The organism is Chryseobacterium sp. Mn2064 (assembly GCF_049319685.1).
Lineage (GTDB): Bacteria > Bacteroidota > Bacteroidia > Flavobacteriales > Weeksellaceae > Chryseobacterium.
The window spans coordinates 1-115343 of sequence record NZ_JBMOUE010000002.1 but is presented as its reverse complement, the minus strand read 5'-3'; the positions used below and the strand labels follow the sequence as shown (position 1 = coordinate 115343).

Below are 115343 nucleotides of genomic sequence, written 5' to 3'. Positions count from 1 at the left end.
TTTACAGTTAGTGTTTTTACCCTTGTTGATTGTGTTCGAAATGCTAATTTTTCATCCTTTCTGTGTTTTATATGCAGAATGGTTTTAGTTTGCGCAAATATACAAATTAAGACACTTGAAAGTGTCTAAGTGATGAAAATTTTTCTTAACATTGTAAAATTCAGGGTTTAATATTGGAAGAAATCCTTTATTTATGGTGTTTTTGGCGATTATAAATTTTTAATTTTTTTTAATAATTAAAAATTCTGCCAAAGTAAAAACCAATTTCAACATCAAATAATCGGAATAAATACAAAAGTATTGTGTAGGATGTTATAAAATTTCAAAAATTACACTCTTTATATTCAATATTTTTTTGTTGCAAAAGAAAAGCAGCATCATAAAATAATGATACTGCTGATGTCTCGTGTTTACCTTAGTTGTTTAGTATTCGAAATCGTTATTAAAATTGAGGGAACATAATTACGGTCTGAACTATCTTAATTCTTCAACTTCGCTCGTGTTTTTCAGTATCGAAATGGTTTTTAGTTTTTGCAAATATATAAAATTAGACACTACAAAGTGTCTAAAAGTTGAAAAATTTTCTTAAACTTGTAGGATTGAATGTTAGCCATGGAAAAAAAGTCAGCGGGGGGCCGTATCCGGAACAAGGAACGGAGCAAAAAAAAGTTTTTGGAAGCAGTAGGAAAAATCCTTAAAACGAAGGGACACACTGCGTTAAAAATAAATAACATCGCTGCTACAGCCGGAGTAGATAAAAAAATGATCTATACTTATTTTGATGGTATGGATGGACTAATGGACGAATATATTCAGTCACAAAACTCTTGGGAAGAGATAACTACCCCCGAAATTGGTAAAATAAATCCCCAAATAAATGATGGAGGAATGGCTTTTATAGAAGAATTACTGATTTCCCAGTTTGAAAATGTGCATGATAACAGAGACATGCAGAAATTAATTTTGTGGCGCTTATCAGACTCTAGAAAATCATTAGTAAAGCTTACATCTACTCAGGAAGAGAATAGGGAACATGTCTTTAAGCTCTTGGTAGATTCCCATTTTCGGGAATATGCACAGAAGTTTCGTTCTATTATAGCGGTAATGCTTTCCGGACTTTATTATCTTAATATGTATGCTTCTGTGAATGGCAGTATTTTTTGTGGGGTAGATGTTAATTGTCCTGCAGACCGTGAAAAAATAAAGAAAGCTATTTCTTTTATATTAGAAAAATCGTACGAAAAACTGTCTTATTCAGAATAAACAGCTTCTATAAAACATATTAAAAGACTTTATTATCTATAGGATCTGCCCAATTGTTCACAGCATATCTTGGAAATGTTTTCAAAAAAAGCGCATCATTAGTAATCTAACGATGCGTCTTGTTTGTGTGTTTTTACCTTAGTTGTTTAATGTTCTAAACTGTCTTAAAGCGAGGGAACATTGTAATTACAATCAGAATTGTATTAAACTTTTCAACTTCGATAGTGTTACTATATTAAAATGGTTATTAGTTTGATGCAAATATACAAAAATAAGACACTTTAAAGTGTCTAAATGAAAAAAAATCTCAATTTTATAATTTTATGACCTTGAAATGAGCAGGAAAACCTTTATTGAAGGGATTTTGTGCCCTGAAAAAATATTAAAAAAAAATAAACAGCATCACTATCGATGTAATGATGCTGTCTGTGTTTCGTGTTTTCCTCTTCAGCTGCCTAATATTCGTCAATTAATTTTCAACTAAAGAAACACATTGGTACAATCAGAATAGTCTATATTTTCAACTCAATTAACTTTTTTTAAAGTTTAAATGGTTAAGTTTTGTGCAAATATACGAAATAAGACACTTCGAAGTGTCTAAAATGACAAAAAAAATTCTTAAACTTGTAGTGTCGAATATTTAGTAATGGAAAGAAAATCAGCAGCAGGAAATATCAGGAATAAAGAACGCAGCAAAATGAAGTTTTTAGAAGCCGTTGGGAAGATTCTGAAAACAAAAGGTTACGCAGGTTTAAAGGTAAATAATATTGCGGAAGAAGCCGGTGTAGATAAGAAAATGATCTACACTTATTTTGGTGGGCTTGATGGGCTGATTGATGAGTATATCAGAATGCAGGACTACTGGAGTAGAGTTACGGCTGAAGAAGTTGCGAAAATAATGCCTACAGGTGAAGATGATGAGGAATGGAAATTATTCACCAAACAAATACTGATGTCACAATTTGACTATGTATATAGCAGTGAAGAAGCACAAAAGCTACTTTTATGGCGCTTATCCGAACCTCGTGCGTCATTAGCAAAACTGACAGCAACTCAGGAAGAAAATGGAGAACACCTCTTTAAACTTATCGATTATAAATATACGGAGTACGAAAAAGAATTCCGCTCAATAATGGCCATCATGGTTTCCGGGCTTTATTATCTTAATATGTTTGCCTCTGTGAATGGCAGTCTTTTTTGTGGAATAGATGTAGATACTGAGGAAGGGCGTGAAAAAATTAAAGAAGCTATATCCTTTATGGTCGATCAGTCTTACACAAAACTATAATTGGGAAAGGATCTTTTACCCCATACTTTATATTATTCATGTACTTCTTCCTTGTTTGAAAAAGAATTTTAGCTTTCAACATGATTTGCAGAAGGTATCGTAACAGATTTTTTAATCAATCTTTGCGTACAATTTCATACGCTCATTTCGTTTATCTTGTCTAAAGAAACCCGAGTTGTCAAAAAAATGATTTAATTTTGGAGAAAATAAAAAAAACAGCATTATTAGAATCTAGCAATGCTGCTTACATTAGGTGCTTTTACCCTAACTTTTGTATTCGAAATCCTTTTTATTTTTCAACAGGGTTTGTGTTCAAAATATAAAAATGGTTATTAGTTTGATGCAAATATACAAAATAAGACACTATAAAGTGTGTAATAATTGAAAATATTTTTCAATTTGTATAATTTGTTGATTACAAGCGGTTTATTCGGGTTTAAAAAATCAGTTATAGAAAAGCATCAGAGAATAAAGAATAAAAGTATATAGAATTTGAAACTTTATGGGTCTGTCAATTTGAATTGTTTGAACAATTAATTGAAACGATTTATTGATGATGAATAAAGCTTTTAAGGTATTTGTATACAGGTTAAAGGAATATTTATAAAATAAAACACTATTTGGTGATTAATAATTATAAAAAAATCCTTAAACTTGTATCATTGAATGTTTAGTCATGGATAGAAAATCAGCAGCAGGGACTATCAGAAACAAAGAGCGCAGCAAAAAAAAGTTTTTGGACGCGGTTGGGAAAATTCTGAAAACCAAAGGTCATGCGGGATTAAAAATAAACGATATTGCAGCCACAGCAGGGGTAGATAAGAAAATGATCTACACCTATTTTGGCGGTATGGATGGTCTGATGGACGAATATCTGCGTTCACAAGACTATTGGGGGAAAGTAACCAAAGAAGAGGTAGAAAAAATGAAGCCGAAAATAGATGATGGTGGAAAAGCATTTATTGAAGCAATGCTCATATCTCAGTTTGATTATGTATACAACAATAAGGAAGCCCAAAAACTTCTGCTGTGGAGTATATCCGAGCCAAGAAAATCTTTGAAAAAATTAATAGATACACAGGAGCAAAATGGTGAATATATTTTTGAATTGATGATGAATAATCATTTCAAAGAGAAAATGGACACTTACCGTTCTATTATGGCTATTATTGTTGCCGGATTGTATTACCTGAATATGTATGCAGCAATGAATGGAAGCGTTTTCTGTGGTATAGATATGGATAGCCCGGATGGACGTGCTGCCGTTAAAAGAGCAATCACCATTTTAGTGGATCAGACGTATAAAAATCTGGTTCCCAACGAAAGGCAGGAAAAATAACCTTATCTGATCTTTTACAGACGATATTTCAATATAAAAAGAAAAGAGGCAACGCGTGTTGCCTCTTTTCTTTTGGTAATATGATAAATGATTATTCTTTATGATAAGGACATCCTGTGCTCCCATCTCCAGTTATTTGCGGCTGAGTACCGGGAAACTGTTGTTCTATCACTTTTCTCTGATCTTCTGGAATATCTTTTAATTTACGAAGAGTATTGGTTTGAATATGTGGCCAGCTAGTTGTACCACCATCATTTCCAAAATCAAATTCGAAGAATACGATCTGCTCATATTGCAATTGAAGAACTTCTTTTCCATCTTCAATGATGGTTTCAATCCACATATTCATATCCACTTCAACAGTAGGAACAAAGCGGTTGACAAATGGTACATTCAGAATACCTCCCTGTGCACCAGTCTTCATTTTGGATGACATTTTAATATGAACAAAGTTACTTACTTCCTGCCCTCTTAAAGTATCTCTAAGTCGAAGGTCAGGTCTTACAGAATAAGGATACAGATCATCCGCCAGTATTCTTTGAGTATAAATTTTATTAGAACCCGGATCATTCGTGTCATCCAGTGTTTCATGTACCCAGGCTGGTGCAGGACGGTCGAGATCAATAATATTATCAGGAGTTACGCCTGCGCTTCCCATGGTACGGGAAATAGAAAGATGATCTGGTTCCCATGCTTCCTTCCCATCAGGAAAATAAGGAGATCCGTTAATGAGATAACTTTGGCCCTGAGGAGCAATATCACCCAATAAAGTAATAGTACTACCATGAGGAATAACCCCACTTCTCGAAATAGAGTAGTCTGGAATAAAATAAGGCCCGTCAACACCTGCTCCCGGTTTTAGCTCCTGAGCGGGAATAATTTCATAATAAGGCTGTCCGGGTTCCAGTTGGCTTAGAAGAATGTATTTATTTTCCTCTCCCTCCTTGGATACTTTCACAAGAGGTTCATCTCTGTATTCTCCTTTATAGCCATATTTTTCAAAGTCTTCCTGTGAAAAAGCATGAATACCTCTATCTCTTTCAATAGATTCTTTGGTTGCTGCATGGTTGTACACATCACTTAACCACAGATACATTCCGTTTTCCTCATGAATAGGAGTGTACTTTAAATCTTCCTGTCCTTTTACCGTATTTACACTTTGGATGCTTTGCTCGTATTTAACAGCTCCGCAGAAAAGTTCACTTGCACCGCCACGATTACGAACTCCGCCCGGAACGATGGTAAACGTTAATTTTTCAATATATTCTTCACAGTCAAAACTGAATTTACCTGGAATAGTGCCGGAATTGGTACCCGGTGAAGGCATAATAGTCGTGTGTATTCCACTTGCTAATGAAGGGCTGGTAACATTTTTATTATAATTGACATTATAGCTCACCCAAGTCCCTTGTAAAGCTTCTAAGATACCATAATCTACACTGCTTTCAATCTCAGACAGATTTTCTTCCCTGAATGGTCTTACAGGATCATCAATAAGAAGTTTTGAATATCCATCCATGATTTCTGCCAAATTCACTTGGCCTTGGCTCAGACCTTTGCTGAGTAATTGTCTTCCTGCTTCAAGACTTTCTTTTTTACGTTTAAGCATGATATATTGTTTTTATGGTTATAAACTGATGTATTCGAAGGTTGGCCCTGCATTGTTCTGAGAATCCAAAGGCTGTTTCATTAAGGCAACAGCCTGCTCTTTTAAGGCGTACATATACATGATAGATTTTTCCAGCTCGCTTTGTTTTCCTTCTACTGCATCTTGAATTGCGTCTAACAGACGTCTGTAGGTTCTATTAAATTCAACGCCCTGTTCATATAATTCTTTATTGGTGTAGTCGCTTACTTTAGGATTGGCCTTCATCGGGTAGGCGGCAGTCCAGTCTACGGGTAATGCTTTTCCGTTAGGAGGGGTGCTTACCGGCATCATTCCATTTTCATCGGTGAAAGGTCTGTAATCTCCGCCTACATAGAAATGTTCATGGAAAACTTCTTTAAATCTGAAATAATGAGCGAGTTCAACACCTTCTTCAAATTGAGAAGGATCAACATCAAAGATAGAATCATCGGCGCCTTCTCCCTGTCCTTTAATTTCCTGAAAAACAGCGATCACTCCGGAAAGACCTTCTACTGCATGAAGTTTCCCACCACTTCCATAATACTGCTCCGGACGAATCTGTTTTGATGCTAATCCTGTGAAAATTCCTCCCTGATCTAAGTCTTTGAAGCTGTGAGGAAGGCTTCCATTTTTTTGGTAATAAGCAATGATTTGGAAGAAAGTAATGTAGAAAAACAACACATCATAATATTCTCCAATAGTATGTACGTTTTCCATAATGAAACCTTTCATGTTCTCAAGCGTCCAGAAATTATTTTCCTGTACAAAAGCACCTTTTTGAGTGAGTGAAGCTTTTGGTATTACCTCGTTGTTATATTTGGGAGCCTTTACCAAAGGGCTGCTTGGACTTTCAATAGCAATAAATGTTGCAATACTGTTGGGTGAGAATGTTTCCAAGCCTACAAAAAAGTCAACGTTCATCGGTAATTTCATAGGGTAAGTAGGGTAGTTCTGCGGTTTATTTACCGAAGGCTGTATATTGATCGCATTCAATACATTACAAACCATAATCAGGTGAAGCATTTCTTCTACAGCAACACTTCTGATAATCTGTGAAGCTAATGCATTGGTTCCGTCTTTAATAGAATATAGAGCCGTAAGATAAGGCGGAATTGTTGAGTGTTCGATAAGAATAGCCGTCTGAAGAAGGTCCTGTAAGATTGGTCGATAATCTATCTCTGCCAATCTTTTTTTTACTTCCTCAGAAATTTGAGGAGTGTCCTTTCCAAATTCGTTACCTAAATATTCATCAAAAGACTGAGTCTGATCATTCAGTAAAAGGTTTGTCAGCTTTTTGATATGATATTTCAGACCTTCCACCCAAGTTTCTTTATTTATACTGCTGTCGAACAAAAGAGTATGTAAAGAAAGAGGTTTTGCAGGGATAATATTGGGAATGAGTTCATCGCTAATAGCCATTCTTGACACTTTTGATTCTGAACCAATAGGTAAGGATTCTAAAGTTTCTGTTGATTCTAATGATTCTAGCGGTTGTGTTTTATTAATAAGTCTCTGTCTCATGTTTTCATTGTTTAAATTGGTTTTCTAGATCGGTTAGAATAGATTCTACCGAACGGATTGTGAATGCTGAAAGGGTCAATGTTGGATTTGAAGTCCCTAAAGTGGTCATATTTCCGGCCCCTACGATATATAAGTTCGGGTGATCCCAGGATTTACAGTAGCTGTTGGTTACGGAATCATCGGCGGTACTTCCCATTCGGTGGGTTCCTACAATATGGCCTGCTCCGTTGTACGAGTATCTTACATTGTTGTAGATGACAGTATTGTTATCGGTAGCTTTATAAGTGGTAAAGTCCTGAATTCCCAGCTTTTTAAACATCTGATCCGAAGCCAGTTTAGCCTGTTCCATTCCTTTTTTCTCATAATCTGTTAAAGAATAATGAACAACAGGACGTGGAATACCCAAAGCATCTGTGTACTGGTCATTGATGGTTACTCTGTTGTCAGGATGAGGAAGCTGTTCAATCTCAAAATGGAATAAAACCTGTCTTGAAAGTCTGTCCGTTAAAGCCTCTTTCAGTTCTTCTCCAAATAAGCCATCGGCTAAAAATTCTGCAACATCAGATCCCGGCGAAAATGCAGGCCATCCCCATCCCCAGTTATCAAGCGGAGAGATCCATGCAGAAAAATCCCCTCTGAAACTTCCGTCACGGAAAGACGAGATATTGGTTGTAGAACCAGGACCTCTGTATGGATAAACCGGTTCTGGGAATAATCCCCAAGTTAACATTACCATGTGATCCATCAGATTTCTGCCCACCTGATCACTTCTGTTGGCTACCGTTTTTTCGACTTTTTTACCGTTTTCAATGACTGTATATTTTGAATTCAGTAATATTTTAGGGTTTTCAAAAGCATTGGCCGCCAGAATAACGATGGAATTGGAAGTATCTATAGCTTCTTCCACAAAATCTGTTTTCTCTTTAGACGTATATCTTCTCAAGTGAACTTTTGAAATGGTATGATGATCATTGTTCTGATCCACACTCAATTTATAAACCACACTCTGAGCCCTGATTTCCATATGAGGATTGAGGCTTAGATTATTATTGTCATTCACTTTATACAGTGCTTTCTTTAACGTTTTTAAAGCATTATATTTAGCCTGAACAGGGCAGATGGGAACACAGGAAGCATTTCCTTCGCAACGTTCTCCCATATAAGGATTCCAAATTGAACCCAGAGCTTTATATTCTTCTTTTTCTGAACTGTCCAAAACCAGTTTATATCCTGTTTTTTCAGTTTTCTCAGCTCTGATTATTTTTGTTTTTCCATATTTTGGATTGGGAATTGAATTTCTTCCCTGCGGAGATGAAACCAGATGCAAAGGAATATCTTTGAAGTTTAACTGAACAGAGGTTCCTTCAAGTCCCTTCATAATTTTTTGATCCATGTAGCTCTGAGGAATTTCTTCCATTGGAAAAACATAATCACCATAGTAATCTGCCGTACTTTCTTTGATCGGATATTTTTGTTTGGAAACATCTCCTGAAACTCCGATTTCGAACTCAGCCATTTCATAATAAGGCCTTAATGTTTCATAATCTATGGGCCAGTTAACCGGTGTTTTTTCCTTGGATTGCGGGTGGTCTATCTGAATACCATACTTTTCAGTAAGCTTAAAATCATTAGGAAGCATTCTTGGTGTGGTTCCCAGCCAGTGAAGTGTTGTCCCTCCACCTACTCGAATGGCATCACTGGCAAAAGGCATAGGTCCAAACTGTACCAGATATCCTTTCTTATCAGGAAATGGAGGCGTTATTTTTTCCATATCCAGAACATTGGGAGAAGGGGCTTGTTTTAGATTCGGATAAGGAGAGTTCGGAACCTTTGCCGACTCCATATAAAAAGTACGCATATACTCATTATAAGTTGTCATTGAGGAAACAGAATCCAGCTCTATACCGGCTTCCAGGCCTGCTTCATACATTAATATCGATAGTTCACGGAAATCGTCTGTTTTTTTGACGTCTGCACGGTGAACCATTTTCTTTTTCTTAGTATCGTATACGTGATCGCTCAGAAGTTTTGCAATCAGTGATCCTGCGATCCCCGTCCCTACGATGATCACATCTTTTTTGTTTGTTTCGCTCATGAGTTGCTGTTTACAGGTTTAATACCCCAGGATTTATAACCAGGTTGCTTAGCGCCCGGTGGATGGGCATGTATCACGTTCCACACCAGACCTTCTTTGTAAGAAAGATCGTTGACATAGGCACCTTCCCAAGTACCAAGATACCAGATGGTGATCAGCTTGTTGGCAATATCGCGAAGCCCTGGATCTGCCATTATCTCTGATGAAATGGTTTCTTTTAATTGGCTGGCCGTGAATGAATTTTCAAACACATTCTTTGAAACGGTTAGAAATTCTACAAAGGTGGCTCCCTGTAAGTTGTGCAGAATATAGGTGTAATAGGTTTCTGCCAGACCGGTAGCCTGCAATTCGTTCATCGAGAAACCCGTAAGGGCTTCCGAGATCGACATGAAAACATCGAAATAGTAATCGTCGACGTTCAGGATTTTGTTAATCACAATCATTTCGTTAAAATTTGAGGGTTAAAGCATCTTAACTTTCAGGATACTATTCGAGAACCCATCTCTTTTTTCAGAAATGGTTTTTTACTTTTCAAAAGATCCATTGTTATCAATTTTTGTTTATCCGAAATTAATCAGATCCCACAAAACGGGATTCAGTATTTATACGTAATTTTTATAGATGTTTTTAGAATTATTGATGGGAAACCCCTTATAACAGGATCATTGGGGAGGGTTTGTTTTCACGTAATTTAGAATTATTTTAAATAATGGAAGAGACAGATTTACATTTCTCTATTCAAATAAATAACAGATGAAAAATGTTTTTTTTAATTCTCAAGAGATCTCAAAATGATTTTATAATAAATTCTGATAATAGTATTATTTAAAAATTTTATGCAATCGTATTCTATATGATAATAATATATGTGGAAATGATAAGTTGATAATGATTTTATCAATTAATTTTGCATTTACTTAGAATAATTAAAAACAAATAATCCTTATGAAGAAAATATCTTTTCTTGTTTTTGCACTCGTTCTGAACGGGAAAGTTCTTTCACAAACCTATCAGGTTCTAAATCTCACAGGTTTTAATGCAGATGTTATAGGTAATGGAGTAGGGCCGGTTTCGGGTTCTACCAATGCCAGTCTCGATAAAGCAACCGATAATTTTGCTTTTATTTCAAAAGATTTTCAACTTGATATGGCTTCTCCGGTACTGACCTATGGTCTTCCGTCTAATGGTGCAATCGATTCCAATGTTTCGTCTACTCCTAATTTGAGCTTTCAACTGGCTTCTTATTCCTCCAATAACTCTTTGAGACTTCCGGACGCTAATATGGCGGGAAACCTCACGGTTAATAATCCTGCAGCAGCTTCGGTTCTTTATATGCTTTCTGTAAGTGGAAGTGGCCCTTCAACAGGTGAGGTAACGGTTAACTTTAATGATGGAAGTTCTCAGGTTTTCAGTGGCGTCAACTTCCAGGATTGGTATAATGGAAATGATGCTGCCATTCAGGGAATTGGGCGTATTCACAGAGTTTCTAATACTCTCGATAATGCGGGAGGGAACAATCCTAGAATTTATCAGACCGCTCTGAACATCAATGCTGAACATCAGAATAAAAAGATCATCAGTATCAGCATTAAAAAAACGTCCTCTTCGGATACGGTGATTAATGTATTTGGCTTTACAGTGAGAGAACCTCAGCCTTCACAAGTTTGTAGCGGTGGCGATCCGGGAAACAATTCCGGTGATGTTGGTTGTGTAAATTTCCAATATGGAGGGCAATCTGTCGCCTACCATACAGTAAGAGGGGCGGATGGTAGAATCTGGCTCCAGCAAAATTTAGGAAGTACTAAAGTTGCTTCTAATCTTACGGATGAAGATGCCTACGGAGACTTTTTCCAATGGGGAAGATGGGTGGACGGACATCAGGTGAGAAGTTCAGCAATCAATGGAACCTCTCCATCTCCTAACAATCCTCAGGGATTATCTGGAGGAAGTGCTTCTTTTTATTCAGCCGGATATAACTCCGGAGCTAATTGGTGGTCCAATGGTGTGCCTTCCGACCAGTGGAATGCTTCTAATATTTCTTCCGTTTCAGAATCGGTGGGAGTAGATCCTTGTCAGGCCATTGGAAATAACTGGAGACTTCCTTCAAAAGAAGAGGTAGAAGAGATGCTTAATGCGGAAAATATTACTGAGTATAGCTCGGCTTTAAATAGTAACTTAAAACTTATCCCTGCCGGAATGAAAGATTATAACGGTATTTTCTCACCGGGAACACGTCTTTATTTATGGACTTCAACCCCTTCAGAATATACAGGTTCAGCACAGCATTTATATATCAGCCAGTTTTCCGCACTCATGAACAGTATGGGAAGAGATGGTGGACAGTCTGTGAGATGTATCAAAGGAACCAACGCGCTGTCAACCTCCGAAGTTGCTCCGAAAATAAACCTTGGAATTTACCCGAATCCTACAAAAAATATTGTGAATATCAAATCCGATGTGGCTATAGAAGCGGTAAATGTCATTACTGGTTTGGGGCAAAAGTTAGCGATACCATTCAATAACAGTCAGATCAGTTTAAAAGAATTACCATCCGGGATTTATATCGTGGAAGTTAAATTGAAAAACGGACAAACTATTAGTAAAAAAATCATCAAAAATTAATATTTCTTTTACTATTATTAATTTTTATTGGAAAGCAGAGGATCTGAAAAGGTTCTTTGCTTTTTTATTGTTGAAAAAATTTTAGATAAATAGAAAATTAGAATCTGAATGTAATGAAATATGTACTATACTTGTTCTTAGTAATATAAATGAATGATTAGTTGAAACATTTCCAACATTAAAACCCATTGTTTTACACCATGCAAAAACTTACCGTAGCCGTATTATGTGTCCTTTCTTCTATTTTGTCCGCTCAAAAGTCAGCGAATAAGCAAGGAACCATGCTTAATTCTCCTGATAAAGCTGTTCATCAGGCTGTTCAAAATGAAACAGATCAAATCTTTAATAAACTCGTAGAGATCAGAAGACGTTTCCATGAAAACCCTGAACTGGCTGGGCAGGAAGCCCAAACTCAGGAATTCATCAAAAATTATCTTCGTGACTTAGGGTTGGAAGTCAAAACAGACATTTATGGTCATGCCGTTGTAGGGATTCTTAAAGGTGATAAAGCAGGAAAAAAAATAGCCTGGAGATCAGATATGGATGCATTGCCCAATGATTTTCCAGATCCGGTGGCGTTCAAGTCCAAGGTAAAAGGAGTTCAGCATGGTTGCGGTCATGATGTGCATATGGCCATTGGATTAGGAATTGCAGAAGTTCTTGCCAAGCATAAAAAAGATTTGAAAGGGACAGTCTATTTTATATTTCAACCAGAAGAAGAAACATTCAAAGGAGCAAAAGAAATGCTGAATAAAGGGCTGCTTTCCAAAATAGATCCTCAGGAAATCTATGGATTGCACGTTACTGCTATACCAGTAGGGCAGATTCTTGTGAAACCCAACGAAATGTTTGCGTACCAAAAAAGGGTAAGGATTCAAATGAAAAATGATCTGAATAAAGAAGATACCGATGCATTAACCAAAAAAATCAGCAATTCTCTTTCTCGTTTCATTGATGGAAGCAAGCCTTGGGAGATTCAAAATATTGTTGATCCTAAAATTGGATTATCAAATCCAGGTACTGCCTTCAAAGATTACAGATTTCCTGGTGGAAAATTTAGTTCTTATTCTAAAAATGGAGCCTACTTCCTTGAAACAGATCTATATGAGACGAATGCGTCCCGATTGGATCAAATAATTCCCGATATTAAAAAAGCGATTGAAGATAACGGCTATAAAGATCAGTTGGTTTCCATTTCATTTATACAGGAAAATCCTACAGTGATTAATAATGAAAAGCTTGCTGTGGCAGCAACGGATATTCTTCAAAACCTCTATGGTAAAGACAGCATTGTCTCAGACTATGGCCAGGTACCGTTTTTTAACGATGACTTCTCGTATTTTCAACAAAAAATACCAGGTGTTTATTTCTTCCTGGGCGGCTCCAATTTTGAAAAAGGCGTCATAGCGATGAATCATTCACCGAATTTTCAGGTAGATGAAGAAAGCATCAGAACAGGAGTGAAAACTTTTTCATCATTACTTATAGAACGACTTAAAAACTAATGTTTTACCGCAATTGCATCTATTTCAAATAACATTCCGGGTAAAGCCAATTGGGAAACCGGGATCAGAGTACTGGTAGGAAGTGACTTGCTATTCCATACTTTTTTGGCTTCGCTGGCCCATATTTCCAATTTTTCAGGAGTGTGATCAACGATTAAAAGTGTGATTTTAACAACATCATCAAATGTCATAGCGTGGCTTTGTAAGACAATCCTCATGTTTTCTAAAGCATTTTGAACCTGAGTGGCAAAGTCATCAGCCAGATGATGATTTTCTCCCACACCGCCGCTCTGTCCTGAAATAAAGCACATTTGAAAAGGTGATTGAACAGAAATGCTATGAGAAAAACCAAACGGAGCAGGATTAAAAAGTTCTTTAGGATTAACAATTTGATGTTGTGTATTATTTTCCATAATTTTTTTGTGGTAAAGTTGAGATTAAAAAACAGAAAAAACGTTTACATATGTTGAGGAAAAATACATTGAATAGTTTATGGCAAGTACTGTGATTGTCAGTTTATCAATAAAAAAGACCATCTTTAAAAAGATGGTCTTTTTTATTTTATTCTACTAAAATACTTTCAATGCCCTTCTGGAGTGCCGTTTCCTGAATAACCGGAACAGACAATCCTTCTGCACGGATAACAGAAATATCTGTCATTCCCATAAATCCAAGAGTTTTTTGAAGATAAGGAACTACAAAGTCATAAGCCTGTCTTTCTCCTTCAGAATAGATTCCGCCGCTTGAAAACGCCAGATATACTTTTTTGTTTTTGATCAGGCCTTCCGGACCATTTTCGTCATAGCGGAATGTAACACCTACTCTTGCAATATGATCCAGCCACGATTTTAAAGTAGAAGTAATGCTGAAGTTGTACAATGGCGCTTCAATGATGATGATATCCGCTTCCTGAAGCTCTGCAATTACTGTGTCAGAAAGTTTTACAAACTCCAACTGTTCAGGGCTGCGGTGTTCAGCAGGAGTAAAAAAAGCATTAATTTGGTTTTCTTCCAGGTGAGGAAAAAGCGGATTAGTAAGATCTCTTTTCTTAATAACACTTCCGGGATATTTTGCCGTAATTTTTTCTACAACAGCATTTCCTAATTTTTTACTGATTGACGATTCACTTCTTGGGCTTGAAATGATATGAAGTACTTGTTTCATTTTTTTATTTTTTAAAATTGATGTTTCAAAATTATTTATATTTACTAATAAAAAGATAGTAGTTACCCAAAGGTTAGTAATAACATTTAGGTTAGTATCATAGAAAAACGAGTATGGAAGAAGAAAAAATAGTCTATTCACGACCACAATGCAGCACCCATTTAGCTGCTACCGAAGATGCTTTATATGTGTTGGGCGGAAGATGGACAATCCGTGTGATGATCGCTATTCTTGGCGGGCATACACGCTTCAATGAATTGCAGCGAACCATTAACGGGATCTCTGCCCGGGTATTATCCAGCGAATTAAAAAAATTAGAAGTCAATCATCTGGTAGAAAGAACAGTACTTACTGATCAGAAGCCTGTTTTGGTAGAATATGTTCCAACAGAATATAGTGAATCCTTAAAAGATGTGATCTCAGCGCTGGCGGAATGGGGTGCAAAACATAAAAAGAAAATTACCACCTGATGTAACCAGAAGGGGGTATTTTGGCTAAAATACTGAAAAATATAAATGTGGTATCGATTGAATAGTAATATTCATCCTACTTTCAGTATTTTTACTTCATCTAATAATTGCAAAATGATCATAAATGAAGACCTGTTATTTGCCCACGGAGCCAAAACTGGAAAATATAATGCTGCAGATTATATTTTTGAGGAAGGAACGGCAGCCAAATACTATTTTCAGATAAAATCGGGAACTGTAAAGCTGAATACTTTTTTAGAAGATGGTAAAGAGTTTGTACACGGGCTTCCTTTTGATGGTCACTGTATTGGAGAAAGTTATTTATTTACTGGTCATCATTATGCCGTGAATGCCATTGCTATTACTTCTTGTGAAATCATTAAGATCTCAAAAACCAAGTTTCTGCAAATTCTGCTCAGACAGCCGGAACTCATGCTGGAAATTAATAAGTATACCGCAGAAAGGCTCCATTTCAGATATCTTATTTCCAGCTTTTTGGTCATTTCCGACCCCATTATTAAACTTGAAAAGCTATTTGATCATATTAAAAATTACTTCGGATTCGAAGAAGCATATTCTTTCCTGGTTCCTTATACAAGACAGCAAATAGCTACTTTAACCGGACTCAGAGTGGAGACGGTGATCAGGTATATCAGGAAAATGCATGAGCAGAAACTTGTCAGACTTGAGAATACAAAGATTTATTATTAATACTCTGGCTTATAGATAAAACCGGATTGTTCTTTATTTTAAGATTAAAACCGGCTGGCTGGTATTTTGGTAAATTCCTTCAGAAATACTTCTGCTGGCAAGATAATACAGAAAACTGTGTCTGCCCGGTAAAGCAATGATAAGATCAGTATCATGGGAAGAAGCAAAATTCAGAATTCCCTTGATGATATCTTTGTCATGAGAATAAAATACCGTACTTGGAATTTCAGTAAGATGTTCCTGAATATAATTCTCTAACTCTCTTTTTCCATCCTCATTGATATCAGAGTTTTCGCGGGGATTGATATTCAAAAACAGAAGACGTACATCTTCCTGATGAATGACCGGCTTATGATGAAAAAGTCTTTCCAGTCTTTTGACTCCTTTTAGATCACACGGAATGAATATATTTTTTGCTGCACTGTACTGATAACTGTTCGGAACAATTAACGTCTTAACAGGGCTGGTTCTCGCAATGCTTATAATATTATCCGAAACAAAACTTTCAGTAGAGGAGGTATGATCATCACTTCCCAAAATAATCAACTCCACCGTTGGCTGATTTTTGAGCAGTTCATTGATGCTTCTGGTGAGCGCCCAATCACTTAGTACTCTCGAAACCTTTATTTCAGGAGATTTTTCTTTAACAATTGCCGTTAACTGATCAAATAACAACTCGTTTCTTTCCAGAAGACTATTCACGCTTTCTTCATTTACAAAGGCATGACCTTCTGCCAGGTGGAGATAATCAAACTCCGATTCACCTGCTGTTTTTAAAAGAATAATATTTTGATAATCATATTGTTTGGCCCAATCTGCTGCAATTTTTACTGCGTTTTCTGTTGTGGGTGTAAAGTCTACAGGTACAAGTATTGTTCTCATATTATAGTAATTTTTGATCCTGGTTTTCCAGATTAGCGGTCATTTTTTTCACTAAAAGTAAGGCTCGGGTAATCTCTTCTCCATCAATTCCGTCTGCAGCTTTTTGATAAAGATCCAGAGCCCATGGGTAAACGGTTTCTACAACACTCTCACCTTTGGGAGTAAGGAATATTTGCTTATTTCTTCTGTCATTTTTATAAGCAACCCTTTTCACAAGGTCTCTTTTCACCAGACTGTTGATAAGATAAGAAATGCTGGATTTATCTTTACTTACCTTGTTTCCTATTTCCTGCTGATTAATACCGTTATTCCGTGAAAGCAGCCCTAGAATTTCAATCAGCTCAAAAGAAAGGTCAGGATCATACTCATTAACCGTAGTCTGAATCCTTTGCCTCAAACGGCTTTTCATTTCACTCATCGCCAACCCCAGTTCAAGGGCAAGCTCTGAAATATCATGTGGCTTTACAGACATATTTTTATTAATCATAAGAGAATAAAGAAGCAGGCTTTTAACCATCACCTTGCATAACAAATATAAGGAAAAATAGTTTTAATTAAAACTATTTCGACGTAAAATAGTATATTACAATACACAACATTCGGATGATGCAGCGTGAATGTTGAAGTAATGATATAAAAAAAGCAGAGATCAATTCTCTGCTTTTTCTTTTTTTACTGCCTGATTCATGATCAGGATAATTCCCAGAAGTGCTGCGGCTATTATGAGATAGCGCCAGGATAAACCTTTCTGCTCCGTTACAGTTCCTGTTACAGAAATAATAAAACTGGTTACCGAGGTTATTACATAAACCAGTCCGCCCATCAGTCCGCCTGCTGTTCCTGCATTTTTAGGGAAATAAAGCATACTTGTTGTGAAAAACGAAGTAAACAGAATCCCGGAACAGATGTGAATAAAAAAGGCAAAAGGAATCATGATAAAAAGGCTTTCCACAAAATAACTAATGCTAATTAAGCCCGCAATAAGAAGCAGCTGTAATAAAATAGGCTGTAGAATTCTAGGCTTAAAATCCAGCGTAAGTCTTTTTTTTCCTATAAATCCGCCAATCATCCATGAAAATCCTAAGATCAGAGTACAATATCCAATCACAACCGGTGTGAAATGGAATGTATTTTCAATAATAAATGGCCCTGTAATATTGAATAACATAACAATAGAATAGCTTAATCCTAAGATGAAAATCCCCAGCATAAAAATTTTGTTTTTAAGCATCATTTTATACAGGCTGATGTTTTCAGAAAGATTAAGTTTCTTCTTTTCAGGTAAACTTTCACCACTGAAAAACCATTCGAACAGGAAAAGAAATCCTGCATAAAAGGCAAGGAAATAAAAGTTAGCATGCCAGTTGAAAAGTTTTTCAAGGTATCCTCCTAAAAAAGGGGCCAGAATAGGTCCGCACGACCATACAATGGTAAAGTAGCTCAGATAATGCTTTACCCGTTCCGAATCGTAAATATCAACAAAAATAGCACGTGTAGCCACTACCAATACTGAAACTGCGGCTCCCTGAAGAATACGAAGCAGACAGATCAGCAGGATGCTGTTCGTCATCGTAATCAGAATACTGCTGATAACAAGAAGAAACAGAGCCAGAAGTTTGGGTCTGTAACGTCCTATACTATCCAGAATACCTCCCACAAAAAGTTGGGAAATCCCATAACTCAGGAGGTAAGAAGTGAGTGTAATTTGGATGTCTTTTTCCGATACCGAAAGCTCTCGGGCCATAGACGGGAAGGATGGCAGATAAATATCTGTGACAAATCCTGATAAAGGAATCGACACAAAGGCCATAATGGTGATTAATCTGATACGCTGTTCAGATGCTTCTCTCAACATATTCATTCTTTTTTACCATGCAAAAATAAGACAAGATATGCCGAAATGAATTTTAAAAGACAAAGTAAAAATTACAAAAATCAAATATTTAATCCTTAAAATGAATTTTTGAATTTCAAAGGTGATGTCTGCGCATATTTTTTAAAAAAATTGTTGAAATGGGAAGGCTGATCAAACCCTAAAGTATATCCTATTTCAGAAATGTCCCAGTTTGTATATTTCAATAGATTTTTAGACTCTTCAAACATCCTTTCCTTGATGATTTGAGTGGTTGTAAGGTTGGTAACAGACTTTACCGATGAATTTAAATGATTCACATGTACATTCAGATGGCTGGCAAAATCAGAAGGCGTTCTCAAAGCCATCGGATAAGCAGGGGAGTCCAGCGGAAATTGCTTGTTCAGAAGTTCGTCAAATAATCTGTATAGCCTTACACTGGCGGGAAGCTCATTAGGATTAATATCGTCTACGCGATTCTCCAGAGCCAGATGAAGAACAGAAGCCAAATGGTTTTTAATACTGCTGCAACGGAAAGGGTAGGTCGAATTATTCAGCTTGTGCATTTGCTCAAAATACAAAGTAGCCAGTAACGTCTGTTCCTCGGTTAGGAAAACAATAGGCTTGCTCCATTCTTTAAATAGGGAAGTTTTTTTAAATAGGTTGAATTCAGAATTCCCGTGGAAAAACTCCTGGTTGAATAGGCAAAAATACCCTTCCTGCTCACCCTCACATTCCCATGAATAAGGGATGTTAGGGGAGGGGAAAAAGAGAACCGGACGGTCAATATACAACTGATGAGGGCCATATTGAAAAGTACCCTTTCCTATAATGAAACTTACTTTATAATAATCCCGGCGATTGTATGGGCTTTTGAAGCTGCAGTATTTTCGCATCGAAATATTGAAGTGAGATTTCCCTGTTTCAAAATCATCAGAATCAAATACCTTGATCTGGTTTTTACGGATGCGGTTGTAATAATCTTCTATGGTTTCCAGCTGATCGCTCATGAAAAATAAATTATAAAAATCAAAGATAGGTAAATCTTTTGTATTCAGATTTACCTGTTCTTTTTTTATAATCATTGATAAGAGGAAGCGCTGCTGCAAATTAGTTTTTGCTGATGTCCATTTCCAGAAGACGGGACGGAAGCTCAAAAGGGCCAGATTTGCCTTCAGCAATTGATTTGAAACCAGTTTCCTCTAAAAATGAAATAAGAGGATCGTGAGACAGCATATTGACCCAAATTCTTTCTGTAAAGCTTACGGCAGATCTGCATTTTTTCCAGAGCGATTGTCTTGTTTCCGCAGAATCAAATTCAGGCAGAATGACAAAACTTATTTCGGTAGACCTTTTTCCCTCAGGTAGGCCCGGATATACGGAGCCGCTTTTAACAATGCTATATCCGACGGGCTTCTGATCTGCATACGTCATGATCAGCTGATTAGAAAGATCATTCAGCTCATTGATCATCTTTCTTGGATCAATCTCGGTATTGATGTATTTTTTAATGTCATCTTCCGCTACAAAATCTTTATGAAGAATATAGACCGAAGAATCCATGATGGCTATAAGATCAGAAATTCCCTCTTCAGAACCAATTGTAAATTTTGAAATGATATCCATGATTTTTTTTATTCAAAATTATAAGATTAATCCATTCAAAAGGGGTACAGTTTACTAAAATATAATCGGTACAGATGGTTATTTTTATAAATTTGTTCAGTACAGTTATCCAGTTATTATGAAGACTTATAAATATGAAGTTTTTACCTCAGTTATTGAAGATCAGATTCGCAGCGGAGTTTTACAGCAGAACGACCGCCTTCCCTCAATCCGGGAAATTCGGAAAAATTATAATCTGAGCACAAGTTCCGTACAAAGTGGATTTGAATATCTGATGATTAAAGGTTTGGTAGAAAGCAGTCCCCGTTCGGGATATTTCGTTGCCAATATTCAGGAAGAGTATATTCCGGAAAATAAGATACAACTGCCGCCTGTGGTAAGAGATGAAGGGTTTATGAAGAACATCATGCTGACTTCCAAAAGTGCGTCAGAAGCTACAGCTTTCAATAATGCAGTTCCTGGAGATGTGCTGATTCCTCAAAAACTGATCCTTAGAACAATGCAGGAAGTCATTCGTGAAAAAGGCGCAGCGCTTCTACGGTATTATCCATCCAATGGATTAGAGCCTTTAAGAGAACAGATTGCCAGGCAAATGAAAGGATATGGAGCCGTAATGAATCCGAATGAACTGATTATTACAGATGGCGCTTTACAGGCTCTGGCTATTGCCCTGAAATCTGTCTCCCAACCTGGAGATGTCGTAGCGGTAGACAGTCCCTGTGTGTTTTCAGTGCTGGAGGTTATTGCCAACTTAGGACTTAAAGTGGTGGAAATTCCCGTTCATTACAGAAATGGATTTGATGTAGAGTACTTCAGAGCTGTCTGTTCTGGAAATACTATTCGGGCGCTCGTTACAACGCCAAATTTTCATAATCCAACAGGTATTATGATGAATGATGACGTTAAAAAAGAAGTGTTGGCCATTGCAGAAAAATATCAGATTTGTATCATAGAAAACGAGATGTATTCTGACCTTTACTTCTCTGAAAAAAGGCCGAACTGCATAAAAAGCTTCGATACAAAAGGATTGGTCATGACATACTCTTCATTTTCCAAAACATTGGCGCCGGGGATTCGTTTGGGATGGCTGTATGCGGGTCAGTACTATGCAAAAGCAGAAAGATCAAAGTTTGCTTTGGGGCGTTCTGTTTCTCCCATTTATCAGGAACTGATTCTTAAACTTTTGCAAAGCAGCAGCTATGAAAGGCATTTGCGTTCATTCAGAAAAAAATTAAACGAGCAGGCTGCTTTGGTTTTAGAAACCCTGAGAACCTCATTTCCAAAAGAAGCGTATTTTCACAGACCGCAAGGCGGATACAGTATTTGGGGACAACTACCGGAAAAGGTAGATATGGAGCAATTTTATCGATACTGTGAAGAGAACAAAATCCAGTTTACCCCTGGAGATACGTTTTCTTTTTCCCATAAATACAGTCATCATTTCAGAATTGTTTTTGCGGAGAGAATTACCCCTGACAATATTGCAATATTGAAACGAACAGGTGAAAAAGTTAAAGACTTTTATCTGTGAAACACGATGTATTAAACCATTAAGAAAGAAGGGTGATTTATGGATCTTAATGGTTTAATATTATTTTCCATTGAAACTATTCAACGCAGTATTTTATATCTTTACAAGTATCAACTCCCAGATGGGGAATGCCGTTTACGGTTATAATTTCAAAACCGTCAATCCATTTTTGAGTAACAAGATCAAGATCTTCTCCGTTGATGATGTGTTTCTGAAAGAAATAATTAATATCCTTATCCAGGTATTTTTGAGCCAGATCCAGAAACAGTTCATCGGTAAATTTCACTTTTCTTTCAGTACAGATCTGCAGCAGTTCACGCATCAGATCATCCAGCGATTTTTTATTACGGGTTCTCAGCATAATCTGATTATCCAGCCAGAAAGCGAAAATAGCCCCACGTTTATAAGGAATTTTTTCTACATCCCGGTTTTTCCAGAAGTCGTCTTTTATTTTATAATTCGGAATATTTCGCTGAGGATTGGCCCAGTAATTCTGAATCACCTCATTGTTGAACAGTTTTTGCCATTCCTCGATAGAAATATCCTTTATCCTAAGTCTGTTTTTGTACGTATAATAATCCGTAAAACCTTCACTGAACCAATAATTAAGTTCTTCATTTTTATTTTGAATCTTATTGCCGATCCATTCATGCATCAGTTCGTGATGCATCAGGTAAAGAAATGAATTTTTACTGTTAAAAGGGTTATTGGTTCCTTGGATCATAAAAGCATTTTTGATGGCAGATCCCGTTGTGCTGTATCCTTTGAATAAAGTGTCTTTCTGAGAAACGGTAGGCGTCATGGTAACGGCAAAATAGTCCTGATCATAATCTTTCCAGAAATCCCTTTGCGACTGTACCGCTTTTTTAAGATTTGAAAATAAAAAATCATCTGTAAAGCCATTTTGCCATTGATCTCTCAGTACAAAATAAACGGGTTTGTTCTGAACTTTAAAAGAATGAAACCTATAGTCCCCACCAATAAATAATGAGCTGTAAAGCCCATCCCAAAGCGATGTTTTGATTCTCATCTTTCGAAGTTGCGTTACAAAATTATTATGAAGCTTAAATTGTGGAGGGAAGTCTACCCATTCAATAAAAAATTCAAACTCCCGGTCTTCCGGTATTTGGGTGAATGACCTTGGAACAATAAACAGATTTTTTCCCAGTACATGAAAGAAAGTATTATTGATTCTTGGTCGATGGAATATTTTGTAATCAGGATCCTTAAAATCCTGTTTGATATGATAAATAAGAGAGAGTTTTTCTCCCTTTTTCGTGGTTATTTTGATCTTGTTATTGGCTGGCACAGTCTCTATATCGAGATCCGGGTTATCTTCTTTGGATATTGTAAGGTTGTTGAATAGGTTGTTTTCTCCCCAGTTTGCGTTGGCATAATAAAAAGAAATAGTGTCTGATGCCTTTTTTAGTGTATAATCAACCTGTACTTTTAAACCGTTTTGCTCCAGATTTTTATTGTAATAAACTTTATAACTGATCTTGTCCTGAGAATAAGCAAATAAGGGTAATAGAAAAATAAGGATGAATAATTTTTTGAACATGGATTTAGCGTTTTTTTCAAATTTAAAATAAAATTCCAATAAAAGAGGCGTTTTCTCCTTTTATAGCTGGATTTTTGATTTTTTTTTTCGTTGTTTTTGTTATTTGGGTTTAATAAGTTTAACTTTTGGTATATAATTACGAGATCGTTTTATTTAAAGGGGTTTACAGAGTAAATATGTTTAAAACGTACTTTTATGTGTGTAAAAGTGAAAATTTTAGCCATTTTAGTCAAACTTTTTTCACTGCGGTTAGGCTGGAATCACCATAAAACCTATATTTGCAGCCTAAATTTTTAAATAAATGAAAGAACTAATTGAAAAAATCAACGCGGAATTTGAAGCGTTCACAACTGAAGCAAACCAGCAAGCAGAAAAAGGAAACAAAGCAGCAGGTACAAGAGCTCGTAAAGCAGCTTTAGAACTTAGCAAATTGTTCAAAGAATTTAGAAAAGTTTCTGTAGAAGAAGCTAAAAAATAATTCGTTCCCTCGCCGGCTCTTTTGAGTCGGCTTTTTTTATCTCTTTTTGCCGATAAAACCAACTATTCAGAAGGTTCTTCACTTCGCGAAACTCCATCATACTTTTTAAAGGAGATTAGTAATTAGCGTTTTTGGCAATAAAAAAGAAAAACATCCACAATATCCTTCTACAGGAACTTTTTTGTATTCATTTCTTCATCATCTCCTTAAATTCCTTTATCTTTAAAGCAATCAATATATACTATGAGGATAAATAGATTTTTTGCAATGCCCGCAATAATGCTGGCTGCTCAGTTTTCATGGGCTCAGATAAAAGTAGACCCAAAAGAAAAGCTTGACCCTATCGTAAAAAGTTTTGTAGATGAGGTAAATAGTAATTCTCAACTGGAGAATATGGCGTATGAACTGTTGGATGGCATAGGTCCGCGTCTTGTAGGAACCCCGGAAATGTTGGCTGCCAACGAATGGAGTGCCGGAAAACTTCGTTCCTGGGGAGTAGATGCCAATCTTCAGCAGTTTGGAACATGGAAAGGATGGCAGAGAGGAACCACTCATGTAGATATGATCTCTCCGCGGGTAAAATCTCTATCAGCAACCCAATTGGCATGGAGCCCTTCTACTAAAAAAGCAATTGAGGCAGAAGTTATTGTTCTTCCAAAAGTATCTTCCAAAGCAGAATTTGACAGCTGGCTTCCTTCCGTAAAAGGGAAAATAGTACTGATGGCGCAATATCAGAAAATAGGCCGTTCCGATGAGCAGATTAAAGAATTTGCAACTCCGGAGCTTTATGAAAAACTGAAAGCAGAAAAAGAACAGGCAACTAAAGATTTCACAGCCTATGTAAAAAATATCGGTTATGATAACAATACCCTTCCGGAAGCTTTAGAAAAAGCAGGTGCAGCAGGAATTGCTATTTCGAACTGGACAGGAATCATGGGAGCCAACAGAATCTTTGGAGCTAAGACATCTAAAATCCCTATGATTGATATTGATGTAGAAGACTATGGAATGCTTTACAGAATGGCCGAAAAAGGAGCTCAGCCAAAAATTAAAGTAGATGCACAGTCTAAAATCCTTCCTGAAGCCAAAAGCTTCAATACTATAGGAATGATCAAAGGAAAAGAAAAGCCTGATGAATATGTTATTCTTTCTGCTCACCTTGATTCATGGGATGGAGCTCAGGGAGCTACCGACAACGGAACAGGAACACTTACGATGCTTGAAACGATGAGGCTTCTGAAAAAATATTATCCCAATAATAAAAGAACCATTGTTATAGGACTTTGGGGCAGCGAAGAGCAGGGACTGAATGGGTCCAGAGGTTTTGTAGCAGATAACCCTCAGATCATAAAAGGAGTGCAGGCCGCATTCAATCAGGATAACGGTACAGGTCGGGTGGTGAATATCAGTGGTCAGGGGTTTGTAAAAGCTTATGACTATGTTGGTAAATGGCTGGACGGAGTTCCAAAATCAGTAAGAACACATATTAAAACAGATTTCCCTGGAATGCCGGGAGGTGGAGGTTCTGATCATGCCTCATTTGTAGCGGCAGGAGTACCGGGAATTTCTTTAGGTTCTCTGAACTGGGGATATTTTGGATACACGTGGCATACCACAAAAGATACGTATGATAAAATCGTTTTTGACGAAGTAAAAAACAACGTTGTGTTAACTGCAGCATTGGCTTATATGGCTTCTGAGGATCCTGAATTTGCAGACAGAGAGAAAAGAGTGATGCCAAAAGATGAAAAAGGCGAAACGGTAAAATGGCCGGAAGTTAAAGAACCGAGAAGAAGTTCTAAAGATTATAAATAAAGAAAATGCGACTTATCTACTAAGTCGCATTTTTTATGATAAATGATCATGTACTTTTTGTTGAAAGGCTTCCTTGATGAAGGCGTTCTTTTACAGCCTTTATTTTGTCTTCCTTGATAACATAAGTTTTACAGAACTTATTGTTGAAATTCATACTGAAATTTGTTTGAGAAGATTCTTTTTTCCAGGTATCATTGATAGGAGGGTGATAATCTATAAGAAATAGCAATAAATTAATTAGGCACAACATATTTCTTTGCAGAGACTTTATAAATCCCGGATCATTTCCGCTGTCGTCGAGTACGGTAAGTCCAAAAACCTTTTTTCCCAAAGTTGTTCCAAAATACCATTCACAAAATAGGCCTGAAATAATAACACAGGGAATAGAAATAAGAAAACTTCCGAAGAAAGGCAGGTGGAAAATAAAATAAAAGACCAGTAAAAACGGAAGCATATCGATTATTTTGGCAAAAACTCTTTCCCTTTCACTGTCTTTGTGAACCGGATTATACGAGAAATCATATTCAAATTGATTATAAATCCGCTTACCAGATTCATCGAAGAATCGGGTAGGTCTGTGAATGAGTCTTTTTTCTATAAGCCTGGATATTTTCATTATTTTGCAATAGCTGTGAGATATTTCTGTAGGTCCTCAAACTTTAAAATCGAAGGTTCATATAAAGGATTTTCCAGATTTCCAAAACCATATTCACAAAATATAAACGGTAATCCATTAGCTGATGCAGCACTGTAATCTGTCTGCGTATCCCCAATATAGATACTGTCTTCAATAGACATATGGTTTCTTTCCATAATCAGTTTTATATTTTCTGCCTTGGTTTTTTGAGTCCGGCCATGAGATTCAATATCTGCAAAAAGGCTGCCGAATTGATAGTGGGCTAAAAATGATTCAATATAACCATCCTGGCAGTTGCTTACAATGAAAAGTCTGTAATCTTGCGCCAGGTATTTTAACGTGTCTTCCACGCCTTCATATAGAATTCCGCCAAGTGTACCGAGAACCTTGTTTTCATGGCTTACAATTTCGGCAAGAACTTCTTCGGCCTGCAGATCAGAAATACCAGGTACGATGTCTTTTATAATATCTTTGGCTAAAAGGCCCATATACGGATCCATATCTTCTGGTTTCAGATCTCTTTCAATCAACTGATGCTTTTGAAGAACTTCGTTCCATATGCCAATGATGGTGGCGCGGGAGTCCCATAAAGTTCCGTCCAGGTCGAAAATTAGATTTTTATATTTCAAAATGTGATGTTTTAATTGTTTTTAAGACAGTAAAAGCAAATTTACAGGATCATACTCAGCTGAACTCTTTTTCTCGTTTCATCTACTTCTGTTACTTTCACACGAACGTGTTGATGAAGTTTTACGACTTCATTCACGTCGGATACAAAGCCATCCTTAAGTTGAGAAATATGAACCAGCCCGCTCTCTTTGATACCCAGATCTACAAAACATCCGAAGGCGGTAATGTTGTTGACAATCCCCGGAAGAATCATTCCTGTTTTTAAATCTTTAATGCTTTTTACATTCGGATCAAACTCAAAAACTTTGGCTGCTTTTCTAGGATCAAGTCCCGGTTTTTCAAGCTCTTTTAAAATATCTTTGATTCCTAGAATTCCTATTTCTCCAGTGATGTAGCTTTCTGGTTTTACTAAAGCGATTTTCTCTTTATTGGCAATAAGTTCGTTGGGTTTAATTCCCAGATCCTTAGCCATTTTTTCTACAATTCCGTAGGCTTCCGGATGTACCGCAGAATTGTCTAACGGGTTTTTGGCATTGGAGATTCTCACAAAAGCCGCTGCCTGCTGAAAAGCTTTTTCACCAAGTCTTGGAACCTTTTTCAACTGCTTTCTATCTTCAAAAGCTCCATTTTCCGCACGGTAATTAACAATATTTTCTGCCATTTTCTCACCGATTCCGGAAACATAACTCAACAGAGATTTGCTGGCCGTATTTAAATTGATTCCCACGGAGTTTACACATCTCATTACCGTAGAATCCAATTCGTTTTTCAATTGCGTCTGATCTACATCATGTTGATATTGACCTACTCCTATGGATTTTGGATCAATTTTTACCAATTCAGCCAACGGATCAGAAAGTCTTCTTCCAATGGAAACAGCGCCACGTACCGTTACATCATACGTTGGAAACTCTTCTCTGGCAATTTTACTGGCAGAATATACGGATGCTCCGGCTTCGGAAACTACAAAAACCTGCAGCGGTTTGTCAAACGCGATTTTTTTAATGAAGAACTCTGTTTCGCGGCTTGCTGTTCCGTTTCCGATAGAAATCGCTTCAATATTATAAGCATTTACCATAGAACGGATTTTCTTCATCGCCATTCCGCTTTCATTCTGTGGAGCGTGAGGGTAGAGGGTTTCATTATGCAGAAGATCTCCTTTTTCGTCGAGGCAGACTACTTTGCAGCCACTTCTATAACCGGGATCAATGGCTAGAATTCTTTTCTCTCCCAAAGGTGGTGCTAACAGTAATTGGCCTAAGTTCTCAGAAAAAATCTCAATCGCTTTCTGATCTGCTTTTTCTTTGGCTTCCTGTAGCGCTTCGTTGGAAATGGCAGGCTCCAGAAGTCTTTTATAACTATCTTTGATGGCCATTGCAATTTGATCCGAGCTTTCGTTGTTGGATTTGATGATGGCTTTCTCTATGAAGTCAATAGCTTCCTCCTTATCTATTCCAACATTTGTTTTTACAAAGCCCTCCGCTTCTGCTCTCAACATGGCGAGCAGTCTGTGAGATGGAGTTCTGCTGAGGTTTTCTTCCCATTCAAAATACTGAGAGAACTTTTGCGCCTCTTCTTCCTCTTTTTTAGCTTTTACAACCTTAGAGGTTACTACGGCTTTACGCTGAAATATTCTTCGGAGATTTTTACGGACGTACATGTTCTCGTTGATCCATTCTGCCATAATATCTCTGGCGCCCTGCAAAGCTTCTTCTTCAGTCGTAACTTCGCTGTTCAGATATTTGGATGCCAAAAACTGAAGGTCGTTACTCTTCTGGCTCATAATGATCTTTGCCAATGGTTCAAGACCCTTTTCTTTTGCCGTATCTGCTTTGGTTTTTTTACGTTTTTTGAAAGGTAGGTATAAATCTTCCAGTTCCTGAAGATCAAAACTTTCCTCAATTCTTTGTTGAAGCTCAGGAGTTAAGGAATTCTGTTCTTCTATAGATTTTAGAATAGATTCTTTTCTTTTAACAATTTCTTCGAACTGTTTACTGATTTTAGCGATCTGCTCAATCTGTATTTCATCCAGATTTCCTGTTTTGTCTTTTCGGTAACGGGCAATGAATGGGATGGTGCAGTCTTCTGCTAATAATTGTAAAGTATTGTTGATGCTCTTCTCAGAGATATTGAGTTGCTTCTGTATAAATGCTACGGTCGTCATTGTTCTGTTTTCGGCTCGCTAAAATAGGGTTTTAAAACGAAAAAAGGCGAGTTGCCCCGCCTTGAATGTTTTCACAACGGAATAATCCTTATTGTGAATTGCTTTTCAAAATTATTAATACAAATATAGAAGAAAAAAGCCTTAATGCATTTACGGGAATCCGTATTTTGAATATTTTTTTTATTTCTATTTTAGATACAATATAAAAAATTAATAACGATGACTAAAAATATATTGGGTTTAGATTTGGGAACTAATTCTATTGGTTGGGCTTTAATTAAACAGAATTTTGAAAATAAGTATGGCGAAATTCTTGGAATGGGAAGTCGCATAATCCCTATGTCTCAGGATATTTTAGGAGAATTCGGAAAAGGCAATTCTGTTTCACAAACTGCTGCAAGAACCGATTACCGGGGAGTAAGAAGACTACGCGAAAGGTTTTTATTAAGAAGAGAAAGGCTTCATAGAGTTTTAAATGTCTTGAACTTTCTTCCAGAGCATTATGCTTCTCAGATTGATTTTGAAAAACGATTTGGCAAGTTTAAAGTTGAAACCGAACCAAAACTAGCCTGGAAAAGTATTGAAGGGAAATTCTCATTTTTATTTCAAACTTCTTTCAACGAGATGCTCGAAGATTTTAAAGCAAATGGACAGTATTTAAAAGTTCCCTATGACTGGACAATGTATTATCTCCGTAAAAAGGCACTTTCACAAAAAATAGAGAAAGAAGAACTAGCTTGGATTCTTTTAAATTTTAATCAAAAGCGTGGATATTATCAATTGCGTGGTGAAGATATTGAAGAAGAAAAAGATAAGGTTTTTGTAAAGCTAAAAGTAGAAAAAGTTGTTGATTCTGGAGAGAATGTTAATGGAAAAACTCTTTATGATGTATATTTTGAAAATGGTTGGAAGTATGAAAAACAGATTGTAAAAACAGAAGATTGGATCGGACGAACTAAAGAGTTTATTGTTACGGAGTCTACTTTAAAAAGTGGCGAGACAAAAAGAACTTTTAAAGCGGTAGATTCTGAAAAAGATTGGATCGCAATAAAGACAAAAACTGAACAGGAAATTGAAAATTCCCATAAAACCGTTGGAACATATATCTACGAAACATTTCTTCAAAACCCTACACAGAAAATCAAAGGAAAACTGGTTCGTACCATCGAAAGGAAGTTTTATAAAGAAGAACTTAAACAGATTTTAGAAAAGCAAAAAGAATTCCACCATGAATTGCAGAGTGATGATTTCTATAACGATTGCATTCGAGAGCTATACAGAAATAATGAAGCGCATCAATTGACTCTAAGTAAAAAAGAATTTGTTCATTTCTTTATGGAGGATATTATTTTTTATCAAAGACCTTTGAAAAGCAAAAAGTCATCTATTTCCAATTGTACTTTGGAATTCAGAAAGTACAAGGATCAAGATGGGGTAGAACATACACAATATCTTAAAGTTGTTCCGAAATCCAATCCGTATTTTCAGGAATTTAGAATGTGGCAATGGATTTTTAATCTGAATCTATATAAAAAGGATAATGATGATAACGTTACAAAAGGCTTTTTAAATACAACCAAGGATTTCGAAAATCTATTTGAGTTTTTAAATGACAGAAAAGAAATTAATCAAAAGGCTTTACTCAAATATTTTAAAATCGATGAAAAAACCCATCGTTGGAATTACGTTGAAGATAAGAAATATCCTTGCAATGAAACGAAAACAATGATTTCAGAAAGGTTGAAGAAAGTGGATAATATTTCTGATGACTTTTTGACTAGAGAAATAGAACAGAAGATTTGGCATATCATCTATTCGGTAAATGACAAAACAGAATATGAAAAAGCATTAAAATCTTTTGCAGGGAAAAATAATCTGGATGAAAATTCTTTCTTTGAAGCGTTCAAAAAGTTTCCTCCTTTTAAAAGTGAGTATGGTTCCTTTTCAGAAAAAGCAATTAAGAAATTGCTGCCTTTAATGAGACTGGGCAAATATTGGAATTATGCCAATATCGATAAGTATTCGAAAGATAGAATTCACAAAATTATTACCGGTGAATTTGATGAAAATATTAAAGATAGAGTGAGAGAAAAGGCAATTCATCTTACTGCTGAAAATGATTTCCAAGGTTTACAATTATGGCTGGCGCAATATATTGTCTACGGAAGGCATTCAGAAGCTTCCATTATTGGGAAATGGAATTCGGCCGACGATTTGGAAGAGTTTCTAAAAGAATTTAAACAGCATTCACTTCGTAACCCAATTGTAGAACAGATAATTACAGAGACACTTCGTGTAGTCAAAGATATCTGGTTGAAATATGGTAAAGGAGCTAAAGACTTCTTCAATGAAATTCATATTGAGCTTGGAAGGGAAATGAAACAAACCAAAGATGAAAGAGCGGATGCTACAAAAAGAATAACGGAAAACGAAAATACCAATCTTCGTATCAAAGCTTTATTAGCAGAAATGATGAATGATCATTCGGTTGAAAATGTTCGGCCTTATTCTCCAATGCAGCAAGAGATTTTGAAAATTTATGAAGAGGGAATTTTAAAATCAGACATTGAAATTGATGATGATATTCTGAAAATAAGTAAAACGGCACAACCTTCTCCATCAGATTTAAAGAGATACAAACTCTGGCTGGAGCAGAAATATAAATCACCTTATACAGGACAGATTATTCCGTTAAATAAGTTATTTACCCCAGAATATGAAATAGAACATATTATTCCGCAAAGTAGATATTTTGATGATAGCCTGGGTAATAAAATTATTTGTGAATCGGCGGTTAATAAATTGAAAGATAATTATATCGGTTTAGGATTTATTAAACAGTTTGGAGGAACGGTTGTTGAACTTGGCTTTGGAAAAAGAGTAAAGGTCTTCGAAGTCGTAGAATATGAAGATTTTGTCAAAAAACATTATGCGAAGAATAGAGAGAAAAGGAATAATTTGCTTTTAGAAGATATTCCGGAAGAAATGATTCAACGCCAGCTTAATGATACACGTCATATCAGTAAATATATCTCAGGAGTCCTTTCTAATATCGTGAGAATGGAAGACGGAACAGACGAAGGGGTGAATTCTAAAAATATAGTTCCCGGAAATGGAAAAATAACTACAAAGCTTAAACAGGATTGGGGATTAAATGATGTTTGGAATGAATTGATCTTGCCTCGTTTTGAAAGGATGAATCAACTGACTAAATCAACAGATTTCACAACCTGGAATGAAAATCACCAAAAATATTTGCCAACGGTTCCGGTTGAGCTTTCAAAAGGATTTTCAAAGAAAAGAATTGACCATCGTCATCATGCTTTAGATGCATTAGTGATTGCTTGTGCTACAAAAGATCACGTGAACTTACTCAATAATCAATCTGCAAAATCAGAAATGAAGAGATATGATTTGAAAAAGAAACTGATGAAGTTTGAGAAAACATCATATAAAGACAGTCAAACAGAAAAAAGGGTAGAGCGAGAGGTCCCAAAATATTTTTTGAAGCCTTGGGAGAACTTTACCGTTGATGCTAAAAATAATCTGGAAACAATTATTGTGAGCTTTAAGCAAAATCTTCGTGTTATTAATAAAGCTACCAATCATTATGAAAAATATATAGAAAAAAATGGGGTGAAGAAAAAAGAAAGAATAGAGCAGATGGGTACGAATTGGGCTATAAGAAAATCTTTACATGAAGAAACCGTTTCAGGAAAAATTAAATTATCATGGGTAGAAACTAGCAATGGCGAATTTATAACAGCTACAAGAAAATCTTTAGATTCAAGTTTTACTTTTGAGAAAATTAATAAAATTACAGATACAGGAATTCAGAAAATACTTGAAAATTACCTTAAATCAAAAGAAAACAATCCGGAGTTAGCTTTTTCATCAGAAGGAATTGAAGATTTGAATAAGAATATTAAAAAGTATAATGATGGAAAATCACATCAACCGATTATCAAAGTTAGACTATATGAAAAAGGAAAGGGAAGATTTGCTTTAGGGCAAACGGGAAATAAAATAAATAAATATGTTCAAGGTTCTCCAAATTTATTTTTTGCGATATATAAAGATGAGAATGGGAAAAAGAAATATGAAAGTATTCGTTTAGATATAGTTATTGAAAGATTAAAGCAAGGCTTACCAGCTGTTCCTGAAGCAAATGAAAGCGGAGTATCTTTATATCAAAGTTTATCTCCTTTAGACTTAGTTTATGTTCCAACAGAAGATGAGACAAAGGAGCCGCATCTTATTGATTTTAATAAGTTAAATAAAACGCAACTAGAAAGGATTTATAATGTAAATGACTTTTCTGGATATACAATTTATTTCAGTCAAAATTCATTTGCTAAAAATATTTATCCTAAAGAAATGGATATGACGTGGAACGAAAAGAAACAAAAAGCTTCGGGTTCATTCGATTCTAAGACGGCTTCTCATAATGAAAAGTCGATAAAAGATATTTTTGTTAAACTGGAGATTGATCGTTTAGGTAATATCTTGAATCAATAAAATATATTATGATTACCCGCTCCATCTATATCGGTAACTCTGCTTATCTTAAGCTTAAAGACGAGCAAATGAAAATCCTTTGTCCGGAAACCAAAACGGAAAAGGGGAGTATTCCAGTGGAAGATTTAGGCTTGTTGATGTTAGACCACTATCAGATTACCATTTCCCATAATCTTATTCAAAAAATGATGGGGAATAATGTAGTGGTCATTAGCTGTGACAGTCATCATTTACCACACGGAATTATGCTTCCTCTTTATGGCCATACAGAACACTCAGATCGGGTAAAAGATCAGTTGGAAGCCAGTGAACCGCTGAAAAAACAACTTTGGAAACAGACAGTCGAATGTAAAATCGAAAACCAGAAAGAAGTTTTAAGACGGTTAGGAAATTATTATGAGCCGATGATAGACTATCAGAATAGTGTAAAAAGTGGTGATATTACTAATATGGAAGGGATCGCTGCACAACATTACTGGAAATATCTCATCAGTCTTGATTTTTTGAGGCAACGTTTTGGAGATTCTCCCAATCAGTTTTTCAATTTTGGGTATTCGGTTCTCAGAAGTATTGTGGCAAGAGCCATTGTGGAAACAGGTTTACTTCCTGTACTGGGTATTTTCCACAAGAATAAATACAACCCTTATTGCTTGGCCGATGACCTTATGGAGCCTTATCGCCCTTTTATTGATTTATTAGTCATGCAATGGCTGGCTGTTAATCCTGCAACGGAAGAGTTAACTAAAGAATTTAAAGCTTTTATTTTACAGATTGCAACTAAAGATGTAAAAATAGACGATAAAACAAGACCATTACTGGTTGCTGTGAAAACAACCATCACATCATTGTATAAATGTTATACAGGAGAAAAACGCCTGATCTCTTATCCCGAACTGATATGAATGCCGAAAGGTTTAATGCATATAGAATTATGTGGGTTTTAGTATTATATGATTTGCCGACAGAGACCAAAGCCAATATGAAAGATGCCAACCGCTTTCGGAAGGGGCTTATTGATGATGGCTTTAATCTGTTCCAGTTTTCTATGTATGTACGTCATTGTCCCAGCCGTGAAAATGCCGAAGTTCATATTAAAAGAGTGAAATTTATGCTTCCAAAGGCCGGGAAAGTGGCCATTATGTGTATCACTGATAAACAATTTGGAGATATTGAGATATTCTTTGCCAGAAATAGAGAAGAGCCTCCTCCAACCTTCCAACAGCTTGAATTATTCTAAATTTCATATTCTAGAAACAAAAATAATCTACTGAATTTCAGTAGATTATTTTTTGAGGCTGTGACTAATCACGAAGATAATAATTTTTGAAAGCAATTCACAACTCATTGATCCGGGCATCATGGAAGACTGAAGCTGTGACTAATCACGAAGATAATAATTTTTGAAAGCAATTCACAACCGCGCTTAGTGAAGCCGGGAAAAATGACTTGCTGTGACTAATCACGAAGATAATAATTTTTGAAAGCAATTCACAACGAATTCTCAGACACACAATGTTGGGACAGTGCTGTGACTAATCACGAAGATAATAATTTTTGAAAGCAATTCACAACTTGCCGATTGAGGAAGTGTTTGGAGGTATGGCTGTGACTAATCACGAAGATAATAATTTTTGAAAGCAATTCACAACCAGTTCCGGTTCCAGTTTGTGCGGTTGCCGGCTGTGACTAATCACGAAGATAATAATTTTTGAAAGCAATTCACAACGCTTCCTGAAGAGATATATTGTCTGTAAAAGCTGTGACTAATCACGAAGATAATAATTTTTGAAAGCAATTCACAACCTCCAATTGAGGGTAGAGCTAAAGAAATGAGCTGTGACTAATCACGAAGATAATAATTTTTGAAAGCAATTCACAACTATAGAAGGCAGAACCATCGAGTTCAATAAGCTGTGACTAATCACGAAGATAATAATTTTTGAAAGCAATTCACAACGAATATCAGCGATTGTTAATCCATTCAATAGCTGTGACTAATCACGAAGATAATAATTTTTGAAAGCAATTCACAACCAATCGCTTTGCAAGGATTTATCCAGTGTTGCTGTGACTAATCACGAAGATAATAATTTTTGAAAGCAATTCACAACCAAGAATCTCTTTACGAACCTTTGTTTCTGGCTGTGACTAATCACGAAGATAATAATTTTTGAAAGCAATTCACAACCGTTTCCTGTTAATAGCCAATCAGTATTTAGCTGTGACTAATCACGAAGATAATAATTTTTGAAAGCAATTCACAACAGCTATAGCGTCTGAATTATCAGAACTCTTGCTGTGACTAATCACGAAGATAATAATTTTTGAAAGCAATTCACAACTGACAGCAGCAACAGAAATGAAAAAATTAAGCTGTGACTAATCACGAAGATAATAATTTTTGAAAGCAATTCACAACTAACACTCACAGTAATTTATTTGGCAAAGTGCTGTGACTAATCACGAAGATAATAATTTTTGAAAGCAATTCACAACCAAATGAGGTTGAATCAACTGCTGCTACTTGCTGTGACTAATCACGAAGATAATAATTTTTGAAAGCAATTCACAACAAGTACTGGAACTGCTCCAATATCTTGTCCGCTGTGACTAATCACGAAGATAATAATTTTTGAAAGCAATTCACAACAGGGGCAGATCTGAGAACTGCCACGATTTAGCTGTGACTAATCACGAAGATAATAATTTTTGAAAGCAATTCACAACCCATACTCACCACAACCATGATAAGAAATTGCTGTGACTAATCACGAAGATAATAATTTTTGAAAGCAATTCACAACGAGATATGTTTTATAATCAAATAAAGGGTTGCTGTGACTAATCACGAAGATAATAATTTGGGGGTATTGTATAAAATACGACACATTTTGTCGTTTATATAATCTATTTTTGTGAAGTAAATAAGAGATTTTATAAAATAATTAATTTTTGTAAGAGTAAATCCTAATTATGACAAACATTGATGATCAAAATTTTTTATAAAACATTAAAGCTACTATGTTTTAATAAAACTAATTACTAACTCAAAAAAATAACACAAAATTGAGAACACCTTATCTCTGTGCATTGACTTTATGCACGATCCTGGATATTTCTGTTCAGGAAGTTGTATGGCAAAAAGATATTGAATCCTCAACGCAAGATTTCCTAAACAAGGTGAATACTGCGATTGAGCAGCAGTATCTTATTACAGGAAACTCTGTTCAGAGTGATCAGCTTCAACAGAGCGTATCTTGTACTTATAAAAACATATACGAATAAAACAGCGAAAGCAAAGCTGATTAAAAAATAAACTGATATTCATGAAAAAAAATACTTCATCCGTTATGCTGATAGCGGTTTTATGGGGAAATATGCTTATAGCTCAGTCTTCTCCCGGCTCTTCAGCACCCAGAAGTTATGTGGGAAATATAAATGAAATGTTTGCCCCTGCTCCTACAGCCAACAACTTAATGAAATTTGAAGAAGTTCCTGTAAGCTATTATACAGGGATTCCGGATATTGCCATTCCTTTGATTAGTATTCCAACAGGCAATCCAAATGTTAAGATAGATCTTCAGCTAAAATACCATCCATTGAGCGCCAAACCGGAAGACAGAGCGGGAGAAACAGGCCTTGGATGGAGTCTTATTGCCGGAGGTACGATATCCAGAACTGTAAGAGGTGGAAATCCTGATGAAAAAAACAGATCGGTATTGTTTTCTTCTCCACCTAAAACTAAATATGGAATTTACAACGAACAGTATAATTCTACAGCCAAAATGATAAGGGGAGAGTCTGTTAATATGAATGAATTCCGTTATGAAGCGGCTATGGGTAAGTTTGATACAGAGTACGATCTTTATCAATATAATTTCAGTGGACAATCTGGGAGATTTTATGTTATAAAGGACGCCGCCGGAAATTATCAAGTAGAAAAGCTGGATAAAAATAATCTTAAGATTCTTATCAATAATGATGCTCAGGGAATTATTAATTTGTTTACCATAGTTGATGACAAAGGAATCAGATATACCTTTGAGGCCATGGAGAAGTCTCAGCGAACCATTAGTTCCGTTAAAATAGGACTTATCACAGCACAAGGAGATGTCAGTCCAAGTGTTGATCTGGCGGATTATTGGACCGCCTTTCACCTCACAAAAATACAGGATCAGAATAACAGTACACTGGTGACATTCAATTATGGAATTGCCTCACAAGTGAAATTTGAAGAAACTCCAAGAACGACCAAAAGAATTGCTTCAGATATTTATTATATGAACAATACACAATGGGAAACGGGAACACCACAAAATCCGGAAGCAAGCATGCCGGGGGCAATAGAAACAGAGACTTCTTATAGCAGTAACCAGACAAAACTTCTTACAAGTATTGAAGTAAGAGGTCGAGGGACGGTATATCTTGCCTATGAAAAAGGAAGGCAGGACAGCAATTATACAGAACCTTCAGAACTTTATAAATTAAAATCGGTACAATCCAATTATCCGGGACAGGGAATAGCTCAGTTTACGGATAAATATATTTTTGATTATGGATATACTAATACAGCTTATCAGCCCCCTAACGGTCAACAGAAAAATCTTAAAAAATTATTATTAACAAAAGTTACCAAGATCCCAACTTCTACAGGAATTCAAAACCAAGAGTATACCTTAAGCTATACTACTACATCTAATATTCTTCTTGAAAAAGATAAGTGGGGATATTATAAAGGCTCTGAAGACGGATTTAAAACAGATGTATTAAATTCAATAACATATCCTACGAAAGGGAAGAGTGTATTTGATTTTGGTCTTAATGATTATAGTAATTATTACAGTGGTACCGGGAATGATCCTGTAATGGGATATACCAAAACCGTTTCCAATACTTCATCTATCAACTTCGGGAAACTGGACGCTAATGTCAAACAGTTTTTTTTCAATGTTATAACGCCACAAACTGTTAATTTTCATTATATGCTGGGTGCGCTTGTTAACTTTAATTGGAATCTGACAATTTTTAAAAAAAATCCAGACGGAACTTTTGTTCCCGTACCAGGATTATATATAGAGCATGGTAATCAAACCTGTAATAGACCAGAGCCGCCTACATGTATTAGAAATTGGATTGATGATACCCAAGGAGGAATTGTGACAGACCTGTTTCCCATTCACTTTGTGGAGACAGGTGAATATTGGGCCTCTTTAGGGGGGAAATATGTTCCTTCCATTCCTGCTGATACATGGGATACTTTTGAGGCAACCACCATAGAAGATATATTTGTTGATGAAAAAATTCGTTTAGGAGGCGGATTAAGAATCAATAAAATTATGTATTATGATACCCCTTCTTCTACGGATGCTCTTAAAACCTATAGCTATGACTATAGAAATATTAATGATACTTTGCGAAGCAGCGGAACATTGGTTTTTCCAGAACCTGTGATGCGTTTTTCAGATAGCTATTCCTATCAGAACAAAACAAACCCAAGTATCTTATACACCGCAAATTTAGATATTACAACAGATTATAATATCATTCCTACAGACAAAACACAAGGTTCGGATGTTGGTTATAAATATGTTACGGTAAAACAACTGGATAAAAATGGAAACAGCAAAGGAAGAATAGTTCACACTTTCCGTTCCCCATTAGATTATCCGAATGAAGGAGGGCTGGTACCAATTATGCCAGTAGTACCGATCCCTAACCTTGATCATCGAAGAGGGCAGCCATTATCGAAGATGGTATACAATGAAGCAGGACAAGTTCTTTCAGAAACGATAAATGAATATGTAACTACTGAGTTTGAAAAAAATGATGGAATTAAAATTGTAGACAACTATGCCAAAAGTATGCTTGCAGAATACTTCTCTTATCCTAATTATCAAGGGCTGGAGAATCATTATCCAGGAATACAGTTAAATGTTCCTTATAAAAGCTTTTCAAAATTTGGGATAACGTTGCCTTCAAAACAGAAAGATATTTCGTACTTCTACAAAAATGGAGTTCAAAGTTCAGTAACTACCATTACCAATAATACCTATAATACTCAGGATTATCCTGTATCTGTTGTTCAGAGTACTGTTGGAGGTGATGTGAATCAAACATTTTACCAATATGCAATAGAAAAAAGTAACCAAAACCTGATTGCTGCCAATATGATTGGCATTCCCCTGGAGACAGAAATTAAAAAGAATAATCAGACTAAAGAAAAAACTGAGACGTTTTATGGTAACCCATCCAATCTGCTGCCAAGTTCAATAGCCTCCTATGATATTCATACAGGTTCTGCTATACCTGAAGTGTTGTATGAAAAATATGATTCCTTTGGAAATCTTCAGCAATACAGAACAAAAGAAGGAATTCCGGTATCTATTATCTGGGGATACAACAGTACCGTCCCTATTGCTAAAATAGAAGGAGTAGCGTATGATCGCATCACACAGTTTGCAAGCTCAGAACTGTCCGCTTTTATTCAGGCTTCCGATGCTGATGCTTCTACTGCAGCAGGAGATCCGGAAACACTCCTTTTATCTGCTGTAGATGTTTTCAGAGCTAAAATCGTATCAATGGGCGGGCAGGTTACTTCCTATACCTATGATTCTCTTATCGGAGTAAGAAGTATTACCCAGCCAGCAGGAATAAAAGAGTTCTATTATTATGATTCAGCCAATAGGCTTAAGGAAATTAAACAACAGCAGACCGATCAGTCTGGTAATATTTCACTTAAGACGGTAAAAGAATTTGAGTACAACTATAAAAACTAATTATTGTGAAAAAACTAATCATACAATCTGCCATTTTACTATCAGCGGTCGATATAGTGCATGCGCAGAGTAACACGGAAAACTATGTAAAAACAAAAGTATATATAGACTATCCTGTAGGACAAAGTGCAAAAACAGCGGTGAGTGTACAGTATTTTGACGGAATTGGAAGAGCAAAACAAACGGTTCAGGTAAATGCAACCCCATTAGGAAGAGATATAGTATCTCATGTAGAATATGATGCCTTTGGAAGACAGGCTAATGAATATCTTCCGATCCCTCAGGCAGGAACACAAAATGGGAATATATATGGAAACCCTATCCAGAATGCTCTTGATCCTGCCATTTACGGATCAGAGAAAATTTATGGAGAAAAAATGCTGGAAAGGTCTCCGTTAGACAGAGTCCTTCAGCAGAAGCAACCGGGAACAGCATGGAGTAATAAGCCGGTTACATTTGAATATGGAACCAATACTTCAGAGGAGGTCAGAAGATATACCATTGCAACCAGCTGGCCTCAGGGAGTTACCCTTTCTGATGTGAGTCTTCAAGGTAACTTTGCTGCAGGAACGCTTTTTAAAACAATAGTCACGGACGAAGATGGGAATAAAACCACTGAATATAAAACCACACAGGGACAGGTAATTCTAGTGAGGAAATCGGTAGATTCATCATTGAATGCCGATACCTACTATGTTTATAATGAATACGATCAGCTGGCGCTGGTCATTCCTCCTAATGCTGTTGTTGCTCCCGCCATAGGCTCTGTACTGGATACATTGTGCTATCAGTATCAGTATGACGGAAGAAACAGACTGGTTGCCAAAAAGCTTCCGGGAAAAGGCTGGGAATATATGGTGTATGATAAGCAAGACCGTCTGGTGATGACACAGGATGCTAATTTGGGAATCAATAAACAGTGGATGTTTACAAAATATGATGCATGGGGAAGAGTTGCTTATACCGGCATTTATACCGGAACAAATGCATATGGACTGGCTGGAAGACTGGCAGAACAGACCAATGTGGAAGCTAAAGGAAGCAATAACGAGCTGCGTGGGGGAGCAACCATTCCCGATAGCGGGGCAGATGCTCTTAACTACTCCAACACGGCTTATCCTAACGCTTCGATCAAGATTCTGACCATTAATTACTATGATTCTTTCCCAAGAGATCCATGGTTTCCGACCAATCTTCCGGGAGTTATCTTTAACCAGAAAGTTATGCTTAACAGTCAGGCAGGATATGCAAGCGGTATGCTGCTGGCTTCTTATGTACGGAATATTGAAAATGAAGACTGGACCAGAAATTTTATGCTCTATGACACCAAGGGACGAATGATCGGGACACGGTCTTTTAACCATTTGGGAGGATATACCTTTACAGAGTCTGAAATCAACTTTTCCGGTATGCCTAATCAAACAGTCACCAGACATAAGAGACTGAATCTGGACTTAGAAAAAGTAATTACAGAAACCTTTGAGTATGATCACCAAAACAGGCTATTGGTACATAAGCATCAGGTCGACAATAACGCTGTTGAATACCTTACTCAGAATACTTACAACGAACTCTCCCAGCTGGCTTCTAAAAAAGTAGGCGGAATAGCCGCTGCTTCACCGCTTCAGCAGATGGATTATCAATACAATATCCGTGGCTGGATGACCCAGATTAATGATCCAGCTAATCTGAATGGGAAATTATTTGGGTATAAGATTAAATATACAAATCCGGTCTATGCAGATGTTGCTCCGGGAAAATACAACGGAAATATTGCAGAAATAGACTGGAATATGTCAACTGTTAATAATATAAAGAGGTATAATTATACCTATGATCAACTTAACAGATTAACCGATGCTGAATATTCAGAACCCGATAAAACCAATCCCCATAATAAGAATTTTGATGAACGTTTAAAGTATGATTTAAACGGAAATATAACCTTCTTAAAAAGATATGCAATCCCTGTTTTTGGAACAACATCAACAAAAGTAGATGATCTTGAATACCAATATACAGGAAACCGTTTGAGACAGGTGATCGAAACATCTTTAAATGATACAGGATATGAGGGGGGAAATAATACAATAGACTATGATCTGAACGGGAATATGATCAACATGAAAGATAAAGGAATTCAGACTATCGTTTACAATACTCTGAATCTGCCGGATAGCTTCTCAATTACTCAGGTAGATCCGCTTGGTAATGGACAACCTTCAAGTGTGAGCCTTGGATATCTGTATCGGGCTGATGGAGTAAAGCTTCGTAAAAATTATGTTAAGGAAGGAAGAAGAGGGTCCTCAGGCTTAAGCCGTATTACCGATTATCTTGATGGTTTTCAATACAATTATTTTGAAGGTGGCGGCATATGTCTGACCTGCAGAACTGAAACCGCTTTTGAAGAACAGGCTTATAAAAACATCAACAGCTCAATTGGTATTGGTGGTCCTCCTGAATGGAAATTAGATTTTGTTCCCACTGCAGAAGGATTTTACAGTTTCACGGAAAACCGTTATATTTACCAGTATAAAGACCATCTGGGAAATGCCCGGGTAAGCTTTGCCAAGGACAACACAGGCGCTCTTGAAGTGACAGATACCAACAATTACTATCCTTTTGGATTGAATCACATCGAAGGAATGACAGGCAGTTCCGGCTTTGGAGGGTATTATAGTTACAAGTATAATGGTAAGGAACTTCAAGAGACCGGAATGTATGACTATGGAGCGAGATTCTATATGCCGGATTTAGGAAGATGGGGAGTTGTTGATCCGCTGGCAGAAAAAGATAGAAGGTGGACTCCTTATCGATATGCATACAATAATCCTTTAAGATTTATAGATCCGGATGGAAGAAGTGAAGACATTTGGAATTTTAATACAGATACCGGACAATTGAATAAAGTTGAAGATAATGATGACATTGATGTCGTTTTTGCTGTAAATAATACAGGAAAAAGACAAACTGATAAGAATGGAAAAGATATAAGATTTACAATGGAAAGAAATAATCAAATAGACGAAGCATTTAATACAAGTGTTCCTGTAGAATATAATCCTAGGCCGGGTGAAACTGCGACAAAAGAAGTACCATATAAAGCAATTAACTTTGAAAGTCAATCTTTAGGAAAAAATTTTTATGACTTTTTAGATAAATATTCTACAGCAAAAAACGAATTTGATTTATTTCAATACACTCAAAATGGACAAGATAAAGCTGTTGTTGGGATAAATGGACAAAATGGATATCTTGCAAGATATACTAAAGTTGAAGGGAAAGATGGACAATATGACTTTGGTGCGTTTATTCCATCTGTATCATTGATGTCAGGATATTATCATCAACTTTCTAATTTACCTGGTGTTGATACAAGTAAAAACATTTTTAGCCATTCACATCCAGGTGATAATGGTAATCCAGTAGCTTCTGCCCCAGATATAAATACAGCAAGAAAAAGTTTATTACCTGGCATTTTTCAAGTTTCAAGCAAAGGAATTTATAAAGCAATACCAAGAGAATGAAAACAATATTTATCGTATTAATTTTAATTAGCAATTTCTGTTGTGGCCAACATTATACTCCAGATTTTAATGTCTCTAAATTTATACAGTCAGGTGGAATTTCAAAAGAAATCTATCAAAAGAAAGATGAGAAGTTAGAGTTAAGTAATCAATTTTATTATAATAAAGATTCGGCGTTGATAAACCGGATTACTAATCAAAAATTATCTGATGGAGAAATTCTTAAAGGAGTTAAATATTTTTTAGATTCTCAGAACAGAATTATCAAGGAAATAATTCAAACAAGCAATGCTCAGATTAATCCTAATACTTATTCGACTCAAATTGTGACATACAATTATTTTGATTCTTATCAGACAGTTTCTTTCCATGATAAAAACAATAAAATATACCTTAAAGAGTATTATTTTTATAATGATAAAAAAGAACTGGTTGAAAGCTTTATAGTTTCTAACGATGATCTCACATTGCATGAAAGAAATATCTATTACAAAAAAAACGGATATCAAATCAATGAAAAAGAAACTTTTACAGATCCCAGATATAAAACTATTGTAAAAACAAAATTTGATAAAAATGGATTTCCTATTTATATAGAATCAGAAGGAAAACTAATACAAAATAATGAAAAAATACCTAAGCAAATTATCCATTTTGAAAATGAGATTGATAAAAAAGGAAATTTATCGAAAGTGTATATTGTTGAAGGAAAGAAAAAAGAATTAATTAAGGAAATAGTTAGCAAGTATAATTAATCTAATAATATATTGGTGACTTGGGGAGTGTACAGGAATTTATAAGAAAAAAATGTCAATAGTAAAATTACTTGATGACACAAGTATTATGATCGTCCTTCCTCTATAATAAGACAAGAGCCATTGCTAAATCAGCAGTGGCTTTTCTACACGGGTTTAGAAAATTGTTATATTTACCGATACAAGGATCATCTTGGAAATACCAGGATAAGCTTTGCCAAGGACAGCACAGGCGCTCTTGAAATAACAGATACTAACAACTATTATGCATTTGGGTTGAATCATATCTCTGGAGGATTAAGCAATTCTTATTTCGGAGGTTATCATTCCTATAAGTATAATGGTAAAGAATTACAGGAAACCGGATTTTTTGATTATGGAGCAAGAATGTATATGCCGGATTTAGGAAGATGGGGGGTGGTAGATCCGTTGGCAGAGAAAATGACGAGATATAGTCCTTATAATTATGTTTTTAATAACCCCTTGAGATTTATTGACCCAGATGGAAGGGAAGCAGAAGGTTGGATTAAGGATAAAAAAACAGGTGAAGTATCTTGGGATAAAAATACAAACAGTCAGAAGGAGTTTAATAAAAACTATAAGGGAAGAGAAAATTCCTTTGCATACGTTAGTAATAAAAATGATTCATCCAAATACACTTTACCTAACGGATCAGGATCGTTAGTAATGAATGATTGGGTTGAAAATAGTAGCGAAGATGGCCTTATAGCTCCAGAAATTACAATGACTTTTATACCAAGTGACAAGAGTTCGAGTTCTGGATGGTTTCAGACCTATATATCCAATACTCCTGATTATGATGGAAGCGAAAAAAGTTCTATAACGGGCGTTTTGGATGAGAGATTAGACGGCGAAGGTCTTGTTCAAGGATCAAAAGACTTTACAAAAGCTGAATATTTTGATGTTCCAAGGCTTAATAGACTTCACGATACTCCTCAAAGAGAATATTTTGGAGAAAAAGTTGATAAAAACTCTTCTTCAGCAGTAAAATGGAATGCCCAATCTTCAATGATTATTAATGGCAAGGCATCATTTACCGTAAAATGGGGGTTTACATTATTTGGAACAGGACCAAAAGATCATAAATATAACTCTCCAACAATAATTAATTCTAATAACGCAACAAAAGAACATACAAATGCAATACAATACTTACATAAATAAATTTTTGATTTTAACAATCTTCTTTTTCTCACAATGTATTTGGTCTCAGGATTTTAAATTTGGTTATCCTAAAGAAGTTAAATCAAATGATATAATATTATTAAATATGTTTAGTCATCGAGATGGTAGATTCATTGATGATTCTGAAATCAATGAATTATCTACTTTTCTTAATAGGTATAATGATAAAAAATTTAAAATCAGAATACATTTTTTTGGAGGAGCTTCAAAAGGAACTATGTCATATACCAAAAGTCTAAGTAATAGCTTAAGCAAAAAACTGAATGAATTTAATAATATCATTGAAATAGAAAATTGCGGAGATAAATATCCTATATTTTGTTTAGAAAGAACTGAATTTAAACGTAGAAATAATAATAGAATTGAAGTTATTTGTCTCTAAAGATTTGGGAATTTTTCAAAACTAATCCTATCAACTTAGTGTTTCTCAGCTTTGACCTTTGTGAAATACCTCTCCACTTGGATTTTTCGCTCATATTCATAAATAAATTAAAGTCACAGCAAGTACAGAAGCTTTACTTTTTTCTCAAAGAAAGATTGTTATATTTACAAGTATAGAGACCACTTGGGAAATGCCCGGGTAAGCTTTGCCAAAGACAGCACAGGCGCTCTTGAGGTGACAGATACCAACAATTACTATCCTTTTGGATTGAATCACATCGAAGGAATGACAGGCAGTTCCGGCTTTGGAGGGTATTATAGTTACAAGTATAATGGTAAGGAACTTCAAGAGACCGGAATGTATGATTATGGTGCGAGGATGTATATGCCGGATTTAGGAAGATGGGGGGTGATTGATCCACTGGCAGAAAAAGATAGGAGATGGACTCCTTATCGATATGCATATAATAACCCTCTACTATTTATTGATCCGGATGGAAGAAATGAGGACATATATGAACTAGATGAAAACGCAAATTTAATTTGGAAAGCAGAATCAGATAGAGATGTAATTTATGCTTCTAAAAATTTTGATAATAATGGAAATCTTAAAGCTGAAAATGATGGTGGTGTTGATGTGGGAGAAAAAGGTTACATTGAAAAGAATAAACAGGAAATTACTTTAAAGGAGCCTGTAAAAGATTCAGAAGGAAATTTTTCGGACAGGATGACAACTTTAAGCTTCTATAATAATGAAGGAAAAGCAAAGGAAGTTGCAGAATATATGTATAACAACACTAATGTAGAATCTTCAAATGCTTTATTTAATGGCTCTAAGGGTCTATTTTCAGTGGTTGGAACTTTTCATTTGCCTACAGCATCTCCATTTAATGCTAAAGACTTAGGGATGTCTAATTTCTCTTTTAATGGTGATTATTTTTATCCAAGTACACTTTCTGCTCAAGATCATAACCACCCTAATGATGGAATTTGGAATCCTGCAAGTGGATTTGAATCATCTTCAAAAGGATACAGGCCTAGCGGAGATGTTCGTTGCCTGAAAGGTGGTTGTGATATTAATGTAGCAAAAGATAATCCTAATGTAAAACTAAGAGTTTACATTTCTCAATTAAAAAAATATATGTATTATGATAGTCAAAAAACAAATTTTGAATAATTTTTTTCTAATATTACTTTTTATAGGACTATTCTGTAGTTGTTCAGCTCAAAAAATTAATATAAATCATATTGTTGATACTTATATAAATTATTATTCATCAAAAAATGAAATATTTAACCCAACAAAAACATATTTGTTAATGGGTTTGTCATCTGAAAGTGAAAATCCAAGAAATAAAATTTTTAGTCTTTCATATAATTGTTTTGAATGCAATGGAGCTGTTACAGATAATGATACTATTATTCAGTATAAAGGATACAAAGTGGTAATAATTACGGATAATATTGATAATAAAATTCTTCTGTATAAATATTTTAAAAATATTAAGACAACCAAAACATTTCATTCAATACCCTTTAACAAAAACATAATGTATGATCCTCCTCCTCATTTAGGGGTTAGATTTGATGATAAGGGAAAGATTTATTTTATTTGTATGGGAAATAGAACAAAAGAGATAAAGCAAATGTTAGGTTTTAATAGTGATTTAGAAGATTGTCAGGAATAATTATTACTCCGCTGGCAAAGTCAAAGTCTCTTACTTTGAGCAGATAAAACACAAAACCCGCCATTTTTTGGTGGATTTTGTGTTTTATAGCGCAGCTATATTTTTATTAAAAGAAGTCTTTACATTTTAAATGGTAAATAGTTTTCGCTTACTTCTGAAGGATTTTATGATTATCAGAAAAATCAGTACATTTATCAATATAAGGATCACTTAGGAAACATAAGGGTAAGTTTTGCCAAGGATAGTAATGGTACTCTTGAAATAACAGATACTCACAACTATTATGCATTTGGGTTGAATCATATCTCTGGAGGATTAAGCAATTCTTATTTCGGAGGTTATCATTCCTATAAGTATAATGGTAAGGAATTACAGGAAACCGGATTTTTTGATTATGGAGCAAGGTTTTATATGCCGGATCTAGGAAGATGGGGGGTGATTGATCCACTGGCAGAGAAAATGACGAGACATAGCCCTTATAATTATGCTTTTAATAATCCATTGAGGTTTATTGATCCGGATGGAAGACAAAATTATGACATTACCTTTGGCAAAAATATTTCTGTTGAAACACAAAGTAAAATTATTGGCGATTTAGAAAAAGAAACTGGATTAACTTTATCTGTTGGTGATGATGGTAAGGTAAACTATACTGAATCATCGGATGCAGGTGGCAGCAAATCAGCTCGCGATATGATAAAAGGATCGATTGATAATCATAGAGCTGATTATCAAATCAATTCAGATAATACGAAAGAGTCTTCCATCCAAGAAATTGGAGGTAGGGGAGAAAAAATTGATGGAGTTTCTGGCTATACACATGTTTATGATCTAAATATAAATACGGATCAAATAGATCGCTTTATAGCAGGAACCAGCAAAGCTTTAAACCCTTTAACTATGGGTTATGGAATGGTTACAATGCACGAAATAAGTCACATGTATAATGGCTTGTCAGACCAAAGTTCAATTTATGGTTTACCTGGTGCAAATGAAACATTTATGAATACGATTAGGACTGAGTTAGATGCTTCAAAGCAGTTTCGCTTACCATTTGGTCAAAGAAATTCATATAGTCCAATGGAAATTTTATATAAAGGAACAATACAAAATTTTACACCTTTCGAAAAAGCTCCTGCTGTTATGCAATATAATTTCAAGAAAATTGATATTAAAAAAAATCTATTTATGTTAACCCCAAAAACTAATTAAATGAAAAAATATTCAATACTTATTTTATTTTTAAGTTTTAATGTCTTCATATCTGGTCAATGCATATGCGAGAGATATGAGAAAGGCATTGAATTTATAAAACAAGATTTTGTAGATAAGGGAATAGAAAAATATTATAGTGATATTTTGAAACCTAAAGCCTATGGAATATGTATTTATGAAAGTTTTTATCCTATATATAAATCTGATAATTATTTTAATTGGATAAATATTGAAAAAACAAAAGCAATTGAAAAAAGTAATTGTTTGTCAAAAATAAATAAGAAATATTGGAAAAAAAATTGGAAGCCTGAAAGTTATTATAAAAATAAAACTGTTTTTTCAAAAGATAAGTTTAAAGGTCCATCGCATATCGCTATTTTTACAGAAATAAGAAATGATTCTTTAAGGGTTGATGTGATATCAAACTCATCTGAAGGCTTAAGAAATTGTGGTAGTATTAATAAGTATTTGTTAGTTTTTGATAACAAAAATGATATTAAAGAAACAAAATCTTGGACAGCACATTATGAATGTTTGTAAATATTAACTTGTTAATTCTATCGTGTTTGTAATCTAGAATTGGAAAAATTAGAAGAACAAACAGAAAAGATTAATTTTAATAATTCCGATCGGGCAACTACTCTATAGTATTATGGTGGGGTTTGGTAATATTTTAGATATGGACAACAGAAATCACAAACAATGAGCCTTCCGTCAGTAAACTTTAGGATTTACTCTTAAAAATTAATTGATGAATAAAAAAACTTTAGCAGTATCTTTTGTAGTTATAATACTTTTAGTCTTTTATTTTGTTAGTAAAGAAAGTTGATACGGGATTTAATGGTGAGTATAGTTTTAAAATTTTTAATGACTCTCCATATTTACTATTAATTATCCTATAAAAAAAGTAGTAGAATATGATGATGGACATGATTATGTAAAAAAGACTCCAATAAAAGTTGAGCTTGATTCAACAAAGACTGCAAACAAAATATATATTTATAGATTAAAGAATCAAAATAAACACAAATCTATATTACTATAATTTTGCTTCATTGCCGCATGAATTCTTTTGCGCGGCATTTTTATTATATTTATAACTACAAATGCCAGGGTAAGCTTTGCCAAGGACAGCACAGGCGCTCTTGAAATAACAGATACTAACAACTATTATGCATTTGGGTTGAATCATATCTCTGGAGGATTAAGCAATTCTTATTTCGGAGGTTATCATTCCTATAAGTATAATGGTAAGGAATTACAGGAAACCGGATTTTTTGATTATGGAGCAAGAATGTATATGCCGGATCTAGGAAGATGGGGGGTGATTGATCCACTGGCAGAAAAAGATAGGAGATGGACTCCTTATCGATATGCATATAATAACCCTCTACTATTTATTGATCCGGATGGAAGAAATGAAGATATTTATGAGCTAAATAGAAATGGGAGTATAACATGGAAAGGAGAGTCAGATAGAGACGTTATTTATGCTTCTAAGAATTTTGATAGTAGCGGTAATCTTAAAGCAAAAAATGATGGAGGAGTAGATATTGGAGAAAAAGGTTATATCGCTGAACATACGACAACAGGAAATATAGAATACTCTAATGGTAGTAATCAGACATATAGCTTAATTGATTTCGATAATGAGAGTAAAGCCTTAAGTGTACATAAATACATTTCTAATAATGCAGATGTTGAGTTTATAATAGGAACAGGTTTAAAAGATGGTAATCAAAAATCAATAGTTGGAAAAGATGGAGTATTGGACAAACCCGCTACTTCAGGGGCCGTATCAATCCACCCTTTTATAAATTATTTCGATGATAATTCAATTACTTTGTTTGGACACAACCACCCAAATAATGTATATGAAATTAGTCCTAGTGGATATGATATAAGAATGAAGGGGCAAAATGGAAATGATTTTGAAAAAGTAAACCTAATAGGAAAACCTGTAAGTCAAGGAGATAAAAATAGTAGTTCTAGGTTTCCAGGAACAGCAACATTATTTATGTACAATCCTAGATATCATACTGGGGCCAAAACTGTTTACTATAATCAAGAAGAAGTTACTTCAATAAAGAATGGGTATCATAAAAATTAAGAAAAATGGAAAGATTAATATTTTTAATATCATTTCTTTTATTTTCTCAATATTCAGCACAAAATAAGGTTGAGAAATTAGGAGAAATAACGAACGAAGCCATTAAGCTTTATGTGAAAGACACTTTAAAAAGACCTTTTAAATATGGAGATTATATAGCTATAAGTATATTTTCAGATTCGACATCTAATAAAATTGGTTTATATATAGAAACATTAGACAAAGACTTTAAACTTTATAAAAATGCCGGTAACTATCAATGGTTTACATTTCAAAACAAGAATATTATTGTTTTTTGTGATTTTAATACAGTAAATAAATGTCAAGAATATTTTAAATTGTTAAATTTTAAAATTGATAAAAGAAATAATACAAAGCTATTGGATCAGGCAATTTATTCGGATAGGTTAGACGAAAATACTAGACTCTGGACTATTGGTATAAATAAAGACTATAAAATTACTTACATTAATGGTAAAATTATTGATGCTGAAATTGTTAATCCTCGAGAATTTAAAAAGTTTTTAAGCAAATTCTCTTTATTAAAAATGTATCAAATTTCTAAAGGAGGAGAAATAATAGATGTTAAAAAGTGAAAATAAGATGTAATATCACTTTAATGCACAAAAATTATTTTATGTGGCATTTACATTTCTTAGTATAAATACCTAATGGAAATACCAGATTACTTTTTTCTATTATTAGAGTTTTTCAAATAACGGACGGCGAAATATTGTTCTTGTGGTTTAAAATATTATAAAAGTATTTTATCAGAAAAAGATTGTCAATATTGAAATTGCTTGATGGAGCAAGCATTATGCTCATCCTTCCTCTATAATAAGACAAGAGCCATTGCTAAATCAGCAGTGGCTTTTCTACACGGGTTTAGAAAATTGTTATATTTACCGATACAAGTATCACCTTAGAAATGCCCGGGTAAGTTTTGCCAAGGATAGTAATGGTACTCTTGAAATAACAGATACTCACAACTATTATGCATTTGGGTTGAATCATATCTCTGGAGGATTAAGCAATTCTTATTTCGGAGGTTATCATTCCTATAAGTATAATGGAAAGGAATTACAGGAAACCGGATTTTTTGATTATGGAGCGAGGTTTTATATGCCGGATCTAGGAAGATGGGGGGTGATTGATCCACTGGCAGAGAAAATGACGAGACATAGTCCTTATAATTATGCTTTTAACAACCCATTAAGATTTATTGATCCGGATGGGAGGCAAAATGAAGATATTATTTTAATAGGAAAACAATCTGCTATTGATAAAGCAACAACTTTAATGAATGAAGGTTTAGGAGGCAATTATATATCTGTAAAAGATGGTAAAGTTGAAATAAATATAAACGACAAACAAATAGCGGGATTAAATAAAGAACAAAAAGCTTTTTATAATGTATTGAACACCGCAGTTGAATCTAGTAATAAAAATGTTTTCAGTTTATCTGAAAGTGATATCAGCGTTCCTATAGCATCCAGAAATAAAGCTGGAGGTTTTGTAAATATGGATATAGATGATGTAAATAGTTTTAGTAAAGAAACTGGGCCATATAGTAAATATAGTATTTTTGGACATGAAGTATATGAACAGAATACTTTCCTTTCAGGAGGACATGATGATTATGTAAATATTGAAAAAACAGGGCATCATGATATGGCAATCACTAATGCTGAAAGTAAAATCAATGGAGGTTGGGAAAGGGGAGCATCCGTTATTACTAACGATTTACTTGAAAGAGAAACAATAAAACAGAATGGATTCAGTAGAACTTTTCCAGTTCTTTCGAGAACAGTAACAACTCCTTTTTTCAAAAATGGAAAAGTTACAAATGTTTCATATGAATTAAATAGAGGGAATGTTGTAAAAAAATAGATTATGAATAAATTAAAATCATTAATAATGTTTATCCTTTTTGCTTTCATTTACTCTTGTAAATCAATTGATTACAGAGTTATTAGAGCTCGGAACGAATACAAGAAAGATTTAAATGTAGTTAAGATGTTTGTTGGTGAGAAAGTAATCAAGAATGCTAGTGACTTAAATAAGGCATGTAAATCTTTATCCGATTTATCTACCATAGAACCTCATAAAGATAAAAGCTTTGAATTTTCAATATCTCCTACAAAAGGTAATTATATTGATTGGAAGCAATGGTATAAGGATAATAAGAATTTTATTTTTTGGAATGACAAAAATAATAAAATCGAAATACTAGATTTGAACAATCTTCCTAAAGATTTTAATACAAACCTCTCTAAGAAATCGAAGAACTAATTATCTTTACTATTGTATAGCAGATAAAAAAACTCACATATCGTTAATTTTTTTATAAAGCGGTTACATTTTTATGACCTAGCTGCTGCAAAACTGAATCGTGTGGTGAAATAATATGTTGGATATAAAAATAATATGTTTATTAAAAAAAACAATAAGTATACTTAGTATTATAAAGATCACCTTAGAAATGCCCGGGTAAGTTTTGCCAAGGATAGTAATGGTACTCTTGAAATAACAGATACTCACAACTATTATGCATTTGGGTTGAATCATATCTCTGGAGGATTAAGCAATTCTTATTTCGGAGGTTATCATTCCTATAAGTATAATGGTAAGGAATTACAGGAAACCGGATTTTTTGATTATGGTGCGAGGATGTATATGCCGGATTTAGGAAGATGGGGGGTGATTGATCCAGCTGCTGAATTAGGAAGAAGATTTTCTCCTTATAATTATGCACTTGATAATCCTGTAATGTTTATTGATCCGGATGGAATGTGGCCTTGGCCAACTTGGAAACAGGTTAAGAGTTTTGCAAACGGATTTGGAAGAGGAGCTGGAAATGCTATAACGGGGATCGTTTCGTCAGGTGTGAAATATAATCCTGTTACTATGGGGTATGCAGGAATACATGACACTTATCAAGCCGGGAAAAAAGTTTATGGAGCATATAAACATGGCGGTGCAAAGGCAGCAGTAGGAGAGGCTGGAAACATTCTATATGAAAGCACAGGAGCGAAAGCACTTGCTCAAACAGCAAAAGGAGTAGCAAAGGGAGATCCTGAATCAATAGGCTCTGCCGCAGTTATTGTAGCAAGCGGCAAGGCTCTTTCTAAAGCAGGAGGCATGAAAAGAATGGCTGCTGTTGAGGCTGAAGAATCAATTAATTTAATATCTGCTAAAAGTACAGCACCACAAGCAGGTGAAAGTTTAAGTGTGGCAATAAAAGATGGGAATATTTCCGTAGGAGGAAGCGGAAATGGTCGATTTGATTTTGTAGTAACGGAATCAGGAGAATTTAAAGCAGGTTCTGGCCATTATTACTTATCTGGTGAAGCAAAGAATGTTCAAGCAGCAGGACAGATTATTCTGGAAAACGGTATTGTTACAGATATTAATAATATTTCAGGACACTATGCCCCGACAGTTGTAGATGCTAATAGCTATAAATCAATACTATCTAAGTCAGGTATTGATGTAAGTAAAGCGAAAATAACAAAATTTGGAGAATAATGAAAAAAATTGATGTAGCATTATATGTTAAGGAGTTGTCGGACTCTCTATCTAACAATAAAAAAATAGAAGAATTAAAATACTATCCAATCGATAGATTCTATATAGAAAAGCATAATTATTTACAAAAGATACTATCCGTAAGTTATTTAGAGTTTCTTTTTTACAATTTTGAAAAAGTTAACTCTACATATTCTGTTCAGTTATTCGTGTGTTTACCTGAGCTATGGGAGAAAATTACTTATAGTGATATTTTGAACTTGATTGGAAGTTTCACTAATTCTTTTTCTTTTTATACACTTATCGAGTATACTTATAAATATTTAAATATTGATTTACTAGATGAAATATTTTACAATGATAATGTTGGTGTAAAGTTTAAACAAGATTGTGCTAATTATTTCTATAATATTGGTGCTACTTTTTATATGGATGATCATGACTATAGAATGCTAAAAGATGATTTTTTTGGAATAAATCTAATTCAAATTGAAAGTTTACAAAATAAATTTCAAAAAGATAACCAGTTTAAAGCTACGGGTAATAAAGAAGAATTAAAAGAAAAATTATTAAAATTTAAAAACATGTTTTAGCAAAATGATATTAGAATGATTTATGCTCCTTCCCCTCGTTGCTGTAAGATTGCATCGTGTGGTGAAGTAATAATAAAAAAACCACGGCTCAATAGCCGTGGTTTTGTATTGTAAAAAGACCCTTACCAGACATAAAAGACCGACTTCCGATACAGAAAGGGTGATCACAGAGAATTTTGAATACGATTTACAAAACAGATTGTTGGTACACAAACATCAGGTAGATAATAATCCTGTAGAATACCTTACCTAGAACAAATACAATGAACTTTCCCAGCTTGAATCTAAGAAAATAGGAGGGATTGCAGCGGCTTCACCACTTCAGCAGATCGATTACCGATACAATATCAGAGGCTGGATGACTAAGATTAATGATCCTTCTAATTTGAATGGAAAACTATTTTGGTATGAAATAAGGTATAATAATCCTGTCAACACTCAGTCGACTGGAAAATACAATGGAAATATTGCGGAAGTAGCTGGAACAATGGCTCCGAAAATCTGCTGAAACGTTATGATTACGAATATGAGAAGGTTAGCAGATTAACCAAAGCTTTTTATAAGGAACCCTCAACAGGGGTCAGTGGAAATTTTGATGAACACCTTACCTATGATATGAACGGAAACATTGGCACTCTGAAACGTTGGGCAGTTCCCATATACGGACTAACTTCTACCTTAGTCGATGATCTTACCTATCAATACACAGGAAACCAATTGAATAAAGTAATAGAAGATGCGTTGAATGATACCGGCTATGAAGGCGGAAACAATGCTATTGATTATAATCTGAATGGAAGTATGATTAATATGAAAGATAAGGGGATCTATTATATTACTTATAATCATCTTAATTTGCCTGACTATTTTTCAATTGCTCAGAATAATCCTCTTGGCGGAACTATAAGTTTTGAGTTGAGTTATCTTTATCGTGCAGATGGGGTAAAGCTTCGAAAGATAAATACTTCCGGTGGAGATGGAAAAGGCCAATCAAAGACTAATGATATTACCGATTATCTTGATGGTTTCCAGTATAAACTTTATGAAACCCTTGAGCCCTGTCTGTGGTGTAAGACCAGTGTAGATTTTGAACACGAAGCTTTCAAAGCTGAAAATAAGGATGGTTTGAAGCCAATTGCTCCGAAATGGCTTCTTGATTTTGTCCCCACTACGGAAGGTTTTTACAGCTTCACAGAAAATCGTTATATTTATAACTACAAAGACCACCTTAGAAATATCAGGGTAAGCTTTGCCAAAGACCGCAGGCGCTCTTGAAGTAACATATACCAACAATTATTATCCTTTTGGATTGAATCACATTGAAGGAATGGCAGGCAGTTCTGGCTTTGGAGGGTATTATAGCTATAAATATAACGGGAAGGAATTGCAGGAAACTGGGATGTATGACTATGGAGCGAAGTTTTATATGCCGGATATTGGACGATGGGGGTGATAGATCCGCTCTCGGAGAAATCAAGAAGTTGGAGTACTTACCCATATGCATTTAATAATTCACTTCGTTTTATTGATCCTGATGGAATGGAAAATAAAGGCATTCATTTTTTAGGAAATTTAGCAGATAAAGCACTTGAACAATTAAATGCCAATAGTAGTCTTGCTATGACAAAGGATTCAAATGGGAAATTAGAAACTGCAAAGCTAAGTAAAAGTGAGTATAATAAGCTTTCAGCGACTGATAAAGTTCTATATGATGGTATAAAGAATACCAATATTGATTCCAGAATTTATGCTGAGAATAACAATGTAACACCAAGTGGAGGCTTAATGACTGGAGGATCTTTTGATGGTGCCGATTATGACTCAGCCTCCGGAATTAGTACAGGAACTCAGTATACAAATCCTGATGTATTAGGAAGTGCAGAAAGTTTTATAGGAACACAAAAAGGCACAGGAATAACACATGAAGTTGTCGAAAATGTTCTTATTACCCAAGAATCTTTAAATACAAAAACAGACGTTCCGATAAAAACAGCATTAAATCCTAATCCAATATTTGATAAATTCCATGATCAAACAAGAGGCATGATGCCATATGATAATTTGGTGATATCAGCTAGAACAAGATTTGAGACTGTTGGAACAACAACAAGAAAGTATTATTAAGGTTTTGCCGGAAAAAAAGATGCTAATGGAAAAATTCAGACACAGTCTTTATATAAAGTTTATTCAGATCATAAAAGATTAAAAAAATAATTTTATGAAAAATATAGTTTTTTTATTTTTTTTCTTTATTTACAGTTGCCAAACAAACAATGTAATTATTAGTTCAAAACCTGCTAATATAACACGGAAAATAATCTCTTTTAAAGAAAATAAAGAAGTTAGCATATTAATAGCAGATAACATGGATATTATAGAAATATTTAAACCGACTAACAATAATACTTGTACTAAAATTGAATTAGGGAAAAAATATTCCTTTAAAGTAACATCTGTAAGTGGTTTAATCCAACAAGGTGGTGACTCACCTAAAATATACATTTTAAATGATTCAACTATAATAAAGTATAACAATTATTATACTGCGGAAGAGGATCAAAATATTTGTATCAAATAAAATTCTTTTAACAAAATTCAATTTTTGCAAATTACGAAACATAATAAAGCTGCATTGAATAATGCAGCTTTTTCCGGTATTTAAGCATTTTAGACTAATAAAGCTATTTCTTTATATAATTATTTTTGGGATAATATGGTAAGCTTCCCTGTTTTTCAGACAAATTAAAATTATTAAATTTAGTTTGTTAATGTTATGAAAAAGAGCAAATTTTCGGAACATCAGATTGTCTATATTCTGAAAGAATGTGAATCTGGGAATACAACTCAATAATTAAAGCTTATGAAGGAAAATTTAAAAAAGACTAGAATCTTTAATTTATTATTGATATTATTAATAAGCTATGGATGTACAGCTCAAACTTTTGAAAAAAAAGAACTATATAATTACTTAGATACAAAAATTTCTTCGAAGAAATTTTTGTATCTAAAAATAAGTTTAATTAAAAAATGTAAAGATGAATATTTATTTGGTATTGCAACAATGAATTATAATGACCATTTGTCTAATAAATTTAAAACTTATGATTATAAAGGCTCTTTAATAATTTATGATTTAGGTGAAGAAAATGACATTAGAATTATTAATTTTTTTAATTCTTATTTTAAAGAAACAAATTTAAGTATTTCAAATATTCCTAAAGGGAGGCAATCGCTAGTTAATGAGTATGCGCTATATTTTGTAAATAAAAGTTTTGTCAAAGATATTGATAAAACAAAAATTTTTATGATAACTGATTGTGAAAATAAATAATAGAAGTCTCATCCACTAGCAACACCACTTCGCAAAGTCTATTGATATTAAGCTAATAAAACCGTTATATTTACCAGTATAAAGACCACTTGGGAAATACCCAGGTAAACTGTGCTAAAAACAGCACAGGAGCTCTTCAAGTGACAGATACCAACAACTATTATCCTTTTAGATTAAATCACATCGAAGGAATGGCAGGCAGTTCTAATTTGGGGGGTATTATGGCTATAAGTACAACGTGAAAGAACCACAGGGGACGGGAATGTATGATTACGGTGCACGTTTTTATATGCCGGATTTAGGAAGATGGAGCGTGTGGTGGCTCCGTTGGCAGAGAAAGTATAGAAGATGATACCATCCGATAAGCATATAATAACCCTTTGAGATTCATAGATCCGGATGGAAGAAACGAAGACATTTATGAAATGGATAAGAAAGGAAAATTAAATAACATAGCGCCTTCTGGCAAAGATGTTGTGTATACATCAAGAAATTTTGAAGGGCAAGGAAAAGATCGAGATCATTTAGGAAATGTAGGTTCAAATTATTCCAATGATAGAAAAACAAAAAGACCTCCTTCCGATCTAGTTGTTAAATCATTAAGATTTAATAGTATTTCTCCCGCAAATATATCAAATATATTATCCAATAATTTTGATCCTAAACAACAAAAGTCATTAATTATGCTTAAGATTATATTAGCATTATTTCTATGTATATTTCCATTATCTTTGATAGCACAGCAAAAAGTACAAAAAAAATGCAAAGATAAAAACAGAGGAATAGATCAGTTACCTTGTTCAATTGTATATCGCTATGGAATAGATGTAATACCCGATGAAGAAACGATAATAAAATATGTTGATATATTAATTAAAAAACGGAATCTTCTTGATCCTGAGAAAGCTAAACCCTATAAAATCAGTTTGATTGAAGATAATAAAATTTGGCATATTGTAGTAAAAAGTGACAATTGTAGATACTGTAAAATATACATCAATATCAATAAAAATACTGGTGAAGTACTGAATTTTTATGGGTCTGAAGATGGAAAATAAAGAATGGCTTAATTACGAATGGAGCATTTAATGGTAAAAATGGATGTTCTTGGAAACTTTAATAATAGGGATAAACCAAAATAAACAAAAAGTCTGGCTACCACAGCAGTAACCAGACTTTTTTTATCCAAATTAAGGGAGTACTTCATTATAATAAAGTGGAACCTCATTCGTTTTATCATGTCCTATAATAATAACGCGGTATTTTTTGGTATCGTCATTATTGTAAAACTCTACTGATGTAGGCTCCTGGGGCTGCACTTCAAGATTAGGATTCCAGAATAAAACACTTCTGGTATCCTGTGGAATCTTTTTGAAACTGTCATTCCCATAGATAGGGCCCTCAAAAGGAACTTCTTTATCATAGCCGGATAATGTGATCTGCCTCAATTGGGAGGGTAGACTTCTGTCAATCACTTTTCCGGTAGAACCTCCTCCTCGGCGGGTATAGATGGCGATGGCACCGTTACCTCCTCCGAAACCTCCTGCAAAAAAACCTTTTATCACCTTTACCATAGCAATGTCAGAGGTCGACATATTGGCAATCTGGCTGGTAGACACAGGCATCTCATCAAGATAAACCTCTGTTTTTTGTCCTTGCAGGTAAGGGGTAGAAGTACCACCCTGCGTTTCTATCCTTAGTCCGGCCACCCTTCCCTGTAGCCATTGTAGGATATTAGTGGAAATGATCGCACTGGGATCATTCACAAAATCAAACACATCTTCACGGGCACTTTTGAATAAAGCGCTGCTTAGCTCACTGTTTAATTTTTTGGTCTTACTTCTTATTTCACCTCTTATTTTTACCTCTTCAATATTGATTACCTTCTCATTGATGAGTTTCTGTGTATTCAGACTGGCCAAAGAACGGGTAGTTTCCTCAGACGGTTTATCATCCTGAGATCTCGGCGTAAGCTTGTAGGAAGATAAAGGCAGGCTCTTCATATACGGTATAAAACCGAAATTAGGCTGGAAATAAACTGAATAATTAGTATTAGGGTCTTTTGTGTCACTGTTTAACTGATAAGAAAACTTCATAGAGTCTTCAAAAATTAAATTATTCATGACGAAAAAACCACTGGCGTCAGACTTGATCTGAAAAATTTTAGACCCCGAACTGGAATCAAAAATTAAATTGACATCTGTATTGGGAGCCGGTTTTCCCTGAACACTCACTTTCCCTTTATAAGAAAGATAACTTTCAGGCTGGTATTTGATCTTTGGATAATTTCCTGAAATGATGGATTTCCAGTCAAAACGTTTCCATCTCTCCGAAATTAAAAGCGCATCCAGAGCTTCCGTATTACGGTTGCTGGTAAAATATTGAGCTGGATTGATAATCTTTGAAGTAATGTCACCGGTAAGCCATAAAGAACTCAACAGACTTTGATCATCTTCCGTACTCTTGGTATTTGCATCAAGAACCAACACCGTATAGCCGGAATACTCCGGATTTTTGGAAATGTCAAATGAATTTCTTGCGCGGGGCGTATGGTCCAGCGAAAGAGACTGCAATGTCGGTTTTTTCACTTGTAACAGCTGTGGCTGCACAAAAGACAACCTATTGGCTACTATATTTTCGTTATCATCAAAAACCGTAAGCTGTAAAATTCCATTCACAAGCTGATTATTGGGAATAGAATATTGAATTTCATCCGCAACCTTGTTCACTTGAGCCTTATAAACCAACTGATTGTTGATGGTTCCCAGTACTTTGTAATGTTGAGACTGCTGGGGCAGGTTTTTAGACTTCAGAGTATATTTCACAGCATCACTCCCGGAGATGACCTGTAGGCTTACTCCCGATGGCGAAACATCCGGTAAAGGGATATTCTGCTTTCCGCCTTGCTTATCCTCAATGACCAGCTGATACTTCTTTCCGCTTTTGGGAGTCATGGTCAGTAACCCTACATTTTGATCCAGCCCTTTAAAAGCTGCCATCTTTTCACCAGGATTTTCAGAATCTATTACATATCCTTCCCAATCAGTAGGTTCAGCACCGTTGGACTGAAGCCTTACCGCAACCTTTGTAGAAATGCCGTCTATAAAATTTCCACTTTCAGGATATACAGAAGCCGTCCAGTGTGTTGTGGTGGTGGCGGTCAGTTTCTCAGAAGACGTTGGGTTATACACCGTAATTGGTTTGATAAGCTGAAAATCTTCGCTGAAATTCGCCATCCAGGAAGTATATGCTCTGATGTAGTAAACATCCTCTTTTAAGGTCACGGGCAGCAGAATACTTCCACTTCCTTCACCGTTAAGCAGCGGAATGAGACTTTTACCGATTTGTTTTTTATTACTGTCGTAAAGCTCAACAAATAATGAGGTAGAAATGGACGAAGTATTGTAACCGTCAAATACAAATGATTTAAACCATAGGTTTTCCCCTGCCACAAAACGGCTTTTATCTAATAAGAGATGTATTTTTTCCTGAGGATATTTTTGTTCGAATGTTTTTAAAGCTTCTTCAGCTTTTGTTTGTGCATGAAGGCATTGTACTGCGCCTAAAGCAAACAGGTAGATTAGTTTTTTTGACATATTTGATTTAAAATCTGCGTTTTTTGAAGTGTCAAAATTACATTTTTATTATATTCCGAAACAACATATACAATAGAAAAATACAGACAATAGGGAATAAAATGATACCGTCGATTATTGAAAATATGATTTTATGGTTTCCCGTAAGTTCTGCCTTGAAATATCACTTTTCTTTGCTGGAAATTTATAATGTATGAAAGATAAAAACACAGCCGGTATTCTGGCTCTTTTGCTTGGAGGAATTGGCGTTCACAAATTTTACCTGAATAAACCTGTTGCCGGGATTCTTTATTTATTATTTTGCTGGACCTTTGTTCCTTGTATCATTGCGTTTGTTGAAGCAATTATATTTTTTACTATGGAGGTGAATGCTTTTAATACAAAATATAACAGTACGCCAAACAGCCGAAAAGCTGCTACTCCTCAATTTTATACCCAAAATCATTCGTCTAATGCTGAAGAAGTAGAGAAACTGATGAAGCTGAAACAGAGCGGAGCATTATCAGAAGAAGAGTTCAATACCCTTAAATCAAGATTGTTGGGCCTTTAAAAAGTAAAGAGATGAATATCTTGATCTCCCTTTTTCTGACATTATTTTAATTTCTTGATGTATGTTAAGGTTCTGGAAACAAGGTTTTTCTATTTTTGTACCCGAAAACAACAAAATTTCAATCAACTTTTTAAACATTTCAACAATATGAAAAAAATTAGCGTAATTGCATTAGTAGGAGTAGGATTGCTTTTAGCATCATGTAATAAAGAAAAATCTGCGGATACTGCAGCTACAGCTCAGGAACAGAAAGTAGCAGAAAGCAAAGGAGAAGTATTGGCAGTAGACACAGTAGGTTCTGTAGTCAACTGGAAAGCATTCCACAAAGGAGGAATGGCTCCTCGTTGGGGAACGCTTACGGTAAAATCAGGGGATCTTAGCGTAGACGGAGGTCAGGTTGCTGCGGGTAATTTTATTATTGATATGAATTCTATCAAAGTAGATCCGGCTTCAGTAACAGAAAAAGATAAAAAACCGGCAGACCTTGAAGCTCACCTAAAAAATCCTGACTTCTTTGATGTAGCGAAAAACCCAACTTCAGACTTTAAAATCACAAGCGTTACAGATTTAAAGGAGGCTCCGAAAGATGCAGTAGCAGGAGCAAACAAAACAGTAAGCGGAAACCTTACATTATCAGGAAAAACAATGAACGTTACTTTCCCAGCTAAAGTAGACGTTGCAGAAAATTCAGCAGCAATTCAGGCTAAATTTACAGTGAACAGAGCAGATTGGGGAATCAAATTCGGTACTTCAGAAGCAGATCCTGCAGAATGGATGATCAGCAAAGATATCGAGATCGCCATCGATGTAAAAGCTAAAAAATAATTGTTAGATTGATCAGCAATCTATAGGCTGCTTCTTTTGAGAGGCAGCTTTTTTTGTTTTGTGAACGAAATTCGCAGAGATTTCGAAAGGGACTTATATTTCAGGATGTTCAGATCCTTTTGCAATCCCTTGTCAAAGATGTTGACAATAGTTTCCAGATATTATAAATAATCGTTATTTTGCGGTTGGACCGTCATAACAAGTGAATCTTGGAGTATGGATACTGTTCTTCAATAGGGTATTGAGAAAGGCCGTTTCCAGACGATGGCAGACAAAAGTATTTTCCATGATTTGAAGCCAGGGCCTCAATAACAAATTTTTAAAAAGTGATAAAATATATAGATTATTTAATTTTCCATTTAGACTGTTTGTATAAAAGAATGGATAAGTTTAAATATAAAGACCGGGGAGTAGAAAAATTTTGGTTGATTGTGATCATTTCAATTTTTATTAATGTAAGCTTTTCAACTATTGATAATATTTTTTTGGGAAACTATTTTCTTCTCCAGTCTAAGAATATTTTCTTTTTTTTATTACCAGTAGTGATGTTAATAGTCAACTTCCTGTTTATTAAAAATGAACGGTTTCTAGAATATGATTTTAAAGAAAGTTATAAAGGATATACAGGTTTAGTGATATTGTTTATAATAATGATCATATTGATGACTTTGGTTAAACCTATGAAACAGTAAAATCAATCTTAAAGCATCAATAACATATTTACTGCTCTTGAACGGTTGTGGTATCTTGTTGTTACAGTGGGTATTTCAGACAGCCGGGAGTATGAGTAAAAATGTACCTGTTAAAAAAAATCAATTTTTTTATTTTAATCTTTTTTAAATCATTTAACAAATAATTTTTATCAATCTCGTTAAGGTTTTTCCAAAAATGGTGAAAAATCTTTTATTATATTAAAATAGGCTTTTTGTTGTTTGATTATCAGTTATTTATTGGTATTTATTTTGAAGCAAGTCTATTTGTGTCTGATCATGATATGCGAATATTATCGTTAGATTTTATGAAAAATAAGTACGACTGCCTATAACACCAAAGAACTAAAGTGATGAAACAATATGTCAATCCTCAATCGGGAGCAGACCCTTCTACTAAGGAATTAATGGCTCTTTTTGTTGAAATTTTAAGGGCCCTGCAAAATAAAGAGCCTGAACATTTTCCGTATTATGACAGTGCCGATGTCAAACGTTTGCTGAATATCAGCGACAGTACCTTACACCGCATCAGGAAATCGAAGAAGATTCCCCATGTTAAGATCGGAAATAAAATATTTTATCCAAAATCGTTTTTCAATACAGCCTTCAAACCATGAAGGCTTTTTTTATGCTTTATTGTGAAATCCCAATAGCCTGATTTATATTCTTACTGCCACCTTGAGCGCAAAGTATTTGAAGGCTCTCAGAATAGAACTGTAAAATGATCCGATTTCTGATGATTTTCAAAATTGAAACCAAAATACTCCCGATCTTCTTCGGATTTCCTTCGACTGTTCTTCGGAAAAAGAATCATTTTTCCGAAGCTCATCCGAAGGACACTCGAAGGAGACTCGAAGAAAGTAGGTTGTAAACCGGTCAAAAGACGTCAAAACCTATCAAAAACAGTCATTATTTTCACGGGTGATGGTCCATTGAAAATTCCTTTATACATTCGTTCATGTAATCAAAAAAACACACTAAAATGGCACGAATAACAAAAGGAATCCTTGGTGGATTCTCAGGAAAAGTAGGAACAATTGTAGGAGCCAACTGGCGCGGTAAGGATATTATCCGAAGTATTCCCACTCCCAGCAACAGACCTCCCAGCGAAAAACAAATGGTTCAACAGATGAAATTTAAGCTTGTGATAAGCTTTTTACGCCCTTTAGGTTCCATCCAGAAAAAATATTTCGGATTGAACAGCGGGTCGAAGTCCAGAATCAATCTGGCAGTATCTTACACCATCAACGAAGCGGTTCAGATGGTCGCAGATGTTCCGGAACTGATCTATAACAAGATTCTGATTACGAAAGGTGATCTTACAGGTTTTCAGAATGTAAACGCCACTCCTCAGGCTGGAAATACAATCAGCCTGACCTGGGAAGACAATACGACGCAGGGAAACGCGGCTGGGACAGATCAGGTGACGGTAATCTGTTATAACAAAGAGCTGGATTCATTTGCTGTTTTTGAAGCTATGGCTGAAAGAAGCGCTTTAACAAAAGAGGTAGCTCTACCAGCATATTACGCAGGTAAAGAAATGCAGGTCTGGGCTTATTTGAATAGGGCAGAGGAAGACATTGCCTGCAATAGTTCCTATCTCGGAGCTTTAACGATGATTTAATGTTGATCTCCACCTGAAAAGGTGGAGATTTTTTTTGTAATTATTCTTATTTCTAGAAAAAGCTATTTATTTAACACTGGCATATTCTATAAAAAAGTATTAAAAAGTTGATTACTATAAAAAAGTATTGAATAGAAAAACTACTTTTTTTGGCTATATTTAACGCTTAAATTGAAGTAGATATTAATGGCAATTAAAAAATCTGAGCTATATAGCTCGTTATGGGCTAGTTGTGATGAATTACGAGGCGGAATGGACGCTTCTCAATATAAAGATTATGTGCTTACGATGTTATTTGTAAAGTACATTTCAGATAAATACAAAGGCGATCCGTTTGGGGCGATTACTGTCCCTGAAAATGCGTCTTTTGATGATATGGTTAATTTGATCGGTAATGCGGAAATTGGTGATAAGATCAATAAACAGATACTGAATCCTATTAAGGAAGCTAATAAACTTAATGAGTTTCCTGATTTCAATGACCCAAATAAATTAGGTAAAGGAAAAGATCTAGTAGATACAGTTTCTAATCTGGTTCGTATTTTTAATGATCCAAGTTTGGATTTTTCAGGTAATTCTGCGGAAGGAGACGATATTTTAGGAGATGCTTATGAATATCTGATGCGCCATTTTGCTACTGAAAGTGGAAAATCAAAAGGACAGTTTTATACCCCCGCAGAAGTTTCAAGAGTATTAGCGAAAGTGATTGGTATTAATCAAAAAAATTCTTCAAACCAAACAAAAGCTTATGATCCTACCTGCGGTTCAGGTTCATTATTATTAAAAGTAATGAATGAAGCGGGCAAAAATATTGATCTCTATGGCCAGGAAAAAGAAACTACAACTGCCAATTTAGCGCATATGAATATGATTTTACATGGCGCCGAAACGGCAACAATTGTTGCAGATAACACTCTTTCAAGACCAGCATATCGGAAAAAAATTCCTGTTGATATTTCAAAACCAATGAAAGAAGATCCTATTTCTTTATTGTCAGGTACTACTAATTCTACTGAGATACTCGAACAATTTGATTATGTTGTTGCCAATCCTCCATTCTCCTTAAAAAGTTGGAGTAATGGGGTAAATATAGAAAATGATGAATACAATCGTTTTGCCTTAGGAGTTCCACCAGAAAAGAATGGTGATTACGCTTTTCTATTGCATATTTTGCAATCAATGAACGCTAACGGAAAAGGAGCTGTTGTATTGCCCCACGGGGTTTTATTCCGTGGGAATGCTGAGGGAGAAATTCGTAAAAATATTTTAAAGAAAGGTTATATCAAAGCGATTATAGGTTTGCCTGCCAATTTATTCTATGGTACGGGTATACCGGCTTGTATTATTGTTCTTGACAAAGAAAATGCCGAACATCGAAAAGGAATATTTATGATTGATGCCAGTAAAGGCTTTGTAAAAGATGGTAATAAAAACCGCTTGCGTGAACAGGACATTCGCAAGATTACTGATGTGTTTGATGCTTTTGCCGAACTGCCGAAGTTTAGCCGGATGGTATCAATGACAGAAATTTCGGACCCTAAAAACGATTATAACCTCAACATTCCACGTTATATTGATACTCAGGAAGCTGAAGATATTCAGGATTTAGCAGGACATTTATTAGGTGGTATTCCCCAAAAGGATGTGGATAGTTTGCAGGCGTATTGGGATTTGTTCCCGTCATTGAAAGCAAATTTGTTCAGCCAGCTACGAACAAGTTATTTTGAACTAAAAGTGCCTGCTGAAGAAATTAAAGCTACGATTTTTAATCATCCGGAATTTGTTACATTTAATAAGAAAATGCATAATGATTTTGATGAATGGTTGAATGAACAACAAACGACATGGAATAATTTGGACAAAGGTTTTGGAATAAAAGAAGCCTTTGAAATATCAGCACAAACGATCTTAAGTCATTTTGAAAATAATGCTTTAATCAATCGTTATTCAATGTATCAGCATTTGATGCAATACTGGAACGAAGTGATGCAGGATGACTTCTATTCCATTTCAATGGATGGCTGGAAAGCAGGAAATGAATATACCCGATTGGTCATTAAAGGGAAAAAAGGGAAAGATGGTAAGATAGCTCAAGATAAAGATATCCTCGGCTTAGCTGGAATTGAAGGAAGAATGATAACTCCGGAAATGATGATTAATTATTTCTTTAAGAAAGAATATGAGAGTTTACAGGATTTAGAAAATCAACTGAATCTTACGCAAGAAGCTCTTGCTGAAATAGAAGAAGAAAACAGTGGTGAAGAAGGTATTTTCAGCGATTTGGAAAAAATCAATCTTAAAAATGTAAAAGATTTTTATAAAGTACGTAAAGCCGAAAATGCTTCTAAAGAAGAATTAAAATACATCAAAAATTATATCGATACGCAGGAAGCTTTAGGTGGAATTACTAAACTCATCAAAATAGCCAAAGAGAATTTGGAACTCAAAGTGGTGGCGCAATATCCTTTATTAACCGAAACCGAAATAAAAGATATGGTGATCAACCATAAATGGATACCCGTTTTGCAAAATGCCCTGAACAGCGAACAGGAAAAACTAAGCCAAAACTTGACGCAACGCATTAAGGAATTGGCAGACCGATACCAACAGGCTTTACCTACTTTGGAAACCCAAACAGCGGAAGCTTCGCAAAAAGTATTGGCTCACCTGCAAAAAATGGGATTGGTATGGTAAAGGAACATATAATGAAGCATACAGAGATTGGTTTGTTACCGAAAGATTGGAATGTAATAAATTTAGAGAAAAATTTTACTATAAAAGCAAGGATTGGTTGGCAAGGATTGACAACTGCAGAATATCTTGATGGGGGTAATTATGGATTGGTAACTGGAACTGATTTTAAAAATGGATATATTGATTGGGATAATTGTGTATTTGTTGAAAAAATACGATTTGACCAAGATAGAAATATTCAATTGAAAAATGATGATGTACTTGTGACAAAAGACGGCACAATTGGAAAAATTGCTTATATTGATTTTTTACCCACACCTACAACTTTAAACAGTGGAGTATTTGTTATAAGACCTAAATCAAAGGAAATTAATAATAGATTCTTCTATTACGTTTTGATGTCATTCTACTTTGATGATTTTCTTTTAAAAATTACAGCTGGTTCTACTATAACTCATCTTTATCAAAAAGATTTTGTCAACTTTAATTTTGTTTGTCCACCCTTACCCGAGCAAGAAGCGATAGCGGAAGCCTTGAGTGATGCCGATGCGTGGATAGAAAGTCTGGAGCAACTCATTGCCAAAAAACGCCTCATCAAACAAGGTGCAATGCAGGAATTGTTGACACCTAAGGAGGGTTGGGAAGTGAAGAAGTTGGGGGAGGTTTTGAAGTTTGGAAGCGGTAGAGATTATAAACACTTAAGTAGCGGAGATATTCCTGTTTATGGAACTGGAGGAGTTCTGACATTCGTGGATAATTATCTTTATGATGGAATCTCTGTTGGAATTGGGAGAAAAGGTACAATTGATAAACCTGTTTTGTTGGTAGGTAAATTTTGGACTGTTGATACACTGTTTTTCACACATTCTTTTTTGGGAGTTAATCCAATCTACATCTATTATCAGTTCCTTTTAATTCCTTGGAGAGAATACAATGAAGCTTCTGGAGTACCAAGTTTGAATAAAAATACTCTCGAGCAAATTGAAATTATAATTCCATCATTCAACGAGCAAACTCGTATCGCCACGATCTTATCGGATATGGATGCTGAACTGGAAGTTCTGGAAGCTCAACTAGCAAAAGCCCGACAGATAAAACAAGGGATGATGCAGGAATTGCTGACAGGGAGAGTACGATTAATATAAAAACAAATTTTAACATTTTCACCAGCCATGGTCCTTTCAAAAAAACTTTAACCTTGAACAAAAACAAACAAACTCATTTTATACAGTGGCTTATTCACAAAAAGATAGTATCCGAAGGCTGTGCCATTAGTTATGACAGCTATGTGCGTAATGCCTTATCTGCAATAAAAGTCGATATTAAATCTTTACATACTAAAGAAAGCTTAAAGGATATTACGGAAATGCTTTCCAAAGAAGGTATGGATGAAAAGTTACAAAAAGCGCCTAATACCATTCAGAATTATTTGAGTGGTTTGCGTGCTTATGGTGAATTTTTAGATACTGCATTTTCCGAAGAATATGAGTGTAATAAGACATTACCCGAAAAACCAATTGATATCTTATTGCCTCAGAATAACGTTTTTTTCATGAATAAGAAACTCCATCATAATACATTAGTGTTACTTCCACTAAAAGATTTGGCTCATAAAAAATTTATTATAGGCTCATACCAACGTGGTTACAAGTGGGGGAAAAAGGAAATTTTAGAATTGCTAAATGATATTCATTCTTTTGATAAAAATATGGGGATGTATTGTTTGCAGCCTTTGATCCTAAAATCTCTTGAAATAATTCAACCTAAAATACAAACAGATAGTACGGAAATACATCAAAAAAATGAAGTAGTAGATGGTCAACAGCGAACTACTACTATATATCTTATTTTAAGATACTTAGAACATAAAAAATGGATAGAATCAAATTCTTTGTATGAAATTGATTTCCAAACAAGGGAAAGAAGCGGATATTATTTAAAAAATAATTTAGATACTATTTATAGTTTAGATTTAAGGTCTATAAAAGATGATGAATTTATAGAGTTTAATTATGCTGATCAAAATGCTGTAAATACATTATGGAGTCAATATATTTCTGAACATATGGAATATAATAATGTAGATATATATCACTTCTTTATTGTAAGCTGTTATTTGATACGTTGGATAGAAATTAATCTGAAGGATAAAGGTGAAAGGAATAATTTTATTGAAAAGTTCACAGAAAGTGTTAAGGTAATCTGGTACTCTCTGGAAGCCAGCCAAAATCATGATGAAATAATAAAAGTATTTTTGAATAATAATAAAGGGAAAATTAGCTTAACATCTTCAGAACTTATAAAAGCCTTATTTATATTAGACATTAAAAACAGAGAACCTGAGTCCATAGCTGTATTAAAAATAAATGAATTTGCTACTGAATGGGATGGGGTTGAAAAACAACTTCAAAACGAAAGATTTTGGTACTTTATCCAGCCTGACGAATCAAAATATAAGCAGGGAACAAGAATCGACTTTTTGTTTGATTTAGAATTACAAAAGTGTAAAAATAGCGATTCTTATTTTGCTTATCGAGAAATAGAATCATCATTTAACAAAAATGAAAATATCGGCAACTCTTGGGATCAGGTTTTACGCTTACATTATAAATTTATTAATTGGTTTGAAGATAAAGAACTTTATCATTTTATAGGATTTCTTACCAATTCCAGAATTAAAAATTTAGATGAAATACTGGAAATAAGTAAGGGAAGTAATCGCGATAAATTCAAAGAAGATTTAATGGAAATCGTTAGGGTCGAATTTGATAAAACTGTTGAAAGAGATAAGATTAAACATAAGCCTTATCTTTTAGATAATTTAAATTATAAATACTTTTATAATGAAACAATGAATGTTCTGTTGTTGTATAATGTTTTTTATTATTTAGAGAACATGGCTGGTTACAAATTTCCCTTTGATTTGTATGTAAAACAGCAATGGAGTATTGAACATATTAATCCACAAAATCCGAAAGGATTTGAGAGCATGGAAATCTACACCCAATGGATTACAGATATGCATTTGTATGCAGAAAAACCTTTACAGGATGAGTTAATTGATGAGTTAAAAAAACTTGATATTGATGAATTGGATAAGAATAAAGCATTAATGAAATTGATCGAAGATTTCTCAAAAGAGATTGAGGAAACTACCCATTCCGTTGATAATTTATTGCTATTAGATAAGAATACCAATAGTGCTTTAGGTAACAAATCATTTAAAGATAAGCGTATTAAAATACTTGAATTCGATAAGCGTGGCTATAATGATGACAAAGAGCCTGTTTTTATACCTATTGAAACTTTAAATGCTTTTAATAAAATCTTTAGTGATAATGTTAATATCGAAAGCTGGACAAAAGAAGATGGTGATAGCTATTGTAAAGCTATTGCTCAACGTTTAAAAGGCTATTTACCAACTAATATTTAATGGAATGGGAAAAATTGAAACTTTTTGGGCAATTATACAACATTATGGGATAGAAATACCACCTATTCAACGAGATTATGCGCAAGGAAGAGAAACTGTAAAGGCAAGTAAAGTTAGAACATCATTCCTGGATTCGATATTTAATTCGTTACACACGAAGACGGAGCTTTCTCTGGACTTTGTGTATGGTAAAATCTATGGATTAAGAAATGAAGAGGAGCATAGAAGAAATAAACAGGCTATTCAGTCATTAATTAGCAGTATAAAGGATTATGCTCTTACAATAGATTTAAATATAGAGGATATTAAGATCACGGATAAATCAAGGGATAAATCAGAATTAGTTTATTTAATTCCTTTAGATGGACAACAAAGGTTAACAACATTATTTTTGATTCATTGGTATATCGCAAAAAGATTAGATTATAAGAATGAAATAGCAATACTGAGGAGATTTAGATACAAAACAAGAAAAAGTTCATCAGCTTGTCTTAAACTTTTGACTAGCCGGGAAATTAGTTTACTATTTGAGAATGAAGAGGTACAGTCAGAGTTAAAGAAAGGAAAGTTTTATAAAGAAATTATTGATTTGGAATTTTTTTCTAAATCCTGGTTAAATGATCCTACAGTCCAAGCAATGTTGAATATGTTACAAGCTATTCACTATAAAGCTCAATATTTAGACAGAGAAGAATTAATAAATTACTGGAAAATTTTAACTGAAACAAATTTATTGAAATTTGACTTTTTAAATTTACTGGATTTTAATTTATCAGATGATTTGTATGTGAAAATGAATGCCAGGGGGAAAGAATTATCTCTTTTTGAAAATTTTAAAGCTTGGTTATTTGGAAAAATAGAAGAAGAAAAATGGATAGATTCTAAGACCTGGAAGACTTATAAAGGTAAATTTGATATTGAATGGAATGACTTGTTTTGGGATAAAAAAAGTACAAATGTTTTTGATATTGATGATGTATACTATCGCTTCTTTAAAAGATTACTATTAATTGACATTACTAGGTTTGCTGAAATCTCTGGTTCGTCATTTTCAAAAGACGACAAAAGAATTACAGATATTTTACAAAGTGATAATGAAGAGGATAATTTTGATTTTGAAAATTATTACTCTGATCTAACATCGAAATTATTAACAAAAGAACTTACCAAAAATAAAATAAATGCTCTAATAAGAAATAGATTAAGTACTTATTTTAAAATACTTGATAATTGTAATGAATTATCAAAGGAAGAATATTTTTTTAGTGAACATAGTTCGGAATTTTATAACTATTGGTTTAATATTGATTCTAAGACATCTTGGGTTGATTTAGTAAAGAACTATATCATTCTTTCATTTGTAGAAATTAACAGTGATAGGATAAAAAAAGGAAATTTATTTAAAGATTATTTAAGGGTCATGTTTAATCTTTTTAATAATCAAACTTTTGATAGTCCCATTCTCTATAAAAATGCATTTAATGATATCAATTTGATTAATCAATTTTTGAAAGATAATGAATGTGATATTTATACCTGGTTAGAAAAAAGAGATAATAAAAAGAGCATTGTTTTTACTGATGACCAAATTAATGAAGAAAAGAGAAAATGGGAATTAATAAAAACAGATAAGACTGCTGTAAATAATAATTTATGGATTGATTTAATAAGTAAAGCTGAAAGCCATTCTAATTTTAAAGGAAAGATTGGATTTCTTCTGAATCTTGCTAAAGGAGATAAAAAAGATTTTGATTTTTTCCATAAACAATTAGCTACATTGTTTAATCTCGATATTTTAGACCATAGTGAAAAGTTGTTACAAAGAGCGTTATTAACAAAAGGAAATTATTTTGATAAAAGAGGTGATGCTTATTATATACTTAAAAATGATACATCAACATATCGTGCCAGAAGAGAAAATTGGTTAGGATTTTTATCTAAAAATAATGCCTCAGAAATTATTGCGTTAATTGATAAGGAAGAATTTGATTATAAGAATGTTGAAGGTTTTCTCAAAAAAATTATTTCTAATTATAGTGACACTTTCCCATTAGATAATTTTATTACTCAACCTTTAGAACATATTGAATTTCATCATTTGTATGTTTATTGTGAAGAGTTATTTGATTATGGTGAGTCTAAAATTATTAAGCTCGCAGATAATAAATATGCTTATCAGCTTAATAAGGGAAATACTCGTGGTTATTTTAACGATGTACTTCTGGAATTCATTAAGTTTAAATATTTTCCTGATTCTGATGATGTAAAAATTCATAGAACAAAGGGCTGGGACAACAGTCCTTCTATTGAAGTAAAAGGAGATAGAATTAGACTAATACCACGCAAAAATAAAATCATAGCAGAAAGAATTAGTGATGATGAGCATTTAAGCGATTTTTGGTCTATTTTAAACGTTATAAAATATATAAAAATTAAACTAACCCATGATCAACCCTATAGAACGAATTACTCAAAACAGAATAGTTGAATTATTTCAAGAAGAGCTAGGCTATACTTATTATGGCAATTGGGAAAAACGAGAACACAATAGTAATGTAGAGAACGAAATTCTGAAGCAGAATCTGTTGAATAGAGGATATTCAGAAACGTTGACAGATAAAGCAATAAAAGAAGTATATGATTTCGCAACTTCTACTTCAGGTAATTTGTATCTCCGAAACAAAGCAATGTATTCGTTGTTACGTTATGGAGTGAAAGCACGTCCCGATCTGGGTGAACAATTTGATACTATTTTTCCCATTGATTGGAATGATTTTGACAAAAATGAATTCGGTATTGCAGAAGAAGTTACATTAACAAAAGGTGAAAACAACCGTCGCCCAGATGTGGTTTTGTACATCAATGGTATTGCCATTGGTGTTTTGGAGTTAAAAAGAGGAACTACAGATATTTCTGAAAGTATTAATCAATCTATTTCCAATCAAAGAATATTATTCAATGAATGGTTTTATACCACAGTTCAGCTGCTGATGGCAGGAAATAATACACAAGGTTTGAAATATGGAACCATTGAAACTGAAAATAAATATTACCTTGCCTGGAAAGAAGATGAAAACGATAATAAAGGTTATAAATTAGATAAATATCTAAAGAAATTATGTGCTAAAGAACGTATTTTAGATATCATTTATAACGGAGTTGTTTTTGATGCAGGTAAAAAGAAGCTTCCTCGCCCTCACCAGTATTTTGCTTTGAAAGAAGCACAGGAATTTATCCGTAAAAAAGAAGGTGGTATTATCTGGCATACTCAAGGTTCTGGTAAATCATTAATGATGGTTATGCTGGGTAAGTGGATTTTGGAGAATGTTGCTAATTCAAGAATAGTAATATTAACAGACCGTACCGAACTGGATGACCAGATAGAAAGGGTATTTAAAGATGTGGGAGAAACGGATGTTGCCAAAACAAGATCAGGAAAAGAGCTAATGCAATTTTTAACTTCTTCAAGACCAAGATTGGTTTGTTCGTTAATTCACAAATTTGGTAATAAAACAGAGACTGATTTTGATACATTCATTAAAGAATTACAAAATAATCCTGTACAGACACAGGGCGAAATTTTTGTGTTTATAGATGAGTGCCACCGTACACAAAGCGGTAAACTGAATCAAGTAATGAAAGCCGTTTTGCATAATGCAGTTTTTATAGGCTTTACAGGAACTCCTTTGTTAAAAGAAGATAAGAAAACAACAATGGATGTTTTTGGAAGATACATACACACTTACAAATTTAATGAAGCAGTAGCGGATGGGGTAGTAAAAGATTTGATGTATGAAGGTCGGGCTATTGAACAAAATCTAACCTCTCAAATTAAAGTCGACCAATGGTTTGAAGCAAAAACTGCAGGGCTCAATGATTTCCAAAAAAACGAACTGAAAAAGAAGTGGGGAACCATGCAAAATGTTCTAAGTTCGAAAAGTAGAATGGAAAAAATTGTAGCAGATATTATTGTAGACTTTTCTACTAAACCTCGTTTGAAACACCAGATGGGAAATGCTATTTTGGTAGCCTCAAGTATATATGAAGCCGCAAAATATTATAATTTGTTTTTGAATACCGAACTCAAAAATAAATGTGCTATCATTACTTCATATAATCCCAATGCAAATGATGTTTCATTGGAAGATACCGGTACAGATAATGAAACAGATAAACAATTTATTTATAAAACGTATACAGATTTATTAAAAGAGGTAAATGTAAAAGGCAATAAATCTAAAACGGAAACGTATGAAGCTGATGCGAAGGAAAGTTTCCGAAAAGAGCCTGCAAGAATGAAACTGCTTATTGTAGTTTCTAAATTACTGACAGGATTTGATGCACCGCCATGTACTTATATTTACATTGATAAAAAGATGCAGGATCATACGCTATTTCAAGCTATTTGTAGAGTAAACCGCTTAGATACTGATGATAAAGATTATGGATATATCATCGATTATATGGAGTTATTTGGAAACGTGAAGGATGCTATAAATGTTTATACTTCAGAGTTAGATAGTGAAGAGTTTACTCAGGAAGAAGTAAGCATACAATTAAAAGATCGCTTAAAGGTTGCTAAGGATCGCTTATTTACCGCTTTTGAGATCGTAGAAAGTATTTGCGAGAATGTAGAGAAGCCTAAAGATGATTTGTCGTATATTCATTATTTCTGTGGAAATACAGAGAATCCAGAAGATTTAAAAGCTACTGAATATAAACGTATGGCTTTATATAAAGCTATTGTAGAATATATTCGTGCCTATACCAATGTGAAGGCAGATTTTATTGCTGCAGAATTTACTGACACAGAAATCAAAAGATTTAATGATAAGTTAGATGAATATTTAAGTTTAAGAGAGATCATTCGTATTGCTTCAGGAGAGACCATTAATTTAAAAGCTTATGAAGCAGATATGCGTTTCTTAATTGATACTTATATAAAAGCAGACGAATCAGAAGTAATTTCACCTTTTGAAAATACTTCTTTATTAGATTTACTCGAAATTAATATAGATTCTGCGATTAACAGCTTGCCTAATGAAATTAAAGGTAATCATGAAGCTGTGGCTGAGATTATTGAAAATAATGTACGCAGTAAGATTGTAGAGGAACATTTACTGGATCCAAAATATTTTGACCAAATGTCTATTTTATTACAGGAATTAATTGAAAGGAGAAAGCAAGAAATAATTAATTATCAACAGTACTTAAAAGAAATGGCAGAAGTTATTCGTCAGGTCAATCAAGGGAAACATGATGATCTTCCGAAATCGTTAAATACCAAAGGAAAAGTAGCATTATATCATACTTTGGATGGTGATGAACAGTTGGCATTAGTTTTGGAAGAAGCGGTTCAATATGCTAAACAGGATGGATTTAGAGAGAATATTGCTAAACAGAAACTGGTGAAAAAAGCAATTTATGATGTGGTAGTTGATATCAATAAAGTGGAAGAAATTTATAAAATCATTGATGCTCATAAAGATGAATATTAATGTCAAATAGTATACTCTATATAGGTTCCGTAGAAATTGAGATTACTTTTAAAAAGATTAAAAATCTACATCTCAGTGTGCACCCGCCCGATGGGCGGGTGACCATTGCTTCACCCGAATTTTATGATCTTGAGAAAGTGAAAATATACGCAGCTACTAAGCTCAGTTGGATAAAAAGAGAACAAGAGAAAATAAGAAGCCAAGAACGAGAAAAACCAAGACTGATGATCACGCAAGAAAGTCATCAATTTTTGGGCAAACGTTATCTAATGAAGGTGATCGAAAGTAAGAGACCTAAATTAGTTTTAAAGCATAATACTATTGAGTTATATGCTGTAGCTGATGCAACTATAGAGCAAAAGCAAAATACACTTTATAATTGGTATAAGAAAGAATTAGAAATAAAGATCGGGTCATTAATCTTAAAGTATGCTCAATTGATGAATCTAGAGGATATTAATTTTGGTATCAGAAAAATGAAAACTAAATGGGGAAGTTGTAATACTGAAAAACGAATGCTCTGGTTTAATATAGAATTGGCAAAAAAACCGATTGACTGTATTGAATATATTGTTGTACATGAATTGGTTCATTTACTTGAAAGAAACCATAATAAGAATTTTATTATTCTTATGGATAGGTTTTTGCCAGGCTGGAGGCTGCAAAAAAAGATTTTGAATGAATTACCTTTATAATTTACATATGAAAATTACTTTGTTAGATTTATAGACTAAGAGTTAATCTCAATTCAAAAACTCCGAACCCTTCACCCTCACACAATACTCACTCCCCAAATACAGAGGGTTGCCATGCTTCTCAGACCAAAAGCCATCCAGAACATCTTTACTTAAACAACGGTATACGGCCACTCCTTTGTAGATTTTCTGATCATCACCTTCATAATTGAAATTGAGAACCAAGATCTGATCTTTGTAAAACCCCGTGCCATGCTGTACATGATCGCCAATGAGCCATTGCGCGACTATTCGGTTAAAGGAATCGATCGCTAAGGTTAAAGTGCCATAGTAAGAAATATCGGAAGATTCTTCCTGATTGCTTCCTTTAATAGAATAAGTTCCTGCAAGATCCTGTACTGTCATTGATTTGTTTTTTACGAATGGCAAATGTAAAAAATCCTGTTCTGGAAACATAGTCAATCACTAAAAGTATTTTACTCTATCAATTAAGTCTTATTTTTGCTGGAAAATTAACGTAAGGATGATTACTTTTCTGCTGATTGTTAATCTGATCACTTTTGGTGCTTTTGGATTTGATAAATGGCAAGCCCGGAAACACCAGTGGAGGATTTCTGAGAACACTCTTTTAGGCCTTTCTTTATTGGGTGGAGTAGTAGGCGCCGCTTTAGGAATGATCCTGTTTCATCATAAAGTTTCTAAGAAGTCGTTTCTGGTGAAGTTTTTCATTGTGGTTTTAATAGACGTTGTATTACTTTACCGTTTCATAAGGCATTAACAGACGATCTTCAAAATATTTTTACGAATGATACAATAGTAAGGAGATCAGAGCAAATTGATTGTCTGTTTTTTCCTAACTTTATCACAGAATTCAATGAATACTGAAAAGACAAATAAAACCGTTCAAGAGATCAATAAAATATCAGAATCGGTATTAAAATACCGCAGAACATGGAGTTTTCATATTAGGCAAAGGTTTTGCCAGAGTGGTAATAAAGGTCTTTTGAAGAGAATCTATGTACGGCCCAGGCCTGTGCACGAACCATAAAAAAAGAATGTTTTTTAACCGGTCTTTTTTATGGTATTGTAAATTAGTATTTTAAACAAAATATTAATTATTTAGATAAGCAAATATTTTTTCATTAAAATTCACTACTTTTGCACCCGTAAAAATCTTTTATGCAAAACATTAGAAATATTGCGATTATCGCACACGTTGACCACGGGAAGACGACCCTGGTTGACAAAATTATACACGCTACCAATATTTTCAGAGAAAATCAGGAGAGTGGAGAGTTGATTATGGATAACAACGATCTTGAAAGAGAAAGAGGGATCACCATCTTATCCAAGAATATTTCTGTTACTTATAAAGACACAAAAATTAACGTAATTGATACCCCTGGTCACGCCGATTTCGGAGGTGAGGTAGAAAGAGTATTAAAAATGGCTGATGGGGTAATCCTGTTGGTGGATGCGTTCGAAGGACCAATGCCACAAACAAGATTCGTACTTCAGAAAGCTTTGGAACTAGGATTGAGACCACTAGTGGTAATCAACAAAGTAGACAAACCAAACTGCCGTCCGGACGAAGTTCACGATCAGGTATTTGATTTGTTCTTCAACCTTGAGGCTACTGAAGAGCAGTTGGATTTCCCTACATTCTACGGGTCTTCTAAACAAGGTTGGTTCAACACTTCATTAGAACAAACTGAAGATATTTTACCATTATTGGATGGTATCTTACAATATGTACCGGCTCCAAAAGTAACTGAAGGTAACCTTCAGATGCAGATTACTTCTCTGGATTTCTCTTCTTTCTTAGGAAGAATTGCGATCGGGAAAGTAACAAGAGGAGAAATTAAAGAATCTCAGTGGATCGGTCTTGCTCAGGCAGACGGTAAAGTGGTAAAAGGAAAAGTAAAAGAACTTTACGTTTTCGAAGGATTAGGAAAGAAAAAAGTAACTGAAGTACAGGCAGGAGATATCTGTGCTGTAGTAGGTTTCGATTCATTCCAGATTGGTGATTCATTCGTAGATCTTGAAAATCCTGAACCATTGGAAAGAACGGCTATCGATGAGCCAACGCTGAACATGACGTTCTCTATCAACAATTCACCTTTCTTCGGTAAAGATGGTAAATATGTTACTTCTAACCACCTGAAAGAAAGATTAACAAAAGAATTAGAGAAAAACCTTGCTCTAAGAGTTCAACAGACTGACGATGCAAATACATTCTTAGTATTCGGTAGAGGTATTCTTCACTTATCTGTTTTGATTGAAACAATGAGAAGAGAAGGGTATGAAATGACGATTGGTCAGCCACAGGTTATTTTGAGAGAAGATGAGAGCGGACAGAAACTGGAGCCTTATGAATCTTTGGTAGTAGACGTTCCTGAAGAGTATGCATCAAGAGTAATCGACCTTGCTACTCAGAGAAAAGGTGACCTTCACATCATGGAAACTAAAGGAGAAATGCAGCACATGGAATTCGAAATTCCTTCAAGAGGTTTGATCGGATTACGTTCTCAGATGTTGACTGCTACTGCTGGTGAAGCTATCATGGCACACCGTTTCACAGAATATAAGCCTTTCAAAGGAGCTATTCCTGGAAGAAACAATGGAGTACTGATCAGCAAAACTCAAGGACCTGCTACAGAATATTCTATTGCTAAACTACAGGACAGAGGTAAGTTCTTCGTAGATCCGGGTGAGGAAATCTACGCGGGGATGATCATTGGTGAGCAAAACAAACCTGGAGATCTTGTTGTAAACATCGTGGAAGCAAAACAGTTGAACAACATGAGAGCTTCTGGTAAAGATAAAGATACTGGTGTTGCTCCGAAAATCTTATTCTCTCTTGAAGAATGTATGGAATACATCCAGGGTGATGAAGCAATTGAGGTAACTCCTAACTTCATCAGAATGAGAAAGAAAATCCTTTCTGAAGAAGAAAGAAAAAGAGTAGAAAGATCTGCAAAAGCATAATAAAAAATCTTATACATAAAATCAAAGCCTCGATTTTCGAGGCTTTTTTTCTATATAAACCCGGTAAAATGCTTATTTTGGCATAATAATCTCTAAGAAATAAAAAATAATATAGTTTCAAGACTATGAGAATAAACAAATTAAAACTTATCGTTTTACTGAGTGTTTTTGCTTCTTACACTACCTCATGTTCCGTTCAGAACAATGTTGTAAAAACACCATCCACAAAAAATCCGACCAAACCTACCAATAATACAAACCCACCCAAAGTACCTGTTGCGACAACACCAGGAACGGTGGCCTCTACAGATGACAACTTCAGAACCAATCTTCCCGAAATCAAAAGAGAATTCCGTGGAGCCTGGATCGCGAGTGTGGCCAATATCAACTGGCCTTCAAGAAATGATCTTACCGTAGAACAGCAGAAAGCAGAAGCCATCAGCATGCTGGATATGTTGAAGAATAACAACTTCAACGCGGCTATTTTTCAGATCAGACCTTCTGCCGATGCTTTATATACCAGTAATATTGAGCCCTGGTCTTACTTTTTGACTGGAGAAACAGGAACAGCTCCTTCTCCCAATTACGACCCGCTTCAGTTTTGGATTGAAGAAGCCCATAAAAGAGGATTGGAACTGCATGTATGGCTGAATCCTTATCGTGCTCATCATACCAATGGAGGTTCGGTGAGTAAGCTGTCGATGGCCAACAAGCTTTCCGATATTGTCGTAAGATTAAAGAACGGAATGTACTGGTTTGATCCTGCCAATCCGAAAACACAGGGGCACGTTTCCAACGTAGTAAGAGATATCGTGAAAAGATATGATATAGATGCGGTTCACTTTGACGACTATTTTTATCCTTACGCCGCTTACAATAAAGGAGCAGATTTCCCTGATAATGCAACCTGGAATGCCTATGTAAGCAGCGGCGGAACATTATCAAGAGCCGATTGGAGAAGAGATAATGTGAATAAATTCGTAGAACGTATCTACAAAGAAATTCATGCAGAAAAAAACAATGTGAAATTCGGGATCAGTCCATTTGGAATCTGGAAACCGGGATATCCGGCAGGCGTAGTAGGATCATCACAATACGATGAGCTGTATGCCGATGCTAAATTATGGCTGAATAAAGGTTGGGTAGACTATTTCTCTCCACAGCTATACTGGCCTATTGAATCTAAAGGCCAGAGCTTTGAAGGTCTGCTAAGCTGGTGGCAGTCTGAAAATACAATGAACCGCCACTTATGGCCGGGACTGAATACGGTAGAAATCAGAGTTTCAGATCGTCCGACGGAAATTAAAAATCAGATTGAGATCTCCAGAAAGATTCTTAAAAACGATGCCGGGGAAATTCACTGGAGCATTGCCGGACTTACCAAAAATCCTAATATGCTGCCTGTATTGAAGAATGGTCCTTACAGCGAAAAAGCCCTGATTCCAAAATCACCATGGATCAAAACAGTGCCAATGCAAACACCCACTTTATTTGTAACGGATAATGGAAGCTTTGCACAGACCAGCTGGAGTATTAAAAATGTTTCAAATGTTTTCCAATGGGTGCTATTTACTCAATATGACGGAGTGTGGCAGACGGATATCTTAACGCTGGATACCATTTCAAAAGATATTCCTAAGTTCAAAGACGGTAAAAAACTGAATGCCATAGCCATTAAAGCGATTGACAGATTAGGCAATGAAAGTGATTACTTCGCGAAAAAGATAAAATAATTTTTAGCTGATCAATAATAAAGGCCCGGTTCTTAACTGAATCGGGTTTTTTATTTTAGAATAACTATAAATTATGCATTTAAAATATTGATAATCAGATATTTTAATTTTATATGAATCATTGTTTATAAAGAAAATAAATCTATGGGAATCATTTTTGCATGAAGAATATCATAATCACCAAAATATAAAACATTATGAATACTAAAAGACTTTCCACAAAAATGGAAAAAGCACTTAGCGATCAGATGAACAAAGAAATTCACGCATCACACGTATTTTTATCGTATGGAATATGGGCGGATGATAAAGGCTACCAGGGAATTGCCAACTTCCTGTACCGCCATTCTCAGGAAGAAAGAAACCATTCGATTAAATTCATGGAATATATTCTCAACCGAGGTGGAAAGCCTAAAGTAAATGCCATACCAGCCCCTCCGGCAGATCCTAAAACACTTACAGCCTGCTTCGATGGCGTTTTTAAACACGAAGTAGATAATACCACAGCCATTTACAACATCGTAGACCTTTCTATGGAAGAAAAAGACTGGGCAACCTGGAATTTCATGCAGTGGTTTGTACAGGAACAGATTGAAGAAGAAACGTTAGCACAGAACTTAATTGATAAATTGAAAATTGCAGGAGGAGACAGAGCTACGGATGAATCTTTGTTCACCCTTGATAAAGCTTTACAGGAAGCCCCTAATGACGTTCCTCTGGCGCAGAATGCCACAGGTACCAATCCTTAAAATAAAAACAGGAAAACACAACCCGTTTGAAAAATCTGTCAGAGTACTGACAGATTTTTTATTATGAAACTCCCTTAAAAAACACTATCTTTGCACACTCGTAATTCAAGATTCTGCGTATAATGCTTACCATGAGAAAAACCTTGAATTGCCTTTAAACCTTAAACTTTGAATTTTACAATATGAAATGTGGAATCGTAGGCCTGCCGAATGTAGGTAAATCAACTCTTTTTAACTGCTTGAGTAACGCAAAAGCTCAGTCAGCAAACTACCCTTTCTGTACCATTGAACCTAACCTTGGAACGGTTTCTGTACCAGATCAGAGACTTTTTGAACTGGAGAAAATCGTAAAACCGGAGAGAGTGTTACCGGCAGTGGTGGAAATCGTTGATATTGCAGGTCTTGTGAAAGGAGCGAGTAAAGGAGAAGGATTGGGGAACCAGTTCTTGGCTAACATTCGTGAGTGTGAAGCTATCATCCACGTTTTAAGATGTTTTGATAATGGAAATATTGTTCACGTTGAAGGTTCAGTAGATCCGTTAAGAGATAAAGAAATCATTGATATCGAGCTACAGCTGAAAGACCTTGAAACCGTAGGAAAAGCAGTTGAAAAAGCTAAAAAATTCATCAAATCCGGTAAGAAAGAAGACATCCTTACGTATGAAACCCTTCAGAATTTACAGAAATTCCTTGAAGATGGTAAAAATGCGAGAGAATTTGCAACCGATGATTTTGCAAAATCAATCATTGGAGAAGTTCAGCTTTTGACCAACAAGCCGGTACTTTACGTTTGTAATGTAGACGAAAACTCTATCAAAAACGGAAACGAATGGATTGGTAAAATTGCAGAAATGGCTCAGAACGAAGGAGCAGAGGTAGTTGTATTAGCCGCTCAAATTGAAGCTGATATCAACGAGCTGGAGACTTTTGAAGAAAGAGAAATCTTCCTTGATGAGCTAGGGCTTACAGAACCAGGAGTAAACCGTCTGATCAGAAAGGCATATGACCTTTTAAAACTTCAGACATACTTTACTGCAGGAGTAAAAGAAGTAAGAGCATGGACGATCGGACAGGGATGGACGGCTCCACAAGCTGCTGGGGTAATCCACACCGATTTTGAGAAAGGTTTCATCCGTGCAGAAGTAATCAAATACAACGATTACATTACTTACGGTTCTGAAGTAAAGATTAAAGAAGCCGGAAAACTTTCTGTAGAAGGTAAAGAATATATTGTACAGGATGGTGACATCATGCACTTTAGATTCAACGTATAAGAAAATATTAAAGTTAGTTTGTAATAGAAAGGCGCTTCCATGAATTTGGGAGCGCTTTTTGCATTCATCCCCACAAAATTTAATCATGAAAATTCTATATCTTATCCTTCCGGTTCTGTTTCTTTCCTGCTCTCAAACCATTGAACAAAGATGCTTTATCAATAGCAATGATCAAAAGTTCGAAGGGTATAAAGAATCTAAACCTTATACCGCACAACAAATTTTAAACGAAAAGCCTGATTATCTTGATATCGTAAACCTCAAAAAATTCAGAAGCTTTAAGAAAGACAGTATTGCCTCTCATCCTTCCCGAAACTATGAAGAATTAGATAAAATATATAAAAAGCAGGAAACAGACTTTAAACTCTTCCGGGAAAAGTTTTCAGATCAGTTTTTCTTTCACTTTCAGCAAGATACAGGAAATGTTTTATATGCTCTGGGACAGAACCGATTGGGATTTTGGTTACTTACCATTGAAAATAATAAACATGCTGCTTACTTCCTTGGTTTGAGCTTCAGTCATTATTATTTCAATAAAACTCAGGAATTGCCTATGATAAAAGATGGTTTTCTACAGCTCGAAGGAAGTTTGGTCAAAATTGTAAAAGTGCCTGGTCTTCCGGGATATGACGATTATTCTGCAATGGAAGATGGTAAACTCTTCAAAATAAACTTAAAAAGTTTGATGAAAGATTCCGATCAGGACGGATATAATGATATTTTTGAGAAAAGCTTTGGCTTGAATCCTGAGAGTAAAGATACAGACGGAGACGGAATCAATGATTTTGATGATTTGAATCCGATGTTCAGATCTGAAAAAAATAAATTTGCACAGCTGTACGAAGATCTTTTGCCGGATTTTAATGCAGAGATGATGAAAAAATTACGGTATACATTTTCTGTCTATAAAAGCGACTGCGATTATTTTCATCAGATCAATCCCCAATATAGAGTCCTTTTTATTCCTGAAAGTACAAAGAAGCAACCCTATTATGTAAGAATGACAGATGTTACAAACAGGAGTCTTTCGAAAATCCAGAAAGACGATAAAGATCCGGATACGGTCTATATCTATGAATCCGGAAGCAGCTTTACGAATGATTATAAAGCAAAGTATGTAAAAGGGAAATGGATCTTGGAAAATATTGGGGGAACTGTTGTTTAAGTTTCCTATACAGTAATAAAAAACTGCTCCCTAAAATCAGAGAGCAGCTTTTTTGTTTTTTACTTAAGAAAGAGGAATGCCTATATCGAATCTGCATTTCGGTTCTATACATTCTATAGAGTACATCACACAGTTATTAACTATATCTGTACATCTTACAGATCCTCCCTCGCCATCTTTACAATCTGGTTCATAGCATGCAGGACCATGTTGCACGCATACACCGCCACTCTTGCAAAGTTTTACACCTCCGGCAATTGTTCTCAGCTCTTTTTTACTTAGTTTTTTTGCGTTCTCAGACATTTGCTTTTTCATGGTAATTGATTTAAATGAATTTGTTATTAGTTAGTTTTAAGGTTCTTGAATTGAAAAGCTCTTTTTAGAGATGTTGTAAAAGCCAATGATAGGCCTTTATATCTAAAACGGACTACCTGTATCGAAGTGGCATTGAGGTTCTATACATCCCATGGAATAAACAACGCATTTATTCAAGATATCTGTACATTTTACAGGTCCTCCACCTCCCGGTTTACACGTTGACTCATGACATGAAGAGCTACTTTGTGTGCATGCATTATCTTGCATACATAATTTTACGCCTCCAACGATGTTTTTCAGGTCTTTTTTACTTAATTTTTTTGCATTCTCTGACATTTGTTTTTTCATGGTAATTGATTTTAAATGAGTTTGTTATTAGTTTAAGTTTTGTATGGATGTTATTCAAGTTCAATAGTAGGCTGGCACTGAGGTTCTGCACAGGCCAATGAAAATCTTTTACAGGTAAGGTCCGGGAGTAAACACATTTCTTTTCCCCCGGTAATGACTCTTAATTGTTTTTTATTTAATTTTTTTCCGTGGTTTAAGTCCTGATTTTTCATACGATATAATTTTTGAATTGGGTGATTATGGTATAGAAGTATTGGGGTTATGGTCTGCAGATTTTTTGTGCACAGCCTACTGAAATGGTTGTACAGTTTCTTACATCATCTGGTGGATAGGTTTCGCATGGGACATCCGGAGTGCAGATCCTCGGTTGCATACAATCCAGCATACCTCCCTGAATTGTTCTTAGCTGTTGCTTGTTAAGCTTTTTGCCGATTTGTGAGATTTGATTTTTCATTATTTTGATTTTTAGTGAGTTAGTTTTGACGAATGTAATAAAAATAAACGAAAATATATCACTCAATTAAGAAAAATGATTAATTTTTTAAACAAAGTACGATTGGTGTTGATAATTAAACTAACTTGAATACAATAAATGTATTGGACTTTTCAACACAATAAAAATGGACTTTTCAACACAATTTATATGCTGCCTATTGCTGATATTTGCTCTATAAATATTGAACAAATGGAAAATAAAGAAACAGTTTTAGTGACAGGAGGTTCAGGCTTTATCGCCTCATATTGTATCATCACCCTTCTTAATAATGGATTTAAAGTAAAAGCGGCAATCCGTTCCCTTAAAAAGGCTGATCTGGTAAAGCAAATGCTTAAAGAAGGTGGAATACAGTCTTTTGAAGACCTTTCTTTCGCAGAAGCAGACCTTGAAAATGAAGCAAGCTGGGAAAAAGCAGCTGAAGGCTGTCAGTATGTTATACACACGGCTTCACCGACCCCTCATACCGATGCGAAAACAGAGGATGACTTTGTGATTCCGGCTAAGAACGGAGTTCTTTTTGTATTGCGGGCTGCCCAAAAAGCAGGGGTGAAAAGAGTGGTTTTGACTTCTGCGTTTGGTGCTGTAAGTTATGGAACATTTAAAAATACGCCTTATACGGAAGAAGACTGGACAGTCATTAATGATACCGTAGCTCCTTATCAGCGTTCCAAAACAATCTCAGAAAAGGCAGCATGGGATTTTATAAAAAATGAAGGAAATGGAATGGAATTATCAGTTGTAAACCCAACAACTGTATTGGGACCCGTTTTGTCTGCAGATTATGCACATTCCTTGCAGGTGATTAAGCAGATGTTGAATGGTGAGATGAAAGGGTGTCCCAAACTGATTACCGGATTTGTAGATGTACGGGATGTTGCCGATCTTCACTTTAAAGCAATGACGATGCCTGAAGCTAATGGACAGCGTTTTCTTGCGGTGGCGGGAGAAGCCCTTTCTATGCTGGAAGTGTCAGCGGTTCTTAGAAAGAATCTGGGAAATATAGCTCATAAAGCTCCGACAAAAGAACTTCCTAATTGGATGATAAGGTTGTTTGCTGTTTTCAATCCGAAGCTCAATATGATTGTTCCCCATTTAGGACTTGTCAAAAGAGCCAGCAGCGAAAAAGCAAAAAGTCTTTTAGGATGGCAGCCACGAAGTGCAGAAGAAGCCATAGTAGCTGCTGCAGAAAGTTTAATCAAATTTAACCAAATTTAAAATGAAAATAATCATCACAGGAGCAACTGGGTTAGTAGGAGAGGGCGTTTTACTCGTCAGTCTTCAAAATCCGGATGTAAAAGAAATACTGGTGATTGGGAGAAAACCGCTCAACCGGCAGCATCATAAACTGAAAGAACTTGTCGTAAAAGATTTTTCAGAAATAAAGAACTATTCGGACGAACTTAGAGGATATGATGCCTGCTTCTTTTGTGCAGGAGCAAGTTCTGTCGGCGAAACCGAAGAAAGTTTTACCCAAAAAACCTATCATTTTGTGGTTCCTTTTGCAGAAGCATTATCCCGGATCAATTCCTCAATGACATTTATTTATGTTTCAGGAAACAGAACCGACAGCACAGAACAGGGAAAGGTAATGTGGGCAAGGGTAAAAGGAAGAACAGAAAATGCTTTACTCAAACTGCCTTTTAAAGCTGTATACAATTTTCGTCCGGGATTTATGAGGCCCGTAAAAGGTCAGCAGAATGTCCGTTTTATTTACAGGGTGTTTGATGCTTTAGCTCCTTTATGGTATATCATATTTCCCGGCTGGATCTGTAAAATGCAGGAAGTGGGCTCAGCCATGATCAATTGTGTTGCTAAAGGGTACGATAAGCCTATACTGGAAGTCAAAGATATTAAAACAGCGGCCACCTTATGAAGAAGTTTCTAAAGATCATAAAGAGAACAGCCGTTGTCTTACTCTGTCTGATCCTGATTGGTGTTTCCGTTGTTTACTTCTATATGAAAAAACCTCAATTTGGAGCATTACCGGAAGGATACCGACTGGAAATGATTAAAAAGTCACCTCATTATAAAGGTGGGAAATTCAGAAATCTGATAGAAAAACCAACCATTACACCAGGCTACAGTATGTCAGGTGAAATATGGAGGTCTCTGGTTGAAGAATATCCGCATACTGAACCTTCAGACAGCCTGCCTTCGGTAAAAACAGATCTTAAAAATATTCCTGCCGACAAGAATGTCATAGTATGGTTTGGGCATTCTTCCTTCTTTCTGCAGTTGGATGGGGTGAAAATCTTAGTAGATCCGGTCTTTAGCGGTAAGGCTTCACCGTTGCCATGGGGGGTAAAAGCATACCGAGGAAGTGATATTTACACTGCCGAAGATATGCCTCAGATCGATTATATGCTGCTTTCTCATGATCACTATGATCACCTCGATTATGAAACCGTAAAAGCGCTGCAATCTAAAGTACAATATGTGATCTGTGGACTTGGAGCAGGCGCCCATTACGAAAAATGGGGCTATACAAAGCAACAGATTCTCGAAAAGGACTGGGGAGACCGACAGGAAGTGAAACCCGGCTTCTCTATCTTTACAGAAAGCACCCATCACGATGGCGGGAGAGGATTTAAAAGTTCACAGGCTTTATGGCTGTCTTTCTTTATTCAGTCACCTTCTATGAATGTATATTACAGCGGTGACGGAGGGTATAGTGATCGTTTTAAAAAGATAGCTGAGAAATATCCCCCTATCGACTGGGCTATTATGGAATGCGGACAGTACAATAAAGCATGGCAGTCTGTACATGAACTTCCTGAAGAAGTTGCTCAGGCCGTTACCGAATTAAAAGCGAAGAATATGCTGCCCGTTCACCATTCTAAGTTTACCTTAGCAAGACATCCATGGAATGAACCGCTGGAGAAGATTTCCCAACTTTCACAAGGGAGGCCTTATCGCCTTGCCACACCTATGATTGGAGAAATGGTACGTTTGGATGATCCTGCGCAGATATTTAAACCATGGTGGAAAACTGTAAAATAATATCTCATGAAAATAACTGAAATAAAATCCTGTTTTGTAGGTCCTGCCATATCACCGGAGCAGTTTATTACTGAACATTTCTTTTTGTTTCTTGCAAAAGGCATGATGAACGGCTATGACGGAAATAAGCATTACACTCTGAAACCTGGTGACAGCTGTATCGTACGGAAGAACAGGCTGGCGCGGTATAATAAGCAGAGGGATAATAATGAATTTGAAAAGGTGATCTTCATTTTTGACGAACCCTTTTTACAGGAATTTCATAAAAAGCATAAGGTGTCTTTTCAGAACCATCAGTCTAATGATGCTTTTATTCAGCTTAAAAAAGATCCCTTGATCAATAGTCTTCTCCTTTCGCTGGAGCCCTATTATACAGATTCGGGGATGGTAAACAATGCATTTTCTGATGTGAAAAGAGAAGAACTTCTGCTTATTCTTTTGCAGCTGCACCCCGAATTGTCCGATATTCTGTTTGATTTTGGAATTCCGGGGCGTATTGATCTTGAAGAGTTTATGCAGAGAAACTACAAATTTAATGTCAGCCTGGAACGTTTTGCTTTTCTTACCGGACGCAGTTTATCTGCTTTTAAAAGAGACTTTAAGAAAATTTTTAATGAAACGCCTAACCGTTGGCTGGTGAAAAGAAGATTGCAGGAAGCCCGTTTTCTGATCGAAGAAAAAAGGCAAAAACCAACAGATATTTACATTGATTTAGGCTTTGAAGACCTGTCTCACTTTTCTTTTGCTTTTAAAAAAGAGTTTGGAATATTGGCAAGAAATCTGTAGCTTTTCAATCATCTTAGAATAAATTGAAGAATGACGATCCATTAAAACGAATGCTGTAATTGGAAGAAAAGATCTTCATTATTTCAAAAGTTATAACTTTGCATATTTGAATTTTACAAATAATCTGTTATGGAAAAGATAGCTCATACTTCACTGGAAGATTTCTACAGAGAAATGGCAGCCAAATTAGGCAAGGATCTGGAAAGTATTTTCCCAAAAGGTCTTCATAAAGATATTGGACACTTCAATGTTTTTGATATTGCACAGACGCTGGAAAGGGTAAGATCTACCTCCGAAATGCCTTATAACAGGAGAAAATATTATAAGATAAGCTTTATTAAAGGTAAAAACAGAGCAGAATATGCGGACAAAGTGATTTCGATTAAGCAGAATGCTTTATTATTTGCCACGCCAAAGGTTCCTTATCACTGGGTTCCTGAAGATCCGAACCAGTCGGGGAGCTTCTGTGTTTTCACGGAAGATTTTTTTATGAAAGACAGATCGAAGAATAGCTTGGAAAGCCTGCCTATTTTTCAGCCGGGAACAGTTCCTGTTTTTGAAATTGATGATGAGTTGGCTGATGAAATTGAACATCTGTTTAAAAAGATCAAAAAAGAGATCGCCTCAGACTATATTTTCAAATATGATCTGATCAGGAACTATGTTTTAGAGCTAATCCATTACGGACAGAAACTGCAACCTGCATCTAAAATATCAACCTCAAACGATGCTTCCATGAGGGTCGTTTCTCTATTTGTAGAGCTGTTGGAAAGACAGTTTCCCGTAGAATCTTCGGAGCAGAGGCTGCAGCTGAAAACTGCTAAAGATTACGCCGACAGACTGGCTGTTCATGTTAATTATTTGAATAAAAAGCTTAAAGAAAGTACAGGCAAAACAACCACAGAAATTATTACAGACCGTATTACCCAGGAAGCAAAAATTCTCCTGAAACAGACCCAATGGAATGTCTCCGAGATTTCCTATGCTTTAGGATTTGAAGAAATTGCCCATTTTTCCAATTTCTTTAAAAAGAAAACTTCTTTGACTCCCTTAGAGTTTCGCTCATGATTTGAATTTTGCAAATTTTGGATTGATCTGAGCAAACTCTTCCTTCTTAAAATATCTCAACTTTGTATCATCAAAATATTCAAACAAATGGAAACAAAAACGAAAATTGCATTAGTGACAGGAGGTAGCCGTGGATTAGGTAAAAACTCTGCACTTAAAATTGCTAAGAAAGGACTAGACGTTATCATTACTTATAGAAGCAACCAGCAGGAAGCAGAAGCCGTGGTTGAGGAAATAAAAGCAATGGGTCAAAAGGCAGTTGCTTATCAGCTGGATACCAAAGATCTTAAAAGCTTTGATGCTTTTGTAAAAGAAGTAACCCATCATTTGCAGGAAAATACCGGAAGCCCAAATATTGATTATCTGATCAATAATGCAGGAACCGCTTTATATTCGCCTATTACAGAAGTAACAGAAGAGCAGTTGGATGATGTGGTGGATATTCACTTCAAAGGGGTGTTTTTCCTGACTCAGAAGTTTTTACCTTTTATCAATAACGGAGGAGGAATCGTGAATATATCTTCGGGATTGGCAAGATTTGCAACACCGGGATCTTCTATTTACGGATCTATAAAAGCTGGAGTGGAGATGCTTACCAAATATATGGCTAAAGAACTGGGAGCAAGAAAGATTAAAGCCAATGTAGTGGCTCCGGGAGCAATAGAAACAGACTTTGGAGGGGGAAGAGTGAGAGATAATGAAGAAATTAATGCGATGGTAGCAGGTTCTACAGCATTAGGAAGAGTAGGGCTTCCTGACGATATCGGAGGTGTTGTAGCATTCCTGTGTACAGAAGATGCAGGATGGATCAACGGACAAAGAATTGAAGCATCCGGTGGAATGTTTTTATAAATAAGGGTTTAAAAACCTGATCTTCAAAATAAAAACCAGTCTGTAAAGGCTGGTTTTTATCGTTTATTAGTTATGAAAATGAAGATAGCAGGCTGATAATCAGGTTTTATACAGCCTGTATGTTTTAGCTAATATTAATTAAGGATAGGTGGAACCTGGCATTCCGGTTCTCCACAGAATTTACCGTAATAAGCACATTCTGAAGTGCCTGGTGGATGACATATTCTGCGCCCTCCCTGGATGGTATTGAGTTCTTTTTTATTTAGTTTTCTTCCTCTGTTTATAATTTCCTTCTTCATGATTTTGGTTTTTAGCCAGTTAGAGTTACGAATATAAGGAAATATTCAATATAAATCACTATGTTGAGAAAAAATAAAAGAAGAACGATGTTTTTTTAAAAAGGCTTCTAAATTTTAGAGAGATTTTCAATCGCTCTTTCCAGAGTTTCCTGTTTCTTGGCAAAACAAAGCCTGATTACATTTTCATTAAGTTTATTTTTATAGAATGACGAGAAAGGGACACTTGCCACTTTATGATTAACCGTTAATTCTGTAGCGAAGTCAAAGTCATTCTTGTCTGAGATCTTATCATATTTTACTGCCTGGAAATAGGTTCCTTCACAATCTAATAATTCAAAAGAAGTTCCCGAAAGACCACTTCTGAGAAAATCTCTTTTTTCCTGGAAGAAATCATTCAGGTGCGTGTAATGCTCATCATTTTTCATATATTCTGCCAAAGCAAGCTGAATAGGAGTATTGACACAGAACACATTGAACTGGTGAACTTTTCTGAATTCATCAGTTAAGTTTTTGGGAGCAGCACAGTAACCCACCTTCCAGCCTGTTACATGAAATAACTTACCAAAAGAAGCAACCAGCAAACTTCTTTCCTTAAGCTCAGGATATTTGCAGATACTTACATGTTGTTTGCCGTCAAAAACTATATTTTCATATACTTCATCACTTAAAATAAGGATAGAAGTTCCTTTAACCAGCTTAATCAGTTCCTGAAAATCTACATCATTTAAAATTCTTCCTGAAGGATTGTTTGGATTGTTGAGAATAATCATTCTGGTCTTTTCGCTGATCAGTTCTTTTACGGAATTCCAATCGATTGTATAATCAGGAGCTTTCATTTCAAACCGTTTTACAACTCCGCCAAAAAGCTCTACAGTGGGTTCGTAGCAATCATAAGCAGGTTCGAAAATAATCACTTCATCGTCTTTCTTGATAAACGAAGCAATGGCGGTGAAAATAGCCTGAGTTCCTCCTGCAGTCACGGTAATTTCAGAGTCCGGATGATAGACTGCCTGATGACTGTTTTCAATTTTTCTGGCGATTTCCTCTTTGAGGCCAATCATTCCTCCTAAGGGAGCGTATTGGTTGAATCCTTTTTTAATAAAGTGATCTACATGGTTGAGTAATTCCTGATCCGGCATAAAATCCGGAAAACCCTGAGAAAGATTGATGGCTTCATTTTCATTGGCAAGCTGGGTCATCTGACTGAAAATAGTGGTGCCTACATTCGAAAGTTTAGACAAAGGAAGTTGTATCATAAAAGCGATTTTGTAAAGACCGAATGTAATGAATTATTTGCGATGGTTTAACATGATTCGGGAGAAAACTATCGTGTTGTTTAATTTCTATGAAATTGGTGTTTTTCAGGTCTTACAATACTTTAAACATTTGTTTAGATTTTTCTTTTAAATATGCTGGAGGTTAAGTACATTTGTTAGAGAAAAAAACAAATAAAACCCCATGATCATGAAAATTAAGAAGATAGAACTTCCGGCAAAATCTATTTTGTTTGACAGAAAAAATACGTTTGATTATACCGATAGTTTTGAAGGTGAAATGAAAAGCGCTCCACAAAATATTGATATCTCAGAAGTTGGGAGAATCTTCTTTAGCAGCAGTCCAAAATGGGGTAAGAAAATGTTTGCTTTCAGAAATAAAATGGTAAAGCTGTTTGGGCTTAAAACGGGAGATAACGGCAAGCAGACAAAAAATATGAATGACTTTACATGTGAAATAGGAGAGCAAGTAGGCATTTTTAAGATATTTGATAAAACAGATCATGAGATCATCATTGGAGAGGATGATAAACATCTTGATTTTCGTGTGTCTCTATTGTATGATCCTACAAAAGATAAAAATAAGGAGAACTGTTTAACCATTTCCACAACAGTAAAATTTCATAACTGGCTGGGTGTTTTGTATTTTCTCCCTGTGCGTCCTTTTCATCAGCTTATTGTTCCTGCAATACTAAAAAGAATGATCACTCAGCTGAATACCACAGTTGCTTAATCAGATGTTGATGATTATAGATTATCTGCCCGGAATTGATAGATTACATAATAAAACAATAGCTATTCTTAATAAAAAGAAGGAAAAAATAATACTTTTTTCAGGCTTAGAGAAATAAATACTAAATTAAGTATTTGATTGATATTGTAGTAATATTTACGGAGAATTCTTATAAAAAACAGACAGAAAAAATTCGGATAATTTTATACATTTTTGTACTTTTGTATGTTTGCTGAAATCATATATGTCACAAGAAATAAATCCAACCTACTCAGAAGATAATATCAGAACCCTCGATTGGCAGGAACACATCCGTCTGCGCCCCGGTATGTATATCGGTAAGCTTGGTGACGGGTCGTCTGCCGATGACGGTATTTATATTTTGCTTAAAGAAATCCTTGATAACTCTATCGACGAGTTCAGGATGAGATCAGGGAAAAGAATTGAAATAAAACTGGACGACGGTAAAGTTACGATTCGTGACTTTGGCCGTGGAATCCCTTTGGGAAAGGTAGTAGATGCCGTTTCCAAAATGAATACCGGAGGTAAGTACGACAGTAAAGCCTTCAAAAAATCGGTAGGTCTGAACGGTGTTGGTACCAAAGCGGTAAATGCTCTTTCTGATTATTTCAGAGTGCGCTCTTTCCGTGATGGAAAAATGAAAGCAGCGGAATTCTCCCGCGGACTTATCAAAGAAAATTTTGATGAAAAAGAGACCTCCGACAGAAATGGTACGGAGATTTCCTTTATTCCTGATGGAGATATATTCCTGCACTTCAAATACCGAAAAGAGTATATCGAGAGAATGCTCCGCAATTATGCCTATTTGAACCCGGGACTGAAAATTCTTTTCAATGGAGAAACCTATTTCTCTGAAAATGGTCTGAAAGATCTCCTTGAAGAAGAATTGGAAAGTGATATTCTTTATCCGATCGTTCATTTAAAAGATAACGATATTGAAGTTGCCATTACCCATTCGGATAAATCGCAGACGGAAACCTATTTTTCATTTGTTAACGGACAGAATACAACGCAGGGAGGTACTCACCTTAATGCATTCCGTGAAGCGTATGTAAAAACAGTTCGTGAATTTTTTAACAAAAGCTTTGATGCCTCCGATATCAGGAAGTCTATTATTGCCGCAATATCCATCAACGTTGAAGAACCGGTTTTCGAATCTCAGACTAAAACCAAGCTGGGATCTAATGATATGGGGCCTAACGGGCCAACGGTAAGAACGTTCATTATTGATTTCCTTAAAAGCAAACTGGATAACTTCTTCCACAAGAATCCGGAAATTGCAGAGGCAATTCAGCGAAAAATATTGATTTCAGAAAGAGAAAGAAAAGAACTTTCAGGAATCCAGAAACTGGCAAGAGAAAGAGCTAAGAAAGTTTCTCTCCACAATAAAAAACTTCGAGACTGCAGACAGCATTACAATGATCAGAAAGCAGAAAGAAAAGGAGATACCCAGATTTTCATTACCGAGGGAGATTCCGCATCAGGATCTATCACAAAATCAAGAGATGTAGAAACACAGGCTGTATTTTCTCTGAAAGGAAAGCCTTTGAACTGCTATGGCCTTACCAAAAAAGTGGTGTATGAGAATGAAGAGTTCAACCTCCTTCAGGCCGCTCTCAATATTGAGGAAAGTCTTGAAGATTTGAGATACAATCAGGTCATTATTGCTACCGATGCCGATGTGGATGGTATGCACATTCGATTGCTGATGATTACCTTCTTCCTGCAGTTCTTCCCGGATTTGATTAAGAATGGTCACCTGTATATTCTGCAGACTCCATTATTCAGGGTGAGAAATAAAAAAGAAACCCGATATTGCTATTCCGAAGCAGAAAGAGTAAAAGCTCTGAACGAACTTGGTAAAAACCCGGAAATTACCCGATTCAAAGGATTGGGAGAGATTTCCCCGGATGAATTTAAACACTTTATCGGAAAAGATATTCGTCTTGAACCTGTAGTCGTAGGAAAAGATCAGACGATTGAACAGCTTCTTGAGTTCTATATGGGAAAAAATACACCGGACAGGCAGACTTTTATCCTTGAAAATCTAGTAGTAGAAGATGATACAGATATCGATAAGAAGAAAATGCTGGATGAAATAGAGAGCTAGATAAACCCCAAATGATGAATTAAAAATTAAATCGTAAACACAACAACACTAATAAAACACTTTTTTGGGATGAAGTAGAAATTTAAAAATTACAACCAAATACAAAATGAGACTAAGTAACCGTAACAAGGCATCAGTTTACAACTCTATAAGTACCCTCCTTATTATGTTAGCTGTGTTTGGAATCATCACATTTATGGCTAATAAATATAGATTCAAAACATTGGGAGATGAAAGTTATTTACTGATTGCTGTTCCCGTTTTTATGCTGGCCACTTTTTATTTTATGGGCCGGCAAATTTTTGAATACGACAGCGATGGCGAAGCTCTGAACTTTAAAAACAGGAATATCATTCCTTTTTTGAACAAGCCGTTGCATGACGAATTCCCCAAATATAAACTGATCAAATATGATGTAATCAACATTATACTGATCAAAAGATTATACATTACAGTGTCCAGTAAGAACAGTGGTTCTACCATGCTGAAATATGAAATCTCTTATTTGACGAGAAAAGAAATAAACGATTTAAAACTCTCTCTGAATAAAGTAGTAAAAGCTAATAAAGAGAAAAAAGATTAAAAACAGATGACGACAGACGAATATTCGCATGAGGGGGAAAGCCTGAAGAAAGTTTCCGGTCTTTACAAAGACTGGTTTCTGGATTATGCTTCTTATGTAATTTTAGATAGGGCTATTCCTTCAGTGTTTGATGGCCTGAAGCCCGTTCAGCGAAGAATTATGCACTCCATGCGGGAACTGGAAGACGGCCGTTACAATAAGGTGGCCAATATCGTAGGAAATACGATGAAATATCACCCTCACGGTGATGCTTCCATCACAGATGCCATGGTGCAGATCGGGCAGAAAGAATTGCTGATAGATACTCAGGGAAACTGGGGAAATATCTATACAGGAGATTCTGCGGCGGCGGCGAGATATATTGAAGCCAGATTAACTCCTTTTGCCCTGGAAGTAGTCTTCAACCCGAAAACTACGGAATGGACAAAATCTTATGACGGAAGAAACAATGAACCTATTGATTTACCGGTAAAGTTCCCTCTGCTTCTTGCACAGGGAGTGGAAGGAATTGGAGTAGGGTTATCTACCAAAATACTGCCTCACAACTTCAATGAGCTAATCACCGCTTCTGTATCTTATTTAAAAGGAAAGAAATTTGAATTGTATCCGGACTTCTTAACAGCCGGTTATCTGGATGTTTCCGAATATAATGACGGCCATAGAGGTGGAAAAGTAAGAGCAAGGGCCAGAATTACCCAGACGGATAAACATACTCTTGTTATTTCTGAACTTCCATACTCCAAAACGACTACAGATCTTATTGACTCTATCCTAAAAGCCAATGAGAAAGGGAAAATCAAGATCAAAAAGATAGAAGATAATACTTCAGATAAGGTAGAAATCCTGATCCATATTCATAACGATGTTTCGCCTGATAAAACGATTGATGCTTTATACGCTTTCACGGACTGCCAGGTAACAATTTCCCCGAACGCATGTGTGATTGTGGGAGATAAACCTATGTTCATGAATGTGTCTGATATTCTGAAAATGAATACAGATCATACGGTTTCTTTGCTTAAAAAAGAACTGGAAATTGAACTTCATGAATTGCAGGAAAGCTGGCATTTCTCTTCTTTGGAAAGAATTTTTATTGAAAACAGAATCTATCACGATATCGAAGAGGTAAAAACCTGGGAAGATGTACTGAAAACCATTGATGCAGGATTGAAACCTCATACAGGACATCTTCTGAGAGCGGTAACGGAGGAAGATATTCTGAAATTGACAGAGATCAGAATCAAAAGAATTTCAAGATTCGATTTAGATAAATTCAAAGAAAATATTGCTTCTCTGGAAGGTAAGATAGATCAGGTAAAATACAATCTTGCCAATCTTGTATCGTATGCTATTGATTATTACCTGAATATCCAGAAAAAATACGGCAAAGACAAGCAGAGAAAAACAGAACTTAGAATTTTTGATACCATTGATGCCACAAAAGTAGCCGTTGCCAATGAAAAGTTCTATGCCAATTTCGAAGAAGGTTTCATCGGAACTTCACTGAAAAAAGACCAGTATCTTTTCGATTGCTCCGATATTGACGACATCATTACATTCAGAAAGGACGGAAGTATGAAGGTGGTAAAAGTGGAAGCGAAAACCTTTGTGGGTAAAGATATTCTGCACGTTGCCATTTGGAAGAAAAATGATAAAAGAACAGTCTACAATATGATCTACCGCGAGGGTAGAGAAGGACCTTATTATATGAAGCGTTTCTCCGTAACTGGAGTAACAAGGAATACAGATTATCCTCTTGCTTCCGATAAAAAAGGATCTGAAACTCTTTATTTTTCAGCAAATCCTAATGGAGAAGCAGAAACGGTATCTGTACTTTTGAAACCGAATCCAAGAATCCGAAAAAACAAAATGGAGATCAACTTCTCGGATCTTGCGATCAAAGGGCGTGATTCGAAAGGAAATCTGGTAACCAAGTATGCGGTGAAAAAAGTAGATATGAAAGAAGAAGGAGTATCTACGCTTGCCCCAAGAAAAATCTGGTTTGATGATACTGTGAGAAGGCTGAATGCAGATGTACGAGGAACCCTATTGGGAAGTTTCAAAGGAGATGACAGAATTCTGACAATCAATACAAACGGGGAAGTAAAACTAGTGTCTTTTGACCTTGGAAACCGTTTCGATGACGAATACCTGGTGTTGGAAAAATGGAGGCCTGAGCAGCCTATCACCTGTATTTATTATGATGGAGAGAAAGATATCTACTTCATCAAAAGATTCCTGTTGGAAAATACGGTGAATGTACAGACCTTCATGCCATCTGAACATCCGAAATCATTCATAGAGAATGTGATTGTGGCTAATGATGCTACCGCGGAAATCATTTTTGCAAAAGATAAAGGCAAAGAACGCGATCCTGAAACAGTAAATATCGATGAATTTATTGCGGTAAAAGGAATAAAGGCTATCGGAAATCAATTCACGAAATTTAAAGTAAAAGCTATTAATATTACCATTCCGGAACCGATAGAAGAAGAACCGGAAGTGTACGAAGAACCGGAATCCATTGGAGATACAGATGAAGATGGTGGAGTTATCGGAGATCTTTTTGAAGATGGTGGAAGCAACGAAACAGAATAAGTAAGGGCTTCTTTTAATCATAAAAAAACATTAAAATGAATATAATTGTTTTGATTATTATCGCAGCTACATGTATTTTCAGTTACATGGGCTTTAATAATATGGCATTATTTGAAAAATATAAATTCAACGTAGGTGCTATTACCAATCGTAAAGAATATATAAGACTTGTAAGTTCTGCCTTTTTGCATGCAGATCTTATGCATTTGTTTTTCAATATGCTTTCCCTGTATTTTTTTCAGGGTGTCGTTATCAGCTTTTTTGGAGAGATAGGATTTCTGATCATTTATTTCGGAGCGATGCTTCTGGGTAACCTATTCAGTTTGAAAATTTACCAGAGACAGCCTTGGTATTCTGCTATTGGAGCATCGGGCGCAGTATCAGGAATCATTTTTGCCTCTATAGCGATGGCTCCCAATGAGATCAGTGTCAATTTCTTACCCGGTTGGTTGTTTGGTACTTTGTATTTTGGATATTCCGTGTACATGATGCTGAACCCCAAACAATGGGATAACCTGGGCCATGCGGCTCACCTTGGAGGAGCTTTTTTCGGATTGGTTTATTCTATTGCCATACATCCACAGCAGGCAATAGATAATATGACCTACCTCGGAATTATGTCTCTTCCGTTACTATATCTGGGCTACCAGATTTTTATAAAAAAGAGAATCAACTAAAACTATACATGAAAAAAACTATTAACCTTCTTTTGGTATTGGCCAGTAACTTTTTTTTATCACAAAATAATTTTACAAGGCTGACGCCAAATCCATCGGATTCTAAAGCCATTAAAATTACATTCTCAAATAATGATTTAGGCTTTATTATCAACAACAACAAGGAGCTTCTATCTACAAATGATAAAGGAGTTACCTGGAATCTTAAGCAAACTCTTAATTTTACTCCCCTTGATATTAAATTCAGAAATAATATTGGATTTATTGTAGGGGATAATGTCATTCTCCGTTCTGATAATTATGGAGTAACCTGGAGTCCTGTTAATATTGTTGGAGGATCTTCCTTCAACTCAATCAACTTTATCAGTGATGACGTTGTTTATATTTCAGGACAGACAAAAATCTTCAAATCTTCAGACAAAGGACTTACATTTCCTGTTAACACAACAATTAACGGAATGTCTGCAATGATTACTGTTTTTACCAATGCGGATACGGCAATTGCTACGACTTCTGATGGCAGAATTCAGAGAACTGTAGATGGAGGAAATACTTGGGTAACAACAGCTTCCGATACAACTTCAAATCCTCAGTATTTTTCCGTTGTATTCCCGTCTCAGAATGTAGGATTTGTAAGCAAACGTTATGGAAATATGCTCAAAACTACGGATGGTGGGCAGACATGGACGACGACTTCCAATTATAATTCTTACCAGGCTGCAGCATATGGAATGCAGTTTTTTGACGAAAATAATGGATTTACAGTTGGAGAAAACGGAATGATCTTCAAAACAACAAATGGAGGATCCTCCTGGCAGATGATTAGTCCTATTTTATTGTTTGGAAGCTATAATAGCGATTATGATCTGAACGGAATGTATTTCTTTGATTCCCAAACCGCTATTTGTACTGGTAATAATGGAAGAACGATAAAGACACAAGACGGAGGAAGCAACTGGACGAATTATGCTCCTACTTATGACCTTATTAATGAACTTCATTTTACAACAACGAATACCGCTTATTTTAAAACCAATAAAGCAGGCTTCTTTAAGACGTCCGATGCCGGAAATTCATGGCAGAAAGTTCAGTTTCCTCCTCATCAGGGGTCTCTTAGTAATGGGTTTACATTTATAAATGACAATCTTGGATATTCTATCGGAACAGTTCAAGGATGGGTATACAAAACGACAGACGGAGCTCAGACCTGGTCGTCCAGTAGTGTGATTCAGGATAACCCGTTACATTCGGTGAGTTTCGCCTCCGAAAATGTGGGATATGTAAGTGGTGGATACAGTAATTCTAATGGAGGATTATTTAAAACCGAAAACGGTTCCACAACTTGGCAGAAAATTTCAAATATGGTATTTGGCAAGTTGAAATTTTTCAATAATAATTTAGGGTACGGTTTAAAATACGAATACCAGGGGCAGCTCTATAAAACTTTAGATGGTGGAGTTACCTGGAATGTATGTCTTAACGTACCTGTTAACAATATAATTTATGACATTATCAATGAAAACCAAATCTTTGCATTGGTAAACAACACAGATTTTTACAGATCATTAAACGGAGGAGCTACCTGGACCCAATCTCAAGCACCTAACCTTAACTTTGGGAAGATTAAATTTATTGATCAGAATACAGGATATATGGCCAACGACAGATGGGTTTTTAAAACAACCGACGGAGGTGCTAACTGGAATATGATTTATGATAATAATTCCAGATTTACAATCTCCAATATGGAAGTGGGCGGTGATTATTTATATTTAACAGGGAACGGCGGAAGAGTGTATAAATATTCTTTAGAATTTCTTTCTGCGAGCGAAGCCACTGCTAATAAAAAGGCAAATGTTCAAATTTACCCTAATCCGACCTCTGATTTTGTTCATGTAGATTCTAAGGTAAAAGTAAAGGAGATCAGGCTGATTGATATTTCCGGGAAAACCTTAAAATCAGTAAAAGATACCTCTCAAATAAGCATTGCCGAATATCAGTCTGGAATGTACTTTGTAGAGATCATATTTGGTGATAATACCAAGCAGGTAAACAAAATTATCAGGAAATAGAGATTAATTAAATAGCAAAGCCAATGAACACATCAGCATTCAACAGTTTCATCGTGATACTTATCTATGGTTCATTGGTTTTGCTTTCTCTGCTTAAACTAACAAATCCTCTGAAGGTAAACAGAAAAGCCAACTTCTGGTTTGGTATTTTCTTATTTCTTTGGTCTACCTTCTGGCTGGATGAAATTTTCTCCCTTATTACCGGTTCTGCAATCGAATTCCATTCTTTGTTTTTGGTTCGTTTTATTCAGTATTTGACGCCGGTTTTCTTTTATTTCAGTGTACTATTTTATACCAATCCCTCCTTTAAGTTTGGAATTAAAGACTTAAAATTCCTGCTCTTTCCAGCAGCTTTTCTGATGTGTTTGGGTGGCATCGCCTTAGGATATTCAAATCCTTTTGAGTATCTGAGTATTATGCTGATCCTTATTCAGGCCCTTTTTTATACAGGCTTATCGTATATTACGATTAGAAAACATCAAAAGAAGATTCAGCAGTTTTCTTCCAATACAGAAGGAATTAATTTGAACTGGCTGGAGTACATTATCCTTGTCCTTTTAATTGTGAATGTCATTTATGTGATTTACAATCTGTTTTATGACCCTAAATCATTGAATTTCTTCATCAATACCGTCTTTTTATTAGTAATCTATTTCGTAGGATATTATTCATTAAAACAGAAAGAAATCTATCCTTTGGAAGAGAAACAAAGAGAAGAGTTGATTTCCATTAATGATAACACCGATTCTGAAGAAATTAAGAAAAAACTGATTTCCGACGAAGAGCTGTCTAAGATTAAAACATCACTGGAAAATCTTATGAATACTCAAAAGCCCTACCTAGACAGTGAATTGAATCTTATCAAACTTGCAGAAATGCTCGCTGTTTCTACCCACCATTTATCCTATGTGATTAATACAGGTTTTGGGAAAAACTTTTTCCAGTACGTTAATGAATTTAGGGTGGAGTATGCTCAAAAACTTCTGAAAGAAACTCACAATAAACTATCCATTCTGGGAATCGCTTACGAATCAGGATTCAATTCTAAGACTTCCTTTAATACTACCTTTAAAAAAGTAACCGGTAAAACACCTTCTGAGTTCAAAAAATAAGTTCCGGTTTATAAAGTTTTACTTTTGAATATTTTAAACAATTGATTTTTAATTGTTTGTGGATTTTTATTTTATGCCTTTAAAACTGGTTCACTCAGATAATCTCGAACATTTTCAGATCTCTTTCACAATAGATTTGTACCCATAAATTTAATCTTATGGAGACCAAAGAATCTTATGCAGTAGTTACAGGAGCAAGCCAGGGTTTGGGAAAAGCGTTTGCCGAAAATCTGGCAAAAAAGAACATTAACGTGATTCTGATAAGTCTGCCGAATCAAAACCTGAAAGAATTTTCCCAAGACTTGAAAGCATTGTATGAGGTAAAAGTTCATTATTATGAAACAGACCTTTCGGTTCATAAAAATGTACTGAAGCTTACAGAATGGCTTAACCGTTCTTTTGATATTCATATTCTGATCAATAATGCTGGTCTGGGCGGTACAAAAAAGTTTACAGAAGCTACGGCAGATTATATCAATACCATTCTGCAGGTAAATGTGGCTGCAACATCCCTTATTACCCATCAGCTTCTTCCTAATCTCATGAGGCAACCTGAAGCGTATATCTTAAATGTTTCCAGTATGGCCGCTTTTTCTCCGATAGGGTTCAAAACGGTTTATCCTGCTTCCAAAACTTTTATTCACTCATTTTCCAGAGGGCTTCATGAAGAACTGAAAGGCACAAGTGTTTTTGTAAGTGTAGTAAACCCCGGAGCTATGAAAACGAATATGGATGTTTGCAAAAGAATTGAAAAACAAGGTTTTTTGGGAAAACTAACCCTTTTGAATCCGGATAAAGTGGCATCGTACAGTATCCGTCAGTTGTTTAAAAAAGATTCCGTAATTATGGTGAATCCAATCAGTTGGCTGATTATGAAGATATTGCCGATATGGATAAAGCTTCCATTGATGACTCAAGCGATAAAAAGAGAAATAGAATCATGAAAAAAGTTTGTGTAACCGGGGCAACAGGGCTTCTGGGAACTAATGTTATCATTAAATTATTACAAAATGGTTATTCTGTTATTGCTCTGGTGCGTAAGAAAAGCAACTGGCTGGGCGAAGAAAACAAGAATCTGAAACTGGTGGAAACAGATCTCTTGTCCGATCTTTCAGTATTTCTTACCGATGTATACTGTATCATTCATATTGCAGCAGAAACACGGCAAAACCTACTCAGTTATGATGAATACAGAAAAGTAAACTATGAAACGGTAGTGAATTTGTTCACCCATGCAGAACGGATGGGAGTAAAAAGATTTTTGTTTGTAAGTACAGCCAATACTCTTGGATTTGGAAATACAGCATTCTGGGGAACTGAAAAAGCTCCGCAGCTTTATCCTTTTACCCATTCATTCTATGCTCAAAGTAAGCTTGCAGCTGAAGACTATCTTATAAAGAACCGTAAAAATACAGAGGTGGTTATTGTAAATCCAACTTTTATGATCGGAGCCTATGACAGCAAGCCAAGTTCCGGAAAGATTATCTTTTGGGCATGGAAGAAAAATATAGTTTTTTATCCGAAAGGAGGCAAGAACTTTGTACATGTGGAAGACGCTGCAAGCGGGATTCTCAATGCTGTTGAAAAAGGTAAAAATGGGGAGAAATATCTTTTAACCAATGAAAACTTAAGCTATAAAGAATTTTTTGATAAAGTAAACCGGATTACCAATCAAAATCCCATCATGATAGCTATTCCCAATATGGTTTTAAGTTTTGTAGGATTAATGGGTGATGGTTTGAGAAAATTAAAAATAAAGACTAATCTGAGTTCTTCCAATATGAAAGCATTGCAGATCTGTAATTATTATTCTAACCAAAAATCGATAGAAGAGTTAGGCATTCAGTATCAATCCATTGATAAAGCAGTTGAAGATGCTGTTCAGTATTTTACATATCATAACAAGTCTCATTTGTTATAAAAAAACCAGCTCCTAGAAGCTGGTTTGCATATCATTACTTTGTTATATTCTGTGTTACATTTTTGTTGGAAATAACGCAGGCTTTACTACAATTATTGGCACTTGAAATATTGACCTGTACAAGCGCCGGTAAGGATCTGTATTCTTCCTTATTATAAGGATCCTCTGTACCATTGCGTCCGCCACCTTTAATATCATATTGTATCTGAGCTACTCCGGTGAATCCATTTGCAGGTCTGAAAGAAAGAGCTCCGGTAGTCGCTGAATAAGTCCATGTCCCTTGGCTGCTAGTATAAACACCGCCTGTGATATTCGGAATCACAGCACCATTATTATCCAAAAAACGGAATGAATTAAAATCAAGATTATTATAGGAAAGGGTAGGCGGATTCTGACCACTTGCTGAAGAATAAGCCGCATCGTTAAGCAAAGGATAAAAAGTTGATTTTATCCCCGGACAACCCGCAAACAGATCATCTGTTACTTCTGCAGCGTAAGGTCTTGTTACCCCCAGGTTCTTCAATAAATGTATATTTTTAGCTGCTCCTGTAGATGCTGCAAATCCAATTCTGAAAGTAGCAGGTGCTGAAGTATCCAATGTTCTTACAGTACTGTTGGAAATGGTGGTTTCCGTATATTTCAGAGAAGTTGGATAATAATAATTATCGATTACTTTTTCTTTTACAGTTCCGTGCTGTATTTCCAGAGTTATATTATATCCTCCGGCAGGATTGGGAACTAAGACGATATAGGCTTTACGGTATCTTGCGTCATTTTCATTCAGAGGAATCGTTGTTCCGCCGCTTTCAACACTGAATTGCTGCAGCGCTGTGTTTTGAATACCAACATATTTTCCCGTAGAAGGATTCAGATAAGCCGATCTGTTGTTGCTGGAAGGAGAGGCATTGGTTGCAATACTGTAAAGTAACGGATAACCGTTGTATCCTGCAGGCTCAGCCGAAGACAGAGATTGGTTTCCACGTTTACCTCTTAGCGAAACATTGCTTCGTCCATCCGCAAGTCCTACTCCAAATATTCCGTTTCTTACCCTTTCACCTTGGTTGAAGCTTGTTTTAAAATTTCCAAACTCATCAAGACCTATCCCTAGGTAAGCTCCTCTAAGTCCTTCTGTGGATTCTCCGCCACGTACAAAACTGTATCCTAATCCACCACCAAAATATCCAAGATTAAGCTGTTCTTTAGGGATTGATCCATCAACCAGGAATATAGAAATTCCGTCTCCGCCATTGGTATTTCCTCCATAAATCGCAAATTCAAATTCAAACTTGATTCCCTGATCGCTTTTGAATATTTTATCAGCCAGAATAACCCCTCCTGAAATATTATTTACACTCCGGGTCAGTCGTAGTCCGTCTGTCGTAAAGGTAGCATCATTCTGAACCCCGCTTGTAGTCACTTTATAAGCTTCCTGAGGTTGTAATCCCTGGGTGAAATTAACAAAGTACGGATATCCTGTTCCCTGTTCGTTCTGTGCTTTGATATTCTGTGAGAAAATGAACAATGAACCGATAAACAGCAGTTGTTTATGTCGTATAATTTGAGTGTTTTTTAGCATAGCTCAATTATTTCACAACAAAAACAATATTGATAAAAGAACAGTCTGTAGCTGCAGCTTTTACATCATACCTCATTACACCGTCATCAGAAATCGTAATATTGCTGAATACATTAGGATCAGCATCGGTTACATAATAGTAAAGATCTCTGCTGGACGGGAAAAAAGGAATAGATGCAGGAGCACTTGTACTCTTTGCTTTGGGTGACCCGAATTGAGTTTTATACAAGGTATATAAATCTTTAGTCCTCCCTGTTGCGCTGGTAGAAGTATCAAAAGATACACTCGGCATATAAAACATTTTTACAGCATTATTGCTGATGCATAACCAATCTGGAGAAGTTGGGGTTCCAATATTCTGACTTAAGCACTTTTTATCGGTATCATAGATCAGAAGAGAGTTGGCCGGATTGGAGATGGCGTCTCTTTTTGCAGTGGTAAGTCTTGGGATCAGCATTCCTTTATTTTGACTGTAAATATCAAGGGCAGCGCTGGCGTCAGGAGTGGGTGTATTAATCCCTATCTGAGCATATGAAAACGAACTTACTAAGACGATTGGTAGAAATAATTTTTTAATCATAATGTTCTTTATAATTTTTTATCTGTGTATTTATGTTTTTTGATGGTTATGTTGTTTTTAGAAGAACTGCATCTCCGGCAGCCTTAGTTCCACAAAGGGAATAAGTGTCTTTAACAGTTCACTGAAACAATGAATTGTTCTATTCAAAGAATGGCGTAATGAGACCTTTTGTTTCAAAAGCCAACAATAGATATCATAAGAATATTCCCATAGAGCAGCATTCTATGTCATCTGGATTGTCGAAAAAGTAAATTGAGTTAAGTGGCGGTATAAGCCATTAAATAAGTAAGATTCATATTTTCTCGTGTTTTTTGCAAATATACGAATAAAATATTTACCTTCTCATTTTCAGAGGATTAATTTTAAATTATCAGCGACAATTAATTTAATTACTGTATTTTGATTTAAAATTTTATACAATTAATTGTTTGATAAGATTATTTTTAATGTGTGTTTCCTGGCGTTTTAGAGAGAATCATTAAAAATGAGCCGTATGGGTATGCTGATATTGAAAAAAATGCTACATATTTTCTTCTTTTATCTAAAATAGATCAAACAAAGTACTGTTAGGAAAAATTATGTAATGCTCTTTCCAGTGTTTCTACAAAATTGACGTGCTTCGTTTTATTACTTTCAAAAATAAAATCTTTTAAACTTTTGCTTTCATATTGGCTAAAATTACCTACGATAGCTAGATTAATGCGGTAATTGGAGAACTTTTGCAGAATTTCTCCCGCCATTTTTGTTTTTAAATCAAAGAATTCTGGTACAATGTTCTTTTCATACAGAATGACTTTATCAAAACCCTGATAATATATATTTCCCATAAGATCCCATCCGTCCTGAACCGATTGAATAAGCATTTCTTCAGATATTATCTCTGCAATTTTTGTATCGTTGATTTCGTGTGAATTGATTACCATTGTTTATTGAATTGATTTTTTGATATCATGTAAAAAGCTCTCCAAAGGAAAAGCATCGCCCTGATTTGTCAGTACAATGATACAGCTGTTGTGCTGCAGATCTCTCCAGAACAGTGCTGCGAAACCGTTGAGACCTCCTGTGTGCATGGCAGACTTTTCCTTAGCATTATTTTCAATGAACCATGCGAATCCATAGTTGAAGAGCTTCCCATTCGATAACTTTGCAGGAGTGTACATAAGAGCTGTATTATCTCTATTGATGAGCGTGTAGTTTCGTAATGCCTGATCAAACTTAAAAAGATCCTCAGGAGTAGATTAGATGCCGCCATCACCAGTCGTTAAAATCGAATAATCATCCCGCTTTTTCTGTTGGTTATATCCCAGTGCTTTATTCTCAATGATCACCGATGGTTCATACACATATGTGTTTTTCATTTTCAAAGGTGTGATGATATTTTGGTTGATAAAAGAGCTGTAAGATTGGCATGAAACCTTTTCAATGATCTGAGAAAGAATGATATATCCACTGTTGCTATATTTGAAACGGCTTTCAGGAGTGAAATCAAGACCTTCCAACGTAAAAAGCCATTGCATTACTTCCTGATTGGTGAGTCCTTTCTTGGAAAACAGAGCTTCATAATCCTTTATTCCCGAAGTATGATGCAGAAGCTGTCTTATGCTGATATTTTGAGCATATTTCGGCAAAGGGATATAGTGAGATGCTTTATCATCAAATGCCAGCAATCCTTTTTGCTGCAATAGAATGATCGCTGTTGCAGTAAACGATTTACTTAGCGAAGCAATATAGAAAGATGTATTTTTATCGATTAATAAACCTTTTTCTCTGTCTCTGTAGCCCAAGGTTGTATCGCATATAATTCTGTTATTTTTGACAATCAGAACCGAACCGTTGAGTTCTCCTCTTTGGTGGTATTGATTAACAATATCTTTGGGATACTTTACACAGGAAATAAGCTGTAAAATAACCGAAATACTGAGGGCAATGTTCAATGAAAAAGATTTCATAGGTTGAGTTTTATGGAAGTTAAAATTACTTATTTCTTCCCATAAATAAACCTGTCATTTTCAGATAAATCCTTTAATAATTGTGCGTTAGATAAATAATTGTACAGTTCCAGTGTTTCCGGACCTAGTTTTTGATTGATTTCCAGAAACAAAAGTCCATCATTTTTTAAATGTTCTTTTGCGTCCTCTGCAATTTTTCTGTAAAAGATCAATGCATCCGAGGTAGGAGAGAAAAGGGCCATTTTAGGCTCGAATTCTTTAACGGAGTCTGCAATTTCTATTTCTTCTTCAATTCCTATGTACGGTGGATTGGAAATAATGACATCGTAACGTTCTTCCAAGGCGAACTGAAGATAATCCGCGTGGATAAATTGAACATCAAGCGAGTGATAGTCTGCATTTTTGCGGGCAGTTTTCAATGCTTTTTCAGAAAAATCGATTGATGAAATTTCAGCATTGGGGAAATGTTTTTTTAACACTAATGGAATTATTCCGCTTCCGGTTCCAATATCCAAAATTTTTAGAACAGAATGGCTAAGCGGTAAACTTTGGATTTTATGAATGGCGATTTCCAGCAATTCTTCCGTTTCCGGACGGGGAATCAGGACGTTTTCATCCACAAAGAACTTCATTCCGTAAAATTCTGTTTCTCCCAAGATCTGTAAATAAGGCTTTCCGGTTTTTAATGCTGAAATAATTTGCTGAAACTTTTCCTCATTCTCTGAAGAAACCTCCTGATCAGCCAATTGTCGTTGTTGAATTGTATTTAATTCCAGAATGTTTTCTACAAAAATCTGAAAGATAAATGTACTTTCCGATTCTGTATATAGTTGTGAAATTTGTGCAGAAAATTCTGTTCTAAGTTCTGATATTGTCATTTTATTTAGTAAAACATCTCTGTTTTCTTACTTTTTAGTTCAATTTTATTCTCGCCTACCTGAAATTCATCCATTCGGGGTAGAGGAATTTTTTGATTGATTTTTTCTTTCCAGCTTTTTGTCTGTACCGAATGGTTTTTACTGCAGCTTTCGGATGAATAGCCAAATATGGCATCTCCTGTGGACAAATTATAGTCCAGCGACTGGAAATAATCACATGGTGATCCAAAATCTACAGAGGCACCGATTAAATACCAGTTGTTGTTCTGAAATCTGTATCTATGGGTATAATGCCATTTTTGACGGCTTCCTCCAAAATGATTGATAACAATTGTTTTGTTTTTGATGCTGATGCCTTCATAAGGATTGCCCATCATTCCTCCATGTTCGGTAGGAAGGATTGTGTTGCCGAACTGGTTCCACAATACCCAGTTTTCACCTTCTTTTTTGTAAATGGCCAAAACCTGGGTGAAACCAAAATCATCTTCTATTGGTGTTTCGTAAACGCAAACAGCTTCATCTTCAGTATTGTCATCCAGATTTCCTGAATCCTGATCTTTTAAAGTCCAGAAGTTAGGGGTAAATTCCTCTAGGGTTTTTGCTTTTTTCAGCGTAATCTCAGTATCGAAGTTTCCTGTTTTCACAGCATTCTGAAAAGCATCAATTGTATTCTGTTTTTCCGTGGATACTTTGGGAATCTGGGTTCTTATATTGTCTGCATCTTTTGGGAAATCAGGTAAAGTGAAACTTCTGGGTTGAGAATTCGGGGTGTAATATTGTATCTCACGATATTCGTAATCAACGAGTTCCTTTTTACTGTTGGGGCCTTTGTCAGTATCTTGTCGATAGTGTTTTTTTGAAATCCAGTTTCCCTGCTTATCATAAATATACTCAAAAAACTCGGCGGATAAAGGATGGCCTGTGTATTCTATGCTCTGCTCAAAAATAAGATTGTTGTGATCATCATATTTTCGAACAGTTTTTGTAGATTTTTCTGTTCCAAGCATATGATATTGCTGCTCGGTACGTTCTTTATAGTCGTTCGAATAATAATATTCCGTTTTATTTTCCAGAGATTGATGATGGGCCAGCCATATTTCTGAAAGCAAATAGCCATTTTTATCATAGCTGAACGTTACATCTCTGTCTTTAATAACGTAATCTTTAATGTCAATAGGTTTATAGGTTCCATTCATCCATTGATAACGATGGATTTTAGACTGATATAAAGGTGTTTTCTTAGTAAGATAAGGAAATTCAAAAATATATTCTTCTTCGGGGTTTGCTAAGGAATCATAACCGTAATCAATAATTTTAACAATGGTTTTCTTAGGCTCTGAAGAGTAGTTATACTGTATATAACCATCATAAATAAAAGATTTTCCTTCGTCTGTTTTATAATTGATCTCTTCCTGAAGATGATTTTTTTTGTTGTAAAAAAGCCAGTTATAATGATAACGTTTTTTATCCTCTACAGATTCTTTAAGAACAAGAAGGTTATTTTTATAATGAAATTTTTCTTCAACCGAATAGGTGTCATAATGACGTCTTTGATACAGTTTCCTGCCATCCGGAAGATATTCTGTGTACGATTCCTGAATATAAGAAAGCCCGTCGCGATTAACCAGATTGCCAGTTTTTCTTTCAGGTTTCTTCAACTTTGTGACAGAGAAAATTTTGTCCTTCTTAAAGTTTACAGTATCGCTATAAGAACTGTTGAAAGTATGATTGTCCAGAAACCCATTAATTGATGCCTCTTTTTCCTGCGCACAGGAGATCACGAAACTCATCGAAAAAACAAGCTTCAAAACCTTTGGAAATACAATATTTCGAATTTCTGGAATATTCATTTATCTTGTGAAAACGAGTTTTGTATCGGTAGATTTCTCTTCGTCAATTCTGTAACCTTCGTAGTTGAAGGCTTTTACATCTTCCAGTGTTTTGGCATTGGTTTCAGCACAGAATCTTACTACAAGTCCTCTGGCGTGTTTGGTATATACTACAATGGTTTTCAGTTTTCCGTCTTTCAATTCATAGAAATCAAAATCAACAACGGTATGGTTCAGTTTTTTTCTGTCGATGACTTTTCCATATTCATTGCTGGCAAGGTGAAGCAGTATTTCTCCTTTTTTCATTTCAGTGTTCAGTTGATCTGTGATCTTTTCTCTCCAGAATTCATAAAGATTTTTATACTGATCAAATTCGAAAGGGCGGCCCATTTCCAATCTGTAAAGCATCACTTTATCGGAAGGTTTTAGAAGTCCGTATAATCCGGAAAGCATTCTGTAGTTTTTTTGCAGGTAATCTACGGCATCTTTACTCAGTGTTTTGGCATCCAATCCTCTGTATACTTCTCCCGTAAATGCGAACATGGCAGGTGCAGATTCTTTGGCCGTAGGTTTTGACTTCCATTTTTGGTTTCTCTCCCAGTTTTCGTCCGCCAGTTTAGCCGATATTTCCATTAATTCGGAAAGATATTTGGGCGATTTTTCTTTTAAATAAGAGTGTATCAATGCTGCCTCTTCAATGAATTTCGGGGTGGTAGATTTCAACAGGTCTGTTGAGTTTTCTACATTCATTAATTTCGCAGGTGATGTGATAATTTTCATAATGTTAAAATACAGATAAATGTTTACTATCAATAGAATTCATGATCATAAGAGATATAAAATCAATCAGGAAATGACAAATGATCAGAATCTTGATATTTGAATATTTTTTATAAAAAATGGCAAAAACGAGACCAATAAAGAAAGGAACAACAACCTGACCAATGGTTCCGTAAGTACTGTGAAGAATTCCGAATAAGATAGCAGAAACAAGGATTCCTAATACAGGACTGTTGTATATCTTCTCTATTCTGGGCTGTATGTATCCCCGCATCAGTAATTCCTCTACAGCACCTGCCGTAAAGCTTGTAAAAATAATTAAAAAATAATTGTTTTTGAAAAGTAAAGAAAGTTCAAAAAGCTTACTGCTTATTTTTTCGTGGGTGAAAAAGTGAATGATCAGATTCAAAAATGCACCACCAACATTACAGATCAAATATAAACAGACAGTAGCTTTTATATAGAAAAGGATAGAGTATTCTTTCTCCTTTTTCAGTAGAAAAGAGTTTTTTTCAATAGAATAGCTATATAGAAATGTAATAAGTAAAATACACCAGATTCCAATTCTACTCAAAAAGAAACTCATGGCAGTAATCCCTTGTATTCCCGTCATACGTGCAATTACAGGAAAAAGATAAAGCATTGCTGCTGCCAAAAGCACAAACGTGAGTAAAATTCCTATAGAATATTTCCCATTAATCCCCATAACCTAATCTCTCAACCGTAAACTTTGAACTCTAACCCTTACACTAAATAATTCCTTTACCCTGACGGATAACTTCAGGCTCTCCGGAAGTAAGATCTACAATAGTAGAAGCAACATTGTCTCCATACCCGGAATCAATGACTATATCTACCAAATGATCATATTTCTCAGCAATAAGCTCAGGATCAGTAGAGTATTCAATAATTTCATCGTCATCTCTGATAGAGGTGGAGGCAATTGGATGACCCAGTTTCTCAACAATAAGCTGAGGAATCGGGTGATCAGGAACACGAATACCGATTGTTTTGTGCCCTTTATATGCTAATGGTAAACTTTTGTTGGCTTCAAGAATAAAGGTGAAGGGACCGGGAAGGTGACTTTTCAGAAATCTGAAAACCGAAGTATCAATAGGTCTTGTAAAGTCGGAAAGATGACTCAGATCATTACAGATTATGGAGAATTTCGACTTTTCCAGCTTCATTTTTTTCAGTTGAGCAAGTTTTTCCATGGCTTTTATATCAAAAATATTACAGCCTAGGGCATAAATTGTATCTGAAGGATAGATAATCAGTCCGCCGTTATTTAATGTTTTAATGACTTCATTCACAAGATTTTCCTGTGGGTTGTCCGGGTAAATTTTCAATATTTTTGCCATAAAACAAAGATACAAATAATAAAATAGTTTTCATAAAAGCCCTTTATTTAAAAGAAAAATTAGGATTTGTAAAAAATATTCGTACCTTTGCAATCCAATATCGCGGGATGGAGCAGTAGGTAGCTCGTCGGGCTCATAACCCGAAGGTCATCGGTTCGAGTCCGGTTCCCGCTACTAAG

98 protein-coding genes, 1 tRNA gene, 1 pseudogene and 1 CRISPR repeat array are annotated in these 115343 nt (G+C 35.2%); of the genes and pseudogenes, 69 read left to right on the top strand and 31 right to left on the bottom strand.

What is annotated here, in order from left to right:
* Nucleotides 1–672 precede the first annotated feature (672 nt).
* The 3 genes from ACL9RH_RS07605 to ACL9RH_RS07595 all read left to right on the top strand — a co-directional run bounded on the left by ACL9RH_RS07605 (nt 673) and on the right by ACL9RH_RS07595 (nt 3890).
* Nucleotides 673–1263, top strand: a complete 591-nt coding sequence (locus ACL9RH_RS07605; protein WP_422692761.1) for a TetR/AcrR family transcriptional regulator — start codon at nt 673–675, stop codon at nt 1261–1263.
* A 646-nt stretch (nt 1264–1909) separates the two neighbouring features.
* A complete protein-coding gene (locus ACL9RH_RS07600; RefSeq protein ID WP_422692760.1) occupies nt 1910–2551 on the top strand; it encodes a TetR/AcrR family transcriptional regulator in 642 nt (213 codons plus the stop codon).
* A 676-nt stretch (nt 2552–3227) separates the two neighbouring features.
* On the top strand, nt 3228–3890 hold the full coding sequence (locus tag ACL9RH_RS07595) for a TetR/AcrR family transcriptional regulator (RefSeq protein ID WP_422692759.1): 663 nt from the start codon (nt 3228–3230) through the stop codon (nt 3888–3890).
* Between the two features lie 91 nt (nt 3891–3981).
* Here ACL9RH_RS07595 and ACL9RH_RS07590 read toward each other — a convergent pair whose 3' ends face one another.
* From ACL9RH_RS07590 to ACL9RH_RS07575, 4 genes are read right to left on the bottom strand one after another with little or no spacing between them, the layout of a single operon-like run.
* Nucleotides 3982–5499: a peroxidase, FMP-type gene (locus ACL9RH_RS07590; protein WP_422692758.1), complete on the bottom strand. Its 1518-nt coding sequence runs from the start codon at nt 5497–5499 to the stop codon at nt 3982–3984.
* A gap of 18 nt (nt 5500–5517) precedes the next feature.
* On the bottom strand, nt 5518–7038 hold the full coding sequence (locus ACL9RH_RS07585; RefSeq protein ID WP_422692757.1) for a ferritin-like domain-containing protein: 1521 nt from the start codon (nt 7036–7038) through the stop codon (nt 5518–5520).
* A gap of 4 nt (nt 7039–7042) precedes the next feature.
* On the bottom strand, nt 7043–9133 hold the full coding sequence (locus ACL9RH_RS07580) for a GMC oxidoreductase (protein ID WP_422692756.1): 2091 nt from the start codon (nt 9131–9133) through the stop codon (nt 7043–7045).
* Nucleotides 9130–9576, bottom strand: a complete 447-nt coding sequence (locus tag ACL9RH_RS07575) for a sugar dehydrogenase complex small subunit (RefSeq protein WP_422692755.1) — start codon at nt 9574–9576, stop codon at nt 9130–9132. The genes ACL9RH_RS07580 and ACL9RH_RS07575 overlap by 4 nt, the downstream gene beginning before the upstream one ends.
* Nucleotides 9577–10078: 502 nt before the next feature.
* On the opposite strand from ACL9RH_RS07575, the gene ACL9RH_RS07570 reads away from it, so the two are divergent.
* Together ACL9RH_RS07570 and ACL9RH_RS07565 are read left to right on the top strand one after the other, a co-directional pair.
* A complete protein-coding gene (locus ACL9RH_RS07570) occupies nt 10079–11755 on the top strand; it encodes a T9SS type A sorting domain-containing protein (protein WP_422692754.1) in 1677 nt (558 codons plus the stop codon).
* Between the two features lie 200 nt (nt 11756–11955).
* Complete coding sequence (locus tag ACL9RH_RS07565) at nt 11956–13260, top strand: M20 metallopeptidase family protein (RefSeq protein WP_422692753.1); 1305 nt, start codon at nt 11956–11958, stop codon at nt 13258–13260.
* Here ACL9RH_RS07565 and ACL9RH_RS07560 read toward each other — a convergent pair.
* Both ACL9RH_RS07560 and ACL9RH_RS07555 read right to left on the bottom strand, forming a co-directional pair.
* Entirely contained in the window at nt 13257–13673 is a 417-nt protein-coding gene (locus tag ACL9RH_RS07560) for a RidA family protein (RefSeq protein ID WP_422692752.1), read from the bottom strand. The two genes, ACL9RH_RS07565 and ACL9RH_RS07560, sit on opposite strands and share 4 nt — an antisense overlap.
* Before the next feature lie 148 nt (nt 13674–13821).
* On the bottom strand, nt 13822–14424 hold the full coding sequence (locus ACL9RH_RS07555; RefSeq protein ID WP_422692751.1) for an FMN-dependent NADH-azoreductase: 603 nt from the start codon (nt 14422–14424) through the stop codon (nt 13822–13824).
* Between the two features lie 113 nt (nt 14425–14537).
* Between ACL9RH_RS07555 and ACL9RH_RS07550 the strand changes: the two genes are divergently transcribed.
* Together ACL9RH_RS07550 and ACL9RH_RS07545 are read left to right on the top strand one after the other, a co-directional pair.
* Nucleotides 14538–14894 (top strand): winged helix-turn-helix transcriptional regulator, encoded by a 357-nt coding sequence (locus tag ACL9RH_RS07550; protein ID WP_422692750.1) that lies wholly within the window; start codon nt 14538–14540, stop codon nt 14892–14894.
* Nucleotides 14895–15008: 114 nt separating this feature from the next.
* Entirely contained in the window at nt 15009–15605 is a 597-nt protein-coding gene (locus ACL9RH_RS07545; protein WP_422692749.1) for a Crp/Fnr family transcriptional regulator, read from the top strand.
* A 33-nt stretch (nt 15606–15638) separates the two neighbouring features.
* Here ACL9RH_RS07545 and ACL9RH_RS07540 read toward each other — a convergent pair whose 3' ends face one another.
* From ACL9RH_RS07540 to ACL9RH_RS07520, 5 genes are all read right to left on the bottom strand, one after another.
* Entirely contained in the window at nt 15639–16487 is an 849-nt protein-coding gene (locus tag ACL9RH_RS07540) for a universal stress protein (protein WP_422692748.1), read from the bottom strand.
* A gap of 1 nt (nt 16488) precedes the next feature.
* Nucleotides 16489–16959, bottom strand: a complete 471-nt coding sequence (locus ACL9RH_RS07535; protein ID WP_422692747.1) for a MarR family winged helix-turn-helix transcriptional regulator — start codon at nt 16957–16959, stop codon at nt 16489–16491.
* A gap of 177 nt (nt 16960–17136) precedes the next feature.
* Entirely contained in the window at nt 17137–18342 is a 1206-nt protein-coding gene (locus tag ACL9RH_RS07530) for an MFS transporter (RefSeq protein WP_422692746.1), read from the bottom strand.
* A 95-nt stretch (nt 18343–18437) separates the two neighbouring features.
* The gene (locus ACL9RH_RS07525) at nt 18438–19349 is read right to left on the bottom strand and encodes a helix-turn-helix domain-containing protein (RefSeq protein WP_422692745.1); all 912 of its coding nucleotides are present in this window, start codon (nt 19347–19349) and stop codon (nt 18438–18440) included.
* A gap of 100 nt (nt 19350–19449) precedes the next feature.
* Nucleotides 19450–19965, bottom strand: a complete 516-nt coding sequence (locus ACL9RH_RS07520) for a hypothetical protein (RefSeq protein WP_422692744.1) — start codon at nt 19963–19965, stop codon at nt 19450–19452.
* 118 nt (nt 19966–20083) lie between these two features.
* On the opposite strand from ACL9RH_RS07520, the gene ACL9RH_RS07515 reads away from it, so the two are divergent.
* A complete protein-coding gene (locus ACL9RH_RS07515; protein WP_422692743.1) occupies nt 20084–21496 on the top strand; it encodes a PLP-dependent aminotransferase family protein in 1413 nt (470 codons plus the stop codon).
* Between the two features lie 76 nt (nt 21497–21572).
* On the opposite strand, the gene ACL9RH_RS07510 is transcribed toward ACL9RH_RS07515, so the two are convergent.
* Nucleotides 21573–23057 (bottom strand): M1 family aminopeptidase, encoded by a 1485-nt coding sequence (locus ACL9RH_RS07510; RefSeq protein ID WP_422692742.1) that lies wholly within the window; start codon nt 23055–23057, stop codon nt 21573–21575.
* Nucleotides 23058–23358: 301 nt separating this feature from the next.
* On the opposite strand from ACL9RH_RS07510, the gene ACL9RH_RS07505 reads away from it, so the two are divergent.
* Both ACL9RH_RS07505 and ACL9RH_RS07500 read left to right on the top strand, forming a co-directional pair.
* Complete coding sequence (locus ACL9RH_RS07505; protein ID WP_002978882.1) at nt 23359–23535, top strand: histone H1; 177 nt, start codon at nt 23359–23361, stop codon at nt 23533–23535.
* A 243-nt stretch (nt 23536–23778) separates the two neighbouring features.
* Entirely contained in the window at nt 23779–25350 is a 1572-nt protein-coding gene (locus ACL9RH_RS07500; protein ID WP_422692741.1) for a M20/M25/M40 family metallo-hydrolase, read from the top strand.
* Nucleotides 25351–25396: 46 nt separating this feature from the next.
* Here ACL9RH_RS07500 and ACL9RH_RS07495 read toward each other — a convergent pair whose 3' ends face one another.
* From ACL9RH_RS07495 to ACL9RH_RS07485, 3 genes are read right to left on the bottom strand one after another with little or no spacing between them, the layout of a single operon-like run.
* Complete coding sequence (locus ACL9RH_RS07495; protein ID WP_422692740.1) at nt 25397–25966, bottom strand: RDD family protein; 570 nt, start codon at nt 25964–25966, stop codon at nt 25397–25399.
* Entirely contained in the window at nt 25966–26616 is a 651-nt protein-coding gene (locus ACL9RH_RS07490) for an HAD family hydrolase (RefSeq protein ID WP_422692739.1), read from the bottom strand. Before ACL9RH_RS07490 ends, ACL9RH_RS07495 begins: the two co-directional genes overlap by 1 nt.
* 41 nt (nt 26617–26657) lie before the next feature.
* Nucleotides 26658–28781: a Tex family protein gene (locus ACL9RH_RS07485; protein WP_422692738.1), complete on the bottom strand. Its 2124-nt coding sequence runs from the start codon at nt 28779–28781 to the stop codon at nt 26658–26660.
* A 219-nt stretch (nt 28782–29000) separates the two neighbouring features.
* On the opposite strand from ACL9RH_RS07485, the gene cas9 reads away from it, so the two are divergent.
* The 27 genes from cas9 to ACL9RH_RS07350 all read left to right on the top strand — a co-directional run bounded on the left by cas9 (nt 29001) and on the right by ACL9RH_RS07350 (nt 59467).
* Nucleotides 29001–33299, top strand: a complete 4299-nt coding sequence (gene cas9 / locus ACL9RH_RS07480; RefSeq protein ID WP_422692737.1) for a type II CRISPR RNA-guided endonuclease Cas9 — start codon at nt 29001–29003, stop codon at nt 33297–33299.
* 8 nt (nt 33300–33307) lie between these two features.
* Nucleotides 33308–34201 carry a type II CRISPR-associated endonuclease Cas1 gene (gene cas1 / locus ACL9RH_RS07475; RefSeq protein ID WP_422692736.1) on the top strand — a complete coding sequence of 298 codons (894 nt, stop codon included), beginning with the start codon at nt 33308–33310 and terminating at the stop codon, nt 34199–34201.
* Nucleotides 34198–34536 carry a CRISPR-associated endonuclease Cas2 gene (gene cas2 / locus ACL9RH_RS07470; RefSeq protein WP_422692735.1) on the top strand — a complete coding sequence of 113 codons (339 nt, stop codon included), beginning with the start codon at nt 34198–34200 and terminating at the stop codon, nt 34534–34536. The genes cas1 and cas2 overlap by 4 nt, the downstream gene beginning before the upstream one ends.
* Before the next feature lie 57 nt (nt 34537–34593).
* Nucleotides 34594–36103: direct repeats of the CRISPR family, unit length 47 nt; unit sequence GCTGTGACTAATCACGAAGATAATAATTTTTGAAAGCAATTCACAAC.
* Nucleotides 36104–36365: 262 nt separating this feature from the next.
* Entirely contained in the window at nt 36366–36584 is a 219-nt protein-coding gene (locus tag ACL9RH_RS07465; protein ID WP_422692734.1) for a hypothetical protein, read from the top strand.
* 41 nt (nt 36585–36625) lie between these two features.
* Entirely contained in the window at nt 36626–40075 is a 3450-nt protein-coding gene (locus tag ACL9RH_RS07460; RefSeq protein ID WP_422692733.1) for a hypothetical protein, read from the top strand.
* 5 nt (nt 40076–40080) lie between these two features.
* On the top strand, nt 40081–43602 hold the full coding sequence (locus ACL9RH_RS07455) for a DUF6443 domain-containing protein (protein ID WP_422692732.1): 3522 nt from the start codon (nt 40081–40083) through the stop codon (nt 43600–43602).
* Nucleotides 43599–44357, top strand: a complete 759-nt coding sequence (locus ACL9RH_RS07450) for a hypothetical protein (protein ID WP_422692731.1) — start codon at nt 43599–43601, stop codon at nt 44355–44357. Before ACL9RH_RS07455 ends, ACL9RH_RS07450 begins: the two co-directional genes overlap by 4 nt.
* 123 nt (nt 44358–44480) lie before the next feature.
* The gene (locus ACL9RH_RS07445) at nt 44481–45542 is read left to right on the top strand and encodes an RHS repeat domain-containing protein (RefSeq protein WP_422692730.1); all 1062 of its coding nucleotides are present in this window, start codon (nt 44481–44483) and stop codon (nt 45540–45542) included.
* The gene (locus ACL9RH_RS07440) at nt 45517–45945 is read left to right on the top strand and encodes a hypothetical protein (protein WP_422692729.1); all 429 of its coding nucleotides are present in this window, start codon (nt 45517–45519) and stop codon (nt 45943–45945) included. The genes ACL9RH_RS07445 and ACL9RH_RS07440 overlap by 26 nt, the downstream gene beginning before the upstream one ends.
* Before the next feature lie 183 nt (nt 45946–46128).
* Nucleotides 46129–47121: an RHS repeat-associated core domain-containing protein gene (locus tag ACL9RH_RS07435; RefSeq protein WP_422692728.1), complete on the top strand. Its 993-nt coding sequence runs from the start codon at nt 46129–46131 to the stop codon at nt 47119–47121.
* Nucleotides 47093–47632, top strand: a complete 540-nt coding sequence (locus ACL9RH_RS07430; RefSeq protein ID WP_422692727.1) for a hypothetical protein — start codon at nt 47093–47095, stop codon at nt 47630–47632. Before ACL9RH_RS07435 ends, ACL9RH_RS07430 begins: the two co-directional genes overlap by 29 nt.
* A gap of 189 nt (nt 47633–47821) precedes the next feature.
* On the top strand, nt 47822–48844 hold the full coding sequence (locus tag ACL9RH_RS07425; protein WP_422693690.1) for an RHS repeat domain-containing protein: 1023 nt from the start codon (nt 47822–47824) through the stop codon (nt 48842–48844).
* Nucleotides 48845–49387 carry a hypothetical protein gene (locus ACL9RH_RS07420; protein ID WP_422692726.1) on the top strand — a complete coding sequence of 181 codons (543 nt, stop codon included), beginning with the start codon at nt 48845–48847 and terminating at the stop codon, nt 49385–49387.
* A gap of 532 nt (nt 49388–49919) precedes the next feature.
* Nucleotides 49920–50957, top strand: coding sequence for an RHS repeat-associated core domain-containing protein (locus ACL9RH_RS07415; protein WP_422692725.1), 1038 nt, complete (start codon nt 49920–49922; stop codon nt 50955–50957).
* 5 nt (nt 50958–50962) lie between these two features.
* Nucleotides 50963–51553, top strand: a complete 591-nt coding sequence (locus ACL9RH_RS07410) for a hypothetical protein (protein ID WP_422692724.1) — start codon at nt 50963–50965, stop codon at nt 51551–51553.
* A gap of 256 nt (nt 51554–51809) precedes the next feature.
* A complete protein-coding gene (locus ACL9RH_RS07405; protein ID WP_422692723.1) occupies nt 51810–52847 on the top strand; it encodes an RHS repeat-associated core domain-containing protein in 1038 nt (345 codons plus the stop codon).
* A gap of 3 nt (nt 52848–52850) precedes the next feature.
* A complete protein-coding gene (locus ACL9RH_RS07400; protein WP_422692722.1) occupies nt 52851–53249 on the top strand; it encodes a hypothetical protein in 399 nt (132 codons plus the stop codon).
* Between the two features lie 234 nt (nt 53250–53483).
* A complete protein-coding gene (locus ACL9RH_RS07395; protein ID WP_422693689.1) occupies nt 53484–54485 on the top strand; it encodes an RHS repeat-associated core domain-containing protein in 1002 nt (333 codons plus the stop codon).
* Complete coding sequence (locus tag ACL9RH_RS07390; RefSeq protein ID WP_422692721.1) at nt 54485–55078, top strand: hypothetical protein; 594 nt, start codon at nt 54485–54487, stop codon at nt 55076–55078. The genes ACL9RH_RS07395 and ACL9RH_RS07390 overlap by 1 nt, the downstream gene beginning before the upstream one ends.
* A gap of 103 nt (nt 55079–55181) precedes the next feature.
* Nucleotides 55182–55331, top strand: coding sequence for a hypothetical protein (locus tag ACL9RH_RS07385; protein WP_422692720.1), 150 nt, complete (start codon nt 55182–55184; stop codon nt 55329–55331).
* 105 nt (nt 55332–55436) lie between these two features.
* Nucleotides 55437–55586, top strand: a complete 150-nt coding sequence (locus ACL9RH_RS07380; RefSeq protein ID WP_422692719.1) for a hypothetical protein — start codon at nt 55437–55439, stop codon at nt 55584–55586.
* A gap of 107 nt (nt 55587–55693) precedes the next feature.
* Entirely contained in the window at nt 55694–56353 is a 660-nt protein-coding gene (locus ACL9RH_RS07375) for a hypothetical protein (protein WP_422692718.1), read from the top strand.
* Nucleotides 56328–56531 carry a hypothetical protein gene (locus ACL9RH_RS07370; protein WP_422692717.1) on the top strand — a complete coding sequence of 68 codons (204 nt, stop codon included), beginning with the start codon at nt 56328–56330 and terminating at the stop codon, nt 56529–56531. Before ACL9RH_RS07375 ends, ACL9RH_RS07370 begins: the two co-directional genes overlap by 26 nt.
* A gap of 86 nt (nt 56532–56617) precedes the next feature.
* The gene (locus ACL9RH_RS07365) at nt 56618–57202 is read left to right on the top strand and encodes a hypothetical protein (protein ID WP_422692716.1); all 585 of its coding nucleotides are present in this window, start codon (nt 56618–56620) and stop codon (nt 57200–57202) included.
* 94 nt (nt 57203–57296) lie between these two features.
* The gene (locus tag ACL9RH_RS07360) at nt 57297–57656 is read left to right on the top strand and encodes a hypothetical protein (protein WP_422692715.1); all 360 of its coding nucleotides are present in this window, start codon (nt 57297–57299) and stop codon (nt 57654–57656) included.
* A gap of 282 nt (nt 57657–57938) precedes the next feature.
* Nucleotides 57939–58409: a hypothetical protein gene (locus ACL9RH_RS07355; RefSeq protein ID WP_422692714.1), complete on the top strand. Its 471-nt coding sequence runs from the start codon at nt 57939–57941 to the stop codon at nt 58407–58409.
* 425 nt (nt 58410–58834) lie between these two features.
* Nucleotides 58835–59467 carry a hypothetical protein gene (locus ACL9RH_RS07350; protein ID WP_422692713.1) on the top strand — a complete coding sequence of 211 codons (633 nt, stop codon included), beginning with the start codon at nt 58835–58837 and terminating at the stop codon, nt 59465–59467.
* A gap of 132 nt (nt 59468–59599) precedes the next feature.
* Here ACL9RH_RS07350 and ACL9RH_RS07345 read toward each other — a convergent pair whose 3' ends face one another.
* Nucleotides 59600–62005 carry a hypothetical protein gene (locus tag ACL9RH_RS07345; RefSeq protein WP_422692712.1) on the bottom strand — a complete coding sequence of 802 codons (2406 nt, stop codon included), beginning with the start codon at nt 62003–62005 and terminating at the stop codon, nt 59600–59602.
* Nucleotides 62006–62198: 193 nt separating this feature from the next.
* Between ACL9RH_RS07345 and ACL9RH_RS07340 the strand changes: the two genes are divergently transcribed.
* The 10 genes from ACL9RH_RS07340 (at nt 62199) to ACL9RH_RS07295 (ending at nt 78034) form a co-directional block, all read left to right on the top strand.
* The gene (locus ACL9RH_RS07340) at nt 62199–62555 is read left to right on the top strand and encodes an NINE protein (RefSeq protein ID WP_422692711.1); all 357 of its coding nucleotides are present in this window, start codon (nt 62199–62201) and stop codon (nt 62553–62555) included.
* A gap of 147 nt (nt 62556–62702) precedes the next feature.
* Complete coding sequence (locus tag ACL9RH_RS07335; protein ID WP_422692710.1) at nt 62703–63380, top strand: YceI family protein; 678 nt, start codon at nt 62703–62705, stop codon at nt 63378–63380.
* A gap of 1063 nt (nt 63381–64443) precedes the next feature.
* On the top strand, nt 64444–64707 hold the full coding sequence (locus tag ACL9RH_RS07330; protein WP_422692709.1) for a helix-turn-helix domain-containing protein: 264 nt from the start codon (nt 64444–64446) through the stop codon (nt 64705–64707).
* A 365-nt stretch (nt 64708–65072) separates the two neighbouring features.
* Nucleotides 65073–65714: a DUF6266 family protein gene (locus tag ACL9RH_RS07325; protein ID WP_422692708.1), complete on the top strand. Its 642-nt coding sequence runs from the start codon at nt 65073–65075 to the stop codon at nt 65712–65714.
* A gap of 186 nt (nt 65715–65900) precedes the next feature.
* The gene (locus tag ACL9RH_RS07320) at nt 65901–68408 is read left to right on the top strand and encodes an N-6 DNA methylase (RefSeq protein WP_422692707.1); all 2508 of its coding nucleotides are present in this window, start codon (nt 65901–65903) and stop codon (nt 68406–68408) included.
* The gene (locus ACL9RH_RS07315; protein WP_422692706.1) at nt 68402–69553 is read left to right on the top strand and encodes a restriction endonuclease subunit S; all 1152 of its coding nucleotides are present in this window, start codon (nt 68402–68404) and stop codon (nt 69551–69553) included. Before ACL9RH_RS07320 ends, ACL9RH_RS07315 begins: the two co-directional genes overlap by 7 nt.
* Before the next feature lie 53 nt (nt 69554–69606).
* Nucleotides 69607–71841 carry a DUF262 domain-containing protein gene (locus ACL9RH_RS07310; protein WP_422692705.1) on the top strand — a complete coding sequence of 745 codons (2235 nt, stop codon included), beginning with the start codon at nt 69607–69609 and terminating at the stop codon, nt 71839–71841.
* 4 nt (nt 71842–71845) lie between these two features.
* Nucleotides 71846–74329 carry a GmrSD restriction endonuclease domain-containing protein gene (locus tag ACL9RH_RS07305; RefSeq protein WP_422692704.1) on the top strand — a complete coding sequence of 828 codons (2484 nt, stop codon included), beginning with the start codon at nt 71846–71848 and terminating at the stop codon, nt 74327–74329.
* On the top strand, nt 74286–77339 hold the full coding sequence (locus ACL9RH_RS07300; protein ID WP_422692703.1) for a type I restriction endonuclease subunit R: 3054 nt from the start codon (nt 74286–74288) through the stop codon (nt 77337–77339). The genes ACL9RH_RS07305 and ACL9RH_RS07300 overlap by 44 nt, the downstream gene beginning before the upstream one ends.
* The gene (locus ACL9RH_RS07295) at nt 77339–78034 is read left to right on the top strand and encodes a M48 family metallopeptidase (protein WP_422692702.1); all 696 of its coding nucleotides are present in this window, start codon (nt 77339–77341) and stop codon (nt 78032–78034) included. The genes ACL9RH_RS07300 and ACL9RH_RS07295 overlap by 1 nt, the downstream gene beginning before the upstream one ends.
* A 48-nt stretch (nt 78035–78082) precedes the next feature.
* Here the strand turns inward: ACL9RH_RS07295 and ACL9RH_RS07290 are convergent, their stop codons facing one another.
* On the bottom strand, nt 78083–78439 hold the full coding sequence (locus ACL9RH_RS07290) for a hypothetical protein (RefSeq protein WP_422692700.1): 357 nt from the start codon (nt 78437–78439) through the stop codon (nt 78083–78085).
* 118 nt (nt 78440–78557) lie between these two features.
* Between ACL9RH_RS07290 and ACL9RH_RS07285 the strand changes: the two genes are divergently transcribed.
* The 6 genes from ACL9RH_RS07285 to ACL9RH_RS07260 all read left to right on the top strand — a co-directional run bounded on the left by ACL9RH_RS07285 (nt 78558) and on the right by ACL9RH_RS07260 (nt 85943).
* Entirely contained in the window at nt 78558–78812 is a 255-nt protein-coding gene (locus ACL9RH_RS07285) for a DUF1294 domain-containing protein (protein ID WP_422692699.1), read from the top strand.
* Nucleotides 78813–79213: 401 nt separating this feature from the next.
* On the top strand, nt 79214–81022 hold the full coding sequence (typA, locus tag ACL9RH_RS07280) for a translational GTPase TypA (protein ID WP_422692698.1): 1809 nt from the start codon (nt 79214–79216) through the stop codon (nt 81020–81022).
* Nucleotides 81023–81147: 125 nt separating this feature from the next.
* A complete protein-coding gene (locus tag ACL9RH_RS07275) occupies nt 81148–82755 on the top strand; it encodes a glycoside hydrolase family 10 protein (RefSeq protein WP_422692697.1) in 1608 nt (535 codons plus the stop codon).
* A 197-nt stretch (nt 82756–82952) separates the two neighbouring features.
* On the top strand, nt 82953–83504 hold the full coding sequence (locus ACL9RH_RS07270) for a ferritin (RefSeq protein ID WP_422692696.1): 552 nt from the start codon (nt 82953–82955) through the stop codon (nt 83502–83504).
* Nucleotides 83505–83686: 182 nt separating this feature from the next.
* Nucleotides 83687–84778, top strand: a complete 1092-nt coding sequence (gene ychF, locus ACL9RH_RS07265) for a redox-regulated ATPase YchF (protein WP_422692695.1) — start codon at nt 83687–83689, stop codon at nt 84776–84778.
* Between the two features lie 85 nt (nt 84779–84863).
* The gene (locus ACL9RH_RS07260) at nt 84864–85943 is read left to right on the top strand and encodes a hypothetical protein (protein ID WP_422692694.1); all 1080 of its coding nucleotides are present in this window, start codon (nt 84864–84866) and stop codon (nt 85941–85943) included.
* 63 nt (nt 85944–86006) lie between these two features.
* Here ACL9RH_RS07260 and ACL9RH_RS07255 read toward each other — a convergent pair whose 3' ends face one another.
* From ACL9RH_RS07255 to ACL9RH_RS07245, 3 genes are all read right to left on the bottom strand, one after another.
* Entirely contained in the window at nt 86007–86258 is a 252-nt protein-coding gene (locus ACL9RH_RS07255) for a hypothetical protein (RefSeq protein WP_422692693.1), read from the bottom strand.
* A 401-nt stretch (nt 86259–86659) separates the two neighbouring features.
* On the bottom strand, nt 86660–86821 hold the full coding sequence (locus tag ACL9RH_RS07250; protein ID WP_422692691.1) for a hypothetical protein: 162 nt from the start codon (nt 86819–86821) through the stop codon (nt 86660–86662).
* A 47-nt stretch (nt 86822–86868) separates the two neighbouring features.
* A complete protein-coding gene (locus ACL9RH_RS07245) occupies nt 86869–87063 on the bottom strand; it encodes a hypothetical protein (RefSeq protein WP_422692689.1) in 195 nt (64 codons plus the stop codon).
* A gap of 231 nt (nt 87064–87294) precedes the next feature.
* Between ACL9RH_RS07245 and ACL9RH_RS07240 the strand changes: the two genes are divergently transcribed.
* The 6 genes from ACL9RH_RS07240 to ACL9RH_RS07215 all read left to right on the top strand — a co-directional run bounded on the left by ACL9RH_RS07240 (nt 87295) and on the right by ACL9RH_RS07215 (nt 92811).
* A complete protein-coding gene (locus ACL9RH_RS07240) occupies nt 87295–88320 on the top strand; it encodes an SDR family oxidoreductase (RefSeq protein ID WP_422692688.1) in 1026 nt (341 codons plus the stop codon).
* 1 nt (nt 88321) lies between these two features.
* Nucleotides 88322–88978 carry an NAD-dependent epimerase/dehydratase family protein gene (locus ACL9RH_RS07235; protein ID WP_422692687.1) on the top strand — a complete coding sequence of 219 codons (657 nt, stop codon included), beginning with the start codon at nt 88322–88324 and terminating at the stop codon, nt 88976–88978.
* Nucleotides 88975–90105 carry an MBL fold metallo-hydrolase gene (locus ACL9RH_RS07230; protein WP_422692685.1) on the top strand — a complete coding sequence of 377 codons (1131 nt, stop codon included), beginning with the start codon at nt 88975–88977 and terminating at the stop codon, nt 90103–90105. Before ACL9RH_RS07235 ends, ACL9RH_RS07230 begins: the two co-directional genes overlap by 4 nt.
* Before the next feature lie 6 nt (nt 90106–90111).
* Nucleotides 90112–90891, top strand: coding sequence for a helix-turn-helix domain-containing protein (locus tag ACL9RH_RS07225; RefSeq protein ID WP_422692684.1), 780 nt, complete (start codon nt 90112–90114; stop codon nt 90889–90891).
* Nucleotides 90892–91020: 129 nt separating this feature from the next.
* Nucleotides 91021–91959 (top strand): helix-turn-helix domain-containing protein, encoded by a 939-nt coding sequence (locus ACL9RH_RS07220; protein ID WP_422692683.1) that lies wholly within the window; start codon nt 91021–91023, stop codon nt 91957–91959.
* Between the two features lie 87 nt (nt 91960–92046).
* Nucleotides 92047–92811, top strand: coding sequence for an SDR family NAD(P)-dependent oxidoreductase (locus ACL9RH_RS07215; protein WP_422692682.1), 765 nt, complete (start codon nt 92047–92049; stop codon nt 92809–92811).
* Between the two features lie 134 nt (nt 92812–92945).
* Here ACL9RH_RS07215 and ACL9RH_RS07210 read toward each other — a convergent pair whose 3' ends face one another.
* Nucleotides 92946–93110 (bottom strand): bacteriocin, encoded by a 165-nt coding sequence (locus ACL9RH_RS07210; RefSeq protein WP_422692681.1) that lies wholly within the window; start codon nt 93108–93110, stop codon nt 92946–92948.
* A 107-nt stretch (nt 93111–93217) separates the two neighbouring features.
* The gene (locus ACL9RH_RS07205) at nt 93218–94366 is read right to left on the bottom strand and encodes a methionine aminotransferase (RefSeq protein ID WP_422692680.1); all 1149 of its coding nucleotides are present in this window, start codon (nt 94364–94366) and stop codon (nt 93218–93220) included.
* 208 nt (nt 94367–94574) lie between these two features.
* Here ACL9RH_RS07205 and ACL9RH_RS07200 point away from each other — a divergent pair, with 208 nt between their 5' ends.
* From ACL9RH_RS07200 to ACL9RH_RS07160, 9 genes are all read left to right on the top strand, one after another.
* Nucleotides 94575–95117: a DUF2867 domain-containing protein gene (locus ACL9RH_RS07200; RefSeq protein ID WP_422692679.1), complete on the top strand. Its 543-nt coding sequence runs from the start codon at nt 94575–94577 to the stop codon at nt 95115–95117.
* A 244-nt stretch (nt 95118–95361) separates the two neighbouring features.
* Nucleotides 95362–97248, top strand: coding sequence for a DNA topoisomerase IV subunit B (locus ACL9RH_RS07195; RefSeq protein ID WP_422692678.1), 1887 nt, complete (start codon nt 95362–95364; stop codon nt 97246–97248).
* A 106-nt stretch (nt 97249–97354) separates the two neighbouring features.
* Nucleotides 97355–97831, top strand: a complete 477-nt coding sequence (locus ACL9RH_RS07190; protein ID WP_422692677.1) for a hypothetical protein — start codon at nt 97355–97357, stop codon at nt 97829–97831.
* A gap of 6 nt (nt 97832–97837) precedes the next feature.
* Complete coding sequence (locus ACL9RH_RS07185) at nt 97838–100429, top strand: DNA gyrase/topoisomerase IV subunit A (protein ID WP_422692676.1); 2592 nt, start codon at nt 97838–97840, stop codon at nt 100427–100429.
* Between the two features lie 35 nt (nt 100430–100464).
* A complete protein-coding gene (locus tag ACL9RH_RS07180; RefSeq protein WP_422692675.1) occupies nt 100465–101106 on the top strand; it encodes a rhomboid family intramembrane serine protease in 642 nt (213 codons plus the stop codon).
* An 8-nt stretch (nt 101107–101114) separates the two neighbouring features.
* On the top strand, nt 101115–103178 hold the full coding sequence (locus ACL9RH_RS07175) for a YCF48-related protein (protein WP_422692674.1): 2064 nt from the start codon (nt 101115–101117) through the stop codon (nt 103176–103178).
* Between the two features lie 23 nt (nt 103179–103201).
* Nucleotides 103202–104290 carry a helix-turn-helix domain-containing protein gene (locus ACL9RH_RS07170; protein ID WP_422692673.1) on the top strand — a complete coding sequence of 363 codons (1089 nt, stop codon included), beginning with the start codon at nt 103202–103204 and terminating at the stop codon, nt 104288–104290.
* Nucleotides 104291–104448: 158 nt separating this feature from the next.
* Nucleotides 104449–105234, top strand: a complete 786-nt coding sequence (locus ACL9RH_RS07165; protein WP_422692672.1) for an SDR family NAD(P)-dependent oxidoreductase — start codon at nt 104449–104451, stop codon at nt 105232–105234.
* Nucleotides 105231–106211: an NAD-dependent epimerase/dehydratase family protein gene (locus tag ACL9RH_RS07160; protein ID WP_422692671.1), complete on the top strand. Its 981-nt coding sequence runs from the start codon at nt 105231–105233 to the stop codon at nt 106209–106211. Before ACL9RH_RS07165 ends, ACL9RH_RS07160 begins: the two co-directional genes overlap by 4 nt.
* Nucleotides 106212–106245: 34 nt before the next feature.
* Here the strand turns inward: ACL9RH_RS07160 and ACL9RH_RS07155 are convergent, their stop codons facing one another.
* The 9 genes and pseudogenes from ACL9RH_RS07155 to ACL9RH_RS07115 all read right to left on the bottom strand — a co-directional run bounded on the left by ACL9RH_RS07155 (nt 106246) and on the right by ACL9RH_RS07115 (nt 115164).
* Nucleotides 106246–107787 (bottom strand): lectin-like domain-containing protein, encoded by a 1542-nt coding sequence (locus ACL9RH_RS07155; protein WP_422692670.1) that lies wholly within the window; start codon nt 107785–107787, stop codon nt 106246–106248.
* Between the two features lie 7 nt (nt 107788–107794).
* A complete protein-coding gene (locus ACL9RH_RS07150) occupies nt 107795–108367 on the bottom strand; it encodes a hypothetical protein (protein ID WP_422692669.1) in 573 nt (190 codons plus the stop codon).
* A gap of 566 nt (nt 108368–108933) precedes the next feature.
* On the bottom strand, nt 108934–109290 hold the full coding sequence (locus tag ACL9RH_RS07145; RefSeq protein ID WP_422692668.1) for a DUF4180 domain-containing protein: 357 nt from the start codon (nt 109288–109290) through the stop codon (nt 108934–108936).
* A gap of 3 nt (nt 109291–109293) precedes the next feature.
* Nucleotides 109294–110316 (bottom strand): annotated as a pseudogene (locus tag ACL9RH_RS07140) (serine hydrolase domain-containing protein).
* A 29-nt stretch (nt 110317–110345) separates the two neighbouring features.
* Entirely contained in the window at nt 110346–111194 is an 849-nt protein-coding gene (prmC, locus tag ACL9RH_RS07135) for a peptide chain release factor N(5)-glutamine methyltransferase (RefSeq protein WP_422692667.1), read from the bottom strand.
* 5 nt (nt 111195–111199) lie between these two features.
* The gene (locus tag ACL9RH_RS07130; RefSeq protein WP_422692666.1) at nt 111200–113044 is read right to left on the bottom strand and encodes a hypothetical protein; all 1845 of its coding nucleotides are present in this window, start codon (nt 113042–113044) and stop codon (nt 111200–111202) included.
* Complete coding sequence (gene yaaA, locus ACL9RH_RS07125) at nt 113045–113803, bottom strand: peroxide stress protein YaaA (protein ID WP_422692665.1); 759 nt, start codon at nt 113801–113803, stop codon at nt 113045–113047.
* 4 nt (nt 113804–113807) lie between these two features.
* Nucleotides 113808–114509: a lysostaphin resistance A-like protein gene (locus tag ACL9RH_RS07120; protein ID WP_422692664.1), complete on the bottom strand. Its 702-nt coding sequence runs from the start codon at nt 114507–114509 to the stop codon at nt 113808–113810.
* A gap of 43 nt (nt 114510–114552) precedes the next feature.
* Complete coding sequence (locus tag ACL9RH_RS07115; RefSeq protein ID WP_422692663.1) at nt 114553–115164, bottom strand: L-threonylcarbamoyladenylate synthase; 612 nt, start codon at nt 115162–115164, stop codon at nt 114553–114555.
* Nucleotides 115165–115265: 101 nt separating this feature from the next.
* On the opposite strand from ACL9RH_RS07115, the gene ACL9RH_RS07110 reads away from it, so the two are divergent.
* Nucleotides 115266–115338: transfer RNA gene (locus ACL9RH_RS07110), tRNA-Met, on the top strand.
* Nucleotides 115339–115343: the final 5 nt, after the last annotated feature.

Bases quoted from the DNA above. Each gene is read 5' to 3' on its own strand.
- ACL9RH_RS07600 (WP_422692760.1), top strand. From the start codon at position 1,910: ATGGAAAGAAAATCAGCAGCAGGAAATATCAGGAATAAAGAACGCAGC.
- ACL9RH_RS07595 (WP_422692759.1), top strand. From the start codon at position 3,228: ATGGATAGAAAATCAGCAGCAGGGACTATCAGAAACAAAGAGCGCAGC.
- ACL9RH_RS07590 (WP_422692758.1), bottom strand. From the start codon at position 5,499: ATGCTTAAACGTAAAAAAGAAAGTCTTGAAGCAGGAAGACAATTACTC.
- ACL9RH_RS07585 (WP_422692757.1), bottom strand. From the start codon at position 7,038: ATGAGACAGAGACTTATTAATAAAACACAACCGCTAGAATCATTAGAA.
- ACL9RH_RS07580 (WP_422692756.1), bottom strand. From the start codon at position 9,133: ATGAGCGAAACAAACAAAAAAGATGTGATCATCGTAGGGACGGGGATC.
- ACL9RH_RS07575 (WP_422692755.1), bottom strand. From the start codon at position 9,576: ATGATTGTGATTAACAAAATCCTGAACGTCGACGATTACTATTTCGAT.
- ACL9RH_RS07570 (WP_422692754.1), top strand. From the start codon at position 10,079: ATGAAGAAAATATCTTTTCTTGTTTTTGCACTCGTTCTGAACGGGAAA.
- ACL9RH_RS07565 (WP_422692753.1), top strand. From the start codon at position 11,956: ATGCAAAAACTTACCGTAGCCGTATTATGTGTCCTTTCTTCTATTTTG.
- ACL9RH_RS07560 (WP_422692752.1), bottom strand. From the start codon at position 13,673: ATGGAAAATAATACACAACATCAAATTGTTAATCCTAAAGAACTTTTT.
- ACL9RH_RS07555 (WP_422692751.1), bottom strand. From the start codon at position 14,424: ATGAAACAAGTACTTCATATCATTTCAAGCCCAAGAAGTGAATCGTCA.
- ACL9RH_RS07550 (WP_422692750.1), top strand. From the start codon at position 14,538: ATGGAAGAAGAAAAAATAGTCTATTCACGACCACAATGCAGCACCCAT.
- ACL9RH_RS07545 (WP_422692749.1), top strand. From the start codon at position 15,009: ATGATCATAAATGAAGACCTGTTATTTGCCCACGGAGCCAAAACTGGA.
- ACL9RH_RS07540 (WP_422692748.1), bottom strand. From the start codon at position 16,487: ATGAGAACAATACTTGTACCTGTAGACTTTACACCCACAACAGAAAAC.
- ACL9RH_RS07535 (WP_422692747.1), bottom strand. From the start codon at position 16,959: ATGTCTGTAAAGCCACATGATATTTCAGAGCTTGCCCTTGAACTGGGG.
- ACL9RH_RS07530 (WP_422692746.1), bottom strand. From the start codon at position 18,342: ATGTTGAGAGAAGCATCTGAACAGCGTATCAGATTAATCACCATTATG.
- ACL9RH_RS07525 (WP_422692745.1), bottom strand. From the start codon at position 19,349: ATGAGCGATCAGCTGGAAACCATAGAAGATTATTACAACCGCATCCGT.
- ACL9RH_RS07520 (WP_422692744.1), bottom strand. From the start codon at position 19,965: ATGGATATCATTTCAAAATTTACAATTGGTTCTGAAGAGGGAATTTCT.
- ACL9RH_RS07515 (WP_422692743.1), top strand. From the start codon at position 20,084: ATGAAGACTTATAAATATGAAGTTTTTACCTCAGTTATTGAAGATCAG.
- ACL9RH_RS07510 (WP_422692742.1), bottom strand. From the start codon at position 23,057: ATGTTCAAAAAATTATTCATCCTTATTTTTCTATTACCCTTATTTGCT.
- ACL9RH_RS07505 (WP_002978882.1), top strand. From the start codon at position 23,359: ATGAAAGAACTAATTGAAAAAATCAACGCGGAATTTGAAGCGTTCACA.
- ACL9RH_RS07500 (WP_422692741.1), top strand. From the start codon at position 23,779: ATGAGGATAAATAGATTTTTTGCAATGCCCGCAATAATGCTGGCTGCT.
- ACL9RH_RS07495 (WP_422692740.1), bottom strand. From the start codon at position 25,966: ATGAAAATATCCAGGCTTATAGAAAAAAGACTCATTCACAGACCTACC.
- ACL9RH_RS07485 (WP_422692738.1), bottom strand. From the start codon at position 28,781: ATGACGACCGTAGCATTTATACAGAAGCAACTCAATATCTCTGAGAAG.
- cas9 (WP_422692737.1), top strand. From the start codon at position 29,001: ATGACTAAAAATATATTGGGTTTAGATTTGGGAACTAATTCTATTGGT.
- cas1 (WP_422692736.1), top strand. From the start codon at position 33,308: ATGATTACCCGCTCCATCTATATCGGTAACTCTGCTTATCTTAAGCTT.
- cas2 (WP_422692735.1), top strand. From the start codon at position 34,198: ATGAATGCCGAAAGGTTTAATGCATATAGAATTATGTGGGTTTTAGTA.
- ACL9RH_RS07460 (WP_422692733.1), top strand. From the start codon at position 36,626: ATGAAAAAAAATACTTCATCCGTTATGCTGATAGCGGTTTTATGGGGA.
- ACL9RH_RS07450 (WP_422692731.1), top strand. From the start codon at position 43,599: ATGAAAACAATATTTATCGTATTAATTTTAATTAGCAATTTCTGTTGT.
- ACL9RH_RS07440 (WP_422692729.1), top strand. From the start codon at position 45,517: ATGCAATACAATACTTACATAAATAAATTTTTGATTTTAACAATCTTC.
- ACL9RH_RS07430 (WP_422692727.1), top strand. From the start codon at position 47,093: ATGATAGTCAAAAAACAAATTTTGAATAATTTTTTTCTAATATTACTT.
- ACL9RH_RS07420 (WP_422692726.1), top strand. From the start codon at position 48,845: ATGAAAAAATATTCAATACTTATTTTATTTTTAAGTTTTAATGTCTTC.
- ACL9RH_RS07410 (WP_422692724.1), top strand. From the start codon at position 50,963: ATGGAAAGATTAATATTTTTAATATCATTTCTTTTATTTTCTCAATAT.
- ACL9RH_RS07400 (WP_422692722.1), top strand. From the start codon at position 52,851: ATGAATAAATTAAAATCATTAATAATGTTTATCCTTTTTGCTTTCATT.
- ACL9RH_RS07390 (WP_422692721.1), top strand. From the start codon at position 54,485: ATGAAAAAAATTGATGTAGCATTATATGTTAAGGAGTTGTCGGACTCT.
- ACL9RH_RS07380 (WP_422692719.1), top strand. From the start codon at position 55,437: ATGACTAAGATTAATGATCCTTCTAATTTGAATGGAAAACTATTTTGG.
- ACL9RH_RS07375 (WP_422692718.1), top strand. From the start codon at position 55,694: ATGAACGGAAACATTGGCACTCTGAAACGTTGGGCAGTTCCCATATAC.
- ACL9RH_RS07365 (WP_422692716.1), top strand. From the start codon at position 56,618: ATGGAAAATAAAGGCATTCATTTTTTAGGAAATTTAGCAGATAAAGCA.
- ACL9RH_RS07360 (WP_422692715.1), top strand. From the start codon at position 57,297: ATGAAAAATATAGTTTTTTTATTTTTTTTCTTTATTTACAGTTGCCAA.
- ACL9RH_RS07355 (WP_422692714.1), top strand. From the start codon at position 57,939: ATGAAGGAAAATTTAAAAAAGACTAGAATCTTTAATTTATTATTGATA.
- ACL9RH_RS07350 (WP_422692713.1), top strand. From the start codon at position 58,835: ATGGATAAGAAAGGAAAATTAAATAACATAGCGCCTTCTGGCAAAGAT.
- ACL9RH_RS07345 (WP_422692712.1), bottom strand. From the start codon at position 62,005: ATGTCAAAAAAACTAATCTACCTGTTTGCTTTAGGCGCAGTACAATGC.
- ACL9RH_RS07340 (WP_422692711.1), top strand. From the start codon at position 62,199: ATGAAAGATAAAAACACAGCCGGTATTCTGGCTCTTTTGCTTGGAGGA.
- ACL9RH_RS07335 (WP_422692710.1), top strand. From the start codon at position 62,703: ATGAAAAAAATTAGCGTAATTGCATTAGTAGGAGTAGGATTGCTTTTA.
- ACL9RH_RS07330 (WP_422692709.1), top strand. From the start codon at position 64,444: ATGAAACAATATGTCAATCCTCAATCGGGAGCAGACCCTTCTACTAAG.
- ACL9RH_RS07325 (WP_422692708.1), top strand. From the start codon at position 65,073: ATGGCACGAATAACAAAAGGAATCCTTGGTGGATTCTCAGGAAAAGTA.
- ACL9RH_RS07320 (WP_422692707.1), top strand. From the start codon at position 65,901: ATGGCAATTAAAAAATCTGAGCTATATAGCTCGTTATGGGCTAGTTGT.
- ACL9RH_RS07315 (WP_422692706.1), top strand. From the start codon at position 68,402: ATGGTAAAGGAACATATAATGAAGCATACAGAGATTGGTTTGTTACCG.
- ACL9RH_RS07305 (WP_422692704.1), top strand. From the start codon at position 71,846: ATGGGAAAAATTGAAACTTTTTGGGCAATTATACAACATTATGGGATA.
- ACL9RH_RS07300 (WP_422692703.1), top strand. From the start codon at position 74,286: ATGATCAACCCTATAGAACGAATTACTCAAAACAGAATAGTTGAATTA.
- ACL9RH_RS07295 (WP_422692702.1), top strand. From the start codon at position 77,339: ATGTCAAATAGTATACTCTATATAGGTTCCGTAGAAATTGAGATTACT.
- ACL9RH_RS07290 (WP_422692700.1), bottom strand. From the start codon at position 78,439: ATGACAGTACAGGATCTTGCAGGAACTTATTCTATTAAAGGAAGCAAT.
- ACL9RH_RS07285 (WP_422692699.1), top strand. From the start codon at position 78,558: ATGATTACTTTTCTGCTGATTGTTAATCTGATCACTTTTGGTGCTTTT.
- typA (WP_422692698.1), top strand. From the start codon at position 79,214: ATGCAAAACATTAGAAATATTGCGATTATCGCACACGTTGACCACGGG.
- ACL9RH_RS07275 (WP_422692697.1), top strand. From the start codon at position 81,148: ATGAGAATAAACAAATTAAAACTTATCGTTTTACTGAGTGTTTTTGCT.
- ACL9RH_RS07270 (WP_422692696.1), top strand. From the start codon at position 82,953: ATGAATACTAAAAGACTTTCCACAAAAATGGAAAAAGCACTTAGCGAT.
- ychF (WP_422692695.1), top strand. From the start codon at position 83,687: ATGAAATGTGGAATCGTAGGCCTGCCGAATGTAGGTAAATCAACTCTT.
- ACL9RH_RS07260 (WP_422692694.1), top strand. From the start codon at position 84,864: ATGAAAATTCTATATCTTATCCTTCCGGTTCTGTTTCTTTCCTGCTCT.
- ACL9RH_RS07255 (WP_422692693.1), bottom strand. From the start codon at position 86,258: ATGAAAAAGCAAATGTCTGAGAACGCAAAAAAACTAAGTAAAAAAGAG.
- ACL9RH_RS07250 (WP_422692691.1), bottom strand. From the start codon at position 86,821: ATGAAAAATCAGGACTTAAACCACGGAAAAAAATTAAATAAAAAACAA.
- ACL9RH_RS07245 (WP_422692689.1), bottom strand. From the start codon at position 87,063: ATGAAAAATCAAATCTCACAAATCGGCAAAAAGCTTAACAAGCAACAG.
- ACL9RH_RS07240 (WP_422692688.1), top strand. From the start codon at position 87,295: ATGGAAAATAAAGAAACAGTTTTAGTGACAGGAGGTTCAGGCTTTATC.
- ACL9RH_RS07235 (WP_422692687.1), top strand. From the start codon at position 88,322: ATGAAAATAATCATCACAGGAGCAACTGGGTTAGTAGGAGAGGGCGTT.
- ACL9RH_RS07230 (WP_422692685.1), top strand. From the start codon at position 88,975: ATGAAGAAGTTTCTAAAGATCATAAAGAGAACAGCCGTTGTCTTACTC.
- ACL9RH_RS07225 (WP_422692684.1), top strand. From the start codon at position 90,112: ATGAAAATAACTGAAATAAAATCCTGTTTTGTAGGTCCTGCCATATCA.
- ACL9RH_RS07220 (WP_422692683.1), top strand. From the start codon at position 91,021: ATGGAAAAGATAGCTCATACTTCACTGGAAGATTTCTACAGAGAAATG.
- ACL9RH_RS07215 (WP_422692682.1), top strand. From the start codon at position 92,047: ATGGAAACAAAAACGAAAATTGCATTAGTGACAGGAGGTAGCCGTGGA.
- ACL9RH_RS07210 (WP_422692681.1), bottom strand. From the start codon at position 93,110: ATGAAGAAGGAAATTATAAACAGAGGAAGAAAACTAAATAAAAAAGAA.
- ACL9RH_RS07205 (WP_422692680.1), bottom strand. From the start codon at position 94,366: ATGATACAACTTCCTTTGTCTAAACTTTCGAATGTAGGCACCACTATT.
- ACL9RH_RS07200 (WP_422692679.1), top strand. From the start codon at position 94,575: ATGAAAATTAAGAAGATAGAACTTCCGGCAAAATCTATTTTGTTTGAC.
- ACL9RH_RS07195 (WP_422692678.1), top strand. From the start codon at position 95,362: ATGTCACAAGAAATAAATCCAACCTACTCAGAAGATAATATCAGAACC.
- ACL9RH_RS07190 (WP_422692677.1), top strand. From the start codon at position 97,355: ATGAGACTAAGTAACCGTAACAAGGCATCAGTTTACAACTCTATAAGT.
- ACL9RH_RS07185 (WP_422692676.1), top strand. From the start codon at position 97,838: ATGACGACAGACGAATATTCGCATGAGGGGGAAAGCCTGAAGAAAGTT.
- ACL9RH_RS07180 (WP_422692675.1), top strand. From the start codon at position 100,465: ATGAATATAATTGTTTTGATTATTATCGCAGCTACATGTATTTTCAGT.
- ACL9RH_RS07175 (WP_422692674.1), top strand. From the start codon at position 101,115: ATGAAAAAAACTATTAACCTTCTTTTGGTATTGGCCAGTAACTTTTTT.
- ACL9RH_RS07170 (WP_422692673.1), top strand. From the start codon at position 103,202: ATGAACACATCAGCATTCAACAGTTTCATCGTGATACTTATCTATGGT.
- ACL9RH_RS07165 (WP_422692672.1), top strand. From the start codon at position 104,449: ATGGAGACCAAAGAATCTTATGCAGTAGTTACAGGAGCAAGCCAGGGT.
- ACL9RH_RS07160 (WP_422692671.1), top strand. From the start codon at position 105,231: ATGAAAAAAGTTTGTGTAACCGGGGCAACAGGGCTTCTGGGAACTAAT.
- ACL9RH_RS07155 (WP_422692670.1), bottom strand. From the start codon at position 107,787: ATGCTAAAAAACACTCAAATTATACGACATAAACAACTGCTGTTTATC.
- ACL9RH_RS07150 (WP_422692669.1), bottom strand. From the start codon at position 108,367: ATGATTAAAAAATTATTTCTACCAATCGTCTTAGTAAGTTCGTTTTCA.
- ACL9RH_RS07145 (WP_422692668.1), bottom strand. From the start codon at position 109,290: ATGGTAATCAATTCACACGAAATCAACGATACAAAAATTGCAGAGATA.
- prmC (WP_422692667.1), bottom strand. From the start codon at position 111,194: ATGACAATATCAGAACTTAGAACAGAATTTTCTGCACAAATTTCACAA.
- ACL9RH_RS07130 (WP_422692666.1), bottom strand. From the start codon at position 113,044: ATGAATATTCCAGAAATTCGAAATATTGTATTTCCAAAGGTTTTGAAG.
- yaaA (WP_422692665.1), bottom strand. From the start codon at position 113,803: ATGAAAATTATCACATCACCTGCGAAATTAATGAATGTAGAAAACTCA.
- ACL9RH_RS07120 (WP_422692664.1), bottom strand. From the start codon at position 114,509: ATGGGGATTAATGGGAAATATTCTATAGGAATTTTACTCACGTTTGTG.
- ACL9RH_RS07115 (WP_422692663.1), bottom strand. From the start codon at position 115,164: ATGGCAAAAATATTGAAAATTTACCCGGACAACCCACAGGAAAATCTT.